This window comes from Pseudomonas syringae, assembly GCF_002157375.1.
GTDB classification, from domain to species: Bacteria; Pseudomonadota; Gammaproteobacteria; order Pseudomonadales; family Pseudomonadaceae; genus Aquipseudomonas; species Aquipseudomonas syringae_T.
This window is the reverse complement of the sequence record NZ_MTSA01000001.1, coordinates 173,014-285,854: the sequence shown is the minus strand read 5'-3', so window position 1 is coordinate 285,854 and position 112,841 is coordinate 173,014. Positions and strand designations below refer to the sequence as shown.

Annotated in this window: 110 protein-coding genes (1 of these 110 running past the window's edge); 54 read left to right on the top strand and 56 right to left on the bottom strand. The window is 59.0% G+C overall.

Going from position 1 to position 112,841, the window contains the following annotated elements:
• The first annotated feature begins 10 nt into the window (after window positions 1-10).
• The 3 genes from BW686_RS01255 to BW686_RS01245 all read left to right on the top strand — a co-directional run bounded on the left by BW686_RS01255 (window position 11) and on the right by BW686_RS01245 (window position 2,668).
• Window positions 11-475, top strand: coding sequence for a CopD family protein (locus BW686_RS01255; RefSeq protein WP_084913847.1), 465 nt, complete (start codon window positions 11-13; stop codon window positions 473-475).
• Between the two features lie 194 nt (window positions 476-669).
• Window positions 670-1,626 carry a nucleoside-specific channel-forming protein Tsx gene (locus tag BW686_RS01250; protein ID WP_084913846.1) on the top strand — a complete coding sequence of 319 codons (957 nt, stop codon included), beginning with the start codon at window positions 670-672 and terminating at the stop codon, window positions 1,624-1,626.
• Window positions 1,627-1,645: 19 nt separating this feature from the next.
• Complete coding sequence (locus BW686_RS01245) at window positions 1,646-2,668, top strand: purine-nucleoside phosphorylase (RefSeq protein WP_084913845.1); 1,023 nt, start codon at window positions 1,646-1,648, stop codon at window positions 2,666-2,668.
• Between the two features lie 65 nt (window positions 2,669-2,733).
• On the opposite strand, the gene BW686_RS01240 is transcribed toward BW686_RS01245, so the two are convergent.
• The 8 genes from BW686_RS01240 to BW686_RS01205 form a co-directional block, all read right to left on the bottom strand.
• Window positions 2,734-3,492, bottom strand: a complete 759-nt coding sequence (locus BW686_RS01240) for a collagen pro alpha-chain precursor (RefSeq protein WP_084913844.1) — start codon at window positions 3,490-3,492, stop codon at window positions 2,734-2,736.
• The gene (locus BW686_RS01235) at window positions 3,485-3,760 is read right to left on the bottom strand and encodes a DUF1145 domain-containing protein (protein ID WP_084913968.1); all 276 of its coding nucleotides are present in this window, start codon (window positions 3,758-3,760) and stop codon (window positions 3,485-3,487) included. Before BW686_RS01235 ends, BW686_RS01240 begins: the two co-directional genes overlap by 8 nt.
• A gap of 230 nt (window positions 3,761-3,990) precedes the next feature.
• Window positions 3,991-4,938: a DMT family transporter gene (locus BW686_RS01230; protein WP_084913843.1), complete on the bottom strand. Its 948-nt coding sequence runs from the start codon at window positions 4,936-4,938 to the stop codon at window positions 3,991-3,993.
• Between the two features lie 15 nt (window positions 4,939-4,953).
• Window positions 4,954-6,051 carry an arginine deiminase family protein gene (locus BW686_RS01225; RefSeq protein ID WP_084913842.1) on the bottom strand — a complete coding sequence of 366 codons (1,098 nt, stop codon included), beginning with the start codon at window positions 6,049-6,051 and terminating at the stop codon, window positions 4,954-4,956.
• A gap of 8 nt (window positions 6,052-6,059) precedes the next feature.
• Window positions 6,060-7,229, bottom strand: a complete 1,170-nt coding sequence (locus tag BW686_RS01220) for an ATP-grasp domain-containing protein (protein WP_084913841.1) — start codon at window positions 7,227-7,229, stop codon at window positions 6,060-6,062.
• Window positions 7,226-8,437 carry an ATP-grasp domain-containing protein gene (locus BW686_RS01215; RefSeq protein ID WP_084913840.1) on the bottom strand — a complete coding sequence of 404 codons (1,212 nt, stop codon included), beginning with the start codon at window positions 8,435-8,437 and terminating at the stop codon, window positions 7,226-7,228. The genes BW686_RS01220 and BW686_RS01215 overlap by 4 nt, the downstream gene beginning before the upstream one ends.
• A 14-nt stretch (window positions 8,438-8,451) precedes the next feature.
• Window positions 8,452-9,339, bottom strand: a complete 888-nt coding sequence (locus BW686_RS01210) for an oxidoreductase (protein WP_143514121.1) — start codon at window positions 9,337-9,339, stop codon at window positions 8,452-8,454.
• A 24-nt stretch (window positions 9,340-9,363) separates the two neighbouring features.
• Window positions 9,364-10,041 carry a hypothetical protein gene (locus tag BW686_RS01205; RefSeq protein WP_084913838.1) on the bottom strand — a complete coding sequence of 226 codons (678 nt, stop codon included), beginning with the start codon at window positions 10,039-10,041 and terminating at the stop codon, window positions 9,364-9,366.
• Window positions 10,042-10,719: 678 nt separating this feature from the next.
• Here BW686_RS01205 and BW686_RS01200 point away from each other — a divergent pair.
• The gene (locus tag BW686_RS01200; RefSeq protein WP_084913837.1) at window positions 10,720-11,217 is read left to right on the top strand and encodes a DUF6231 family protein; all 498 of its coding nucleotides are present in this window, start codon (window positions 10,720-10,722) and stop codon (window positions 11,215-11,217) included.
• 3 nt (window positions 11,218-11,220) lie between these two features.
• Complete coding sequence (locus BW686_RS01195; protein ID WP_084913836.1) at window positions 11,221-11,694, top strand: YchJ family protein; 474 nt, start codon at window positions 11,221-11,223, stop codon at window positions 11,692-11,694.
• 47 nt (window positions 11,695-11,741) lie between these two features.
• Here BW686_RS01195 and BW686_RS01190 read toward each other — a convergent pair whose 3' ends face one another.
• Entirely contained in the window at window positions 11,742-12,293 is a 552-nt protein-coding gene (locus BW686_RS01190) for a hypothetical protein (RefSeq protein ID WP_084913835.1), read from the bottom strand.
• 113 nt (window positions 12,294-12,406) lie between these two features.
• On the opposite strand from BW686_RS01190, the gene BW686_RS01185 reads away from it, so the two are divergent.
• Window positions 12,407-12,901, top strand: a complete 495-nt coding sequence (locus tag BW686_RS01185; protein WP_084913834.1) for an LEA type 2 family protein — start codon at window positions 12,407-12,409, stop codon at window positions 12,899-12,901.
• Window positions 12,902-12,909: 8 nt separating this feature from the next.
• Here BW686_RS01185 and BW686_RS01180 read toward each other — a convergent pair whose 3' ends face one another.
• The 3 genes from BW686_RS01180 to BW686_RS01170 form a co-directional block, all read right to left on the bottom strand.
• Window positions 12,910-13,239: an MFS transporter gene (locus tag BW686_RS01180; protein ID WP_084913833.1), complete on the bottom strand. Its 330-nt coding sequence runs from the start codon at window positions 13,237-13,239 to the stop codon at window positions 12,910-12,912.
• A gap of 286 nt (window positions 13,240-13,525) precedes the next feature.
• On the bottom strand, window positions 13,526-13,777 hold the full coding sequence (locus BW686_RS01175; RefSeq protein WP_084913832.1) for a DUF1654 domain-containing protein: 252 nt from the start codon (window positions 13,775-13,777) through the stop codon (window positions 13,526-13,528).
• Between the two features lie 129 nt (window positions 13,778-13,906).
• The gene (locus BW686_RS01170) at window positions 13,907-14,560 is read right to left on the bottom strand and encodes a LexA family protein (RefSeq protein WP_084913831.1); all 654 of its coding nucleotides are present in this window, start codon (window positions 14,558-14,560) and stop codon (window positions 13,907-13,909) included.
• A 172-nt stretch (window positions 14,561-14,732) separates the two neighbouring features.
• Here BW686_RS01170 and BW686_RS01165 point away from each other — a divergent pair, with 172 nt between their 5' ends.
• The 11 genes from BW686_RS01165 to pdeM all read left to right on the top strand — a co-directional run bounded on the left by BW686_RS01165 (window position 14,733) and on the right by pdeM (window position 28,839).
• Window positions 14,733-14,939 (top strand): SEC-C metal-binding domain-containing protein, encoded by a 207-nt coding sequence (locus tag BW686_RS01165; protein WP_002554826.1) that lies wholly within the window; start codon window positions 14,733-14,735, stop codon window positions 14,937-14,939.
• A gap of 222 nt (window positions 14,940-15,161) precedes the next feature.
• Entirely contained in the window at window positions 15,162-17,636 is a 2,475-nt protein-coding gene (locus tag BW686_RS01160; RefSeq protein WP_084913830.1) for a penicillin acylase family protein, read from the top strand.
• Between the two features lie 614 nt (window positions 17,637-18,250).
• Window positions 18,251-19,297 carry a ligase-associated DNA damage response exonuclease gene (locus BW686_RS01150; RefSeq protein WP_084913829.1) on the top strand — a complete coding sequence of 349 codons (1,047 nt, stop codon included), beginning with the start codon at window positions 18,251-18,253 and terminating at the stop codon, window positions 19,295-19,297.
• Window positions 19,294-20,997, top strand: coding sequence for an ATP-dependent DNA ligase (locus tag BW686_RS01145; RefSeq protein WP_084913828.1), 1,704 nt, complete (start codon window positions 19,294-19,296; stop codon window positions 20,995-20,997). Before BW686_RS01150 ends, BW686_RS01145 begins: the two co-directional genes overlap by 4 nt.
• A 344-nt stretch (window positions 20,998-21,341) precedes the next feature.
• Window positions 21,342-22,124, top strand: coding sequence for a transporter substrate-binding domain-containing protein (locus BW686_RS01140; protein WP_084913827.1), 783 nt, complete (start codon window positions 21,342-21,344; stop codon window positions 22,122-22,124).
• 80 nt (window positions 22,125-22,204) lie between these two features.
• The gene (locus tag BW686_RS01135) at window positions 22,205-22,933 is read left to right on the top strand and encodes an ABC transporter permease (protein WP_084913826.1); all 729 of its coding nucleotides are present in this window, start codon (window positions 22,205-22,207) and stop codon (window positions 22,931-22,933) included.
• Window positions 22,930-23,640: an ABC transporter permease gene (locus BW686_RS01130; protein WP_084913825.1), complete on the top strand. Its 711-nt coding sequence runs from the start codon at window positions 22,930-22,932 to the stop codon at window positions 23,638-23,640. Before BW686_RS01135 ends, BW686_RS01130 begins: the two co-directional genes overlap by 4 nt.
• A 2-nt stretch (window positions 23,641-23,642) precedes the next feature.
• Entirely contained in the window at window positions 23,643-24,761 is a 1,119-nt protein-coding gene (locus BW686_RS01125; RefSeq protein WP_084913824.1) for a succinylglutamate desuccinylase/aspartoacylase family protein, read from the top strand.
• Between the two features lie 9 nt (window positions 24,762-24,770).
• Window positions 24,771-25,535, top strand: coding sequence for an ABC transporter ATP-binding protein (locus BW686_RS01120; RefSeq protein WP_084913823.1), 765 nt, complete (start codon window positions 24,771-24,773; stop codon window positions 25,533-25,535).
• A gap of 158 nt (window positions 25,536-25,693) precedes the next feature.
• Window positions 25,694-28,186, top strand: a complete 2,493-nt coding sequence (locus BW686_RS01115; RefSeq protein WP_084913822.1) for a ligase-associated DNA damage response DEXH box helicase — start codon at window positions 25,694-25,696, stop codon at window positions 28,184-28,186.
• Window positions 28,183-28,839 (top strand): ligase-associated DNA damage response endonuclease PdeM, encoded by a 657-nt coding sequence (gene pdeM / locus BW686_RS01110; protein ID WP_084913821.1) that lies wholly within the window; start codon window positions 28,183-28,185, stop codon window positions 28,837-28,839. The genes BW686_RS01115 and pdeM overlap by 4 nt, the downstream gene beginning before the upstream one ends.
• A gap of 75 nt (window positions 28,840-28,914) precedes the next feature.
• Here the strand turns inward: pdeM and BW686_RS01105 are convergent, their stop codons facing one another.
• Window positions 28,915-29,139, bottom strand: coding sequence for a hypothetical protein (locus BW686_RS01105; protein WP_084913820.1), 225 nt, complete (start codon window positions 29,137-29,139; stop codon window positions 28,915-28,917).
• Between the two features lie 112 nt (window positions 29,140-29,251).
• A complete protein-coding gene (gene dcd / locus BW686_RS01100; protein ID WP_002554836.1) occupies window positions 29,252-29,818 on the bottom strand; it encodes a dCTP deaminase in 567 nt (188 codons plus the stop codon).
• Between the two features lie 319 nt (window positions 29,819-30,137).
• Here dcd and BW686_RS01095 point away from each other — a divergent pair, with 319 nt between their 5' ends.
• On the top strand, window positions 30,138-30,347 hold the full coding sequence (locus tag BW686_RS01095) for a cold-shock protein (RefSeq protein ID WP_002554837.1): 210 nt from the start codon (window positions 30,138-30,140) through the stop codon (window positions 30,345-30,347).
• Between the two features lie 138 nt (window positions 30,348-30,485).
• Here BW686_RS01095 and apbC read toward each other — a convergent pair whose 3' ends face one another.
• Window positions 30,486-31,580 carry an iron-sulfur cluster carrier protein ApbC gene (gene apbC / locus BW686_RS01090; protein WP_084913819.1) on the bottom strand — a complete coding sequence of 365 codons (1,095 nt, stop codon included), beginning with the start codon at window positions 31,578-31,580 and terminating at the stop codon, window positions 30,486-30,488.
• Between the two features lie 175 nt (window positions 31,581-31,755).
• Here apbC and metG point away from each other — a divergent pair, with 175 nt between their 5' ends.
• The 4 genes from metG to BW686_RS01070 all read left to right on the top strand — a co-directional run bounded on the left by metG (window position 31,756) and on the right by BW686_RS01070 (window position 35,737).
• Window positions 31,756-33,807 carry a methionine--tRNA ligase gene (gene metG / locus BW686_RS01085; protein WP_084913818.1) on the top strand — a complete coding sequence of 684 codons (2,052 nt, stop codon included), beginning with the start codon at window positions 31,756-31,758 and terminating at the stop codon, window positions 33,805-33,807.
• 128 nt (window positions 33,808-33,935) lie between these two features.
• Complete coding sequence (rsxB, locus tag BW686_RS01080) at window positions 33,936-34,811, top strand: electron transport complex subunit RsxB (RefSeq protein WP_084913817.1); 876 nt, start codon at window positions 33,936-33,938, stop codon at window positions 34,809-34,811.
• Window positions 34,808-35,446 (top strand): endonuclease III, encoded by a 639-nt coding sequence (nth, locus tag BW686_RS01075; protein WP_005889358.1) that lies wholly within the window; start codon window positions 34,808-34,810, stop codon window positions 35,444-35,446. Before rsxB ends, nth begins: the two co-directional genes overlap by 4 nt.
• A 108-nt stretch (window positions 35,447-35,554) precedes the next feature.
• On the top strand, window positions 35,555-35,737 hold the full coding sequence (locus tag BW686_RS01070; RefSeq protein ID WP_084913816.1) for a PA3496 family putative envelope integrity protein: 183 nt from the start codon (window positions 35,555-35,557) through the stop codon (window positions 35,735-35,737).
• Window positions 35,738-35,840: 103 nt separating this feature from the next.
• Here the strand turns inward: BW686_RS01070 and BW686_RS01065 are convergent, their stop codons facing one another.
• Window positions 35,841-36,467 (bottom strand): response regulator transcription factor, encoded by a 627-nt coding sequence (locus BW686_RS01065; RefSeq protein ID WP_005889354.1) that lies wholly within the window; start codon window positions 36,465-36,467, stop codon window positions 35,841-35,843.
• Window positions 36,468-37,494: 1,027 nt separating this feature from the next.
• On the opposite strand from BW686_RS01065, the gene BW686_RS01060 reads away from it, so the two are divergent.
• Window positions 37,495-38,055 carry a hypothetical protein gene (locus tag BW686_RS01060; RefSeq protein WP_256897949.1) on the top strand — a complete coding sequence of 187 codons (561 nt, stop codon included), beginning with the start codon at window positions 37,495-37,497 and terminating at the stop codon, window positions 38,053-38,055.
• A gap of 326 nt (window positions 38,056-38,381) precedes the next feature.
• On the opposite strand, the gene BW686_RS01055 is transcribed toward BW686_RS01060, so the two are convergent.
• Window positions 38,382-39,599 carry an argininosuccinate synthase gene (locus BW686_RS01055; RefSeq protein WP_003412906.1) on the bottom strand — a complete coding sequence of 406 codons (1,218 nt, stop codon included), beginning with the start codon at window positions 39,597-39,599 and terminating at the stop codon, window positions 38,382-38,384.
• A 119-nt stretch (window positions 39,600-39,718) separates the two neighbouring features.
• Window positions 39,719-40,624: a flagellar protein MotY gene (locus BW686_RS01050; RefSeq protein ID WP_084913815.1), complete on the bottom strand. Its 906-nt coding sequence runs from the start codon at window positions 40,622-40,624 to the stop codon at window positions 39,719-39,721.
• Window positions 40,625-40,772: 148 nt separating this feature from the next.
• Here BW686_RS01050 and pyrC point away from each other — a divergent pair, with 148 nt between their 5' ends.
• The 4 genes from pyrC (at window position 40,773) to bfr (ending at window position 43,582) form a co-directional block, all read left to right on the top strand.
• Window positions 40,773-41,816 carry a dihydroorotase gene (gene pyrC / locus BW686_RS01045; protein ID WP_084913814.1) on the top strand — a complete coding sequence of 348 codons (1,044 nt, stop codon included), beginning with the start codon at window positions 40,773-40,775 and terminating at the stop codon, window positions 41,814-41,816.
• On the top strand, window positions 41,813-42,490 hold the full coding sequence (rnt, locus tag BW686_RS01040; protein WP_084913813.1) for a ribonuclease T: 678 nt from the start codon (window positions 41,813-41,815) through the stop codon (window positions 42,488-42,490). Before pyrC ends, rnt begins: the two co-directional genes overlap by 4 nt.
• Window positions 42,491-42,692: 202 nt before the next feature.
• Window positions 42,693-42,911, top strand: coding sequence for a bacterioferritin-associated ferredoxin (locus BW686_RS01035; RefSeq protein WP_005889343.1), 219 nt, complete (start codon window positions 42,693-42,695; stop codon window positions 42,909-42,911).
• A 200-nt stretch (window positions 42,912-43,111) separates the two neighbouring features.
• Entirely contained in the window at window positions 43,112-43,582 is a 471-nt protein-coding gene (bfr, locus tag BW686_RS01030) for a bacterioferritin (protein ID WP_005889341.1), read from the top strand.
• A 195-nt stretch (window positions 43,583-43,777) separates the two neighbouring features.
• Here bfr and grxD read toward each other — a convergent pair whose 3' ends face one another.
• The 3 genes from grxD to BW686_RS01015 all read right to left on the bottom strand — a co-directional run bounded on the left by grxD (window position 43,778) and on the right by BW686_RS01015 (window position 46,739).
• Window positions 43,778-44,104, bottom strand: coding sequence for a Grx4 family monothiol glutaredoxin (gene grxD / locus BW686_RS01025; RefSeq protein ID WP_004396490.1), 327 nt, complete (start codon window positions 44,102-44,104; stop codon window positions 43,778-43,780).
• Window positions 44,105-44,192: 88 nt separating this feature from the next.
• A complete protein-coding gene (locus BW686_RS01020; RefSeq protein ID WP_084913812.1) occupies window positions 44,193-46,313 on the bottom strand; it encodes a molybdopterin oxidoreductase family protein in 2,121 nt (706 codons plus the stop codon).
• A gap of 132 nt (window positions 46,314-46,445) precedes the next feature.
• Window positions 46,446-46,739: a hypothetical protein gene (locus BW686_RS01015; protein ID WP_084913811.1), complete on the bottom strand. Its 294-nt coding sequence runs from the start codon at window positions 46,737-46,739 to the stop codon at window positions 46,446-46,448.
• Between the two features lie 449 nt (window positions 46,740-47,188).
• Here BW686_RS01015 and argF point away from each other — a divergent pair, with 449 nt between their 5' ends.
• Together argF and BW686_RS01005 are read left to right on the top strand one after the other, a co-directional pair.
• Window positions 47,189-48,109, top strand: coding sequence for an ornithine carbamoyltransferase (argF, locus tag BW686_RS01010; RefSeq protein ID WP_084913810.1), 921 nt, complete (start codon window positions 47,189-47,191; stop codon window positions 48,107-48,109).
• Window positions 48,106-49,179: an ABC transporter ATP-binding protein gene (locus BW686_RS01005; protein WP_084913809.1), complete on the top strand. Its 1,074-nt coding sequence runs from the start codon at window positions 48,106-48,108 to the stop codon at window positions 49,177-49,179. Before argF ends, BW686_RS01005 begins: the two co-directional genes overlap by 4 nt.
• A 9-nt stretch (window positions 49,180-49,188) precedes the next feature.
• On the opposite strand, the gene ybaK is transcribed toward BW686_RS01005, so the two are convergent.
• The gene (gene ybaK / locus BW686_RS01000) at window positions 49,189-49,659 is read right to left on the bottom strand and encodes a Cys-tRNA(Pro) deacylase (protein ID WP_084913808.1); all 471 of its coding nucleotides are present in this window, start codon (window positions 49,657-49,659) and stop codon (window positions 49,189-49,191) included.
• Window positions 49,660-50,010: 351 nt separating this feature from the next.
• On the opposite strand from ybaK, the gene BW686_RS00995 reads away from it, so the two are divergent.
• From BW686_RS00995 to BW686_RS00950, 10 genes are all read left to right on the top strand, one after another.
• The gene (locus tag BW686_RS00995) at window positions 50,011-50,868 is read left to right on the top strand and encodes an MIP/aquaporin family protein (protein ID WP_084913807.1); all 858 of its coding nucleotides are present in this window, start codon (window positions 50,011-50,013) and stop codon (window positions 50,866-50,868) included.
• A 29-nt stretch (window positions 50,869-50,897) separates the two neighbouring features.
• Window positions 50,898-52,403 (top strand): glycerol kinase GlpK, encoded by a 1,506-nt coding sequence (gene glpK, locus BW686_RS00990; protein ID WP_084913806.1) that lies wholly within the window; start codon window positions 50,898-50,900, stop codon window positions 52,401-52,403.
• Window positions 52,404-52,503: 100 nt separating this feature from the next.
• Window positions 52,504-53,259: a DeoR/GlpR family transcriptional regulator gene (locus tag BW686_RS00985; protein ID WP_024647071.1), complete on the top strand. Its 756-nt coding sequence runs from the start codon at window positions 52,504-52,506 to the stop codon at window positions 53,257-53,259.
• A 393-nt stretch (window positions 53,260-53,652) separates the two neighbouring features.
• Window positions 53,653-55,191, top strand: a complete 1,539-nt coding sequence (gene glpD, locus BW686_RS00980; protein ID WP_084913805.1) for a glycerol-3-phosphate dehydrogenase — start codon at window positions 53,653-53,655, stop codon at window positions 55,189-55,191.
• 372 nt (window positions 55,192-55,563) lie between these two features.
• Entirely contained in the window at window positions 55,564-56,478 is a 915-nt protein-coding gene (locus tag BW686_RS00975) for a glutamate/aspartate ABC transporter substrate-binding protein (RefSeq protein WP_084913804.1), read from the top strand.
• Window positions 56,479-56,608: 130 nt separating this feature from the next.
• Window positions 56,609-57,355: an amino acid ABC transporter permease gene (locus BW686_RS00970; protein ID WP_084913803.1), complete on the top strand. Its 747-nt coding sequence runs from the start codon at window positions 56,609-56,611 to the stop codon at window positions 57,353-57,355.
• On the top strand, window positions 57,352-58,020 hold the full coding sequence (locus tag BW686_RS00965) for an amino acid ABC transporter permease (RefSeq protein WP_179149140.1): 669 nt from the start codon (window positions 57,352-57,354) through the stop codon (window positions 58,018-58,020). The genes BW686_RS00970 and BW686_RS00965 overlap by 4 nt, the downstream gene beginning before the upstream one ends.
• Window positions 58,017-58,751, top strand: coding sequence for an amino acid ABC transporter ATP-binding protein (locus BW686_RS00960; RefSeq protein ID WP_084913801.1), 735 nt, complete (start codon window positions 58,017-58,019; stop codon window positions 58,749-58,751). The genes BW686_RS00965 and BW686_RS00960 overlap by 4 nt, the downstream gene beginning before the upstream one ends.
• A gap of 61 nt (window positions 58,752-58,812) precedes the next feature.
• Complete coding sequence (locus BW686_RS00955; protein WP_084913800.1) at window positions 58,813-60,729, top strand: sensor histidine kinase; 1,917 nt, start codon at window positions 58,813-58,815, stop codon at window positions 60,727-60,729.
• 10 nt (window positions 60,730-60,739) lie between these two features.
• Window positions 60,740-62,068, top strand: coding sequence for a sigma-54-dependent transcriptional regulator (locus tag BW686_RS00950; RefSeq protein ID WP_084913799.1), 1,329 nt, complete (start codon window positions 60,740-60,742; stop codon window positions 62,066-62,068).
• Between the two features lie 70 nt (window positions 62,069-62,138).
• On the opposite strand, the gene BW686_RS00945 is transcribed toward BW686_RS00950, so the two are convergent.
• The 3 genes from BW686_RS00945 to BW686_RS00935 form a co-directional block, all read right to left on the bottom strand.
• Window positions 62,139-62,786 carry a DsbA family oxidoreductase gene (locus tag BW686_RS00945; protein ID WP_084913798.1) on the bottom strand — a complete coding sequence of 216 codons (648 nt, stop codon included), beginning with the start codon at window positions 62,784-62,786 and terminating at the stop codon, window positions 62,139-62,141.
• A 68-nt stretch (window positions 62,787-62,854) separates the two neighbouring features.
• The gene (locus BW686_RS00940; protein WP_084913966.1) at window positions 62,855-63,847 is read right to left on the bottom strand and encodes an alpha/beta fold hydrolase; all 993 of its coding nucleotides are present in this window, start codon (window positions 63,845-63,847) and stop codon (window positions 62,855-62,857) included.
• Window positions 63,848-63,969: 122 nt separating this feature from the next.
• Window positions 63,970-64,731, bottom strand: coding sequence for a 5-methyltetrahydropteroyltriglutamate--homocysteine methyltransferase (locus BW686_RS00935; RefSeq protein WP_179149130.1), 762 nt, complete (start codon window positions 64,729-64,731; stop codon window positions 63,970-63,972).
• 106 nt (window positions 64,732-64,837) lie between these two features.
• Here BW686_RS00935 and metR point away from each other — a divergent pair, with 106 nt between their 5' ends.
• Window positions 64,838-65,755, top strand: a complete 918-nt coding sequence (gene metR, locus BW686_RS00930; protein WP_084913797.1) for a transcriptional regulator MetR — start codon at window positions 64,838-64,840, stop codon at window positions 65,753-65,755.
• 36 nt (window positions 65,756-65,791) lie between these two features.
• On the opposite strand, the gene BW686_RS00925 is transcribed toward metR, so the two are convergent.
• From BW686_RS00925 to BW686_RS00915, 3 genes are all read right to left on the bottom strand, one after another.
• Entirely contained in the window at window positions 65,792-66,202 is a 411-nt protein-coding gene (locus BW686_RS00925; protein ID WP_084913796.1) for an NUDIX hydrolase, read from the bottom strand.
• Window positions 66,199-67,290, bottom strand: a complete 1,092-nt coding sequence (ddlA, locus tag BW686_RS00920) for a D-alanine--D-alanine ligase (protein ID WP_084913795.1) — start codon at window positions 67,288-67,290, stop codon at window positions 66,199-66,201. The genes BW686_RS00925 and ddlA overlap by 4 nt, the downstream gene beginning before the upstream one ends.
• A 151-nt stretch (window positions 67,291-67,441) precedes the next feature.
• Window positions 67,442-67,723 (bottom strand): type B 50S ribosomal protein L31, encoded by a 282-nt coding sequence (locus BW686_RS00915; RefSeq protein WP_084913794.1) that lies wholly within the window; start codon window positions 67,721-67,723, stop codon window positions 67,442-67,444.
• A gap of 294 nt (window positions 67,724-68,017) precedes the next feature.
• Here BW686_RS00915 and BW686_RS00905 point away from each other — a divergent pair, with 294 nt between their 5' ends.
• Together BW686_RS00905 and BW686_RS00900 are read left to right on the top strand one after the other, a co-directional pair.
• A complete protein-coding gene (locus tag BW686_RS00905; RefSeq protein ID WP_084913793.1) occupies window positions 68,018-69,148 on the top strand; it encodes an OpgC domain-containing protein in 1,131 nt (376 codons plus the stop codon).
• Window positions 69,149-69,260: 112 nt separating this feature from the next.
• Window positions 69,261-69,971 (top strand): hypothetical protein, encoded by a 711-nt coding sequence (locus BW686_RS00900; RefSeq protein WP_084913792.1) that lies wholly within the window; start codon window positions 69,261-69,263, stop codon window positions 69,969-69,971.
• Between the two features lie 139 nt (window positions 69,972-70,110).
• Here the strand turns inward: BW686_RS00900 and BW686_RS00895 are convergent, their stop codons facing one another.
• Window positions 70,111-71,013 (bottom strand): hypothetical protein, encoded by a 903-nt coding sequence (locus tag BW686_RS00895; protein ID WP_084913791.1) that lies wholly within the window; start codon window positions 71,011-71,013, stop codon window positions 70,111-70,113.
• 511 nt (window positions 71,014-71,524) lie between these two features.
• On the opposite strand from BW686_RS00895, the gene BW686_RS00890 reads away from it, so the two are divergent.
• The 3 genes from BW686_RS00890 (at window position 71,525) to BW686_RS00880 (ending at window position 76,087) form a co-directional block, all read left to right on the top strand.
• Window positions 71,525-74,644, top strand: a complete 3,120-nt coding sequence (locus BW686_RS00890; RefSeq protein WP_179149139.1) for a biosynthetic peptidoglycan transglycosylase — start codon at window positions 71,525-71,527, stop codon at window positions 74,642-74,644.
• Between the two features lie 79 nt (window positions 74,645-74,723).
• Window positions 74,724-75,323, top strand: coding sequence for a PadR family transcriptional regulator (locus BW686_RS00885; protein ID WP_084913789.1), 600 nt, complete (start codon window positions 74,724-74,726; stop codon window positions 75,321-75,323).
• Entirely contained in the window at window positions 75,320-76,087 is a 768-nt protein-coding gene (locus BW686_RS00880; RefSeq protein ID WP_084913788.1) for a siderophore-interacting protein, read from the top strand. Before BW686_RS00885 ends, BW686_RS00880 begins: the two co-directional genes overlap by 4 nt.
• A gap of 15 nt (window positions 76,088-76,102) precedes the next feature.
• On the opposite strand, the gene BW686_RS00875 is transcribed toward BW686_RS00880, so the two are convergent.
• Both BW686_RS00875 and BW686_RS00870 read right to left on the bottom strand, forming a co-directional pair.
• Window positions 76,103-76,762, bottom strand: coding sequence for a Pr6Pr family membrane protein (locus BW686_RS00875; RefSeq protein ID WP_084913787.1), 660 nt, complete (start codon window positions 76,760-76,762; stop codon window positions 76,103-76,105).
• 55 nt (window positions 76,763-76,817) lie between these two features.
• Complete coding sequence (locus tag BW686_RS00870; protein ID WP_004658220.1) at window positions 76,818-77,045, bottom strand: VF530 family protein; 228 nt, start codon at window positions 77,043-77,045, stop codon at window positions 76,818-76,820.
• 442 nt (window positions 77,046-77,487) lie between these two features.
• Between BW686_RS00870 and BW686_RS00865 the strand changes: the two genes are divergently transcribed.
• A complete protein-coding gene (locus BW686_RS00865; RefSeq protein ID WP_084913786.1) occupies window positions 77,488-79,908 on the top strand; it encodes a glucose/quinate/shikimate family membrane-bound PQQ-dependent dehydrogenase in 2,421 nt (806 codons plus the stop codon).
• Window positions 79,909-80,733: 825 nt separating this feature from the next.
• Here the strand turns inward: BW686_RS00865 and BW686_RS00855 are convergent.
• The 8 genes from BW686_RS00855 to BW686_RS00820 all read right to left on the bottom strand — a co-directional run bounded on the left by BW686_RS00855 (window position 80,734) and on the right by BW686_RS00820 (window position 88,647).
• Window positions 80,734-81,930: an ABC transporter substrate-binding protein gene (locus BW686_RS00855; protein ID WP_084913784.1), complete on the bottom strand. Its 1,197-nt coding sequence runs from the start codon at window positions 81,928-81,930 to the stop codon at window positions 80,734-80,736.
• Complete coding sequence (locus BW686_RS00850; protein ID WP_084913783.1) at window positions 81,927-82,934, bottom strand: CobW family GTP-binding protein; 1,008 nt, start codon at window positions 82,932-82,934, stop codon at window positions 81,927-81,929. Before BW686_RS00850 ends, BW686_RS00855 begins: the two co-directional genes overlap by 4 nt.
• On the bottom strand, window positions 82,931-83,230 hold the full coding sequence (locus BW686_RS00845) for a hypothetical protein (protein WP_084913782.1): 300 nt from the start codon (window positions 83,228-83,230) through the stop codon (window positions 82,931-82,933). Before BW686_RS00845 ends, BW686_RS00850 begins: the two co-directional genes overlap by 4 nt.
• Before the next feature lie 22 nt (window positions 83,231-83,252).
• Window positions 83,253-84,002, bottom strand: a complete 750-nt coding sequence (locus BW686_RS00840; RefSeq protein ID WP_084913781.1) for an SDR family NAD(P)-dependent oxidoreductase — start codon at window positions 84,000-84,002, stop codon at window positions 83,253-83,255.
• Between the two features lie 163 nt (window positions 84,003-84,165).
• On the bottom strand, window positions 84,166-84,927 hold the full coding sequence (locus tag BW686_RS00835) for an SDR family NAD(P)-dependent oxidoreductase (protein ID WP_084913780.1): 762 nt from the start codon (window positions 84,925-84,927) through the stop codon (window positions 84,166-84,168).
• Window positions 84,928-84,937: 10 nt separating this feature from the next.
• On the bottom strand, window positions 84,938-86,278 hold the full coding sequence (locus BW686_RS00830; RefSeq protein WP_084913779.1) for an MFS transporter: 1,341 nt from the start codon (window positions 86,276-86,278) through the stop codon (window positions 84,938-84,940).
• A 27-nt stretch (window positions 86,279-86,305) separates the two neighbouring features.
• Window positions 86,306-87,187 carry a polysaccharide deacetylase family protein gene (locus BW686_RS00825; RefSeq protein ID WP_002554892.1) on the bottom strand — a complete coding sequence of 294 codons (882 nt, stop codon included), beginning with the start codon at window positions 87,185-87,187 and terminating at the stop codon, window positions 86,306-86,308.
• Between the two features lie 83 nt (window positions 87,188-87,270).
• A complete protein-coding gene (locus BW686_RS00820) occupies window positions 87,271-88,647 on the bottom strand; it encodes an amidase (RefSeq protein ID WP_084913778.1) in 1,377 nt (458 codons plus the stop codon).
• A 344-nt stretch (window positions 88,648-88,991) separates the two neighbouring features.
• On the opposite strand from BW686_RS00820, the gene BW686_RS00815 reads away from it, so the two are divergent.
• On the top strand, window positions 88,992-89,984 hold the full coding sequence (locus tag BW686_RS00815; RefSeq protein WP_179149129.1) for a GntR family transcriptional regulator: 993 nt from the start codon (window positions 88,992-88,994) through the stop codon (window positions 89,982-89,984).
• A 45-nt stretch (window positions 89,985-90,029) separates the two neighbouring features.
• Here the strand turns inward: BW686_RS00815 and BW686_RS00810 are convergent, their stop codons facing one another.
• From BW686_RS00810 to BW686_RS00795, 4 genes are read right to left on the bottom strand one after another with little or no spacing between them, the layout of a single operon-like run.
• Complete coding sequence (locus tag BW686_RS00810; RefSeq protein ID WP_084913776.1) at window positions 90,030-90,452, bottom strand: group I truncated hemoglobin; 423 nt, start codon at window positions 90,450-90,452, stop codon at window positions 90,030-90,032.
• Window positions 90,452-91,327, bottom strand: coding sequence for a DUF3034 family protein (locus BW686_RS00805; RefSeq protein ID WP_084913775.1), 876 nt, complete (start codon window positions 91,325-91,327; stop codon window positions 90,452-90,454). The genes BW686_RS00810 and BW686_RS00805 overlap by 1 nt, the downstream gene beginning before the upstream one ends.
• A gap of 3 nt (window positions 91,328-91,330) precedes the next feature.
• The gene (locus BW686_RS00800) at window positions 91,331-93,685 is read right to left on the bottom strand and encodes a putative bifunctional diguanylate cyclase/phosphodiesterase (RefSeq protein ID WP_084913774.1); all 2,355 of its coding nucleotides are present in this window, start codon (window positions 93,683-93,685) and stop codon (window positions 91,331-91,333) included.
• Window positions 93,682-94,356 (bottom strand): methylamine utilization protein, encoded by a 675-nt coding sequence (locus BW686_RS00795; RefSeq protein WP_084913773.1) that lies wholly within the window; start codon window positions 94,354-94,356, stop codon window positions 93,682-93,684. The genes BW686_RS00800 and BW686_RS00795 overlap by 4 nt, the downstream gene beginning before the upstream one ends.
• Before the next feature lie 175 nt (window positions 94,357-94,531).
• On the opposite strand from BW686_RS00795, the gene lon reads away from it, so the two are divergent.
• From lon to cmoB, 4 genes are all read left to right on the top strand, one after another.
• Window positions 94,532-96,949 (top strand): endopeptidase La, encoded by a 2,418-nt coding sequence (gene lon, locus BW686_RS00790; RefSeq protein WP_084913772.1) that lies wholly within the window; start codon window positions 94,532-94,534, stop codon window positions 96,947-96,949.
• Window positions 96,950-97,117: 168 nt separating this feature from the next.
• On the top strand, window positions 97,118-97,510 hold the full coding sequence (locus BW686_RS00785; RefSeq protein ID WP_084913771.1) for a protease inhibitor I42 family protein: 393 nt from the start codon (window positions 97,118-97,120) through the stop codon (window positions 97,508-97,510).
• A gap of 100 nt (window positions 97,511-97,610) precedes the next feature.
• Window positions 97,611-98,354 carry a carboxy-S-adenosyl-L-methionine synthase CmoA gene (gene cmoA, locus BW686_RS00780; RefSeq protein ID WP_084913770.1) on the top strand — a complete coding sequence of 248 codons (744 nt, stop codon included), beginning with the start codon at window positions 97,611-97,613 and terminating at the stop codon, window positions 98,352-98,354.
• A complete protein-coding gene (cmoB, locus tag BW686_RS00775; RefSeq protein WP_084913769.1) occupies window positions 98,351-99,310 on the top strand; it encodes a tRNA 5-methoxyuridine(34)/uridine 5-oxyacetic acid(34) synthase CmoB in 960 nt (319 codons plus the stop codon). The genes cmoA and cmoB overlap by 4 nt, the downstream gene beginning before the upstream one ends.
• An 8-nt stretch (window positions 99,311-99,318) precedes the next feature.
• On the opposite strand, the gene pdxJ is transcribed toward cmoB, so the two are convergent.
• The 8 genes from pdxJ to BW686_RS00735 form a co-directional block, all read right to left on the bottom strand.
• A complete protein-coding gene (gene pdxJ / locus BW686_RS00770; RefSeq protein WP_084913768.1) occupies window positions 99,319-100,059 on the bottom strand; it encodes a pyridoxine 5'-phosphate synthase in 741 nt (246 codons plus the stop codon).
• A gap of 85 nt (window positions 100,060-100,144) precedes the next feature.
• The gene (recO, locus tag BW686_RS00765; RefSeq protein WP_084913767.1) at window positions 100,145-100,828 is read right to left on the bottom strand and encodes a DNA repair protein RecO; all 684 of its coding nucleotides are present in this window, start codon (window positions 100,826-100,828) and stop codon (window positions 100,145-100,147) included.
• A 60-nt stretch (window positions 100,829-100,888) separates the two neighbouring features.
• A complete protein-coding gene (gene era, locus BW686_RS00760) occupies window positions 100,889-101,791 on the bottom strand; it encodes a GTPase Era (RefSeq protein ID WP_084913766.1) in 903 nt (300 codons plus the stop codon).
• Window positions 101,784-102,473, bottom strand: a complete 690-nt coding sequence (gene rnc, locus BW686_RS00755; RefSeq protein WP_084913765.1) for a ribonuclease III — start codon at window positions 102,471-102,473, stop codon at window positions 101,784-101,786. Before rnc ends, era begins: the two co-directional genes overlap by 8 nt.
• Window positions 102,470-102,847, bottom strand: coding sequence for a DUF4845 domain-containing protein (locus tag BW686_RS00750; RefSeq protein WP_084913764.1), 378 nt, complete (start codon window positions 102,845-102,847; stop codon window positions 102,470-102,472). Before BW686_RS00750 ends, rnc begins: the two co-directional genes overlap by 4 nt.
• 111 nt (window positions 102,848-102,958) lie before the next feature.
• The gene (lepB, locus tag BW686_RS00745; protein ID WP_084913763.1) at window positions 102,959-103,813 is read right to left on the bottom strand and encodes a signal peptidase I; all 855 of its coding nucleotides are present in this window, start codon (window positions 103,811-103,813) and stop codon (window positions 102,959-102,961) included.
• Window positions 103,814-103,822: 9 nt separating this feature from the next.
• Window positions 103,823-105,619 (bottom strand): translation elongation factor 4, encoded by a 1,797-nt coding sequence (lepA, locus tag BW686_RS00740; protein WP_074811160.1) that lies wholly within the window; start codon window positions 105,617-105,619, stop codon window positions 103,823-103,825.
• A gap of 171 nt (window positions 105,620-105,790) precedes the next feature.
• Window positions 105,791-107,215, bottom strand: coding sequence for a DegQ family serine endoprotease (locus BW686_RS00735; protein ID WP_245399294.1), 1,425 nt, complete (start codon window positions 107,213-107,215; stop codon window positions 105,791-105,793).
• Between BW686_RS00735 and BW686_RS00730 the strand changes: the two genes are divergently transcribed.
• Complete coding sequence (locus BW686_RS00730; RefSeq protein ID WP_084913761.1) at window positions 107,214-107,525, top strand: hypothetical protein; 312 nt, start codon at window positions 107,214-107,216, stop codon at window positions 107,523-107,525. The two genes, BW686_RS00735 and BW686_RS00730, sit on opposite strands and share 2 nt — an antisense overlap.
• On the opposite strand, the gene BW686_RS00725 is transcribed toward BW686_RS00730, so the two are convergent.
• The 3 genes from BW686_RS00725 to rpoE are packed head-to-tail and all read right to left on the bottom strand — an operon-like array spanning window position 107,510 to window position 109,683.
• Complete coding sequence (locus BW686_RS00725) at window positions 107,510-108,469, bottom strand: MucB/RseB C-terminal domain-containing protein (protein ID WP_084913760.1); 960 nt, start codon at window positions 108,467-108,469, stop codon at window positions 107,510-107,512. The genes BW686_RS00730 and BW686_RS00725 overlap by 16 nt on opposite strands.
• Window positions 108,470-108,477: 8 nt before the next feature.
• Window positions 108,478-109,068 carry an anti sigma-E factor RseA C-terminal domain-containing protein gene (locus BW686_RS00720; protein WP_084913759.1) on the bottom strand — a complete coding sequence of 197 codons (591 nt, stop codon included), beginning with the start codon at window positions 109,066-109,068 and terminating at the stop codon, window positions 108,478-108,480.
• 33 nt (window positions 109,069-109,101) lie between these two features.
• Window positions 109,102-109,683: an RNA polymerase sigma factor RpoE gene (rpoE, locus tag BW686_RS00715; RefSeq protein ID WP_002554912.1), complete on the bottom strand. Its 582-nt coding sequence runs from the start codon at window positions 109,681-109,683 to the stop codon at window positions 109,102-109,104.
• Between the two features lie 496 nt (window positions 109,684-110,179).
• Here rpoE and nadB point away from each other — a divergent pair, with 496 nt between their 5' ends.
• Window positions 110,180-111,796 carry an L-aspartate oxidase gene (gene nadB, locus BW686_RS00710; protein ID WP_084913758.1) on the top strand — a complete coding sequence of 539 codons (1,617 nt, stop codon included), beginning with the start codon at window positions 110,180-110,182 and terminating at the stop codon, window positions 111,794-111,796.
• Here the strand turns inward: nadB and BW686_RS00705 are convergent.
• Both BW686_RS00705 and BW686_RS00700 read right to left on the bottom strand, forming a co-directional pair.
• Complete coding sequence (locus BW686_RS00705; protein ID WP_084913757.1) at window positions 111,765-112,229, bottom strand: protein YgfX; 465 nt, start codon at window positions 112,227-112,229, stop codon at window positions 111,765-111,767. The two genes, nadB and BW686_RS00705, sit on opposite strands and share 32 nt — an antisense overlap.
• Complete coding sequence (locus tag BW686_RS00700; protein ID WP_084913756.1) at window positions 112,213-112,467, bottom strand: FAD assembly factor SdhE; 255 nt, start codon at window positions 112,465-112,467, stop codon at window positions 112,213-112,215. The genes BW686_RS00705 and BW686_RS00700 overlap by 17 nt, the downstream gene beginning before the upstream one ends.
• A 152-nt stretch (window positions 112,468-112,619) precedes the next feature.
• Between BW686_RS00700 and ygfZ the strand changes: the two genes are divergently transcribed.
• Window positions 112,620-112,841 carry the beginning of a CAF17-like 4Fe-4S cluster assembly/insertion protein YgfZ gene (gene ygfZ, locus BW686_RS00695; RefSeq protein WP_179149128.1) on the top strand. The gene runs 720 nt beyond the window's last position, so 222 of the gene's 942 nt are visible here — the first part of the coding sequence; it begins with the start codon at window positions 112,620-112,622; its stop codon lies off the right edge, out of view.

Sequence of the window (112,841 nt, the reverse complement as noted above, 5' to 3'; positions counted from 1 at the left end):
GGAGTGTCCGATGACCGCTTTTTCCACTGTTTACACGCTGCATTTGCTGGCTGCTCTGGTCTGGGTGGGCGGGATGTTTTTCGCCTGGATGGTATTGCGTCCAGCCCTCATTGCAGCACTTGAAGGGCCGGCCCGCTTGAAAGTGTGGGTCCAGGTGTTTCCCCGCTTCTTCGTCTGGGTCTGGGCCGCCATCGTGGTACTGCCGATCACCGGCATCGGCATGATCCAGCTGAACTTCACCGGCTTTGAAACCGCGCCGCGCTACGTGCAGATCATGATGGGCCTGTATGTCGTGATGGTTGCGCTGTTTTTGCGTATCCATTCATTGCAGTTGCCGGAACTGCGCCGTGCCGTCGACGCAGAACAATGGGCGCAAGGTGCAGCAGCGCTGGGTCATATCCGCAGGCTGGTTGGCATCAATCTGATCATCGGTGTGGCCGTGATCATGCTCGCAGCCGCCCGTCCCGGCTTTTGAGGCGAAACGGAACATCAAGGGGCACGGCAGGTGACACCGCGCACAGCTTGCGAGCAATTTCCTGGCCGATCGGTCATCTTCTTGAGCTGATATACCGCGCATTCAACATCTTGAAACACTTTGGCATGAGCTGTGCAAACGTTTGCGATCAGCCGTACGCGGCCAGCAGTACGCGATCACGAAAAGGAGCTTCAATGCCCAAGCCGTTTTTCATCCAGCCCGCAGCACCCTGCACTCTTCTGACTCCCCTGTTGTTCGCAGCCGCCGCATTGCTCTGCACAACCGCAGACGCCCAGCCCGCGACACCGGAAGACTCCGCCCAGGGCGAAGCGCTCAGCCCGCCCGCCTCACCCAAGGAAGGCAAAGGCGCGTACTTTTCAGACTGGTTCAATCAGGACCTGACGCTGATCGGCAGCAAGGACATCAGTTTCGGCCCCAAGCCAAACGATGACATCTACCTGGAGTACGAGTACTTCGGCCGCAAGGGGCCGTTTGAACTGTACGGCTATGTGGACGTGCCGAAGATCCTCGGCATCGGTAACGATAATGACAAAGGCGTCTGGGATCATGGCTCGCCGCTGTTCATGGAGCACGAGCCGCGTATCTCCATCGACTACCTGGCCGGCCGCAGCCTGGCCGTCGGGCCGTTCAAGGAATGGTACGTCGCCTTTGACTGGATCTATGACCACGGCAGTAACTCGGCCAACCGCGCCAACACTTTGTACAGCGGTCTCGGGACCGACATCGACACCCACTCGCGGGTCAACCTGTCGGCCAACTTCTATGGCCGTTACCAGTGGGAAAACTATGGCGCCAGCAACGAGTATTCGTGGGACGGCTACCGTGCCCAGCTCAAATACATTGTGCCGATCAACACGTTCGACAACGGCGCTTCACTGACCTACATCGGCTTCACCAACTTCGACTTCGGATCGGACCTCAAGAACGATCCGGCACGCACGGGCAATTCAACCGTCGCCACTAACGTGTTGCTGTACGCCTTCACCCACCTTCGCTTCACGCTGGTGGGCCGTTATTTCCACAACGGCGGCAACTGGGAGGACGGCAGCGAGCTGAACTTCGGCGACGGCAACTTCCGCGCCCGTTCGGACGGCTGGGGTTACTACGCAGGCGTCGGCTATCAATTCTGATCTGACTACAGGAGTTCTCATGAAACACATCACTCGCAACGCACTGTGCGCCACACTGGCCCTGCTCAGCCCCGGCATCTGGGCCGCCGCCGCACCGGTCACGCCCAAGGTCATGCTGGTCGCCATGTTCGCGCCCGAAGCCCAGAACTGGATTGATCGCCTGCACCTGACCAAGGAAATCCAGGTGCCGGGCCTCGCTGCCGATTACCCCGCCATCCGTTGCAACGAGCAGGACGTGTGCCTGCTGGTCACCGGCATGGGCCAGACCAATGCGGCGGCGTCGACCCTCGCACTGGCGCTGTCGCCGCAATTCGACCTGCGCAAGACCTATTTCATCGTCGCCGGTATTGCCGGGATCAACCCGCACCGCGGCACCCTCGGCACCACCGCCTGGGCGCATTATCTGGTGGAATTCGGCACCCAGTGGGAAATCGATTCCCGCGACGTGCCCAAGGAATGGCCGACCGGTTACCTGGGCATCAACACCAAAGGCCCGAACGAGAAGCCGCCGCTGGACTACAAGACCGAAGTCTTCGAGCTGAACCCCACGCTTCAGGCCAAAGCGTTCGCGCTGTCGCAAAAAGTGGTGCTCAGCGAGAGTAAAGAGTCGGCTGCCTGGCGCGTCAAATACCCTTACGCGCCCGCCAATCAGCCACCGCAAGTTACCCGGTGCGACACGCTGGCAGGCAATACGTGGTTTTCCGGAACGCGCCTGAGCGAGCGGGCGGAAGTCTGGACCAAGCTGCTGACCGACGGTAAAGGCGAGTATTGCACCACTCAGCAGGAGGACAACTCGACGTACGAAGCCCTGCTGCGCGCCAGCAAGGCGGGCAAAGTGGACGTGAATCGCCTGGCCGTGGTTCGTGCGGGCTCGGACTTCGACCGCCCGTATCCGGGTTACAGCGAGGTGGACAACCTGCTCAAGTATGCCGATCAGGGCGCTTTCGTGCCGGCACTGGAAAATCTGTACCGCACCGGTAACCCATTGGTGCAAGCGATAGTCGGCGACTGGAAGAACTGGGAGAAAGGCGTGCCGCAATAAGCACGAAGGGATGACAACTGTCTGGATCAGGGCGTTGCGCCTGATCCGGACAGCTCATGAAACGCTTACAACCGCTGCAGAATCAAGGCGCCTGCCGGTCCTGCCACGCCTGGCTGGCCTGGCTCGCCCTCTTTACCCGCCTTGCCGCCGTCTGCGCGGTAAACGAAGCAGCCTTTCGACGCCCCGCCCTTGCCGGCTTTTCCGCCTTCACCGCCCTTGCCCGCCGCGCCACCCGCGACGTTGACCTTGATGCGCTCGGCCGGGAAGCTTTGCGGCAATTCCAGACGAACCTGTGCGCCCGCCGCGCCGTCGCGGCCAGTGCTGCCGTTCTGGCCGTCATGACCACGTCCGGCCTGCCCCCAGGTGCAGCCCGGTGCTTCGCCATTGCCGCCATCCAGGCCGACATAACCAGGGCTGCCAGCGCCACCGCGCGCGTCAATCGACAGTTCTTCCGCAGTGAGGTTTTGCAGGCGCAGCGTGAGGTTGCGTCCGGCCAGCGCCGGCTTCTCGAACGTGCCCGGTGCGCCACGCGCCGTGATCTGGCTGCCCGTGCCGAATTCACCGTGCGCCACCACCAGATTGAAGGCTTGCACGCCAGGAACGATAGCGATGCGCGCTTCATGCCCCAGTACCAGCTCGCCGATTTTCACATCGTCGATATTGGCCGGGATCAGCAAGGTGCCGTAATCGGACACCTCCAGACGATCCAGTTGCAGAACACTGCTGTTGCCGGGCAGGCGCATGAGCGAGTGCGGCGCGACAGTGATGGTCTGGGCCATCGCCAGAGGGCTGAACAGTGCCGCCAGCAGAACGAGATTACGCATGAGAGTGCCCCGAAGCCGAGCGGCTGATGGATTGCAGATGGAAGATGCCGAAGAGGATGATCTTGCCCCGATCACGCCACGGATGCCGACGCCCGCGCAGGCTGCCGTTGAACAGAATCAGCTCGAGCAAGTGGGTCAACAACAGCACGGCACCCGCCATGTCGATCATCACGCCGAACGGGCTGGGCGCTTCAACGACCGCATTGGCCAGCACCACCAGCCAGAAGCCCAGCATCAAGATCTTTCCCAGCCCCCAGAACACCTTCATCGCCTGCCCCTCGTCATGATCCATTACGAAAGCGAAGTCTTCGCGTGCTTTTCGTCGCCGCATAGTAGACGTGCTGTACGCCGAATATGCCAGCGGTGTATTGAAAAAGATCGGGGATGGCGTCACACGTCGCAACTATTTTGTGCGGCAACGGTGCAATCAAGGGAAGAAAGCGCTCAGAAGCCCTGCGACGGATCACGCAGGGCTCCTTCAAACCATCGCGCGGGCTATCAGGCTTCGCTGGTTGCCTTTGCCTGCACGACCGGACGGACCACCGGCACCGGGCGCTTGTACCACCAGACGCCCAGCAAGACAGCAGCAACACCCACCCATTGCACGAACGTGAGCTTCTCATCAAAGAAGAAGAACCCGATCAGTATCGCCACCACCGGGCGGGCCAGTGCCGAGACAGAAGCCAGCACCACATCGACATGCCTGAGCGCATAAGCCATCAGGCCGTGACCCAGAAGCTGACTGATCAACGCCAGCAAGGCGATGACCAGCCAGCCTTGCGCGGTGTCCGGCAGCACTTTCGGACTGGTCAGGAGCGCGATGGGCAACAGCAGCAACGCGCAGGTGAAGCTGTTCCAGATAATAATCTTGCGAGACGTGAAGCAGTCCCGCAGCGACTTGATCATGATCAGGTAGATGGCGTAGAAAAGCGCAGAGTTGAGGGCCAGCAGGTCACCGGTCACGCTCTGGCTGGAAAACGCCACGCTGGCACTGCCGTCAAACACCAGCAGGCAAGCCCCGCCGATACTCAGGGCCAGCGCCAGTACTTGATAGACACCGATCTTTTCTTTCATGAACAGATAAGACAGCAGCGCCACGAAGACCGGCGACAGGTTCATCAGCACCGACGTGTTCGCCATGCTGGTCAGCTTGACCGCCCAGTGATTGGACAGCAGATCCACACAGGACACCACGCCCGACAGCACCAGCAGCCAAAGCATCGCCCGTCGGCTGCGCCCTGTGCCAACGGCCCCGGTCTCATTGTTTTTGCCGGTCGGCAAGGCGGACAGCGCAGAGGCCATGCCACCGGCAATAAACATACGCAGCATCAATGTCGACGTGGCATCGACTTCACTGAGTTTGACGAACGCAATGGCGGACGCCACACCGACGGTGCTAATGATCAGTGCCAGAACAGGCAGAAACGACTTATTACCCACCGTCATGACGGTCCCTCGAAGTTATAGGAGTTGAGTGGCGCAATGAATGCCGCCGAACTGCTTTTGATGCTCTGTGAACGCGATCAGGTGAACCTGACCGTCACGCCCGGCCAACTGATCGAGCAGGCGTGACGGTGCGTGTTGATCGATCCAGACATGATTGCCCCATGAAAATGCATTCGCGCACCATGCAGCCATCATCTCGTCGTCGAGCACTATCGGCTCTACCTCCGCAACCTGCGCTGCCTGGCGCAACGTCAGCCCCTCGTGCGTCAGGTGCCAACCTGCTGGCGTGCGGCGATAGACGCTGACCCGTGACCGGTCGACTGCGTCCGCTCTCTTTGCATCGATCAGCAGCGCATCGCGAAGCAGGCAGGCGTAGTGATCCAGGTGAAACTGTTCCGGGTTGCACCCTACGTCTTGCACGGCCAGCACAACGTCGCCCTTGAGCAAGCTCGAAGCCAGCAAAAACGTCAGCACCGCAGCGTCGGTACGAAAGCCGGTGTTGATCACGGATACGCGTGCATTTTCCTGATAGTCGCCGCCTTCGAGTACCTGATCGAGCTCGACAGGAACGTGCCCGTGTGCAGCAACCACCGCCTTCACCACGTCAACTTCACGCGCCCTGTCCTGACGCTTCAATCGACCGAAAACCGGTTGCCCGCCCACGCTCATGAAATGGTCTCGCGGGAACAGAAGACCGTACAACGGTTGAATCCGGTAGCTCTCGTAGGTAGCGTCCGGACTGACCCGGCCAAGCTCGTCATCGTAATGCAGGCACAGTTCGGGCTGGTTGATGATGATCTCTGCCAGCTCCTGCCGACTGCAACGGGCCAGCTGTTCGTGAGCCAGCTGTTGACGCGTCTGCTCGACATTATCGGCAAAGCGCAAGGCTCGTGCGGCCAGCCGCCGCATGTCTTCGATGGCCACATGCGGCCCTTCTTCGCTGAACAACGCGTCGGACAGGAAAATGGTCGGTATACCCGCCGCATTCAACGAGCCGGCCAGCGCCATGACATCGGCATCAGCCTGGCGAAGCGAGTAAGGCTGCTGCGCCTCCATGAATACCGACATGGAAACGGGCTGCACGACCGAAGGGAGCTGTAGAAGTACGTTCATCGATGGTTTCAGAGATCAGGTGGGCGAATGGAAGTCTGCAAAATATCCATGCACTGCAAAACGGCACGTTCGACCTCAGCCTGGCTGTCTGCGGTGAAGTGCAATCTGGCAGGGATATCTTCGTAGCTGAACCCGTTTGAGCCGCCGTGGGACTGTACGCTGCTGTAACTCAACAGCGGATGCGAGAGTTCCATGGCCGGGTCGAACGTGAACCCGCCCGGGAAAGGATTGGGCATCATCAGGAAACCCGTGATTCTGGTTTCCACGGGCGCGATAGCGATCTCGAGCGCCGCACGGGTCCAGAGCTCGAACAGGTCGATCCCCTCGCTGCGCAAGGCAACGAACGGAATTTCGCCACCGCCGACCCGACCACCGATTTCCAGAAACACCAGTTCGCCTCGGCGCTCGATGATCTCCAGATGGATGGCCTGGTTACGCAGGTTGAGGCGTACACAGACTTCCTCGGTAAACGCCCGTACACGTTCGATGAATGCCGGGTTATCGACAGTGACCGAGCCGAGCGGAAGGCCGTTGCGAAAGTCCAGGCAGGTGTTCAGGTACTTCGACACCTTGAAGTACGGCATGCTGCCGGCCGCCAGTATCGCGTCAACGTGAAAGATGTCGCCTTCTATGTATTCTTCGACTTCGTAGCCATTGAAATCCGGCAGGTCCGGTATGTCTTCCGGACGTTCGATCTTCACGACGCCGTCCGACGCCGCGCCCACCTGCGGTTTCAGGATGACCGGATAGCCATGCTCATGACAGAAGGCTTCGACCCCGCCACGCGACACGACGTTTCGGTACTGCGGGTAGCGAACGCTAGAACCGGTCAACGCCTCTTTCATGCTCGCCTTGTTACGGCACAGCAGGTTATCGGCGACCTTGGCACCCCGGATATTGAACTCGGTACGCACCAATGCAGCCGCGTCCAGGTCGTATTCGGAAAAGGCGATCACAAAATCGATCGGCTGACGACGATGAATGGCGCGCGCCTCCTGAAGTATCAGATCGGCATCCAGTGCGCTGACTTCGACCACCGTGGCGCTGACCTGCGGGTCAATCAGGCGCGATTGCCCGGCCAGTGAGATGTAGGAAACATCGACCTGCGAGTGATCGATGTACTTGCGGTAGTCCGAAAGCTCGTCGTCGTAACGGTTGATGACCAGAACATGTTTCATAGGATTCCAACCTCTGCGTGTACCCGCCCGACCAGGCCTCTCACGACTTCTTCGTCGGTGCCGCCGAACATCACGTACCCGATTCTCGAGGTCCAGTCCTGATCGGAGCCCATTGCATCACCGGATCGGTAGTACACCTGATGCGACACGTAGTACGGGCTGTCGAAAATGTCGGAAAGCCCGCGCAGTTCGGTGAATTCGCTTTTATCGCCTCGGGGAATGAAGGCGATGGCGCTGACTCCGTTCGCACGTGGCACCAAAGGACTGTCGATGTTCAGGTATTCACAGAGCGTCTCTTTGGCAAGGTCGATGCCACTGGCGCGCTTGATCAGCTCGACAATATTGTCGCCAGGCAGGCGTGCCGCCAGCTCAACCGCCACCGGCTGACCTTGCGGTGTCACGCGAAGCTCCAGATGGAACGGCCCGACATTCAGGTTGATGGCGTCAAGCACAGCCAGGGAGTAGTCGGTCAGCGTGGTGCGGAACGCCTCTTCATAGCCTTGCCCCACGATGTGACCGACTTCGACAAAGTAAGGCTCTGAACCAAGCAGTTTTTCAGTGATGGAAGCAACGGTGATGCTGCCGTCGTTGCGCACGATCCCTTCCACGCTGTATTCATTGCCGGGAATGTATTCTTCGACAATAAGGCGCCCGCTGGCAGTAAAGCCAATGTCGTCAGGCAGCGATTGACGGAATGCCTGCACCGCTTCGACCAGCTCTTCATGGCTATAGAGTTTGCGCACACCAATGCTGCCCGCCATGTCGATCGGCTTGACCACGGCCGGAAAGCTGAAGCCTTCAGGCACAGACACCGGCGCTTGGGGATCTAGAAGAAAAAAGCCGATGCTGCTTAGCCCGACATCGGTCAGTCGGCTGCGGAAATTGAATTTGTTGCGCACTTTTTCCACTGCGCTGTCGTTGAGGTGCGTCGTACCTGAGGCAGCCCCCAGGCGCGCAGCCATCGGCACGGCGTATTCGACGCCGGGAAGAACAGCGCGAATATTGCCCAACTCATTGAGTTTCTTTAACTGAACGTCAAAATCGCCGGTGTCGATGCTGATGACCTGACGCACCTTGGCACGCAGCTCGGCGTTGAGCTCCTGCTCTCCGCCGTCGCTGGAAAACACATAAACGTCGACGCCCAACTGCTGCGCCGCATGGATATAGCTAATGCCGGATGAAACAGGATCAATGACAACGATGGACATGGCTCAGTCTCCGACTATCCAAAACTTTCGAGTTCACACAAGGGAAGGTTCTTTAACGTGCCAATCACCACCTCCGATCCGACGCCAAGGGTGAGCGCGTTAGGTAGCAAGTGTTCGCCAATGTCGAAATCGGCGTGGGTCCACTCGGCAAACGGAAAGTTGGTAACCTGCAGGTTGCATTCAACGGTTTGGCGAAACGCCTCGATGCACCCGGCGTGATAGTCGCTGAGGCCTGAACGATTAATTGCGTAAATCGCCACTTCACTAATGTTGTATTTAGACGCCAGTTCCTGCGCACGGCTGAGTGCCGCGCCCATGCCACTGCCACCGCTCACCACGTTCAGACAACTCAGGGAATCGTCATAGACCGGCAATGCAGGACTGGCAATGGAATACTCCAGTGGGTCCCCGACAGACAACTGTTCCAACAACGCGGAAAACACCCCGCCGGCGCGTAACTTGACGTGGCAGGTGAGGCTGTCGTAATCCTTCCCTCCCAGCGTCACCACCGAGTAACTGCGCAACGCTGCCACATCAGGATGTTTCAGCGTGATGACAGACTTGGCATTGTAAAAAACCTTTTTAACCTCAAGCACGACTTCCATGACCTGCCCGGAGAGCATCTTTTTGCTCTTCAGCCTGGCCGCATGAAACGTGCTGATTGCAGCACGGATATCAATATCCGTTTCGGCGTGACTGACACACGGTAAGAACGTGTCTTTCAAGGCGACGGCCTTTCCGTGTTCCAGAACGCGCCCGGAAACAAGTGTGCATTTGCACACTCGGCATACACCTTTGAGACAACCTCTTACCAGCGCTTCGTGAGGAATTGCATCGGTAAGAGGTTGCTGACGTTCAGCGGTGTAAGTCTGGCCTCCAATACGAACATTGTAGATTGCCATTACACCGGCCTTGAGTGAGGTGTATTAAAGCGTTGCCGCACGCAAGGCCTGGAAGTACTCGCCGACCATCGGCACGAATGCCTTGATGTGAACGACTGCTTTCGCCAGGTCTTTCTCATCCTTGATAACCGAAGACAGCATGTTGTTCATCATGCCGCTGTGGTCCTCGGCCTCGTCGAAAGCCACGTGAGAAGCCGCCCCGCTGACCGCTGGCTGGCCCATGCTGGCGCTGGCCTTCTGGGTGATGAACGAGCTGTATTTATCGCCATAGTATTCCAGGAACCAGTCCCAGGTGATCGAGGACAACGGACCGAACTTGCTGACGCAAAAGTTCAGGTAGCCCATGAGTTTCCAGGTTTCAGGAAAGGCGAACTCGGCTTTGATGTCCGACGCGGAGTAACCGTACGTGATGAGGTCCTGGCCAAACATTTCGTCGTGGCCGAACTCATCGTACAAGTAGTAGGACAACTGCTTGGCAGCCGAGATGTTGTCGATCGCGGCCACTTGCACGGCGCGTGCGTCCAGCTCGTTGTTCATGTGAATGCGAATCACACATTCAAGAATATGACGCTTGTAATAGGATTCATTGAACCAGTCACCCTTGTGAAATTCACCCATGACGGTGTCTTTCTTGAATTCTGCTTCCAGGCAGGTATCCACGGTGGTTTCAAGCGTCTTCAGCATCTCAGCAGTGGAAATCATCGGTTGTTTCTCTCCATATTCATCATTAATCAATTAATGATTTTTATTTTTCAGCACGCGGCTGAATCGTGTTATCCGTCTCACAACAAAACAAATGACTCACGGCCTGTGCCGCAAGCAAAGCAATCACCGCGTTTGAAACAGCGGCCTGCATAAAATAAAAAATCCGCCGCCAGCAGGCGGCCTGCCTTATTGAAAGACCTCGCACCAATAGCCAGCAGAGTGCCACTAATCACACCAGCCTTCTGCCTGTTTAAAGGCTAATTAAAAGACCGTCAGTGGCAATGACAGACATCACCGAATGACCTCAACCTGATACGGTCGATTCGCGTTTGACACAACACGTCAAACGCCACTTTTAATAGTAATAACTCATGCGCAAAACGGGTCAGCGAATCAATTGACTGCGCACGGTGCGCCACGCCTTGCAAAGGCGATGCAGAAAAGAAAGTCGGGGTTGTATCGGAAGTGTGTATGTTTCGCGTCCATGCAGTCACTCATTGGATCCCATTTGTGTCGGGCATCCTAATGGGTCTGAAAAAAGCATGCAAGTAACTTTATATTCTAAGTATCAATCAAATGGTTGGGTGGCCAAGTCGATGCGCTCCTGGCCAGTAAGCGGCGCTTTCCAGACCTCTCCGCGCAGGCTAGTCTTGTCAGCCAACCAGAGGACTTTCAATGACCGTCGGTTATTCCACCCGTACGCCTCAGCAAGCACTGGCCGCCCTGCTCGACCACTATGCGCCCAAGCGCCTGTTGCTGATCGGGACGCAGGCGTTTCCCGCACTGCAAGCCTTTCAGGACGCGCACCCGCAAACCGAAGTGGCGCTGGCCGAACCGGGCATTCTGCCCGCGCATCTGGCAGCGCAACGATTCGACCTGGCCCTGGTGGTCGATTGCCTGGAGCACATTCCCAAGCAGACCGGGCTGGAACTGCTGGGCGGCATTCGCAACCTGAACGCCAGCCGCATCGCGGTACTCGCTGACCTCAAGGCCTGTGGCTGGCAGGAGACTGACTTTTTCTCGCTGGCCTTGCAGTCCAGTGAACGCTTCACCCGCGACGATCAGGTGCTGAGCCTGTTCACGTACGACCTGCGCGAGTACAAACAGGTGCCCGACTGGCTGAACGCAAAGTTCTGGGCCAACCCGGAGAATTTTGGAAAGTATTGGTGGTGACCTATGAGTAGTGCTATTTGCCCGTGCGGCAGCGGTGATCTGTTGCTGGCGTGTTGCGGCCACTATCACGCTGGCCAGCCTGCGCCATGCGCGGAAAAACTGATGCGTTCGCGTTACAGCGCTTATGTGCTGGGGCTGACCGATTACCTGGTACACACCACGCTGCCGGTGCAGCAAGCCGCGCTGGACCGGGAAGCCATTGCTCAATGGAGCGCGCAAAGTACCTGGCTGGGGCTGGACGTGGAACGCGCAGAAGTATTCGGTGGCAAACCCGAGCACGCATTCGTGACGTTCACTGCCCGCTGGCACGATGGCAATGGCGAACACAGCCACAAGGAACGCTCATCGTTCGTACAGAATCAGGGGCGCTGGTATTTCATCGACTCGACCGTCCCGCTCAAAGCCAGCCGCAACGACGCCTGCCCGTGCGGCAGTGAGCAGAAATTCAAGAAATGCTGCTCGGCCTATCTGGCGTGAGCTGCGCACAAGGCTGATACCCCGCCACCCGCGAATGCACCCGGTGTTCAGTCCGAAAGGATTCGCAGGTGCGAGGTGTCGGGGGCCGCATCCGGCGCCGGCTTGTCGGCCTGCCCCATGTCGGCGCCCACTGGCGCCAGACTCAGTCGGGAAAGATCCAGCGATGGCGCAACCGGCCGGGGCTTTCCGGGCATCAGGTCGACCCCCGCTTCGGCGACGGAATAGTCCGGCGCATCGACGTCCACAAACGCCGCCATATAAGCATCGCGTGGCTTGATCTGCAGACGCCCCTGGCTGATCGGGGATTTGCGCAGCCAGGTCGGCGCGTCAGGCGGCGGGGCCAGCTCAACCTCTTCCATGGGCGGCGGGGCGTTCATTTCCAGAATATGAACCCGCGCACCGGCACGCTCCAGCGTGGCGCGGTACTTCTCGGCCGTTGCCGCGTCGAGGTTGTTTTTCAGCACCAGTCGACGTCCCGAAAACAGCAATTCCAGACGTTCGGCGTCGGCCTGGAACAGCTTGGCCAGGTTGGCCCTGACCTTCTCGGGCTGGGCTCCAGCGACCAGTTCGGCGCTGAAGACAATTTCGTAGACATTCATGGAAACACCGATTAGCACGTCAATAAAAGTATGGCGTCGCGTCAGAGCGCACAACAAGCGCGTTACCCGTCAGCGCCGAGTTGTTAGACTCGGACTTCAAACGGAGCACATCCATGTCTTTTCAGGCGCACATTATAAGAATCCTGAGCCTCGCGTTGTTCATGTTCGGACTCAGCGGCTGCTCATTACTGAGCTTTGACAGCTTCAAGGACCCGGAAGTGCATCTGGTGAAGGTCGAGGTCATCAAGGCCCGCCTGACGCACCAGGATTTCAGGCTGTCTTTCGAGGTCGACAACCCCAACGACTCACGGCTGCTGGTGCGGGGGCTCACTTACAAGATCATGCTGAACGAGGCATTGCTGGCCGAAGGCAAATCCAGCGACTGGTCCTTTGTGGAGGGCAACGGCCGAAAAACGCTGTTGATCTCGGTGCAGACCAACCTCTGGCAGCACGCCAGGTATATCGCCAAGCTGCTGAAAAAGCCTGACCAACCCATTCATTACCAGCTTGAAGGCAAACTCAAGACAGGGCTGGTGTTCCGGCATACGGTACGGGTCCTGCGTTCAGGCGACGTGATTCCCGGCGATCTGATCAAGGATCGCCGATAACCGGTCCATTATCCGCCCAGCCTGCCTTTGATCAGCTCCATCAGAAACTTCCAGACATCGGCCGCCCCCAACGCCCGATTGACGGCACCGATCAAGGCGCCCCCAAACGAGCCCAGCAGAAACCCCACGCCGGTGACGTTGCGAGGCTCTGCGACACCGAAGTAGTCGCTGGCTATGCCGGTAAGGAATACGGCGCAAGCCACACCGGTCACCAGAAAAACCATCCAGGCACGCCAGTCGAGCAAGCCTGCCCTGTGCCACCAGCCCGAGATAATCGCGCCGACCAGACCGGCAACCAGCCATTCGCCCCGGTCAACCAAACCATTCAAGAGATCCATCAGCCTGCCTCCGCTCAAGAGATAACAGCCGTTCAAGAACACAGAAACTCAGGTACTTGGCCCTGCCGAAGAGCCGGAAGGCACGTTGGGAATGGAGGTCATCCGGTCTGACACGCGGGCTGCCCTCGCCCGGGTCGCTTCCTTGCGAATGGTGTGGATCACTGTCGGGGCAATGTGCGGTGCAGAAGAAGACTGAATTTAAGCATACTTAAAATACAGGTCAACTGCAGTGCGCTGAACGGTCGCTGTGGCGCACACGGGTGTTGGCTGTGCAACGGCTTGCGCTTCAGTTATCGATATAGCGTTGCCAGCCAATCCTGACGGAGCCTTCCTGCTGGCGGTCCACTTGTATACCGGCGGTCTCTTCGATGTCCTGAAGTACGCGTTCCCAGCTGTCCTCTGGCTCGTCATCGCGACGGGTGACGATCACCCACTGGATTTTCTGCACACCCGGTGCCGAGATCAGCCGTTGAATACGCCTGCCGATCAGTTCGTAGGCACGTGACGCACCTGGCGCGGGATTATGGTTGTCGGCCATGACATCTACCTCCCCTTAGACTGTATATAAATACAGTATTCCGACTGCAGAATCTCGGCAAGTGGAAGGTGAGAGGCGCGATCAGGTCCGTTTCCACAGAGCCCCTCTGAGAGCCTTGTGCTGCAAGGCTCAAAGCCTCGCGGTCATCCTGACCGCCACACCGATAATGCGACAGTCGGCACCGCATTCGAGCATTTTGTACGCCGGGTTGAGGGGCTTCAGATAACGTATGCCACCGTCTTCGACCAGCTTCTTGAACGTCGCCTCGTTACTGGCGGGCAGTTTGGCGATGACCAGCTTGCCGGGCTGAACATCCGCCTCGGTGTCCACCAGAATCATCATCCCCTCCGGCACGCTCACACCAGAGGGCGAGGTCATGGAATCGCCCTTCACCTCCAGCCAGAAGGCAGGCCCTTTGGAGTCGTAATCGGAGATTTCATAGCGGTCGGAGAAGCCGTCGGGATATGGCTGAACCGCCTCTTCCCACGAGCCGGCAGACACCCAGCTGATGACCGGGTAGCGAAAAGACATAACGGGCTGATCGATCATCGCGACGTTGGCGTCGAAATCCTCTTTCTCAGGCCCTTCACCAATCGCCAGCCATTCAGCGCGAAAGCCGGTCGCCCTGGCCAGGGCATACAGGTTTTCAGGACGCAGGCTTTTGCTCTCGCCACTGATCCATTGCGTGACGGCAGAATTGGCCACCCCGCACTGCGCAGCAATCTCACCCTTCTTCCTGCCACTGGCGGCGATGGCTTTGGCGATGCGTTCTTGTCTGGTCATGTGATGGCTCGAGCAAGTCAGGAAATACAGGACGCTGAAACTGTCCACCTGAAACTAAGCATACTTAAAAAATCCGTCGTGTGCGAAAAAGAACACCCGGTTACTGCTTCGCGTCGATTTGCGGGATAATGCGCGCCAGACTGATTGCAGATTTAACTGTGGAGTACACCCGATGAACCAGCAAGCCCATGTTCATGGCCCCGATTGCAACCACGATCATGACCATGATCATCACGACCACCAGCACGGCCATGTCCACGGTCCGAACTGCGGTCACGCTCACCAGGAACCGGTGCGCAACACCCTGAAGGATGTCGGTCGCAATGACCCATGCCCTTGCGGCAGCGACAAGAAATTCAAGAAATGCCACGGCGCGTGAAGTGCCTAGCGTTCTTCTGACGGCCTGCATTGCAGGCCGTTTTCATTTGAGCGTGCCGCCTGCTTTCAGATAACAGCCTGAGCCAAGTGGCAGCGGCTGCCATGAGGAGCGCCGACGGGCTTCTGCAAAATCCTGAAATAAACTGCCCCTTGCCGCTTGCGTGCTGCCTGACTGCTCTCTAACGTAGCGACTTTTGTACGTGACCCCTTCAGGAGCTTGCCCATGGCCTCGCCAGCCCTTCTTCATTTTCTACCCCGATTCGGCGCTGCCGCCGCTGCGGCGAGTTTCCTGAGCCTTGCCGGCTGCCAGTTGGGCGGTGGTGATCCTGATACCGTACTGCCTGCTTCCGGGACCTTTCCTGTCAAAGGGCTGGCGCAGAACGTCTCGATACGCCGAAACAATATGGGCATGCCGCTGATTGAAAGCAGCACCTACCATGACGCGCTGTTTACGCTGGGGTACGTACACGCAGGTGATCGCATCAGTCAGATGCTGAGCATGCGCCTGCTCGCGCAGGGCCGTCTGTCGGAAATGGCCGGCCCGGACGCGCTGGAAGTCGACCGTCTGATGCGCTCGGTCAACCTCAAACAGAACGCCAGCGATCTGTACAACGCCTCGTCGCCTCGTCTCAAGCGCTTTTTCGACGTGTACGCGCGCGGCGTCAATGCGTACCTGTTCCGCTACCGCGACAAACTGCCGGCCGATATCGCCAGCTCGGGCTACAAACCCGAGTACTGGAAGCCGGAAGACTCGGCACTGATCTTCAGTTTTCTCAATTTCAGCCTGTCGGTGAATCTGCAGGAAGAGCTGTCGGCGCTGGTGCTGGCGCAGAAGGTCGGCGCCGACAAGCTCGCCTGGCTGCTGCCGACCTACCCAGATGAAGAACTGCCGTTCGCCGAAGCCGACAAGCTAAAGGACCTGAACCTGAACAATCAGGTCACCGGCCTGAACGACCTGAACAAGGTCGCCTTGCAGCTCTCGGACCTGAACATGCTGGGCGTCGCCGCCTCCAGCAACTGGGCCATCGCGCCTCAACGCAGCCGTAACGGCAAGAGCCTGCTGGCCAGCGACATGCAATTGCCTGCCGGCCTCAACTCTGCGTGGAGCTTCGTGCAGATCCGCGCGCCGAAGTATCAGGTGTCCGGGGTCTCCATCGCCGGTCTGCCGCTGGTTCTCAGTGGTTTCAACGGCAAGCTGGCGTGGAGCATGAGCAACGTCAAGGGCGACAATCAGGACCTGTTTCTGGAGAAGATCAAGCGCGAGGGCAACCGCGTCTTTTATATGGTTGATGGCAAATGGGTGCCTGCAACGGCCCATCAGGAGACCTTTCTGGTCAAAGGTGGCAGCCCGCTTCGCGAAACCGTGTATGAAACGCGTCACGGCGCACTGCTCAATGCCAGCGCCACGCCGCCCGGCAACGGGTTGAGCCTGGCGTTGCAGGTCCCGAGCTTCAAGGACGACAAGAGCCTGGATGCCTTCTTTGACCTGTCACGCGCACCGAACGTCGAGAAGGCGTTCGACACCAGCCGCGAGATTCGGGCCATCACCCTGAACATGATCTTCGCCGATGCCTCGAACATTGGCTGGCAAGTGACCGGCCGCTTCCCGAATCGCCGTGAAGGCCAGGGCCTGTTGCCTTCGCCGGGTTGGGACGGCAAGTACGACTGGGACGGGTTCGCCGACTCGATGCTCCATCCTTATGATCAGGACCCGCGTCAGGGCTGGCTTGCGGCCGCCAACCAGCGCACGATTCCAAAAGGCTACGGCATGCAGCTTTCCAACTCGTGGGGCTACCCGGAGCGCGCCGAGCGGATTGCCGAGCTGGCCAATGGCGGTAAGCAGGACCTGCGCAGCACCATCGCCATGCAGTATGACCAGACCACGACATTCGCCGCCAAACTCAAGACCATGTTCCAGGCACCGGGCATGAGCAAGCCGCTAAAGCAGGCCATTGATGCCCTGCCGGAAGCCGATCGCAACAAGGCCCGCGAAGCGTTCACGCGCCTGATGGCGTTCGATGGCAAGCTCAGCGCCACGTCCGCTGACGCAGCACTTTATGAGCTGTTCCTGCAGGAAAGCGCCAAACAGATATTCCTTGATGAACTGGGGCCGGAAACCAGCCTTGCGTGGCAGGCATTGGTGGCCAACGCCAGCTCGTCGTACTCACCGCAGGCCGACCACCTGCTGGGACGCGATGACAGCCCGTATTGGGATGACGTCAAAACCCCGCAGAAAGAAGACAAACCCGCGATCCTGGCACGCAGTCTGGCGGCCGCTGTCACCCTCGGCGACAGCCTGTTGGGCAACAATCACAGCGCCTGGCAGTGGGGCAAGCTGCATCGCGATAACTGGACTTCGACCAACCCGTTGGCGAAGCAACTGGGTGGCGGCGACTTCAACCGCAGCGCCACTCCGGCCGGTGGCGATCACAGCACGCTGAACGTGTCCGGGTTCGAGTGGGGCAAAGGCTTCGACACACGCGTGGCTCCCAGCCTGCGCATGATCGTCGACTTCAGCCTGGTCGAGCCCATGACCGGCATGATCAACACCGGCCAGTCCGGCAACCCGGCCAGCCCGTACTACGCCAACAGCATCGAGCCGTGGCAGAAGGCGCAATACATGTCGATTCCGGTGCAACAGCAGAACTACGAAAAAGGCTACGGCAAACAACGCCTGACGCTGACGCCGGGCAAGTAAGCGCCGAAAGGGAGCATGGGCACGATGGCGTGCTTCAAGACACCTATCGTTCCCACGCCCCAGCGTGGTTCAGGTGGATTTGGGGTCGGCTTGAGTCATCAATGTCCGGGAGAACACCATCGTGCATAAAAGCGCTTTTCTGTCGCGATGGCACTGACGACGCAGAGTGCGACGTCAGTGACGGCTGAGTCCTGGCGCTGATCCGGGGGTAGCCTGGCAGGACGCCAGGCTAGCCGCACCGGGCCATGGATGGCCCGTTGCGGCGACCCCCGGATCAGTGTCAGGACGAAGGAACCCGACGAAGTCGGGCCGGAAACGGAGCTGGGACTTTGCTTACTTTGGTCCCTCAAAGTAAGGCGCCGTAAGGGCGCAAAGGTGACCTGAGCCGAACCCCAATCCACCTGACAAAGAAAACCGCCGTGTGACGCAGAGCGTCACGAACTGCATTCCCACGCGGAGCATGGGAACGATAGTCAGAGGCGAAAGGGTGACCTTGAGTCGAGCCCTAATTCACCTGCTGTCGCGCCTTACGCTCCGCAGCGCTCACGCAAACTCCCCGAACTTCCAGTTCCTTACCGGCTCATAGCTAACAAGCCCCTCCATACGGTTGCCCCATGGACCTTGTCGTTGCTCGCCCCGAAGGTTTGTACTGCCCGCCCGGTGATTTCTATATCGATCCGTGGCGTCCGGTCGAGCGTGCGGTGATCACTCATGCTCACGGCGATCACGCCCGCACCGGTAATCAGCATTACCTGTCGGCCGCCAGCGGCGAGGGTATTTTGCGGTCGCGCCTCGGGCAGGATATCAACCTGCAAACCCTCGAATACGGCGAAACCATCACCCACCACGGCGTAAAACTGAGCCTGCATCCGGCCGGGCATGTGCTGGGCTCTGCGCAGGTGCGGCTGGAGTACGAAGGCGAAGTATGGGTGGCTTCCGGGGATTACAAAGTCGAACCGGACGGCACTTGCGCAGCGTTCGAACCGGTGCGCTGTCACACCTTCATCACCGAATCGACCTTTGGCCTGCCGATCTATCGCTGGGCACCGCAGTCACAGATTTTCGAAGGCATCAACGAGTGGTGGCGCGGCAATGCGGCCCAGGGCAAAGCCAGCGTGTTGTTCGCGTATTCCTTCGGCAAGGCCCAACGTATTCTGCACGGTATCGACTCGCAGATCGGGCCGATTCTGGTGCATGGCGCGGTTGAACCCTTGAACCGCGTCTATCGGGAAGGCGGCATTCGCATCCCGGAAACTCAATACGCCGGCGACTTCAAGAAGACCGATCCGGCCCTGCGTCAGGCATTGATTCTCGCCCCGCCGTCTGCCGGTGGCAGCAGCTGGATGAAGCGTTTTGGCGAGTACAGCGATGCGTTTGCGAGCGGCTGGATGATGTTGCGCGGCACCCGGCGTCGACGCGGCGTGGATCGCGGCTTTGTACTGTCCGATCACGCCGACTGGCCAGGGCTGTTATGGGCCATCGAGCAGACCGGGGCCGAGCGGGTCATGGTCACTCACGGATCGGTGGGGATACTGGTGCGCTATCTGCGTGAACTGGGGCTGGATGCCCAGGGCTTCAGTACCGAATACGGCGATGAAGAAGACAGCAACCCGGCAACGGCCGAGCCTCAAGCAGCAAGCCCGGGCGAGACTCAGCCATGAAAGCCTTTGCCGAACTCTACGCCCAACTGGACGCCACCACGTCCAGCAACGCCAAACTGGCGGCGATGCGCGATTACTTCGAGAAAGCCGACCCTGAGGATGCCGCCTGGGCGGTGTACTTTCTGTCGGGCGGTCGTCCACGGCAACTGGTGCCGACGCGCATATTGCGCGAACAGGCCATGACACTCGCCAGCCTCCCTGAATGGCTGTTCGAAGAAAGCTATCAGGCGGTCGGCGACCTCGCGGAAACCCTCTCGCTGCTATTGCCTCAGGCCGATCACAACAATGACGAAGGCCTGGCCACCTGGATGGAAGACAAGCTGCTGCCGTTGCGCGGCCTGCCCCCCGAAGAACTGGCCGAGCGCCTGCCCATGTTCTGGTCGCAACTGGACCGCAGCAGCCTTATGGTGTGTATCAAGCTGATCACCGGCAGCTTCCGGGTCGGCGTGTCCAAACTACTGGTCACCCGAGCGCTGGCCGCGTTGGCCGACATCGACAGCAAACGCGTCGCACAGCGACTGGTCGGCTATACCGACCTGTCACATCGCCCCAGCGCCGAACGCTATCTGAAGCTGATCGCGCCCGAGTCGGAAGATGAACATGCGCAACGCGGTGGTCAGCCCTACCCGTTCTTTCTCGCGCATTCATTCCAGCAGCCTGCCGATCAGTTCGAAGCGCTGCTCGGCCCTGCCGAAAACTGGCAGGTGGAATGGAAGTGGGACGGCATCCGGGCGCAATTGGTCAAACGCGACGGCAGGCTGTGGATATGGTCGCGAGGCGAAGAACTGGTGACCGACCGTTTTCCCGAGCTGCACAGCCTGGTGCATGGCCTGCCGGACGGCACGGTCATCGATGGCGAAATCGTGGTCTGGAAAGCGCCCGAACCCCATCCCGACAGCGACGCCACCTTTGCCCTGAACGGTGACGTTCCGCAGGCGACACCCTCGGTGCAACCTTTTGCCTTGCTGCAGCAGCGCATCGGCCGCCAGACGCTGGGCAAGAAGATTCTTGCAGATGTGCCGGTGGTTGTTTTGGCCTACGACCTGCTGGAATGGCAAGGCGATGACTGGCGCAGCCGGCCTCAACACGAACGTCGTGCGCAACTGGAAACCTTGATCGAACACTGCCAGAGCGAGGTGCTGATGCCCTCCCCGGTGCTCACTGGCAAGGACTGGCTCGATCTGGCCACCCAACGCGAGGCCTCTCGCAGCCTGGGCGTCGAGGGCATGATGCTCAAGGCCCGCGACGCGTTATACGGTGTCGGTCGCACCAAGGACATGGGCGTCTGGTGGAAATGGAAGATCGACCCGTTCAGTGTCGATGCCGTGCTTATTTATGCGCAACGAGGCCACGGACGTCGTGCCAGTCTGTACAGCGATTACACGTTTGCAGTCTGGGACGGCCCGCCCGACGCCAGCGAACGCACGCTGGTGCCGTTCGCCAAGGCGTACTCGGGGCTGACCGACGAAGAAATGCGCAAAGTGGACGCCATCGTCCGCAAGACCACCGTCGAGAAGTTCGGACCGGTCAGTAGCGTGACGCCCACGCTGGTGTTCGAGCTGGGTTTTGAAGGCATCGCCCTGTCCAAGCGCCACAAGAGCGGCATCGCCGTGCGCTTTCCTCGCATGTTGCGCTGGCGGCAGGACAAACCTGTCGCCGAAGCCGACAGCCTGGCGACGCTTCAGGACCTGCTGAACTGACGCACCGTAAAAGTGCGCGCCGATTCGGGCGCACCTTTTTGACACACCGATCAGCCTGTTCGACTGCTCGCCCGCCAGACACAGCGCCCTTTCGTTACTAATCTGCCGCTCGGCGCTGCGGTGAGCGATGCTCGTCACCCTTCCGGGCGGTCATTACCTGCTCTGCAAACGTGCAGAGGCGGCAGATTGCCAGCCATTCATATGAAATAGCGACAACGCCTTACATTTCAAACGCATGTTCGTCCCTCTGGTTCGGAAATTGCTATCTTCTGCCAGTCTGGCACTTGCCGGTAGCAAGCTTCGCGTGTTCCCAACGCCCCATTTAAGGTTTTAAGGACTGAATAATGAAAAAAGCATGGCTCACTCTTTCTGCACTGGCTCTGTGCCTTGCCGCCGGTAACTCGATGGCCAAGGAGTACAAGGAACTGCGCTTCGGCGTCGATCCGTCCTACGCACCGTTCGAATCCAAAGCCGCCGACGGCAGCCTGGTCGGCTTCGACATCGACCTGGGCAATGCCATCTGTAAAGAGCTGAAAGTCACCTGCAAATGGGTTGAAAGCGACTTCGACGGCATGATCCCTGGCCTCAAGGCCCGTAAATTCGACGGTGTCATCTCCTCGATGACCGTGACACCGGCCCGCGAGAAAGTCATCGACTTCTCCAATGAGCTGTTCTCCGGCCCGACCTCGCTGGTGTTCAAGAAAGGCGCAGGTCTGACCGCCGACCCGGCCAGCCTGAAAGGCAAAACCGTAGGCTATGAGCAAGGCACCATTCAGGAAGCCTACGCCAAAGCCGTGCTGGACAAGGCAGGCGTGACCACCAAGGCCTACGCCAACCAGGATCAGGTGTACGCCGACCTGACGTCCGGTCGCCTGGACGCGTCGATCCAGGACATGCTGCAAGCCGAACTGGGCTTCCTGAAGTCGCCAGCGGGTGCTGATTACGAAGTCAGCAAGCCGGTCGACAGCGAGCTGTTGCCTGCCAAGACCGCCATCGGCATCGCCAAGGGCAACAAAGAGCTGAAAGCGTTGCTGGATAAAGGCATCAAGGCCATGCACGATGACGGCACCTACGCCGAAATCCAGAAAAAACATTTTGGCGACCTGAACCTGTACAGCGGCAAATAACACCCTGACGCCCATCGATTTCGGCGATGATTCGCTGCCCGATCGATGGGCGTTTCCGTCTGTAGACGCAAGGCCTATCCATGCTCGATGCACTCATGCAAAACCTGGGACTCTCGGCGTTCAGCCTGAAGGGCTTTGGCCCGCTGTTGCTGGAAGGCACCTGGATGACCGTCAAACTGGCTGTGCTGTCGCTCGCCCTGAGTATTGTGCTCGGGTTGATCGGAGCCACTGCCAAACTGTCGAGTTCAGCGCTGCTGCGCGTACCGGCACAAATTTATACGACACTGATCCGCGGTGTGCCGGATCTGGTGTTGATGCTGCTGATTTTCTACAGCCTGCAAACCTGGCTCACCCTGCTCACCGACGCGATGGAATGGGAATACATCGAGATCAACCCGTTCGGCGCAGGCGTGATTACGCTGGGCTTCATTTATGGGGCTTACTTCACTGAAACGTTCCGCGGCGCCATTCTGTCCGTGCCTCGCGGCCAGGTGGAGGCGGCAACCGCTTACGGTTTGAAGCGCGGTCAGCGGTTCCGCTATGTCGTGTTCCCGCAAATGATGCGTTACGCCCTGCCGGGGATCGGCAATAACTGGCAAGTGCTGCTCAAGGCCACCGCGCTGGTGTCGATCATCGGCCTGGCCGATCTGGTCAAGGCTTCTCAGGACGCCGGTAAAAGCACGTATCAGCTGTTTTACTTTCTGGTGCTGGCGGCGTTGATCTACCTGATGATCACCAGCGCCTCGAACTTCGCCCTGCGCTGGGCTGAACGGCATTACGCCGCAGGCAGTCGGGAGGCGCAGCGATGATCGAGTTGTTACAGGAATACTGGAAACCCTTCCTTTATACAGACGGCGTCAACGTGACCGGTCTGGCCATGACCATGTGGCTGCTCAGCGCGTCCATCACCATCGGCTTCTGCGTGTCCATTCCACTGTCCATTGCCCGCGTGTCGACAAACCGCTGGGTACGCTGGCCGGTGCAGTTCTACACCTACCTGTTTCGCGGTACACCGCTCTACATCCAGTTGCTGATCTGCTACACCGGCATTTACAGCCTTGCCGCGGTGCGCGAGCAACCGGTTCTGGACGCGTTTTTCCGCGACGCGATGAATTGCACCATTCTGGCGTTCGCCCTGAACACGTGCGCGTACACCACGGAAATCTTCGCCGGTGCGATTCGCAGCATGGCCCACGGTGAAGTCGAAGCGGCCAAGGCCTACGGCCTGACCGGCTGGAAGCTTTATACCTACGTGATCATGCCCTCGGCGCTGCGCCGCTCGTTGCCGTATTACAGCAACGAGGTGATCCTGATGCTGCATTCGACCACGGTAGCGTTCACCGCCACCGTGCCGGACATTCTAAAGGTGGCGCGGGACGCCAATTCCGCGACCTTCATGACGTTCCAGTCGTTCGGCATCGCAGCGGTCATGTACCTGACCGTCACCTTTATTCTGGTCGGACTGTTCCGCCTTGCCGAACGGCGCTGGCTGGCCTTTCTCGGCCCGGTCCGCTGATCATGCGCCATCACACCCACGATCTGCTGTCACCCGTGCCGGGCACTGTCCGGCACGTCCATAGCTTTCATTACGGGCCGCAAGGCGGCTCGCGCAAGGTCTACATTCAGGCCTCGCTGCATGCAGACGAACTGCCGGGCATGCTGGTTGCCTGGTATTTGAAACAGCGCCTGGCCGAACTGGAAAATGCCGGTCGCCTGCGGGGGGAAATCGTCGTGGTGCCCGTGGCCAACCCGATAGGCCTGGAACAGGTGCTGATGGACACGCCGCTGGGCCGCTACGAGCTGGAGAGCGGGCAGAATTTCAATCGTGGCTTCAGCGACCTTGGCGTGCAGGTCGGTGATGATATCGAAGCCCGTCTGACTGACGATCCACAGCAAAACCGTATTTTGGTGCGTACAAGCCTGCTGGCAGCCCTGAACGCTCAAGTCGCAACCACCCAGTTGCAATCGCTGCGCCTGACCCTGCAACGCCTGGCTTGCGATGCCGACATGGTGCTGGACCTGCACTGTGATTTCGAGTCGGTCGAACACCTGTACACCACGCCCGAAGCCTGGCCGAAAGTCGAGCCGTTGTCGCGCTACCTGGGTGCGCAAGCCAGCCTGCTGGCCACCGACTCGGGCGGCCAGTCGTTCGACGAATGCTTCACGCTGGTCTGGTGGCAGTTGCAGCAACGCTTCGGCGAGCGCTTCCCGATCCCGATGGGCAGCTTTTCAGTGACCCTGGAGCTGCGTGGCCAAGGCGATGTGAACCACGCCCTCGCCAGCCGCGACTGTCAGGCGATCATTCATTACCTGATTCACGCCGGCGTCATCGACGGCGAACTGTCGCTGCCGCCCGAATTGCTTTACCCCGCTACGCCACTGGCAGCGGTCGAGCCGGTCGCCACGCCGGTCGGCGGGCTGCTGGTGTTCTGCGCGATGCCTGGCGAGTACGTCGAGGCCGGCCAGTTGATTGCCGAGGTCATCGACCCGATCAGCGATGCCGTGAGCTGCATCCATGCCCTGAATGCCGGCCTGCTGTACGCGCGCTCGCTGCGCCGCATGGCGACCGCAGGCATGGTCATTGCGCACATCGCCGGCACCCAGGCCTATCGCAGCGGCTATCTACTTTCTCCTTGAGGACCTGTCATGTACAAACTGACCATCGATGGCCTGCACAAAAGCTATGGCGACAACGAAGTGCTCAAAGGCGTATCGCTCAAGGCCAGCAGCGGTGATGTGATCTGTTTGATCGGTGCCAGCGGTTCCGGCAAGAGCACCTTTTTGCGCTGCATCAACTTTCTCGAACAGCCCAATGACGGGGCGATGAGCCTGGACGGCAAGCAAGTACGCATGGTCAGCGACAAGCACGGCATGCGCGTGGCGGACGCCGATGAATTGCAACGCATCCGCACGCGCCTGGCGATGGTGTTTCAGCACTTCAACCTGTGGGCACACATGACGGTGCTGGAAAACATCACGATGGCGCCGCGCCGGGTGCTGGGCGTGCCCAAGGCCGAAGCCGAGGCCCGCGCGCGCAAATACCTGGAAAAAGTCGGCCTGCCGGAGCGCGTCGCCGATCAGTACCCGGCGTTCCTGTCCGGCGGTCAGCAACAGCGCGTGGCCATTGCCCGTGCGCTGGCGATGGAACCGGAAATCATGCTGTTCGATGAACCGACCTCGGCACTCGACCCGGAGCTGGTCGGTGAAGTGCTGAAAGTCATTCAGGGCCTGGCCGAAGAAGGCCGGACCATGATTCTGGTCACCCACGAAATGGGCTTCGCCCGCAAGGTGGCCAGCCAGGTGGTGTTCCTGCATCAGGGGCAGATCGAAGAGTCCGGCCACCCGGATGAAGTACTCAACAACCCGAAAAGCGAGCGCTTGCAGCAGTTTTTGAGTGGCAATCTGAAGTAGCGTTTTTTGTGCATGAAGCCTGAACGGCATGCCGATGCGGAGCATCGGCACGACAGTCAGTTAGATGTGTGTCTAGCGATGAGCGCCATAACCATTTAAAACTATTACCCTTTCTTCGCTGTCTCTGACTTAACGCCACTCAGAGCACACGCAAGCGGATGAGCCGACCCACCGACTTCGCCAAACGATGGTTTCTTGCCCGAGGCTGGAAGCCGTTCGCGTTTCAGAAGGACGTCTGGGCGGCGGTCAAAAACGGTGAGTCGGGCCTGTTGCATGCCAGCACCGGCTCGGGCAAGACCTACGCGGTGTGGTTTGCCGCCCTCAATCGTTTCGCCAAAGCCAATACCCTCACCGCCGACAACAAGCCGCGCAAACGCAAACCGCCTGCAGAACCGCTGAGTGTCCTGTGGATCACCCCCATGCGCGCCTTGGCAGCCGACACCGCTCGTGCCCTTGAAGCGCCGCTGGCAGAACTGGATATTCCGTGGTCAGTGGGCCTGCGTACCGGCGACACCAGCGGTAGCGAGCGCGCGCGACAGAGCCGACGGCTGCCATCCGCGCTGATCACCACCCCGGAAAGCCTGACGCTGCTGCTGACCCGCGCCGACGCACAGGTCGCGTTGTCGACGCTGAAAATGGTCGTGGTGGACGAATGGCATGAGCTGATCGGCAACAAACGCGGCGTGCAGTTGCAACTGGCGCTGGCCCGCTTGCGTCAATGGAATCCGCAACTCATCGTGTGGGGCATTTCCGCGACGCTGGGCAATCAGCACCATGCGCAGCAGGTACTGATCGGCGACGGCGGCGTGACCGTGCAAGGCAAGATCGTCAAGGACTTGCAGGTCGATACGCTGTTGCCGCCGTCCATCGAACGCTTCCCGTGGGCCGGGCATATGGGCTTGCGTATGCTGCCGCAGGTGGTCGCCGAGGTGGACAGCAGCGCCAGTTGCCTGGTGTTCACCAACACGCGGGCACAATCGGAAATCTGGTATCAGGCATTGCTGGAAGCGCGCCCGGACTGGGCTGGCCTGATCGCCTTGCACCACGGATCGCTGGCCCGAGAGGTGCGTGACTGGGTCGAGCGAGCCCTGAAAGAAGGTGCGCTCAAAGCGGTGGTCTGCACCTCAAGCCTGGACCTGGGCGTAGACTTCCTGCCCGTCGAGCGCGTGTTGCAAATCGGCTCACCCAAAGGCGTCGCGCGCCTGATGCAACGGGCCGGGCGCTCAGGCCATGCACCGGGGCGTCCTTCTCGCGTCACGCTGGTGCCCACCCACAGCCTGGAGCTGGTCGAAGCCGCCGCGGCTCATGACGCGGTTGCCGCCAGAATGATCGAGCCACGCGAGTCACCGCATCAGCCGCTGGACGTGCTGGTTCAGCACCTGGTCAGCATGGCATTGGGGGGCGGCTTTCTGCCCGATGAACTGCTGGCCGAGGTGCGCAGTGCCTGGGCGTACCGCGACCTGAGCGATGAGCAATGGCAGTGGGCGCTGGCGTTTGTGCGCAACGGCGGCCACTCCCTCACGGCCTACCCCGACTACCGCCGCGCCGAGCCGGACGAACACGGTGTCTGGCGCGTACCGGATGCACGCCTGGCCCGTCGTCACCGCATGAGTGTCGGCACAATCGTCAGTGAAGCCACCGTCAACCTGAAGTACTGGAAAAAAGGCGGCGGTGGCGGCTCGCTGGGCAGCGTCGAAGAAGGTTTCATCGCCAGGCTCAAGCCCGGTGACGGCTTTCTGTTCGGCGGACGTCTGCTGGAGCTGGTCCGGGTAGAAAACATGACGGCCTACGTCAAACGCGCCACGGGCAAGAAGGCCGCCGTGCCGCGCTGGAATGGCGGACGCATGCCGCTGTCCAGCGAACTGGCGGAGGCGGTGGTGGAAAAGTTCGATGCCGCCGCCCGTGGCGAATTCAACAGCCCGGAAATGCAGGCCATCAAACCGCTCCTGGAAGTGCAGCAACAATGGTCCGGCCTGCCACAACGCGATACGCTGCTGGCCGAAACGCTCAAGTCTCGCGAAGGCTGGCACCTTTTTCTTTACCCCTTCGCTGGCCGACATGTCCATCTGGGGTTGGGCAGCTTACTGGCATGGCGCCTGAGCCGCCATCGGCCACTGACCTTTTCCATCGCAGTCAACGACTATGGCCTGGAGTTGCTCAGTGCCAGCGAGATTGACTGGGCGCACGTCTTGCAAACCGATCTGTTCAGCGAAACTGACTTGTTGGCCGATATCATTGCCAGCCTCAACGCGGGCGAACTGGCATTACGGCGGTTTCGCGAAATCGCCCGAATCTCGGGCCTGGTCTTTTCCGGCTACCCCGGCGCAGCCAAAAGCAATCGCCAGCTTCAGGCGTCCAGCGGATTGTTTTTTGAAGTGTTCAAGCAGTATGACGCCGAAAACATGTTGCTGACCCAGGCTGAGGAAGAGGTGCTGCGCCAGGAACTGGACCTGCAGCGCCTGGAGCTGACATTGCGCCAGATCAACAGCCGCAGGCTGGACCTGCATGCCATCAAACGCGCCACGCCGCTGGCGTTTCCGCTGCTGGTCGAGCGTTTTCGCGAAAGCCTCAGTTCGGAAAAACTCGCAGACCGAATTGCCCGCATGGTCCGCGATCTGGAGAAAGCCGCAGGCCCGGAGCATGAACCATGAAACCCTACCAGGCCGTGACGCTGGCGGGTGAAGAGCTGTGGTTGCTGGCCGACAAGGCCATTTACTACCCCGCCGAACGAACATTGCTGATTGCCGACGCGCATTTCGGCAAGGCCGCCGCCTATCGCAAGCTGGGCCAGCCGGTGCCGCACGGTACAACTCAGGAAAACCTGCGACGGCTGGACAGCCTGCTGAACACCTACGCGTGTGATCATCTGATTTTTCTGGGGGACTTTCTGCACGCCCCCGAATCGCATGCTGTTGGCACACTCGCGACGTTGCAGCAGTGGCGGGCGGAACGCTCGACGCTGGCAATTACCCTGATCCGTGGCAACCACGATAAAAGAGCGGGCGATCCGCCGCCCTATCTGGGTATCGAAGTGGTTCCCGAGCCAATGATACTAGGGCCGTTTGCCTTGCAGCATGAACCCGACCCGCACCCCGAACTTCATGTGCTGGCGGGTCACGTCCACCCTGTCTACCGACTGCACGGCCGAGGCCGGCAGAGCTTGCGACTGGCCTGCTTCTACCTTGGTCAGCGGGTCAGCCTGCTGCCCGCCTTTGGCGAATTCACAGGCGGGTTCCGTATCCAGCCGGTGGACGGCTCCGAGGTCTACGTGACCGGTGGCGACGCGGTGTGGCGCGTGCTCTAGCGGCCAGTGTGCCAAGGCTGTGAAAAAAGACGTGAAAACGCCCGCTCCCCATCACGGGAAGCGGGCGCTGATTATTCAGGCCACAGGCGCAGGCGGCGGCTCGTCCGGCACGGTCGGACCACCCGGCTCGGTAGGCTCAGGATAAGGCGTGTCAGGCCCCGGATCACCCGGAATGCCGCCACCGACCATGTTCAGCTCCGGAAGCAGGTCCGAATGAGCCATGAGTGACCAGGCGAGCAGCCCGATCTCATTAAGCGGAGGAGATTGAGCCTGTTCAGAGATTTTGAAAGTAGTCTTCATAGGGCACTCCAGATCAAAGGCCTTCGCACACAACGATTATGCGAAAGCATGTGAGCAGATAGAGTACGAAATAGAGTATTAATTCAATTCCACTAATCACCTGTCCCGCAAATCAGGTGCGCGGCAGGGTCACGCCGCGCTGGCCCTGGTACTTGCCGCCCCGATCCTTATAGGAAACTTCGCATTCCTCATCGGATTCCAGAAACAGCATCTGCGCCACGCCTTCATTGGCGTAGATCTTGGCCGGCAGTGTAGTGGTGTTGGAAAACTCCAGCGTCACATGACCTTCCCACTCAGGCTCGAGCGGCGTCACGTTGACGATAATGCCGCAACGCGCGTAGGTGCTTTTGCCCAGACAGATCGTCAGGACATTACGCGGAATGCGGAAATATTCCACGGTGCGTGCCAGCGCGAACGAGTTCGGCGGGATGATGCACACGTCACTTTTGATATCGACAAAACTTTTTTCATCGAAATTTTTCGGGTCGACCGTGGCCGAATTGATGTTGGTGAACACCTTGAACTCGTCTGCGCAGCGAACGTCGTAACCGTAGCTGGACACGCCAAAGGAGATCACGCGATCGGCACCTTCGCCACGCACCTGACGCTCCACGAAGGGCTCGATCATCCCGTGTTCCTGCGCCATGCGGCGAATCCACTTGTCCGATTTGATGCTCATGGCGATGTCCTGAATAGCGAGGTAAAAAAGTTATCCGGCATCTTACCGGGGTGGGGCCGACGGTTCAAAGGCCACGGCGAGAGAGTTTGGGGGCCGCGCGACGTCGATTGGCTGCGAATGGAAATAATCATCAACAGACCATTGGCACGTTCGAAAAAAAGGGTTAAGGTGGCGTCACTGTGTTGCTTGTGTCACTGAGAATCTCTACACGATGTTGAATTTCGATCCAACCATCTCCATGAATTTTCCAGCTCTTTGCACTCAGTCTCGGCCAGGGCTCTTCCTACGCCGCAGTTAACTTTGTCCAAGGAGATATACTATGTCCAATCGCCAAACTGGTACCGTTAAGTGGTTCAACGATGAAAAAGGCTTCGGCTTCATCACTCCACAATCCGGTGACGACCTGTTCGTACACTTCAAAGCTATCCAATCCGACGGCTTCAAAAGCCTGAAAGAAGGCCAACAGGTTTCTTTCATCGCTACCCGCGGTCAGAAAGGCATGCAAGCTGAAGAAGTTCAAGTTATCTAACTTGTACTGATTCGCTTAAAAACCCCGCCCTTAAAAGCGGGGTTTTTTATTGCCTGCGATTTGAGCATGTGCGCAGGCACCTCAACTGACCGAGGGAGACAGAACCACTACCGCCTCCCCCGTCGCATCGCTACCGCCTCAGTCGTCGCTGACTGAAATGGTCGGCATGGCCGGGCTTGCAGCTTCCTGCAGCACAATTCGCGCACCGACGTGACGTGCCAGTTCCTGATAGACCATCGCAATCTGACTTTCCGGCTCGGCAATCGCTGTCGGCTTGCCGCCATCTGCCTGCTCGCGAATCAGCATCGACAGTGGCAGCGACGCCAGCAACTCGACATCGTATTGCGACGCCAGCTTCTCACCTCCGCCTTCGCCGAACAGGTGCTCGGCATGGCCGCAGTTCGAACAGATATGCACCGCCATGTTCTCCACGACGCCCAGCACCGGAATGCTGACCTTGCGGAACATTTCGACACCCTTCTTCGCATCCAGCAGCGCCAGATCCTGAGGTGTCGTGACGATCACGGCTCCCGCGACCGGGACCTTCTGCGCCAGCGTCAACTGAATATCGCCGGTGCCCGGCGGCATGTCGATGACCAGGTAATCCAGATCATTCCAGGCGGTCTGCGTGACCAGTTGCAGCAACGCACCCGAGACCATCGGGCCGCGCCAGACCATCGGCGTGTTGTCGTCGGTCAGAAAAGCCATCGACATCACGTCGATGCCGTGCGCTTCGATGGGCACGAACCACTTCTGATCCTTGATCTTCGGTCGCGTGCCTTCGGGGATGCCAAACATCACTCCCTGACTCGGACCGTAGATATCCGCGTCAAGAATCCCGACCCTAGCACCTTCACGGGACAACGCCAGCGCCAGATTAGCGGCGGTGGTGGACTTGCCGACACCGCCTTTGCCAGAGGCAACAGCGACGATATTTTTCACATTGGCGAGACCCGGGATCTGACTCTGCGCCTTGTGCGCGCCGATCACACTTTTTATGTCGACGCTGGCGGACGTCACACCGTCCAGGTTCTCGATGGCGGTCTTGAGGACCTGCGCCCAGCCGTTTCTGAACAGGGCGGCGGCATAACCCAGCTCGAGCTGCACGCTGACGTGCGCCCCCTGAATATCAATGGACCTGACGCAGCCGGCACTGACCGGGTCCAGGTTCATGTAAGGGTCGGTGTACTGGCGAAGAATCGTCTCCACCGCTGCGCGATTGACTGCGCTCATGGGCTTACTCCGAAAAAAGACTGACTGAAACAGGCGGCTATCGTACCTGTTCTGTCAGGCACCCACATGATTTCAGCTTGCTTTCAGGAGCATTCCCACAGCTGCGCGGGGTGAAAAAAATTGCTCAGACCTTTATAGTGGCCGACCTCCGTTTCACTTCAAGTAGCCGAGCCCCATGTCCGAGCCACGCAAGATTCTCGTTACCAGCGCCCTGCCCTATGCCAATGGTCCTGTTCACCTTGGCCACATGCTCGAGTACATCCAGACCGACATGTGGGTGCGCTTCCAGAAGCACCGCGGCAACTCGTGCATTTATGTCTGTGCGGACGACGCTCACGGTTCGGCAATCATGTTGCGCGCCGAGAAAGAAGGCATCACCCCGGAGCAACTGATCGACAACGTCAAGGCTGAACACAGCGCCGACTTTGACGACTTCCTGGTGGACTTCGACAATTTCCACTCGACGCACTCGGACGAAAACCGCGAGCTGTCGAGCATGATCTACACGCGCTTGCGCGATGCCGGTCATATCGCCACGCGTTCGGTCACTCAGTATTTCGATCCGGAAAAGAACATGTTTCTGGCCGACCGCTTCATCAAGGGCACCTGCCCTAAATGTGCGGCAGAAGACCAGTACGGCGATAACTGCGAAAAATGCGGTGCCACCTACGCGCCAACTGACCTGAAAGATCCCAAGTCAGCGATTTCCGGCGCGACGCCCGTCCTCAAGGATTCGAAACACTTCTTCTTCGATCTGCCAGCCTTCGACGCCATGCTGAAAAGCTGGACGCGCAGCGGCACCTTGCAGGACGCGGTTGCCAACAAGATCGCCGAGTGGCTGGACAGCGGCCTGCAACAATGGGACATCTCCCGCGATGCACCGTATTTCGGCTTTGAAATTCCCGACGAGCCGGGCAAATACTTCTACGTATGGCTCGACGCCCCCATTGGTTACATGGCCAGCTTCAAGAACCTGTGTGCGCGCCGTCCGGACCTGGACTTCGATGCGTACTGGGGCAAGGAAGCGACCACCGAGCTTTACCATTTCATCGGCAAGGACATCGTCAATTTCCACGCCCTGTTCTGGCCCGCCATGCTCGAAGGCGCAGGCCTGCGCAAGCCGACCGGCATCAACGTTCATGGCTATCTGACGGTCAACGGCCAGAAGATGTCGAAGTCACGCGGCACCTTTATCAAGGCGCGTACCTATCTCGACCATCTGTCACCCGAGTACCTGCGTTATTACTACGCATCGAAGCTGGGCCGTGGCGTGGATGACCTGGACCTGAACCTCGAAGACTTCGTGCAGAAGGTCAACTCCGACCTGATCGGCAAAGTGGTCAACATCGCCAGCCGTTGCGCCGGATTCATCCACAAGGGCAATGCCGGCGTGATGGTCGAGGCCAATGCTGCGCCTGAACTGACCGAAGCGTTTCTGGCCGCCGCACCGAGCATCGCCGACGCCTACGAGGCTCGCGACTTCGCACGTGCCATGCGCGAAACAATGGCGCTGGCCGACCGCGCAAATGCCTACATCGCAGAGAAGGCCCCCTGGGCGCTGGCCAAGCAGGAAGGCAAGCAGGACGAGGTTCAGGCTGTCTGCGCCCTGGGCATCAACCTGTTCCGTCAACTGGTCATCTTCCTCAAGCCGGTACTGCCGAACCTGGCCGCTGACGCTGAAAAATTCCTCAACGTCGCGCCACTGACCTGGGACGATCACACGACCCTGCTGGTCAATCATCAGCTCAATCCGTTCTCGGCGCTGATGACCCGGATCGATCCGGCCAAGGTAGAGGCCATGGCGGCTGCGTCCAGAGAAGACCTGACGGCTACCAGCACAGACGCCGCCGATAAGGCCCCCGTCGGCAATGGTGAGCTGACGAAAGACCCACTGTCTGCGGAAATAGACTTCGACGCCTTTGCAGCCGTCGACCTGCGCGTGGCACTGATTCTCAAAGCCGAACACGTGGAAGGCGCCGACAAGCTGTTGCGCCTGACACTCGACATCGGCGACGAGCAGCGCAACGTTTTCTCCGGCATCAAGAGCGCCTATCCGAACCCGTCCGAGCTGGAAGGCCGTCTGACCATGATGATCGCCAACCTCAAGCCACGAAAAATGCGCTTCGGCATCTCGGAAGGCATGGTGATGGCGGCAGGCCCGGGCGGTGAAGAAATCTACCTGCTCAGCCCGGACAGCGGTGCCAAGCCAGGCCAACGCATCAAGTAAACCAGACAAGGCCCGGTATCCGCTCGATAACAGCGGATATCGGGCCTTCGTGCATTCGCAAGCCCCCTGATATGGCCGATAATGCGCCTTTCGGAAGACAGATCACCTGTCGATTACCTGGCACGATCATGACTGAATCGATTCGCATACTTCCCGGCGTGGACCTGATCCGGAGTATCGATGCCCTGCTGCCCCAGACTCAGTGCGGCAAATGCGGGCATTCCGGCTGTCAGCCCTATGCAGAGGGTATTGCCGGCGGTGAAGCCATCAACAAATGCCCGCCGGGCGGTGATGAAACCATTGCTCAACTGGCCGGGCTGTTGTCTGTTCCCGTGTTGCCACTGGACACGGAACGCGGCGCAGCGCCCGCTCAGGTCGCGTTCATTCGCGAGGCCGAGTGCATCGGCTGCACCAAATGCATCCAGGCCTGCCCGGTGGACGCCATTGTCGGTGCGGCAAAGTTGATGCACACGGTGATCATTGACGAATGTACGGGCTGCGATCTGTGCGTCGCTCCTTGCCCGGTGGACTGCATTGAAATGCATCCGCTGCCACTGGCAACCGTCACCCCGATCACCGGCGGCCTGGCCCCCACCGTTGACCTGCAACTGGCTCGCCAGCACAAGCGTACTCGAGCACGGCTGCGTTACGACTCACGAAATGCACGACTGCGCCGCGAACAGCAGGCCCGGCTGGCAGAACGTGTCGCCCGCTCACAACGCGCCGAGTCCCTTCGTGAAGCCGCGCCTCAAGCTGCCGTGAAACCGCTGCGAAACAACAGGACTGAAGCGCCGGACGAAGCAACGAAAAAAGCCAGGATTGCGCTGGCCATGAGTCGTGCCCAGCTCAACAAGTCGCTCAAGGCCTTTGGTCACCCGCCCATTGCGGAACAGGCAGCGCGGCTGGTGGAACTGCAACGCGAATACGAGGCCGCCGAACAGGCACTGGAGGCGCTTCTCTCAGCGTCTGCCCCGATCAACTCCGAGGAAATGCGCCGTCCATGAATGCCGCAAAACGTCAGGAAATATTCCGCAGGCTGCATGAAGACAATCCGGACCCCAAAACCGAGCTGGCCTACACCACACCGTTTGAACTGCTGATCGCTGTGATTCTTTCCGCTCAGGCCACCGATGTGAGCGTCAACAAGGCGACCGCCAGGCTTTATCCGGTTGCCAACACACCGCAGGCGATATACGACCTCGGCGTTGAGGGGCTTTCCGGGTACATCAAGACAATCGGCCTCTACAACAGCAAAGCCAAAAATGTGATTGAAACCTGCCGGATGCTGATCGAGCTGCACAATGGCGAAGTACCCCAAACCCGTGAAGCGCTAGAAGCTTTACCGGGGGTTGGGCGCAAGACAGCCAACGTCGTACTCAACACGGCTTTCCGCCAGATCGCGATGGCTGTGGACACGCACATCTTTCGCGTGAGCAACCGTACAGGCATCGCACCGGGGAAAAACGTGGTGGAGGTCGAGAAGCAGTTAATGAAGTTCGTGCCGAAAAATTACCTGCTCGATGCGCACCACTGGCTGATCCTGCACGGACGCTATGTATGCCAGGCACGCAAGCCGCGCTGTGGCAGTTGCCGCATCGAAGATCTGTGCGATTACAAACACAAGACGTCCGACGATTGAGCCAGCCGGGCGATTGCTGTCTCATCGATTGAAAAAATCTTTTTTACCCGCCTGTGGATTGTCGATATAAGAGGCGCCAGAGAAAGCCCAAGCCCTGGAGTCAACTTCATGAGTACTGGCAACGAGCAGCTGGACGTCGATGACGACATCGTCGTGGTCGAAACGGACGACACAGAACCTGTGGTTGTGGAGGCGGCGAAAACCAACCTGAGCAAGCGACGCACCATCGACAACCTGCTTGAAGAGCGGCGCTTGCAAAAGCAACTGGCCGATTACGACTTCGACCTGTAAATCGCGGCACCCGCCAGGGCAGCCCCTCAAAGAGAGGTTTCCCTGCCGGGGCAGCAGGCCGGCTTTTCGTAAAAAGCCGGATACCAGACAAACATGACCCGCTTCAGACAAGCCCGTTACGCTGGGCTAGCTCGATCAGATCAACCAGCGAATGCGCATTGAGCTTGAGTAATAAACGCGTTTTGTAAGTGCTGACGGTCTTGTTGCTGAGAAACATGCCGTCTGCAATTTCCTTGTTGGTCTTGCCTCTCGCCAACTGCTGCAGCACCATCATTTCCCTGCCGGAAAGACGGTCTACCATGTCCGATTCGCTCGCATTTCCCATGCTGGAGCGAACAGTGTGCAACGCCTGGTTGGGGAAGTAGCTGTACCCTGAAAGCACCGCCTTGATAGCACTGAGCAGCTCGGTCAGGTCCTGTTGCTTGCAGACATACCCGGCAGCCCCCGCCTGCATGCAGCGCATGGAGAAGTGACCGGGTGCCTGGGAAGTCAGGATCAGAACCTTGAACGGCAACGTCATCGCTGACAAGCGGGCGATAACTTCCAGGCCGTCGAGCTTGGGGATACCAATGTCGAGAATGACAATATCAGGAAGGTGCTCACGCGCCATCTGCAACGCATCCACACCGTTATCAGTCTCCGCAACGACCTCATAGCCATGACGCTCCATCAGCATGCGTACAGCAAGGCGAATGACAGGATGATCATCCACGATCAGCACTTTATTCATGGGCAGTCCATTTTTCGCTATTCGAATTTTCAGAGCCAGCACAATAGCTTAGTCGTTTACTGCTTTGCATTGCGCTCACCCTTAAGGACTGACAGCCAAAGACCATTCCTACAAGTACAGCAGAAACTTCCTACAAAACTCGGCACTAACGTACATTTTTTATTAATTTTCACTGAGCCTTCCTTTTCGGAACCTGGTGAAGGGTTGCTGCTGGCGTAACGGCATAAGCATGCACAACACCAGCAGACAAATGAATATGGCAAAACCGGACCAGACTTTTCATCTCCAAAAAATGATTGTGCTCACGCACCCCACATTCTGGAGGGCAATCGATGACGGTCAGTCATACCTTACATACGTAAACTGTGATTAAAAATTACACATCGAATACAGAATATTGTACAAATATTTATTTAAAGAAAACCCCTACTTACTTGAAAGAACTTTCCTACAATCAAAGCGCCGGAGTGAACAGCCGCCCCCTCAGGGTAACCGCGAACTGAAGCCATGAGCGCTCAGCAGCCCAAACCTATGCTGTTGTAAAATCTTACAGACACCATAGCATAAGCCTACGTCATTCAAGACTATAAATAGCTCATTCGACAAGTAGCAAATACTAGTTTTCATTTCAGATCCAGCCACGTCCAAGCGAATAGGAAACGTACTACAGAAATCAGAGACGTAAAAATAAAACATGTAAGATCTTATAAAAGCCTTCAAACCAATCCCTTCAAGCCGCCATTTTTTACTTGCAAATTTTATTACCAGTCGTTACTTTTTTGACAACAACTTTGTTATTTACTGCCATTGAATACGACTTCCCATGAAGCTATATCAATACGCAGTGCGCTCATGCACTTCATGAGCAACAGTATTTAGACGGGCACGGTGTATGTCACCGACCGGATGGATTCGGGCAATAAGCCATGGCCGATCAGGCACCGCTGCCTTTTGACAAGACTTCGAGGTGTCTGGCAACTCTTTTGAATGGGCCATGTGTATAACCATGTTCAAAAAGGGACCTACCATGAACAACAAACACGCTCGTTCATTTTCAACCCCCCGCACCGCTCTGGAACTGGCCACGGCCGTGGAACAGTTTGTCGCCACCGGCGGGGTTATCGCTGTCATACCCGACGGTGAAACAGCGGTTTCATCGAACCCGCCGCTCACCGATACGCCGACCGATCTTGAACTCACGGGCAAAGTGGAATTACTGAAGTGCCTTGTTGCAAAGGGCGCAGGCGTCAATGCATTGCAGTATTCATTGCGCATGACCAAAAAGGACGTTCGCCAACTGGCGACGGAAAACAAGGTAAAGATACACTTCAGCCAGCCCATGCGCAGCCTCAGGAGAGAAGCGCGCCACGACCCCTCGGCTGTCGACGATGTCGTTGCCGGCCACGCCATGCATTATTCGGCGCTGGGCTATACCGCCGCCGAAATCGCGCAAGTGCTCGACCTCAGCGTCCGGCAGGTCTGGAATATCGGCAGGGACTATCGGTATGAGTTCAGGCAGCAACGAGACAGCCATACGCCCGATCAACCTGAACCAACTTCAAAGGATGGCGACACGCAGCCTTCATAAAACCCTTGTATTGAAAACAACTGCTGCGTGAAGAATACGGGACGCGCGGTAGAACCTTCTGATGATCCCGCCTTTAACAGCGACACACAGTGTAGGAAAACACTACAGGGTTTAGAAATTTTGTATTGCCGTGCAAGAAGACGTTCACCTGCAGGCACTGTACTTATAAACACGGTGTCACACACCGTCTTGATAAACTTGACGCCCTGAGCAAGTTATCAGGGAAACTTAATACCGATAAACGATTGCCTGGAGCGCGTTGCGCGTCAGCCAGCATTAAAGTGGAGCCCCGCGAAGGGCTCCACTCGTCAAACCGCTTATTGCTTTCAGAACAGCTTGCGGCCTTTGTTGGCGGCAATACGCATGCGCAGCGCGTTCAGCTTGATGAAGCCCGCAGCGTCAGCCTGATCGTAGGCACCTGCATCGTCTTCGAAGGTTGCGATGTTGGCATCGAACAGCGAATCGTCGGACTTGCGGCCCGTCACGATCACGTTGCCTTTATACAGCTTCAGGCGCACAACGCCGTTCACGTGAGCCTGAGAGGCGTCGATCATCTGTTGCAGCATCAGACGCTCAGGGCTCCACCAGTAGCCGGTGTAGATCAGGCTGGCGTACTTGGCCATCAGCTCGTCCTTGAGGTGAGCGACTTCGCGGTCAAGGGTGATCGATTCGATTGCACGGTGAGCACGCAGCATGATGGTGCCGCCCGGGGTTTCGTAACAGCCGCGGGACTTCATGCCCACGTAACGGTTTTCAACGATGTCCAGGCGCCCGATGCCATTTTCGCCGCCAATGCGGTTCAAGGTCGCCAACACAGTGGCCGGGGTCATCTCGACGCCGTCCAGCGCAACGATATCGCCGTTGCGATAGGTCAGCTCAAGATAGGTTGCAACGTTCGGCGCGTCCTCAGGGGACTTGGTCCAGCGCCACATGTCTTCTTCGTGCTCGGTCCAGGTGTCTTCCAGCACGCCGCCTTCATAGGAAATATGCAGCAGGTTGGCGTCCATCGAGTACGGAGATTTCTTCTTGCCGTGACGCTCGATCGGGATGTTGTGCTTTTCGGCGTAATCCATCAGCTTTTCACGCGACAGCAGATCCCACTCGCGCCACGGAGCAATTACCTTGACGCCAGGCTTGAGCGCGTAAGCACCCAGTTCGAAACGTACCTGATCGTTGCCCTTGCCGGTCGCACCATGAGAAATGGCGTCAGCGCCGGTTTCGTTGGCGATTTCGATCAGACGCTTGGCAATCAGCGGACGTGCGATGGAAGTACCCAGCAGGTACTCGCCTTCATAGACGGTGTTGGCACGGAACATCGGGAACACGAAATCGCGCACGAATTCTTCGCGCAGGTCATCGATGTAGATTTCTTTGACGCCCATGGCTTGAGCCTTGGCGCGTGCCGGTTCGACTTCTTCACCCTGACCCAGGTCAGCGGTAAAAGTCACCACTTCGCAGTTGTACGTATCTTGCAGCCACTTGAGGATTACCGAAGTATCCAGGCCACCGGAATACGCGAGAACTACCTTGTTTACGTCCGCCATGCCATCACTCCACCGGGTTGTACGGAAAACCGTCGATTCTACCGTTCAAACCAGCAAATTTACAGGGGCGCGACAGCTTGTGACGACAAGGCGACGTTATGGAGCGCAGTGGGCAGGCCTCAGGACGTGTGTGCTGCGCTCGCCGATGAGGCAACAGGCACAGGCCGCTCGTCCGGGGCCACACGCTCGAGATGAACGTTCACCCGGCGGTTGCGCGACCGGTTGGCCTCATTGGTATTGGGCGCCAACGGGTAGCGTTCGCCATGAAAGCGCAGGGTAATCTGCTGCTCGGGGACACCCTGGGCCTTGAGATAATCCATGACCGCCAGCGCCCGGCGCCGGGACAGGTCACGGTTGGTGAGGCGATTGCCGCTGTTGTCCGAGTGGCCGTCCAGCTCGATACGGTTGACGGTCGGATCGGCCTTCAAGTAAGCCACCATATTGTCCAGGCGCGCCTTGGCCCGGGCATCCAGCTCGATGCCGCCCCCCGGAAAGCCCACTTCAGCCTGTTTGATCTGGTCAAAATTCATCGGCAACAGCTTGGCAGTGCAGGCCTGATAATCACTGAACGCTTTGCTGAACTTGACGGGCAACAAACGTATTTCCATCAGGCCGCCATCGCGGTTGTAGTGACGAATGAGCGGGCTGCGCCCGTCCATCAAGCCGCTGATCAAACGCCCGGCCTGCGCTTGGGAGGTGTTGAACGGTATGTCGCCATTGACGACTCGCACCGACCCCAGGTTGATATCGCCGCGTCCAGGCTGCCACGGTGCAGCGGCGGCGAGCAATGTCGCAGAGCCATTGCCAAGCATGTTGTAGGACGCCTTGAGGCGAAACGTGGCCTGCTCCCCCGCGCGACGCACGAACTCGCCGGCACCGAAATCGGTGATCGGCTGGGTCAGGCGGCATTCGAACTGATCGCCTTCGACTTTCCACTCAATGCTCTCCAGACGCGTCTGGAAATTGATAGCCATCGCCGGAAGGCTGGCAAACAGGCTGAGCAAGGCTAAATATCGCTGGCGCACGGGAGGCTCCACTGGAAATGAACGCGAAACAGAAAATGCTGACTGACAAGGGGGCTATCGGTAACTTCATGCAAAACTTGATAGCGGATGCCTGAGAGAGGCTTTTCCGGTAGCATTCCCAACGAGTTTGACCCGCCTGGAATCCCCAATGTCTGACCGCCTGACCCTCCTGCGTCCCGACGACTGGCACATTCACCTCCGTGACGGAGCTGTTTTGCCTCATACCGTTGCTGACGTAGCGCGAACTTTTGGCCGCGCAATCATCATGCCCAACCTCGTGCCTCCGGTTCGCAACGCGCAACAAGCCGACGCCTACCGCCAGCGCATCCTGGCCGCACGTCCGGCCGCCAGCCGCTTCGAACCGTTGATGGTGCTTTACCTCACCGACCAGACCACGCCCGAAGACATTCGCACCGCCAAGGCCAGCAGCTTTGTGTACGCGGCCAAGTTGTATCCGGCCGGTGCGACCACCAACTCGGATTCCGGTGTCACCAGCATCGACAAGATCTTCCCGGCCCTGGAAGCGATGGCCGAAGTCGGCCTGCTGCTGTTGGTACACGGGGAAGTGACACGCGGTGAAATCGATGTATTCGATCGCGAAAAGGTGTTCATCGATGAGCATCTGCGTCGCGTGGTCGAACGCTTTCCGACACTGAAAGTGGTGTTCGAACACATCACCACCGGTGAAGCCGTGCAGTTCGTCAATGAAGCCTCGGCCAATGTCGCGGCGACCATCACGGCGCATCACTTGCTGTACAACCGCAACCACATGCTGGTCGGCGGGATTCGTCCGCACTTCTATTGCCTGCCGATCCTCAAGCGCAATACGCATCAGACTTCACTCCTTGACGCGGCCACCAGCGGCAGCGGCAAGTTCTTTCTGGGCACCGACTCGGCGCCGCATGCCCAGCATGCCAAGGAAAACGCCTGCGGCTGTGCCGGCTGCTACACCGCCTATGCCGCAATCGAGCTGTACGCAGAAGCATTCGAGCAACGTAACGCGCTGGACAAACTGGAGGGCTTCGCCAGCCTTCATGGTCCGGCGTTTTATGGCCTGCCTGCCAATCAGGACACCATCACGCTGGTGCGTGACGAGTGGACCGCCCCTGCCAGCCTGCCGTTTGGCGAGTTGACCGTTATCCCGCTGCGCGCTGGTGAAACACTGCGCTGGCGTCTGGAGGAACACGCGTGAGTGAAGATCATTTTGACGACGAACACGAAGGCCACGGCGGTGGCGGCGGTTCCCGTCACCCGATGGCAGCGCGATTTCGCGGCTACCTGCCGGTAGTCGTTGACGTCGAAACCGGCGGTTTCAATTCTGCCACCGACGCCCTGCTGGAAATCGCTGCAGTCACCATCGGCATGGACGAAAAAGGCTTCGTGTTCCCTGAGCACACGTATTTCTTCCGCGTCGAGCCCTTCGCGGGTGCCAACATCGAAGCGGCCGCGCTGGAGTTCACCGGCATCAAGCTGGATCACCCGCTGCGCATGGCGGTCAGTGAAGAGACTGCGCTGAATGACATTTTCCGTGGCGTGCGCAAAGCCCTGAAAGCCAACGGTTGCAAACGCGCAGTGCTGGTCGGCCATAACGCCAGCTTCGACCTGGGCTTCGTCAACGCCGCCGTCGCCCGGATGGACATGAAGCGCAACCCGTTTCACCCGTTCTCCAGCTTCGACACCGCAACCCTCGCCGGCCTCGCCTACGGCCAGACCGTGTTGGCAAAAGCCTGCCAGGCCGCCGGAATCGACTTTGACGGCCGTGAAGCGCACTCGGCCCGTTACGACACCGAGAAGACTGCCGAGCTGTTCTGCGGCATCGTCAACCGCTGGAAAGAGATGGGCGGCTGGGAAGACTTCGACGATTGAAGTCGATGCGTCATGAGCAAACCGGCCTTGTGCCGGTTTTTTCATACGGGTCAAAAAGCGTCGGGCGTTTTCCCTGATGCAAATGGCATAACCGACCATTCATCGCCGTACCTGAATCTAACCCAAAACAGTTTTGACAAGCATTCTCATTAACATTAAGCTCCTCGGCACCAAGCAATAAACCAGCGACGGTCCATAGCTTATGTATGTTTGCCTCTGCCAAGGTGTCACAGACGGTCAAATCCGGGATGCAATTCTGGAAGGCTGCTGCAGTTATCGTGAAGTCCGCGAAACACTGGGCGTTGCGAGTAAATGTGGAAAATGCGCCTGCCTGGCCAAGGAAGTGGTGCGCGACACACTGACCGAACTGCAAAGCAGTCATGCGGCGCTGGCTTATCCCGCAAAATTTTCAGCGGCCTGAACACCCCTTATTTGAAGAACCGGACGCCATGTCCGGTTTTTTTATGCCTGTAATTCAAGCGCTTAGCGTCGAGATGCGGAACTCAAACATTCTTATTCCTATTTAAATTCACTTATTATTCAACAACTTAGGTTTGACAGACGAGGGAGCGCAGATCACACTCGCGGCTTATCGACACCCTTATCGGCAGGACCTCGAACATGAAAGGCGACATTACAGTCATCCAGCATCTCAACAAGATCCTCGGAAACGAGCTGGTCGCCATCAATCAGTATTTTCTGCATGCCCGCATGTATGAAGACTGGGGCCTGAAAAAGCTTGGTGGGCACGAATACCACGAGTCTATTCATGCGATGAAGTACGCAGACAAGCTGATCAAGCGCACTCTGTTTCTTGAAGGGCTGCCAAACCTGCAGGACCTGGGCAAGATTCTGATCGGCGAGCACACCAAGGAAATGCTTGAGTGCGACCTGAAGATCGAGCAAAAAGGTCTGGCTGATCTGAAAGCGGCCATTGCTCATTTCGAGACTGTCGGTGACTTCGGCAGCCGCGAGCTGCTGGAAGACATCCTTGAACCCAAGGAAGAGCAGATCGACTGGCTAGAGACCCAGCTGGGCCTGATCGTCAAAGTCGGCATCGAGAATTACCTGCAGTCGCAAATGGGTGACTGATTCACCCAACGCGCCGCAATGAAAAAGCCCGCCTCAATCGAGAGCGGGCTTTTTCTTGTCCGTAAAACCACGCCATTCAGACGTACTCTGCGCCCTCTTGCGACGCAGAGCGTCGTGAAAGGCATTCCCACGCTGGAGCGTGAGGAACGAGCGTCATCTGGACGAACATTGATCATGCCCATGAAGCGCGGGGCTTTACTCGGCTTTGGCGGCCGAGGCTTCCTTGACCAGCGTCTGCAGCGAGCCGTCAGCCATCATCTCGGTGATGATGTCGCTGCCGCCGACCAGTTCGCCGGCCACCCACAACTGCGGGAACGTCGGCCAGTTGGCGTACTTGGGCAGGTTGGCGCGGATTTCAGGGTTTTGCAGGATGTCGACATAGGCAAACTTTTCGCCACACGCCATCAATGCCTGGGAAGCCTTGGCCGAAAAACCGCATTGTGGAGCGTTCGGAGCGCCTTTCATGTAAAGCAGAATGGTGTTGCTGGCAATCTGCTCTTTGATCGTTTCGATGATATCCATGGAGCACCTCGGCTGAAATATCCGACTCAGTTGTCGGCACGGTGGCGCATTGTAACGAAATCCCGAGCATGACGCTCTGTCTTGAGCCTTAACACGACGCAACCTGCACCGGCACGCCGTTCAACGCCGCGTTGCCGGACAGCACGTCGAGGTGCCGTTCGTCAGTCAGGTCGTTGGCGCTCACGCCAGGCTGCCCCTGAGCGATCTCCATTTTCACTCCGGCCCGCGAGTGCCCCCAGCCATGCGGCAGGCTGACAACGCCTGGCATCATGTCCAGACTGCTCAGCACCTGAACGTCGATCATCCCGACCCGCGAACTGACCCGGACCTGCTGCCCGTCGCTCAAGCCACGGCACGCCAGGTCATCAGGGTGCATCAGCAATTGATGGCGAGGCTTGCCTTTCACCAGTCGGTGATAGTTGTGCATCCACGAGTTATTGCTGCGCACATGCCGGCGACCAATCAACAGCAACTCGCCGGACGTTTCACCGGGCTTGGGCCCCGTGTCGGCAGCGAAGCGCACAAGATCAGCCATGATCACCTCTGGCGCGGCCTGAACGTGTCCATTGGCGGTTTTCAGGCGGCTGGCCAGGTTTGGTGTCAACGCGCCCAGATCCAGGCCATGCGGGTGGCTGGCGAGGGTTTCCAGAGAGAGATTGTGGCGCGATGCCTCGCCGTACAGTCCAGCCCGTAACCCCCGATCAATCATCTGCGCCGGTGGCAGGGTCGGCTTGAGTTCGCGTTGAGCCCTGGCCGCAAACGCCTTGGCCAGGCCGACGAAGATCTCCCAGTCGTGCAACTCGCCCTCGGGCTTGTCGAAGATGGCGCGATTGAAGCGCGTGACGTTGCGCACCGCCAGCGTGTTGAACGTGGTGTCGTAGTGATCGTTTTCCAGCGCCGAGGTGGAAGGCAGAATCAAATCGGAATGGCGCGTGGTCTCGTTGATGTACAGATCAATGCTGACCATGAATTCCAGACCTTCAAGCGCCTGGTCGAGTTGACGTCCGTTGGGCGTCGACAGCACCGGGTTGCCCGCGACCGTCACCAGGGCGCGAACCTGCCCTTCTCCCTCCACGAGCATTTCTTCAGCGAGTGCCGAGACCGGTAACTCGCCGCCATACTCCGGCAGCCCTGATACCCGGCTTTGCCACAGATTGAAATGCCCGCCCGAGGTCGAGCTGACAAGGTCCACAGCAGGCTCTGTACACAGTGCGCCACCGACGCGGTCCAGGTTGCCCGTCACCAGATTGATCAACTGCGTCAGCCAATGGCACAGCGTGCCGAAGACCTGCGTCGAGACACCCATGCGTCCATAACAGACTGCCTTGTCAGCAGCGGCAAAATCCCGGGCCAATTGCCGGATCTGTTCGGCGGAAATGCCGCAACGCGGGCTCATGGTCTCGGCCGTGAAGCCGGCAATCGCGTGCAGCACGTCTTCAAGCCCCTCGACAGGCAGATGACTTTCACGGGTCAGCCCCTCTTCGAACAGCGTGTTGAGCAACCCGAACAGCAGTGCAGCATCGCCGCCGGGCCTTATGAACAGATGCTGATCGGCGATAGCGGCCGTTTCACTGCGACGCGGGTCGATGACCACCAGCCTGCCGCCGCGCTGTTGAATGGCTTTCAGGCGCTTCTCGACATCCGGGACGGTCATGATGCTGCCGTTGGACGCCAACGGGTTACCGCCCAGAATCAGCATGAAGTCGGTGTGGTCGATATCCGGAATCGGCAACAGCATGCCGTGGCCGTACATCAGAAAGCTGGTGAGGTGATGCGGCAACTGATCGACCGACGTCGCCGAGAAACGGTTACGGGTCTTGAGCAGGCCGAGAAAATAATTGCTGTGGGTCATCAGCCCGTAGTTATGGACACTGGGGTTGCCCTGATAGATCGCCACGGCGTTTTGCCCGTGGCGTTGCTGAATGGCATGAAGACGTTCAGCGACATGATCGAATGCAGCCTGCCAGCCAATCGGCTGCCACTCGTCCCCGTTGCGCAGCATCGGCTGGCGCAAGCGGTCGGGATCGTTCTGGATGTCTTGAAGCGCAACGGCTTTGGGGCAGATATGACCACGGCTGAATGTGTCCAGCGGGTCGCCTTTGATCGACGTGATCCGGGGGGCGGCATCCGGCTCGGTAACGGTCTCGATGGCGAGGCCGCAAATGGCCTCACACAGGTGGCAGGCGCGGTAGTGTTCGGTCCGGGTCATCGCAACCTCAGGTCTTGTCATGGCAATCAGGCTGATTGCTGAACAGGCACTATGGTGGCTGGTGATGACCTTCGCCACTGACGTTCGTCTCGTGAATCGGGGGGCATCAGGCGGGCCGATGAGCGGGCCGGGTCAGCCGCCGATTGGCGTGACCACTTTGTGCTGAAGCTGGATTTCGGTGACGGTTTCGATCTGTTCCTGAGCCACGTGGACACCCGTCAGGTCACCGATCAGCCGCCAGTGTTCGTCGAGCCCCGAACTGATGGTTGCCATTCGATCGATCATGCGGCGCCCCGCGTTACGCGTTACTTCGTCCTCGCTGCGCAGCAGCTCAAAGGACATCGAGGTCATTGAGGCCGTCAGATGGGTGAGCGTGCGAGCAGTCAGCCCCAGTAACTCCGTTAATTGACGCTCTTTTGAGTCCATTCCCCACCCCTCGATCAGTAATGTGTCGGCAACGATTTATAACCTGTGACGGGCATTAAAGAAATGGCCCCTGTTCCAGACCCGTGATGCGCGTCGCATAAGCGCAGCGGCGCAAAAGTGGACTGTTGCAGGATTGGTACTAATTGCCAAGCGCTATTTGAGCAGTGTACAAATGCTGCCTTCAGAAAAAGCAGAGATCGCCATTCACGTTCTCAGCGTAGCCAACTTTTCAGCCCGTCAATGACGTATTACGGCGCACCTTTAGTGGAAGCGACGAGGGCTTCGGCTTTTCCGAAACACGCATGCTATTGGTAAGACGCGACATTTTTTTATACTATCGCGCCTTCCTTATTCGTCGCTCCGTGCGGCTTCCGCCGCAGGTCTGCCCGGTTTCCCGATAAAAACCGGCTTTGATAACCTGCGGTCTGTTGCAAAAAAGGTAGTTAATCATGAACGCCAGGCACTTTCTCTCGATGATGGATTACACCCCGGACGAACTTCTGGGCATGATCCGTCGTGGCGTAGAGCTCAAAGACCTGCGAAACAGCGGCGTACTTTTTGAGCCGCTAAAGAACCGGGTACTCGGGATGATTTTTGAAAAATCCTCGACACGTACCCGTCTTTCTTTTGAAGCAGGGATGATTCAGTTGGGTGGCCAAGCCATCTTTTTGTCGCACCGTGACACCCAGTTGGGTCGTGGCGAGCCTATTGCCGACAGTGCAAAAGTGATTTCGCGCATGCTCGATGCGGTCATGATCCGTACCTACGCGCACAGCAACCTGACCGAGTTCGCGGCCAATTCCCGCGTGCCGGTGATCAACGGTCTGTCAGATGACCTGCATCCCTGCCAGTTGCTGGCCGATATGCAGACCTTTCTGGAGCATCGCGGCTCGATCAAGGGCAAGACCGTTGCCTGGATTGGTGATGGCAACAACATGTGCAACAGCTATATAGAAGCCGCGATTCAGTTCGACTTCCAGTTGCGTGTCGCCTGCCCTGCCGGTTATGAGCCAAACCCGGAGTTCCTGGCCCTGGCCGGTGATCGTGTCACCGTGGTTCGTGACCCGAAAGCGGCGGTGACCGGTGCTCATCTGGTCAGTACCGACGTCTGGACATCCATGGGTCAGGAAGAAGAAACCGCTCGGCGCAAAGCCTTGTTCGCTCCGTTCCAGGTCACTCGCGCCTTGCTCGACCTCGCGGACAGGGACGTCCTGTTCATGCACTGCCTGCCGGCTCATCGCGGCGAAGAAATCAGTGCCGACCTGCTGGATGACTCGCGCTCGGTCGCCTGGGACCAGGCAGAGAATCGCCTGCACGCGCAAAAGGCGCTGCTGGAGTTTCTCGTCGCGCCGTCCTTCAAGCCCGCATGAGTCAGTTGCTGCTGAACCTGCGCGACCTGGCCTGCGGCTACCAGAACCAGCGCGTGGTGCAGGACTTGAACCTGCACCTCAACGCGGGTGATATCGGCTGCCTGCTGGGTTCGTCGGGCTGCGGCAAAACCACCACGCTGCGTGCCATTGCCGGTTTCGAACCGGTTCATACGGGAGAGATCACGCTGGCCGGCGAGGTCATTTCCCGTCCGGGCTGGACGCTGGCACCGGAAAAACGCCGCATCGGTATGGTGTTTCAGGATTACGCGCTGTTCCCGCACTTGAGCGTGGCTGAAAACATTGCCTTCGGCATTCGCAAGCACCCGCGCCTTGATCAGGTCATCGCTGAACTGCTGGAACTGGTCAACCTTGGCGCGCTGGGCAAACGCTACCCCCACGAATTGTCCGGCGGCCAGCAGCAACGCGTGGCGCTGGCCAGAGCGCTGGCACCGGAACCCCGACTGTTGCTGCTCGACGAGCCGTTCTCCAACCTGGACGGCGAGTTACGTCGGCGGCTGAGCCATGAGGTGCGAGACATCCTCAAGGCGCGCGGCACCAGTGCCGTTCTGGTGACTCATGACCAGGAAGAAGCCTTTGCCGTCAGTGACCACGTCGGCGTTTTCAAAGAGGGTCGACTGGAGCAGTGGGACACGCCTTACAACCTGTATCACGAACCCCTGACACCCTTTGTTGCAAGCTTCATCGGGCAGGGTTATTTCATTCGCGGGCAGATGCTTGATCCACAATCGGTACACACCGAGCTGGGCGTACTGCGAGGCAATCGGGCTTATCCGGGCGTCAGCGGCAGTGCTGTGGACGTCTTGCTACGACCCGATGACATCGTTTACGCGCCAGAAAACCATCTGAAAGCACGGGTCATTGGCCGGACATTCCAGGGCGCTTCGACCCTGTATCGTCTGCAACTGCCCACCGGCAGTCAGCTGGAAGCGATTTTCCCCAGCCATGCCGATCACCGGCAGGGGGATGACGTTGGCATTCGTGTCGCCGCCGACCATCTGGTGCTGTTCGCTGCACCGGGCAGTGTGGCTGCGCATGCGGTAAACAGCTGAGCGTCAGGTTTATTCCCGACCGATCGGGGCAAACCTGGCCTGGGTATGCTCCGCCAGCACGTCCGCTGACAGTTCGACCTCAAGCCCCCTCCTCCCGGCGCTCACATAGATGCTGTCAAAACGCTGTGCGGTGTCATCAATGAAAGTGCGAAGACGCTTCTTCTGACCCAGCGGACTGATGCCTCCCAACAGGTAACCCGTGGAGCGCTGAGCGGCGGCAGGGTCAGCCATTTCGGTTTTTTTCGCCCCGGATGCCTGCGCCAGAGCCTTCAGATCGAGCGTTCCGACGACCGGCACTACCGCGACCAGCAACTCGCCCTTTTCGGTGCTGGCCAGCAAGGTCTTGAACACCCGCGCGGCGTCCAGCCCCAGCTTTTCCGCAGCCTCCAGCCCATACGACGCCGCTTTCGGATCATGTTCGTAGCTGTGAATACGGTGCTCGGCGCGGTTTTTCTTCAGCAAATCCAGTGCGGGTGTCATGCAGCGCTCCAAAGGGGTCGGGACGACGCACACTTTAAGCCAAGTAAAGTGAACATGCCTTGATTCACGCGACCTGCGACACTGATGGCCTTTTGAAAACAGCTTGAATATCCCGTCGTACAGCCTGCGCGAACCCTCTGCGGAGCGTCATGCCAATTTTCTGACCGTTCGGTTCCGACCTTTGACAGCCGTGTTTCTTGCCTATATTTTTTCGTTTACGAATATTATCGAAAGCAGTTTTTCGGTATAACTCGCAGCAGCGATCAGAAATGGGGTTTTTCTGAGACGCATGAATAACGAGCACCCATGCCTGTCTCAGGGTGCCGAGACAAAAACAAAAATGAGGTATCCATGACCATCGCACTAAAACAACCGTCACTTACCGGGCAATGTGTAGCTGAATTTCTGGGCACAGCGCTGATGATTTTTTTCGGCACAGGATGCGTTGCAGCGCTCAAGGTCGCGGGAGCTACTTTCGGTTTGTGGGAAATCAGCATCATCTGGGGCATGGCGGTCAGCATGGGGATCTACCTCAGCGCCGGCATTTCGGGTGCCCACCTCAACCCGGCCGTCAGCATTGCGCTGAGTCTGTTTGCCGGTTTTGAAAAACGTAAATTGCCGTTTTACATCTCTGCACAGGTCGCGGGCGCATTCTGCGGAGCGGGTCTGGTGTACGTGCTGTACGTCAGTCTCTTTTTCGACTTCGAACATACCCACCACATCATCCGTGGCAGCCAGCAGAGCCTCGAACTGGCATCGGTCTTCTCGACGTATCCGAACCCTGCCATTTCCGTGGGTCAGGCATTTCTGGTCGAAGTGGTCATCACCACCATTCTGATGGGCGTCATCATGGCGTTGGGCGATGACAATAACGGGCTGCCGCGCGGCGCGCTGGCCCCGCTGCTGATCGGTCTTCTGGTGGCTGTGATCGGCAGCGCCATGGGGCCTCTGACCGGTTTCGCCATGAACCCGGCACGTGACTTCGGTCCGAAGCTGATGACGTTTTTCGCCGGCTGGGGTGAAATAGCGTTTACCGGCGGTCGTGACATCCCTTATTTCCTGGTTCCGATTTTCGCGCCCATTCTGGGTGCCTGCCTGGGTGCTGCCGGCTATCGCGCGCTGATTGCGCGTCATCTGCCAAGCGCCGCACCTGTTGAAAACAAGAAAGATGTTCCAGTGGTTCGCGGCAAAGTTCAGGCTTCATCTTGAATCCCACTTAATAACGCAAGGCAATCGACATGACTGACACAAAGAACAAGAACTACATCATTGCTCTTGACCAGGGCACCACCAGCTCGCGGGCCATCATCTTCGACCGCGACGCTAACGTGGTAAGCACTGCCCAAAGTGAATTCGTACAGCACTATCCGCAGGCTGGCTGGGTCGAGCACGACCCGATGGAAATCTTTGCCACCCAGACTGCGTGCATGACCAAGGCGCTGGCGCAGGCTGACTTGCACCACGATCAGATCGCCGCCATTGGTATCACCAACCAGCGTGAAACCACCGTGATCTGGGAACGTGACACCGGCCGTCCGATCTACAACGCAATCGTCTGGCAGTGCCGCCGCAGTACCGAAATCTGTCAGCAGCTCAAGCGCGACGGTCTCGAGGAATACATCAAGGACACCACCGGGCTGGTCATCGACCCGTACTTCTCCGGCTCCAAGGTCAAGTGGATTCTGGACAACGTCGAAGGCAGCCGCGAGCGCGCCCGCAAAGGCGAGCTGATGTTCGGCACCATCGATACCTGGCTGATCTGGAAATTCACCGGCGGCAAGGTTCACGTCACCGATTACACCAACGCCTCGCGGACCATGCTGTTCAACATTCATACGCTGGAATGGGATCAGCGCATGCTCGACGTGCTGGACATCCCGCGCGAGATCCTGCCCGAGGTCAAAGGCTCTTCCGAGGTCTACGGCCACAGCAAGAGCGGCATCCCGATTGCCGGTATCGCAGGCGATCAGCAGGCAGCGCTGTTCGGCCAGATGTGCGTCGAACCCGGCCAGGCCAAGAACACCTACGGCACCGGCTGCTTCCTGTTGATGAACACGGGCAAGAAAGCCGTGAAATCGGCCCACGGCATGTTGACCACCATTGGCTGCGGCCCGCGCGGCGAAGTAGCCTATGCACTCGAAGGCGCCGTGTTCAACGGCGGCTCGACCGTGCAGTGGCTGCGTGACGAACTGAAGCTGATCAATGACGCGCTGGACACTGAATACTTCGCCAGCAAGGTCAAAGACAGCAACGGTGTCTATCTGGTACCCGCCTTCACCGGCCTGGGCGCCCCGTACTGGGACCCGTATGCCCGTGGCGCGCTGTTCGGCCTGACCCGTGGTGTGAAAGTCGATCACATCATTCGTGCTGCACTGGAATCCATCGCCTATCAGACCCGCGACGTGCTTGATGCGATGCAGCAGGACTCCGGCGAACGCCTCAAGTCGTTGCGTGTCGATGGCGGCGCGGTGGCCAACAACTTCCTGATGCAGTTCCAGGCGGACATTCTCGGCACCCACGTTGAACGCCCGCAAATGCGTGAAACCACGGCACTGGGCGCAGCGTTCCTGGCCGGTCTGGCCATCGGTTTCTGGAGCAGCCTGGACGAGTTGCGTAACAAGGCGGTGATCGAGCGTGTCTTCGAACCTTCCTGCGAAGAGGCGCATCGCGAGAAGCTGTACGCCGGCTGGCAGAAAGCCGTGGCACGCACCCGTGACTGGGAACCGCACGAAAACGAAGAGTGATAAGCGCTGTTGTTGAGAGGGGAGCAGGATTCCGGCTGACAGGTCACACTTTCCTGCGGCATGATGGACGCCATTTGTAGAGGGCGCTCAAGGAAAAACAATGAACCTGCCTCCCCGCCAACAACAGATTCTCGAACTGGTCCGTGATCGCGGTTACGTCAGCATCGAAGAAATGGCGACGCTGTTCGTCGTGACCCCACAAACCATTCGCCGTGATATCAATCAACTGGCCGAAATGAACCTGCTGCGTCGCTACCACGGCGGCGCGGCTTATGACTCCAGCATCGAAAACACCGCCTACGCCATGCGTGCGGATCAGATGCGGGATGAAAAACAACGGATCGCCGAGGCCATCGCCGCGCAGATCCCCGACAACGCCTCGTTGTTCATCAATATCGGCACCACCACCGAGTCCATCGCCCGAGCCTTGCTCAATCACAACAACCTGAAGATCATCACCAACAACCTGCATGTGGCGTCTATCCTCAGCACCAAGGACGATTTTGAAGTACTTATCGCAGGCGGCAATGTTCGCCGTGACGGTGGGGTGGTCGGTCAGGGCAGTATCGATTTCATCAGCCAGTTCAAAGTGGACTTCGCGCTGGTCGGCATCAGCGGGATCGACGAAGACGGCAGCCTGCTGGACTTCGATTATCAGGAAGTTCGGGTTTCTCAGGCGATCATCGCCAACGCGCGCAAAGTGCTGCTGGCGGCGGACTCCAGCAAATTCGGCCGCAATGCGATGGTCCGGCTCGGGCCGATTACATTGATCGATTGCCTGGTCACCGACCAGCCTCCCGTCCCTGCGCTTCAACAACTGCTGAACCAGCACAAGATTCGTCTGGAAGTGGTTTGATCGTAGACACCGGATTGCGATGAGTTCACGAGAGGCTTCTGGAAGAAAACCACCACTATCGTGCGACGCTCTGCGTCGCATGCCGTTCCGGACGCTCCGCGTCCTCTTTTGCAACGCGGAGCGTCACGAACTGCATTCCCATTGAAACGTGAGGAACGAGAGGTGTCTGGACTGGCGCTTACAGAACGAGAAGCGTCAGACAGTAAGATCATCCCCGCGCCACCTCCCGCCCTACAATGTTCATTTTTGTTCTTTTTGCGTTGCCATCATCAGTATTTTCAATCAATACCTGCTGGCAAGGTCAATTTTATTGAGCTATGATTTTCGAAAATGAACATTAATGTTCAGATTCGCCTTTCGAGCCGTGCTCAAGAACTGTCCAGGAGGCCACCAATGCCCCACACAAACGTGCCAACCCCGCCCCTTTCAGAGGTTTACGACATTGCCGTCATCGGTGGTGGCATTAATGGTGTCGGGATTGCGGCGGACGCTTCCGGTCGCGGCCTGTCGGTTTTTCTGTGTGAGAAAGACGACCTTGCCAGCCATACGTCCTCGGCCAGCAGCAAGCTGATTCACGGCGGCCTGCGCTACCTTGAGCACTACGAATTCCGCCTCGTGCGTGAAGCGCTCGCAGAACGTGAAGTGCTGCTCGCCAAGGCACCGCACATCGTCAAGCCGATGCGCTTTGTGCTGCCACACCGCCCGCACCTGCGCCCGGCCTGGATGATTCGTGCAGGGATGTTCCTCTACGACAACCTCGGCAAGCGCGAAAAGCTGCCTGCCTCGCGAACCATTCGTTTCGGTGCAGACAGCCCGCTCAACCCGAGCATCACCCGCGGCTTCGAATACTCTGATTGCTGGGTGGATGACGCTCGCCTGGTGGTACTCAATGCGATGGCAGCCCGTGAAAACGGCGCGCACATTCACACCCAGACCCGCTGTGTCAGCGCGCGCCGCATCAAAGGCATGTGGCACCTGCACCTCGAGCGCAGCGACGGCAGCCTGTTTTCGATCCACGCCAAGGCACTGGTCAATGCGGCAGGCCCTTGGGTTGCCAAGTTCATTCGCGAAGACCTCAAACTCGATTCGGCCTATGGCATTCGTCTGATTCAAGGCAGCCACTTGATCGTGCCGAAGCTGTACGAAGGCGAGCACGCTTTTATTCTGCAGAACGAAGACAAGCGCATCGTGTTCACGATTCCTTACCTGGAACATTTCACCATCGTCGGCACCACCGACCGTGAGTACCAGGGTGATCCGAACAAGGTCGATATCACTGAAGGCGAAATGGACTACGTACTGAAGGTGGCCAACGACCACTTCAAGAAGCAACTGAGCCGTGCAGACGTGCTTCACACCTTCTCCGGCGTACGCCCACTGTGCAACGACGAGTCCGACAATCCGTCAGCCATCACCCGCGATTACACCCTGTCGCTGTCAGGTAGCGGCGAAGAAGCACCGATCCTGTCGGTGTTTGGCGGCAAGCTGACCACGTATCGCAAGCTCGCCGAATCGGCGATGACGCAATTGGCACCGTTTTTCAAGCAGATGAAACCGAGCTGGACAGCCAAGGCTGCGCTGCCCGGCGGTGAAGACATGACCACGCCGGAAGCACTGGCCGCAGAGATGTCCCGCCGCTTTAGCTGGCTGCCGGCACCCATCGCCAAACGCTGGTCCATCACCTATGGCAGCCGCAGCTGGCGCTTGCTGGAAGGCGCGCAAAGCCTGGATGACCTCGGTCAGCACCTGGGCGCAGGGTTGTACACCCGCGAGGTCGATTATCTGTGCGATCAGGAATGGGCCACGAGCATCGAAGACATTCTCTGGCGCCGTACCAAACTCGGCTTGTTCACCACGCCAGAAGAACAGGACGGTGTGCGCAATTACTTGGCAACCGTCGTACGCAACAAGGCTGACATCGAAGCCGCCTGATTTCTTCACGCCCTTCCACCTGTTCATCTTTCACGGGATGAACAGGTTTCTCGCTGCCTCCCCTTCCTTCGCCAACTCTCCAGCCCACTTTTAGCCCTCGCTCCCATTCGGTTTTCCGAACATTTCGCCCCCTCATATTCGGACTCCCGGACGCGCAGCACATCGCCCCTGCACGCAAGGCCAATAAAACCCTTTATTTTCAGCCACTTGAATCTAAGGCGACGTTTGGCACGACTCCTGCTCTACTCCCTGTATCGACAGCTTCGACACAGGCGTGTGTCTGACTCAGGACGCGGTTGAAGCATTCGTTACCAAGTGGTCCGTCTTCCCCGCGGCCCTATCAATAAAAAAATGAAATCGAGGATTCAACCGATGCGCATCGTTCCCCACATTCTGGGCGCCGCAATCGCCGCCGCACTGATCAGCACTCCGGTCCTGGCAGAAGAACTCACCGGCACCCTGAAGAAGATCAAGGAGTCCGGCACCATCACGCTCGGTCACCGTGACGCGTCCATCCCTTTCTCTTACATCGCTGATGCGTCTGGCGTGCCGATGGGCTACTCCCACGACATCCAGCTGAAAATCGTCGAAGCCATCAAGAAAGACCTCGACATGCCTGACCTTAAGGTCAAGTACAACCTGGTGACCTCCCAGACCCGTATTCCGCTGGTTCAGAACGGCACCGTCGATGTGGAGTGCGGCTCGACCACCAACAATGTCGAACGCCAGCAGCAGGTCGACTTCTCCATAGGCATTTTCGAAGTCGGTACCCGACTGCTGTCCAAGAAAGACTCCAAGTACAAGGACTTCGATGACCTGAAAGGCAAGAACGTCGTCACCACGGCGGGCACCACGTCCGAGCGCATTCTGAAGGCGATGAACGCCGACAAGCAGATGGGCATGAACGTGATCTCTGCCAAGGACCACGGCGAATCCTTCCAGATGCTCGAATCAGGCCGTGCTGTCGCGTTCATGATGGACGATGCGCTGCTGGCCGGCGAAATGGCCAAAGCCAAGAAGCCGGACGACTGGGCAGTGACCGGCACCGCGCAATCCTACGAAATCTATGGCTGCATGGTTCGCAAGGGCGACGCCCCGTTCAAGAAAGCGGTGGATGACGCCATTGTCGCGACCTTCAAATCCGGCGACATCAATGCCATCTATAACAAGTGGTTCATGTCCCCGGTCCCGCCTAAAGGTCTGAACCTGAATTTCCCGATGAGCGACAAGCTCAAGGAACTGATTCAGAACCCGACCGACAAGGCTGCAGAAGACAAGAAAGCCTGAGCAGCCGGTTCAGCCAGTCTGAACTGATCGTCTCCCGAACGGGCGCACCCCGTTCGGGACCGGCTTTTCGCGCCCGACTTCCGCCAGCGCGTGCATCTCGACCGCAATAAAAAAAGAGGGGTAGACCCTGATGAATTACAACTGGGACTGGGGCGTGTTCTTCAAGTCCACCGGCGTCGGCAGCGAGACCTATCTGGACTGGTTCATATCCGGTCTGGGCTGGACCATCGCCATCGCAGTCGTTGCCTGGATCATCGCCCTGATACTGGGCTCGGTACTGGGTGTCATGCGCACCGTGCCAAGCCGACTGGTGTCAGGCATCGCCACGGTATACGTGGAAATTTTCCGTAATGTGCCACTGCTGGTGCAGCTGTTCATCTGGTACTTCCTGGTGCCCGACCTGCTGCCTGAAAACCTGCAGGAGTGGTACAAGCAGGACCTCAATCCGACCACCTCGGCTTTCCTGAGCGTCGTGGTCTGCCTGGGTTTGTTTACCGCCGCGCGGGTTTGCGAACAGGTGCGTACCGGCATCGAAGCGTTGCCGAAAGGCCAGGAATCGGCTGCACGGGCCATGGGCTTCAAGCTGCCACAGATCTACTGGAACGTGCTGTTGCCGCAAGCCTACCGAATCATCATTCCGCCGCTGACCTCCGAATTCCTGAACGTGTTCAAGAACTCCTCGGTCGCGTCACTGATCGGCCTGATGGAGCTGCTCGCGCAGACCAAACAGACCGCCGAATTTTCCGCGAACCTGTTCGAGGCCTTCACACTCGCCACGCTCATCTACTTCACGCTGAACATGGGGCTGATGCTGCTGATGCGCGTGATCGAGAAGAAAGTCGCGGTGCCCGGCCTGATCTCTCTGGGGGGTAAATAATGGACTTCACTGGAATCGTTCCGGCCATTCCCGGCCTGTGGAACGGCATGGTCATGACCCTCAAGCTGATGGCGATGGGTATCGTCGGCGGACTGGTACTGGGCACTGTTCTGGCGCTGATGCGCCTGTCATCGAACAAACTGCTGGCCAATGTGGCAGGCGCCTACGTGAACTACTTTCGCTCGATCCCGCTGCTGCTGGTGATCACCTGGTTCTATCTGGCGGTGCCGTTCGTGCTGCGCTGGATCACCGGCGAGGACACGCCCATCGGTGCATTCGCCTCGTGCGTCGTGGCGTTCATGATGTTCGAAGCGGCGTACTTCTGCGAAATCGTGCGTGCCGGCGTGCAGTCCATTTCCAAGGGCCAGATGGGCGCGGCACAGGCGCTGGGCATGAACTACTCGCAGATGATGCGACTGATCATCCTGCCCCAGGCCTTTCGCAAGATGACCCCGCTGTTGCTGCAGCAGAGCATCATTCTGTTTCAGGACACTTCTCTGGTGTACACCGTCGGCCTCGTGGACTTCCTCAACGCATCGCGCTCCAGCGGCGACATCATCGGTCGCGCCAACGAGTTCCTGATCATTGCCGGTCTGGTGTATTTCACGATCAGCTTTGCCGCCTCCGTGCTGGTGAAGCGTCTGCAAAAAAGGTTTGCCGTATGATTTCCATCAAGAACGTCAACAAGTGGTACGGGGACTTCCAGGTGCTGACCGATTGCAGCACAGAGGTCAGCAAGGGTGAAGTGGTCGTGGTGTGCGGGCCTTCCGGTTCCGGCAAGTCAACCCTGATCAAGTGCGTGAACGCGCTGGAGCCGTTTCAGAAAGGCGACATCGTGGTCGATGGCACCTCGATTTCCGACCCGAAAACCAACCTGCCAAAACTGCGCTCGCGCGTTGGCATGGTGTTTCAGCATTTCGAACTGTTCCCGCACCTGAGCATCGTTGAAAACCTGACCATCGCACAGATCAAAGTACTGGGCCGCAGCAAAACCGAGGCCACGGAAAAAGGCCTGAAACTGCTAGAGCGGGTCGGCCTGTCGGAGCATGCCCACAAGCACCCGGGCCAGCTTTCCGGCGGTCAGCAACAGCGTGTTGCGATTGCCCGCGCCCTGGCAATGGACCCGGTGGTCATGCTGTTTGACGAACCGACCTCCGCACTGGACCCGGAAATGGTCAACGAAGTGCTCGACGTGATGGTGCAACTGGCCCACGAAGGCATGACCATGATGTGCGTGACCCACGAAATGGGTTTCGCTCGCAAGGTCGCCGACCGGGTGATTTTCATGGACAAGGGGCAAATCGTCGAGGATTGCGCGAAAGAAGAATTCTTCGGTGACGTCAACGCACGCTCCGAACGCGCCCAGCAATTCCTCGCCAAGATTCTCCAGCACTAGGCAGTGCCTCTCGCAGCTGTCCGCCGTTTCGCGGACAGCTGTTCGGTTCCGGATGACTGTGATGAAATGCGACCCCACTCTTTATCGCGCCGCGCCGCCATCACTCGCCGTGAAACCTCGCCTGATCCGCCAATTGTTTCTGCCACCGCTGATCCTCATGCTGATGATCGGTCTGGGCTACGTTGCCTACCTGATCAGCGAGCACAACGGCATCAAGAGCCTGCGCGAGAGCGGTGAACGCCAACTGGAGCTGCATGCGCGCACCGTTGAGAGCGAAATCAGCAAGTACACCTACCTGCCCAGCGTTCTGGAGCTTGAATCCAGTGTGTCGCAACTGCTGAACAAGCCGACCCCCGAGCTGCAGCAACAGGTCAACCGTTACCTCGAAGGCTTGAATCGACGCAGCCGCAGCCGTGCGATTTATGTGATGGACACCACGGGTCGCGTACTCGCTACCAGCAACTGGCGTGACTCCGACAGCTATCAGGGTGAAGACCTGTCTTTCCGGGCCTATTTTCAGGACGCGGTGCGCGGCCTGCCCGGACGCTTTTATGGCATCGGGACCACCACCGGTGAATCCGGTTATTACCTGGCTCACGGGCTGGAAGACAAAGGCCGGATTATCGGCGTAGCGGTCATCAAGGTCCGCCTTGAAGCACTGGAGGAGCGCTGGCAGCGAGCGCGCCTGGAAGCCTTTGTCAGCGACGAGAACGGCATCATCATTCTGTCCAGCGACCCGGCGCGACGTTTGAAGTCAGTGCGTCCATTGACGCCAGACGTCAAGGAGCGCCTGGCCCGCAGCCTGCAGTATTACTGGTGGCCGCTCAACGAACTGGTGCCGCTCGAACGAGAAACCCTGTCCGACGGCGTCGAGAAACTTGTTTTCCCGGCCAACGCCAGTGTCGACCGGGACCACACGCAGGTCAGCTATCTGGCCCAGACCCGCCCCTTGTACGATACGGCCTGGCACCTGACGCTGCTTACCCCTCTGGAAGACTTGCGCAGTGAGGCGGCAAGTCGCGGCATGCTGGTGGCCGTGGCCTGCGCGCTGGTGGCCTTTCTGCTCATCGCCTGGAACGAACGCCGCAAAGTGATCTCGACCCGGCTTGCCGCCAGAGAGGCGTTGCAGGCGGCGAACAATGAGCTCGAACGCAAGATCGCCGAACGTACCGAACACTTGCGGGCCAGCAACGAACGTCTCAAGGCACAGATTCGAGAACGGCGACAGGCCGAAGACACGTTGCGCAAGGCCCAGGATGAACTGGTGCAAGCCGGCAAGCTGGCGGCCATCGGCCAGATGTCGACCAGCATCGCGCATGAACTCAACCAGCCCCTCGCCGCCTTGCGCACCCTGTCTGGCAACACCGTACGCTTTCTGGAGCGTGGCGCGCTGGACACCGCCAGCACCAACCTGCGCACCATCAACGACCTGGTTGACCGTATGGGCCGCATCACCGCCAGCCTGCGGGCCTTCGCCCGGCGTGGCGACGATCAGGGTCAGGCGCTGCTGAGCAAGGCGATCGACGCGGCCTTGCAGCTATTGGGCGTGCGTCTGGAGCAATCCGGCCTGACCCTGCACCGGGACTTTATCGATGCCACCCTGACCATCGACCAGACCCGGCTCGAGCAGATTCTGGTCAACCTGATCGGCAACGCACTGGACGCCATGTCCGACCAGCCGCACCCGAAATTGTGGCTGGAAGGAAGCCTCGTAGACGGCCGTTACTGCCTGCGGGTAAGTGACAATGGACACGGCATTGACGATGAAACACGCAAGCACCTGTTTGAACCGTTTTTCACGACCAAACCGGGCGCGCAAGGTTTGGGACTTGGCCTGACGCTGTCAGCGAGCCTTGCCGCAGCCGCGGGAGGCAGCCTCGGCGCAGAACCCGCGGGAGAAACCGGCACCAGCTTTGTACTGTGCCTGCCGTTCATTCCGAACGCACCGACCGATTCTCGACGGGGCGAGCCTGCATGAGGGAACATCCATGAGCATCAACAGCGACCTGACCGTCCTGATCGTCGAAGACGACCCGCACGTATTGCTGGGCTGCCAGCAGGCGCTGGCGCTGGAAGATATCAGCAGCGAAGGCGTATCGAACGCCGAAGAGGCGCTGACACGTATCGGTGATAATTTCGCCGGCATTGTCATCAGTGACATTCGCTTGCCGGGCATGGACGGGCTTGAGCTGCTGAGCCGCCTGAAGGCACGCGACAGCAGCCTGCCGGTGGTGCTGATCACCGGTCATGGCGATATCACCATGGCCGTCAATGCGATGCGTGACGGCGCCTATGATTTCATGGAGAAACCGTTCTCGCCCGAGCGTCTGGTCGATGTCACGCGCCGTGCGCTCCAACAGCGCGGGCTGGCGCGGGAAGTCTGGGCTTTGCGCAAGCAACTGGCCGAACGCGACTCGCTGGAGGGCCGGATCATCGGGCGCTCTGCGGCGATGCAAAACCTGAGGGCATTGATTGCCAATGTCGCCGACACTTCGGCCAACGTTCTGATCGAAGGCGAGACCGGCACGGGCAAGGAGCTGGTCGCCCGCTGCCTGCATGACTTCAGTCGACGCAAGGACCATCAGTTCGTGGCCCTCAACTGCGGCGGGCTGGCGGAAAGCCTGTTCGAATCCGAGATTTTCGGTCACGAAGCCAATGCCTTCACCGGCGCCGGCAAGCGACGCATCGGCAAGATCGAACATGCTCATGAGGGCACGCTGTTTCTCGATGAAGTCGAGAGCATGCCGATCAACCTGCAGATCAAACTGTTGCGCGTTTTACAGGAGCGGACGCTGGAGCGTCTGGGTTCGAATCAAAGCGTCGCTGTGGATTGCCGGGTAATCGCCGCGACCAAGTCCGACCTGAATGCGTTGGGCAAGACCCATCAGTTTCGCAGCGACCTGTATTACCGCCTTAACGTCGTCACGCTGGAGCTACCGCCTTTGCGCGAGCGCCGTGAAGACATTCTGCAACTGTTCGAACACTTCCTGCAGTTGTCATCATTGCGTTTCGACCGTGAGCCGCCACCGCTGGATCGCCAGACCAGCTCAAACCTGATGAGTCATGACTGGCCGGGCAATGTGCGTGAACTGCGTAATGTCGCAGAACGCTTTGCACTGGGCCTGCCTGCGTTCAAGCAGACGGGCACGGTGAGTGAGAGTCAGAGCCTGGGGTTTGCCGAAGCGGTGGAAGCGTTCGAGCGCTCATTGCTCAGCGAAGCCTTGCAGCGCAGCGGCGGCAACCTCAGCCAGGCCAGCCAGGAGCTGGGCATGGCCAAGACCACACTGTTCGACAAGGTCAAGAAATACGGGCTTTGAAGCCAGTGCCCGCTATATAAATCTGCGATATTCAGGCTTGACTTGAGTCACCTTTTCGCCCCTCGGCGAGTTACTTTGGCTCGCTGAGCATCTGCCGGATCGCGCTGACGAACACGTCAACCGGCTGCCCGCCCGAGACGGCGTACTGGTCATTGAAAACCATGGTCGGCACGGATGTGATGCCGCGGGATATCCAGAGCTGTTCGGCTTCGCGAACGTCGGCAGTGTATTCATCGCTGTCCAGAATGGCCTGAGCACGCATACGATCCAGGCCCACCTTCTGCGCCACATCCGCCAGGGTCTGATGATTGGACGGGTCTTTCAGCTCACTGAAATAGGCGTCAAACAGTGCCTGCTTCAGCGCGTGCTGCTTGCCTTCCTGCTCGGCCCAGTGCAACAGACGGTGCGCATCGAAGGTGTTGTAGATACGCCGCTCGCCGCTGGCAAACCTGAAACCCAGTTCAGCACCACGCTCACGAATCGTGTCGTGGATACCCTCGATCTGCTCAGGCGTAGAGCCATACTTCTCGGCGATGTGCTCTTTGATGTCTTGCCCTTCGGCAGGCATGTTCGGGTTCAGCTCGAAAGGCTGAAAATGAATCTGCGCCTGCACTTCGTCGCCGAGTGCTTCCAGCGCCTGATCCAGTGCGCGCAGACCGATAACGCACCAAGGGCAGGAAACATCGGAAATGAAATCGATCTTCAGTGCAGTTGTCATGGTGGCCCTCGTTCAATAAGCAAAGGCCACACGATACACCTCTGCCAGTACCTGACAACCGGCAAGCGTTACAACTGAGCCAGGCTTCGGCCATCTTCATGTTGCGCTTTCAGGTACGGCAACACCGCGCCCAGCAAGGGCGCCTTGAAGGCTTCCTGAAAACGGTGCGCCAAGCCTGGAATCAGGCGCAGCTGACTGCCCTGGATGTGCGCAGCAACATGAATACCGTGCATGACCGGCAGCAACGGATCGGCCGTGCCGTGAACCACCAGCACCGGCAGGCGCAGGCGATTCAGCAACTCGACACGGCTGGGCTCGGCAAGAATCGCCATGATCTGACGCTTGACGCCTTCGGGGTTGAACGCCCGGTCGTAGGAGACCGCAGCCTGATGCAGCAACTGCTCGCGATCATCCTTGACCTGCGGACTGCCCAAGGCAGCAAGCAAATCAGCCTGTTGTTCTATGGCCACTTCCCGGTTAGGTGCGCCGCGACGCGCCAACAGTTGCATCAGCGCCGCGCTGGGCATCGGCAACCCCTGGGCACCGGAACTGGTCATGATCAGCGTCATGCTCTCGACCCGCGAAGGCGCCAGGTCGGCCAGGTGCTGGGCAATCATGCCCCCCATGCTCGCACCCAGTACGTGAAACTGGCGGATTTGCATCGCATCCATCAGGCCCAACGCATCGTCGGCCATATCGGTCAGCGAATAAGGCGCCGAGACAGGCAGGCCGAGCTTGTAGCGCAGCACTTCAAAGGTCAGGTTGGCGTCGGCTGGCTGCCGGACCCATGTCGACAAACCGACATCGCGGTTGTCATAGCGAATCACCCGATATCCTTGCTGACAAAGCGCAACGACAACTTCGTCAGGCCAATGAATCAGTTGCCCACCCAAACCCATGACCAGCAGCAAGGCAGGGTCGGATTCGCGGCCAATACTCTGGTAGGCAATCCGGACTTCCTTGAGGTCAGCAAACTGAACAGGAGCATTGATATCACAACGATCGGCCGCAAAAGACGGCAAGCCGCACAGAAGCGCGGCCAAAAATATTAAAACCCGCATGAAAAACACCAAAAAACAGATCCCCAGTAGGCCGCGAGTCTGATGATGTTTTTCCAAGCGCGCTGCCACAGTTGCGTGACAGTTTGATGAATGGCGCTGAGCGGTCGTTAAACCGTTTCACGTCAGGCGGCTGCCTGATCGTCCAGGATCAGGTTTTCGCCGAAGCGGGCACGGGCTTCCAGCAGCGATTCATGGCGCCAGTCGTCGCGCTGATCACAATTGCCCAGCGACAACACCTTGTAAGTGGGCAGGCGATCAAACACCGATGCCAGTTGCTCAGGCACACTGACGCTGTCCAGGTGCAGGCCTGCAACCGGCAACAGCGCCGCCACGCCGAGATTGCACCGCAGGTCGCCGTGATAGGTGGCGACCAGCTTTTTCAACGGCGAATATTGCAGGATGTGATAAGCCCGTTCGAAGGCGTTGGTCCACGCCAGCGGCAGGTCGAGGGTCAGAATCGGTTCGTCAATCTGCACCCACTCGACGCCGCGTGCCGCCAGACGCCCGAAGATTTCGCCATAAACAGGCAAAAGCTGCTCCAGCCAGTCAAGGCGATCAATGTCCTCGCTCTGAGGTTCACGCCCTTGAAGCTCGCTCAACCAAAGAAACGTCAGTGGACCGATCAGCGCAGGTTTGCGGCCTTGCTCACAGGCTTCGCTGGCGTCTGCCAACAGCGGCTGCCAATCCGGCTGAAAGCGTTGATCACGCTGCAGTTGCGGCACCCGTGCCGGATAATGCGCGTGCAGCCAGGTGCGCAACTCGGCGCCTGACCGTTCACCGGCAGTCGACCCACCCTGATCGTCTTTCCAGAAAGCCTGCAGCGCTTGCTGCAATTCGCGATCTGCGCCGATGCGCAGGCATTCAGGGTGTGGGGCCAAGGCCATGGTGCGTCCTCCATAAAAGATGGCGCTATTGTCGACAGCCGACACAACATGAGACAAACTCATTTTTTTCGTGTTGATCACAAATACTATTCATGGAGCTGTGACGGTGCTTGAAATACGCCACCTCAAAACCCTGCACGCTTTGCGCGAGGCCGACAGCCTTGTGGAAGCCGCCGAACGGCTGCACCTGACGCAGTCGGCCCTGTCCCACCAGTTCAAGGAACTGGAAGAGCGCATGGGCATGCCGCTGTTCGTGCGCAAGACCAAGCCGGTGCGCTTCACCAGCGCCGGTCTGCGCCTGCTGCAGCTGGCCGACTCGCTGCTGCCGCAACTGCGCAGTGCCGAGCGCGACATTGCCCGTCTGGCAGGCGGTACGGCGGGACGTCTGCACATGGCCATCGAGTGTCACAGTTGCTTTCAATGGCTGATGCCGACCATCGACCAGTTCCGCGATGCCTGGCCGGAGGTCGAGCTGGACCTGTCTTCCGGCTTCTCGTTCGCCCCGCTGCCAGCACTGGCGCGCGGCGATCTGGATCTGGTGGTCACGTCCGATCCACTGGAATTGCCTGGCATTACCTACGTGCCGCTGTTCACGTATGAAGCGATGCTGGCAGTCGCCAATCAGCATGCGCTGGCCAACAAGCCGTACATCGTGCCTGAAGATTTACTGACCGAAACGCTGATCACCTACCCGGTCGAGCGTGATCGTCTGGACATCTTCACCCGTTTTCTGGAACCCGCCGACATCGAGCCGGGCCAGGTCCGCACCTCGGAACTGACGGTGATGATGATGCAACTGGTTGCCAGTGGTCGCGGGGTCTGCGGCATGCCCCACTGGGCCTTGCATGAGTACAGCTCACGGGGTTACGTGAAGGGCAAGCGGCTGGGGGAGAAAGGGCTGTTCGCAACGCTCTATGCCGGCATTCGTGCCGACATGCTCGATGCGCCGTACATGCGTGATTTCCTGCTGACGGCCAAAGACACGTCGTTCTCGACACTGGACGGTGTGAGCGCGGTTCGCTGACAGCGCCGTCCGCAGGGCATGGGACGACGCTTGTTTTCAGACGTTTTGGGTCTGTCGCTGCCGGTACAGCGGCAGGATCAAATCACGGGTCAGAGGGGCCAGATGCAGCCCCGGCAGACTGTCTGCACCGACCCAGATCACTTCTTCGATCTCGGCGGCGGGCAGTACGTCGGCACCCGTCCTGACTTCATAAAGCTGGCAACGAACCTCAAAGCCCGGCTCGTTCGCAGCGGGTGCTGCGAACTCGCCCAGAAACAAGGCCTGCTGCGGGTCGATGGCCAGCCCGAGTTCTTCTTCAAGCTCTCTGGCCAGCGCCGACGGTGCCGGTTCGCCAGCCTCGATCTTGCCGCCCGGCTGCATGAATGCCTGAGTACCGCGCTTGCGTACCAGCAGGGTCCGGCCATCCGCACCGATCAACAGCGCCGCCGCAATGTTGATGACCTTCATGCGAAGATGTCGGTCTTGAGCAGGCGCGCCTGCTCTGCCCGCTCGAAGGCCAGCATGATCAGCCGGTGGATCAGCTCGGCGTAGGTCAGACCGCTGGCCTGCCAGAGTTTGGGGTACATGCTGATCGAGGTGAAGCCGGGCAGCGTGTTGACCTCATTGATGATGATTTCGCGTGCGTCGGTGACGAAAAAATCGACCCGTGACAGCCCCGCACACCCCAGCACTCGGTACGCCTGCAGCGCAACGTCACGCACCTGATCACTCAGATCGGCAGGCATCTCGGCAGGGATGGCGATGCGTGCCTGATCGCCGTTCAGGTACTTGGTGTCGTAGGCGTAGAACTCATCGTTGGCGATCACTTCACCGCAGACACTGACCTGCGGCTCAAGATTACCCAGCACCGCGCACTCCACTTCCCGGCCGACGATGCCTTGCTCGATCAGCAATTTGTGATCGAACTCGAAACCCAGCGCCAGTGCCGCGTCGAACTCAGCCTCGTCAGCGACCTTGCTGACACCCACCGACGACCCCTGATTGGCCGGCTTGACGAACATCGGCAGGCCCAGTTGCGCAGAAGCATCGGCGAATGAAAGGCTCTGGCCGCGGGTCAGTACCAGGAACGGGGCGACATTGATGCCCGCGTCACGCAACAGACGCTTGGTCACGTCCTTGTCCATGCACGCGGCAGAGGCCAGTACGTCTGCGCCCACAAAAGGGACGGCCAGCATCCGCAATACACCCTGCAATGCGCCATCTTCACCAAATGCGCCGTGGATCAGCGGGAACACCACGTCGATATTTGCCAGCGCTTTGCCCGTCTCGACCTCGACGAACTGCCCGCCCGTACTGCCCGGCAACAACGACAGTTGCTTACCCGACGCGCTCAGTCTGATCCGCGCAGGATCATCGGCGTTGAGCAGGTAATCGGCCTCTTCGAAACGCAACCAGCGGCCCAGTTTGTCAACGCCGATCAAGGTCAGCGCATAGCGTTCACGATCAATCGCATTGATCACGTTGCGTGCTGACTGCAACGAAACCTCATGCTCGCTGGATTGCCCACCGAAAACGATGGCGACTGACTTTTTCAAAGCGGCTACTCCTGTTTTTCAGGCCGCGAAGATAAAAGCAATTCTGGCTGTTAGTCCAGTAGATGATTGGCCGCTGGCCTGAAATTCAGGCAAAAAAATCCCGGTCGTGGGCAATCCATACGAAATGCCCACGGCCGGGAAGTCAGACAGCTCATTGAGCCGCTGCGGTTTCTTTCTTGCCACCTGAGCCGAAGGCAGCGAAACGCTTGTTGAAACCCGCGATGCGGCCTTCGGTGGTGGTCTTGCGCTGCTGGCCGGTGTACATCGGATGCGAGGCGCTGGAGACGTCGAGCGCGACATAGGGATAGGTCGTGCCGTCGGTGTGCTGCTGGGTCCGATCAGTGTCTACGGTCGAGCCGATCAAGAAGTACGCATCGGCGGCGGTGTCGTGGAACAGCACGGTGCGGTAAGCAGGATGGATATCGGGTTTCATGGAAATCTCTCCGTTGAGTTGACTGCAACCGTTATACAGTAACACAAAGTAAGATGAGAATGATTACTGTTGATGGCTGACATTACCGGGCGTGATCGCACCTCCGAGCCTGAGCGATGTCGGCCCCGACGCTCGGAAACCGACGCGCTGGAGACATCCTGTAATAGCCCGCCTTTGCATTTTCCGACGCATAACGGCACCCTGCCGCGCCGCCGAACGTCACTGGTCGCCGGCCTGGAACCTGAGCCTGCGTGGCCGATCCTTATTCATTAGCACTTTCAAGAGTCCACCGTTATGACTCACGGACGCGATCATCGAGTCGACTTCTTTCGGGGCCTGGCGCTGATCTTCATATTCTGGGATCACGTACCGGACAATCCTCTGGCGCAGCTGACGTTACGCAACTTCGGCTTCAGCGATGCCGCAGAAGTTTTTGTTTTCCTCGCTGGCTACGCCGCAATCATGGCCTATGGGCGCATTGCCCGCCGCGACGGCATGCTGGTGGCCGGCGTGCGGATCCTGCGCCGCACCTGGGTGCTGTATGTGGTACACATTTTTTTGCTGACCTTGCTGATGGGCATCGTCTTCGTCGCCAATAATCATGTCGAAACCCGAGACATGGTCCAGCAGATGGGCCTCGAATACTTCGTCGGCAACCCGCAACAGGCACTGGCCGATGAATTGCTGCTGCGTTTCAAGCCCAACCTGACCGATCCATTGCCGCTGTACATCGTCCTGCTGCTGACGCTGCCACTGACATTGCCGTTGATGCTGCGCAAACTCGAAGTGGCGGTCGGCCTGTCGATTGCGCTGTACCTGATGGTGCCGCTGTTCGGCTGGAACCTGCGCGCCTACGAAGGCGGCGGTGTGTGGTACTTCAACCCGGTGGCCTGGCAGTTGCTGTTCATTCTCGGCGGTGCCTGTGCGTTGCGCAGCGAAACATCGGCGACACCGGAACGCCCCCCACGCCACCAACAACCGCTGCTCCTGATGGCTGCCTTTTACGTACTGATCGCCGGGGCTTTGACCTTCAGCGAAAAATGGCCCGATCTGCACGCTGCACTGGTCTCGACCCTCCACCTCGACGCGCTGTACCCCATCAGCAAAACCGACCTGGCACCCGCGCGTCTGCTGCACTTCCTCGCCCTGGTCTACGTCGTCGCCCGACTGCTGCCCACTTCAGGCAACTGGCTCGAAAACTGGCCCGCCCGTCAGACCTGCCGCATGGGGCGTTACTCGTTGGAAGTCTTCTGTCTGGGTGTATTGCTCGCTCCGCTGGCAGACATGGCGAATGCCCTGGCCGGTGATACATGGCCGATGCAAGTGACCACGGCAATAGTCGGGTTGGGGCTGATGATGCTGATGGCGAACGGGTTGGAGTTGAATAAGCGACTGGGGAAATCGCCAACGCTTTTAGCTACTTGAGAACCGCGTCACAACAATGTGCTCGCCAGGAAATTTCCTACGGGTTTATCAGGCCAAGTTTTGCTGAGGACGGCCGTTAGTAATTTAACTTTACTACCGACGAGTCCTTGGCATGAACATAAATGCTTCACTCTCAACGTTACAAAGCTCGCGTGGCACACTCAACAGTCGTCCCTCCACGCCGCCGCCTGAAAACGTAAAAAGCGACACTGCAAAGCCGGTCATAAAACAACGAAATCCTAATGAAGAGTTCTACCGCTACGTGGACTCCCCCTGGTTGACAAAAAATTCAAAAGGAGAAATCGCTTCGTTCTACAAGGCGCTTCCCCAAGAAGAGCTTGATGACCTCAAAAATAGCTACCTGAAGGACCTCATCAAAACATCGAACCTGGAAATGTTTCGCATGTACGACAATTACCACGACTTCAAACAGCAGCTTCCTTATTTAAATCCAGAGCTGTCAAAAAAGAACTTTGGCTTCACACTGGGTTTTGATGAGGAGATTCAGGTTACCGACCCTGACGGTGTACTCACTCCTGCAGAGTTCACCTACCTGACCGAGAAGCTAAACGAGCGCCAGTCATTGAAAGACGACCTGCGCAAGAACGCCAAAAGCATCATGGAACTCGTAGATCACTACACGGAAAAGCTGGACACACGGTACGCGCTTAATCTAGAGAATTACAGCAAGGTCATTGACTACGGGCAGGTATTCAGCCGCAATCACATCGGCAACTTCATCAACACCATTCTTTATCAAGTGGAGCGCAACGCGCCGAAGCGGGAGGATGAGCGCACGCCGACGATTGACACTCATGTTTGATGTCCCCAACGCCAAGGCTCTTCCGGGCACGCTTCCACTAGCAATAGGAAAAAGCATTTTTTGTTCGCCACGCGGGGCCTGGTTATAGAAGTAGAAATGCGCTGCCCAAGTGGCCCTGGGCAGAGCAGTTACACTGAGATCAGTTTCTGGACCAGTGAGTTAGCCATCGTTTGCAAACATGTCCGAAATTATAAATGTGCGGTTTATCAGCCAATTGTTCCGGCAGTACATTCCTGGCCCAATATTTTTTTAGCTGATAGCGTGTACTCCACGTTTCTCTGCCGTTCTCGCTGTAGTACGTGAAGTTATCGGCCAGTCGTCCACCTTCACATCGGTCGAACGTTATCAACTGCATGATCTTTCCAGCGCTGTCCGAGGTATACGTCACGGCGACGTCATTTTCAACACCGAGCAAAAAATCCAGCACTCCGCCTTCCAATGGAAAAGCCTTGCTGTCTGTAAACGTCGCGTCCAGCATCGCCTCTGTAAGCGCCTGAGTCGCCAGAAAAGGAGGGTCGGTAAAACCATATGGAATCAACCTGAATCCCGCCTGATGGTGCAAGTCATAATTCATATAAGGAAAAGAGCCGAACACCACCCTGTAGTCGGCGCTATCAAACAGGGCACCGTCGGTCGCAACGATACGTATATTGACCTGAGACCCGGGGATCAACCCGTCGACCCTTTCGGCCAATGAGTGACGTTTGACCTGCCACTCCCCTCCGTCCACCTGAAATTCCAGCTTCCATTTCTGGTGGTCATCGCTGTCCGGGGTCGCGATGAGTACATGCTGTCCACGCACGGCAGTAAAACCATACTGATGAACGGCGGTGGTGCTGTCCAGCGTGTTATTTATCTGATGAACCTTATCCGATAGCACCACAGAAATAAAAGTTTTTGCATCCGGAACCGTCGGCTCCTGATGTGCCGGTTGCTCACTGACGGTAGGCGCCCCCTCTACGTGCGCCAACGCATGCCAAGACATAACCCATAGCAGTCCGGATAAAAGCACTCGGTGCGCTTTGTTTTTCTTACTCTTCATTTTATTGATCTCGACAGTCGTTATTCATTATGCAGGGCATCACCGCCACTGATAAAACCGGACGTAATCAGTTGTTAGAGTCGAGATCAAGTACCGGAAGTAATTACCGGACATTTCCTACACAATAATTTATTTAGTATTTGACCACCTGTGACTAGCGGGCGGATAGACTGTTGCTTGTACGCCTGCCAATCAACAGGAAGGCATCCAGGCTTAAGTTCTGTACGAAAAGTCGGTGGCGAAGGTCAGGCAAGGCAAAAACAGGCGAGTACGCGGAGTCTACGGGTTGTAAATGAGCATTCCGATTAGGCTCGCGTCCGAGCCTGTTTTAACGCAGCATCACCGAGCGCAGCCACTTTTCGTACAGAGCCTAGACAAAACCTGCGAACCACATCCCTCCACAGTTCACCTCGATTCAGCTCAAAACCCACCCGACAATTTCCCCCCCGCATTCCCACCCAGCGTCTAAGCTAGGATCAGGTGCGTTTACAGGATGACCGGACAATCGACTATGGGCGTATTTCGGCATTCCGATAGCAAGCAGGATGTGATGTCAGCTGACCGTCAGGATGACTCACGAACGCCGAAGCGTCCTCGTCGCAAGCGATACGGTTGGCGGGTGTTCTGGGTGGTTTTGGTGCTGGCCGGGGTCGCGCTGGGTGTGGCCGTGGCGATGGAGAGCCGCAGTTCGAGGCTACAGGCGCGGGAATTCAGCCGGTTTGCTGCCAACCTGAGTTATTCGGTGCAGGCCGGGCCGAGTAATGCGGTGGTGTACCCGGGCGATGGACCGTTCGACAAGCGTCTCGGTTATTCGTCGCTGGGTGAGTTTCTGCCGCGCCTGCTCAAGCGTGATTACGTGATCACTCGCCAGACGCGGTTTTCCCCGGAGTTGATGCGCTACGTTCAGCATGGCTTTTTCGTACCTTACGAAGAGAAGACCCAGGCCGGGCTGTCCATCACCGATTGCCGGAGCGCGCCGCTGTACGAGTTTCGTTACCCGCAGCAGTTTTACCCGACCTTCGCCGCCATCCCGCCGTTGTTGGTCCACAGTCTTCTGTTTATCGAGAACCGTGACCTGCTGGATCCGCAGCAACCGCTCGCCAACCCGGCCGTGGACTGGCCACGCTTCGTCAAGGCCGCGTGGTCGCAGTTGGCCAAGATGTTTGCCCTCCCCGGCCAGTCAGCCGGTGGCAGTACGCTGGCGACTCAGTTGGAGAAATACCGCCACTCACCCGACGGGCTGACGCAGTCCGGCTCGGAAAAACTGCGGCAGATGATTTCTGCCAGCGTGCGAGCCTACCAGCCCGGCGAACAAACGCTGTCAGTGCGCCAGAGAGTGGTGCGCGATTACCTGAACAGTGTGCCGCTGTCTGCGGTGCCGGGGCACGGTGAAGTGCATGGCCTGGCCGAAGGTCTGCGGGTCTGGTTCGGCGTGGACTTCGCCAGGACCAATGAAGTGCTGGCTTCCAGCCCCTCCGATCAAAAGGGGCTGAGCGAAAAGGCGCTGGCGTTGCGCGAGGTGCTGTCGCTGGTGATCGCCCAGCGTCGCCCTTCGCACTACCTGGCCAAGGGCCGTGCCGAACTCGCAGAACTGACCGACAGCCATATTCGTCTGCTGGCCCAGGCTAACGTCATTGACAAGCCGCTGGCCGACGCGGCCCTGGCAACCACCGTCACGTATCGCGACTGGGCGCAGCAGCCTACGATTCAACCCATCGAAACCAACAAAGGCATCAGCGTCGCTCGCACTCGCTTGTCGAACCTGCTCAATCGTCCGCTCTATGATCTGGACCGCCTGGACCTGTCCGCCACCAGCACGTTGCACGGCGAGTTGCAGCGCAGCGTCAGCCAGTATCTGCGCGATCTGGCAAACCCTGAATTTGCCGCCAACGTCGGTTTGATGGGCGAGCGCCTGCTAAGCCCCGCCAGCACGGCTCAGGTGCGCTACAGCTTTACGTTGTTCGAGCGCGGTGCAGATGGCTCAAGGGTAAGGGTGCAGACCGACAGCACCGATCAACCGTTCGACATCAACGAGGGCAGCAAGCTGGAGCTGGGCTCCACCGCCAAGATGCGCGTGCTGACAACCTACCTGGAAATCATCGCCGAATTGCACGGGCGCTACGCAGACATGAACACGGCGCAGTTGAGGAAAATCCCTGTCGAAGAGCCTGACCGGTTGACCCGCTGGGCCGTCGATTACCTGCTGCTGAACAAGGACCGGAACCTGGCAAAAATGCTCTCTGCGGCACTGGACCGGACCTACTCGGCAAGCCCTGCCGAAGCCTTCTTCACCGGTGGCGGCATGCACCGTTTCAATAACTTCCGGCGTGAAGACAACGAGCGCATCCCGACCCTGCGCGAGTCGTTGCGTGAGTCAATCAACCTGCCGTTCATTCGCCTGATGCGCGACATCGTGCGTTACAGCACCTATCAAGCGCCCAACAACAGCGCCTCGCTGCTGAAGGATGATGACAACCCGCGCCGTCAGGAATACCTGAGTCAGTTTGCCGACCGGGAGGGCACTGTGTTCCTGCTGCGTTTCTGGAAACGCTACAAGGACAAGACCACACAGGAACGGCTGGACACCTTTCTGGACGGCATTCATCCGACGGCGATTCGCCTGGCCGCCGTGCATCGCTACCTGCTGCCGAGTGCCGATCAGGCCACGTTCAATGCGTTTGTCCGTGCGCACCTGGAAGAAACCCGAACGACCTCGAAACTGACCGACAAGCGCCTGGCCGATCTGTACACGAGCTACGGCCCGGGCGCTTACAACTTGCCCGATCAAGGCTACATCGCCCGCGTTCACCCGCTGGACCTGTGGCTGGTGGGCTACCTGCTCAAGCACCCGGACGCGCAGTTCAAGGATGCGGCGGCGGCCAGCCGTTACGAGCGACAGGAAGTGTATGGCTGGCTGTTCAAGAGCCGCCACAAAGGCGCGCGCGACAGCCGGGTGCGGACCATGATGGAGGTGGAAGCGTTTCTGGACATCGAGCAGCGCTGGCAGCGTGTGGGTTATCCGTTCGACCATCTGGTGCCCTCACTGGCGACGGCCATTGGCAGTTCGGGGGATCGTCCGGCGGCGCTGGCGGAGCTGATCGGCATCATCCAGAACGACGGCATTCGTCTGCCGCCGGTGCGTATCGACTCGTTACGCTTCGCCGCCGATACGCCGTATGAAACCGAACTGACCATCAACCCTGAACTGGGGCAGCGCGTATTGCCGTCCGAAGTGGCGGCCGCGATGCGCGAAGCGTTGTCGCAAGTGGTCGACGGCGGTACAGCCAAACGTGTGCAGGGTACGTTCAGGATGCAGGACGGCAGCGTACTGGCGATGGGGGGCAAGACCGGCACGGGTGATAACCGGATCGAGAGCATCGGTGCGGGCGGACGCATCCTCAGCTCCAGAGCGATCAACCGCACCGCCACGTTCGTGTTTTACATCGGTGACAACCACTTCGGCGCGCTGACTGCATTTGTGCCGGGCCGGGCTGCAGAAGGCTTCCGCTTTACCTCGGCACTGCCGGTACAGGTGCTCAAGGGCATGGCGCCGATCCTGACGCCGTACCTGGAAAACCACGGTCAGGCCATGTGCAATACCCGTTTACCCGACCCGCCCAAAGGTGCGTAAGGCGTAAAAGACCGTTCGTCCAAACCTCTTGCCAATACAATTAGATATATCTTAAGGTATATCTAACGTGTAACGAGAGATGAATGACATGCGCGAAGACAAACACCCTCCCCATCACCGTCCGCCGCACCTTCGTGAAGCGGGCGAAGACCGCGACGGTTTCGAAAAACGCCCTGGCCGTGAACGCGGCGGACGTGGCCCACGGGTTTTCGCCCCTGGGGATCTGAAATTGCTGCTGCTGGCGCTGATCGCCGAACAGCCTGCCCACGGCTACGACCTCATCCGCAAGATCGAAGGCCTGTTCGACGGTGCGTATTGCCCCAGCCCCGGCGTGATCTACCCGACCCTGACCTTTCTTGAAGAAAGCGAAATGATCCTCGGCGATGCTCAGGCAGGCAAAAAACTCTACACGGTCACCGACGCTGGCCGCCGTTCATTGCAGGATCAGGCGGTTGCGCTGGACGGTGTGCGTACACGCATCGACGTGAGCAAGCGCTCGTTGCGCGGCCACGACCGTCCGCCCGAGATTCATGAAGCGGTACACAACCTGCGTCATGCCTTGCAAATGCACCACGGCCGCTGGAGCCCGGAAGAAATCCTCCGTGTCAGCGACCTGCTCAATACCACCGCCAAGGCCATCGTCGATGGGGCTCAATCTGCACCGGAGGCTGCTGTATGAATTCGCCACAAACGATCCATCGCGTCATGCACGACATCAAGCGCCGCAAGCTGGAGGTTCTGCGGGTCACGGACCTGACGCCCCTGATGCGCCGCATCACGCTGCACGGCCCTGAATTGGCAGGCTTCATCAGCCTGGGCACCGACGATCACGTCAAACTGTTCTTCCCACAAACCCCGGAAGAACACGCGGCCCTGGAATCGCTGACCCCAGCAGGCGACAAAGACGCGCCGCGTCCACCGATGCGTGATTACACCCCGCGCCGTTATGACGAAACCAGCGGCGAGCTGGACATTGATTTTGTCCTGCATGGTGAAGGTCCGGCTGCCACTTGGGCGGCTCAGGCGCAACCGGGGCAATTCCTGCACATCGCCGGGCCGCGTGGTTCGATGGTGGTGCCGGACATGTTCGACAGCTATTTACTGATTGGCGACGAGACCGCCATCCCTTCCATCGCCCGGCGTCTGGAAGCGTTGCCTGCCAACCGGGCCGCGCTGGTGGTGGTCGAGGTGGCCAGCCAGCAGGAACAGCAGACGTTCCAGAGCGCGGCGCAGGTCGATGTGATCTGGATCGTGCGCGATGAACAGAGCCTGGTGGACGTCGTCCGCCGCCTGGAAATGCCCGAGGGCAAACTGTATGCATGGATCGCGACCGAGTCCGGTCTGTCGCGCAAACTGCGTCGGGTGCTGCTGGACGAGTTCGGCCTGGAAGAAGACTTCGTCAAGGCCGCCGGCTACTGGAAGCTGGGCGGCAACGAAGAGTAAGCGACACCGGGCGACTCACACCTTGCGACGAGCCGCCCACGTGTCAATCCCCACCAGCAACAGCGCAATCAGCACAAAACCGAGCAGCACGCCCAGTGCGTTGCTGAACGCTTTCACAAAACCGAGGGTGCCGACGTCGATGAACGGGTAGATGTAATCCCCGATCATGTTGCCGCGCAGCAGAACGTAGGCAAAGTACCCCACCGGGTACATCGCCCACAGCGCCACATGACGCAGACGCAACTCGCCCTTGGGCACGTATAACCACCAATACAGAACGAAGGCCAGCGGCATGACGTCGTGCAGCAGTTCATCGGTCACCCACTGCCAGCCCTGCGGGTGCCACAAGTGACGCAAAAGCAGGGTGTAAGCGATACCGACCAGTGCAATGCTGACCGCAATGCCGCCGCACACCACGGGCTGTCGAAAGAATCGATGCCCCGCCGACTGGCGCCCGGTCAATGCACAACTGAGCGCGACTGCCACGAGGGTATTGGTGAGCACGGTGAAAAAACTGAAAAACCTCACCAACCCACCCAACAGGCTGGCGTGGTCGGCATAACGCCCCATGAAGATCAGGTAAAGCTGAATCACCAGTCCCGACCAGCCCAGACAGGCTGCGATTAAAGCGTAATAGCGCTGTCCCTGCGCAGGTTGCGAGTGTTCGCTGTGCATCGATCTTTTTCCTTGAGTGCCAGCGTCCGTGCCGGGCTTGTAAGGCAGAAGCCGGTTACCAGCCTTTGCCGCGATGCAGCTTTACATACAGTGCCTCGACCTTTTCCCGCGCCCAAGGGGTCTTGCGCAGGAAGGTCAGGCTGGACTTGATGCTCGGGTCGCTCTTGAAGCAGCGAATGTCGATCCGCTCGGCAAGGCCGGACCACTCGTAGTGCTCGACCAGAGCCCTGAGAATCTGCTCCAGCGTGACGCCGTGGAGCGGATCGGAATTGGGTGTCGTCATGATGAACCTTGAAACGGGTAAGTGGGAAACCGACGCTGGGCCGATTGCCGGAGCGTGCCGGTGTTCAGCAACGCTCGCCATTGTAAGCGCCGCGCTTTCATAAAACACAGCGGACTTGAAGCACTGTTGCGGGGTCCGCAATGATCCATGTCATGTTTATCGCTTTTAGAAAAATCGTTAGCGTCCTATCATTGCGCCTTTAAGGACTACAGATTTCCTTCTGCCAAAGCTCATTTGAATGAACGCCTATGCACGAATCCGGGCGGCAATGGTCTACGACTCAATGACCGCGCCGGGTTGAATGGGCAGCGGCGTTCTGCTTGACGTTGAATTCGACTGTCGGTGATTCGTTTAAATAAACAGCTTCAAAGAATGGTGCCAGGGTCGGCAATGCACATGAAAACAAGACATCCATTACTTAATTCTCGCGGAGATTCGCATTATGAGCACTGACAGTGCTTCAAACAGAAATCGCCTGTTGCCGACCCTGCTCGGGCTGGTGATCCTGCTGATGGGGCTGGCATTGCTGGTCGGCGGTGTCCGGCTGCTGCAACTGGACGGTTCGCTGTATTACCTGCTGGCCGGTATCGGCTTCGCTGTGACGGGTGTTCTGCTGATGACCGGGCGTGCCGCGGCACTGGGTCTGTATGCACTGCTGCTGTTCGCAAGCACGGTCTGGTCGTTGTGGGAAGTCGGCCTGGACTGGTGGCAACTGGTGCCACGCCTGGCGCTGTGGTTCGCGCTCGGCATCGTGTTGCTGCTGCCGTGGTTCCGTCGCCCGTTGCTGCTCAAAGGGCCGGCCCGCCTGGGCACGGGTGCCTTGAGCATCGCTGTCGTGCTGGCGGGCCTGACCGCTCTGGCCAGCCAGTTCACCCATCCAGGCCGGATCGAAGGCCAACTGGACCGTGAAACAGCCGGGACCACCAACACCGCTCCGGCCATGCCTGACGGCGACTGGCAGTCTTATGGCCGCACCGCTTTCGGTGACCGCTATTCGCCACTGACGCAGATCACACCGGAAAACGTCAACAAGCTGGAGCCGGCCTGGACCTATCGCACAGGTGACATTCCGGGGCCGAATGACCCGGGTGAAACCACCGCCGAGAACACCCCGCTGAAGGTCAACGGCATGCTTTATGTGTGTACGCCGCACAGCCAGGTGATCGCACTGGACCCGGACACAGGCAAGGAAATCTGGCGCTTCGACCCTAAGCTGAGCACGCAGAACGCGGCCAACTTCAAGGGCTGGGCGCACATGACCTGCCGTGGGGTTTCCTACCACGACGACGCCGCGTATGCCGCCAGCGCGCCGGCTCAAAGCCCGGCAGCACCGGCTGCTGAAAACACCGCCACAGCAAGTGCCTGCCCGCGCAGAATCTTCCTGCCGACGGCCGACACCCGCTTGATCGCCTTGAACGCCGACACCGGCAAGATGTGCGAAGATTTCGGCAACAAAGGTTCGGTTGATCTGACCGCCAACATGGGCACATTCGCACCGGGCGGTTACTACTCCACCTCGCCACCGGCAGTCACCAAAGACCTGGTGATCATCGGCGGTCACGTGACCGACAACGTCTCTGTCGACGAGCCTTCCGGCGTGATCCGTGCGTACGACGTACACACAGGCCGTCTGGTCTGGAACTGGGACAGTGGCAACCCTGAAGAAACGGCTCCGATTGCCGAAGGCAAGATCTACACCCGTAACTCGCCGAACATGTGGTCCATGTTCAGCGTCGATGAAAAACTGGGCATGATCTACCTGCCGATGGGCAACCAGACGCCGGACCAGTGGGGCGGCGACCGTACGCCAGAGTCCGAGAAATACAGCGCTGGCCTGGTTGCACTGGACATCGCCACTGGCCGCGTACGCTGGGATTACCAGTTCACGCACCATGACCTGTGGGACATGGACGTGGGCGGTCAACCGACCTTGCTGGACATGAAAACCGCCGACGGCGTCAAGCCAGCGGTATTGGCATCGACCAAGCAGGGCAGCATTTACGTGCTGGATCGCAGCACCGGCAAGGAAATCGTGCCGATCAAGGAAGTACCGGTTCCACAAGGCGCTGTTGCAGGCGACCACACCTCGCCGACCCAACCCAAGTCCGACCTGAATTTCATGCCGCCTCCGCTCAAGGAACGCGACATGTGGGGCGTGACCCCGTTTGATCAGATGATGTGCCGGATCGACTTCAAGTCGCTGCGCTACGACGGTCCGTTCACGCCGCCTTCGCTGCAGGGCTCGATCGTTTATCCGGGTAACTTCGGCGTGTTCGACTGGGGCGGTATCGCTGTCGATCCGGTTCGCCAGATCGCCTTCGTCAACCCGAACTACATGGCATTCCGCTCCAAGCTGGTGCCGTCTGCCGAAGTTGAAGGCGGTCCGGGCCACAACAGCGAAACCGAAGGCGTACAGCCGAACAAAGGCGCGCCCTACGGCGTGATTCTTGAAGCGCTGCTGTCGCCAATGGGCCTGCCGTGCCAGGCGCCAGCGTGGGGGTATCTGGCAGCAGTCGACCTGACGACCCATAAAACCATCTGGATGCACAAGAACGGTACGGTGCGCGACAGCTCGCCGATTCCGCTTCCGCTGACGATGGGTGTTCCCAGCCTTGGGGGTCCCTTCATGACCGCCAGCGGCCTGGCATTCATGAGCGCTACGCTTGACCAGTACCTGCGTGCTTATGACGTGCGCAACGGCAAGCAACTGTGGGAAGCCCGTCTGCCAGCAGGCGCGCAAACCACTCCGATGACCTACACCGGCAAGGACGGCCAGCAATACGTGCTGGTCGTGGCTGGCGGTCACGGTTCGCTGGGCACCAAGCAAGGTGACTACGTGATGGCGTTCAAGCTGCCGAAGTAAGCTGTTGTTGATGTAAATGAAAAGCGGCTATCGAGAGGTAGCCGCTTTTTTTATAGCTGTTGAAACCTTGACCCGAGTTGCACCTATAGCCGGGCAAGGCTGTAGATTGCGATGGTGTTCTCACGGTCACCTATCGTCCCCACGCTCCAGCGTGGTGACGCCTTTCTGGACGCTCTGCGTCCTCATTGTGGCGCTTCGCGTCACACAGCGGTTCTGCGATGTCAGTTGGATGTGTTTACGGCTCGAGGCACCTTTTCGCCCCTCGGCGAGTTACTTTGATGGGGCCAAAGTAACCAAAGCCCCTGGCTCCGTTTCCGGCCCGACTTCGTCGGGTTCCTTCGCCCTGCCACTGATCCGGGGGTCGCCGCAACGGGCCATCCATGGCCCGGTGCGGCTAGCCTGGCGTCCTGCCAGGCTACCCCCGGATCAGCGTCAGGACTCAGCCGTCACTTACGTCGCGCCCTGCGTTGTCAGTGCCATCGCGATAAAAAGCACTGCTTTTTGAGCCACTGACCGGCAACGCATAACGCTGTGCAGCATGTGGATTTGTCACGCAGGGCGTCACAAATGACTATCGTGCCGGCGCTCTGCGTCGGCATGCATTTCTGGACGCTCTGCGTCCTCTTTGTGGCGCTTCGCGTCACACAGCGGTTCTGCGATGTCAGTTGGATGTGTTTACAGCTCGAGGCACTTTTTCGCCCCTCGGCGAGTTACTTTGATCGGGCAAAAGTAACCAAGCTCCGTTTCCGGCCCGACTTCGTCGGGTTCCTTCGCCCTATGCACGCCAGCACGCATTGGCACGATGATCATCAGAAGCCCGGATGCCTAACGCGCTTTCACGCTGTTCTTGCCGCCTGCGCGCAGGATGTCGCTCCAGCGGCGGACGAGGTAATTGTGTTCGTTCATGACCGAGTTCCACACGGCGATGTGGCCCATGCGTTCTTCGTAAGAGCCGCCGTCGCGGACTTCTCCGGCGTCGATCAGCGGCAGGCCGTCGCTGCCGAGCAGTTGTTCGCGGGCGGGCAGGCCGGCGTACCAGTAGTCCCATTCGGCGGCACTCAGGTGATCGCGACTGCGCGCCGGGTTACCGATGTAGTAGCCTTGTCGCGCCATCACTGCTCCCGGCCAGCCGGACAACCACCAGTTCAGGTACGCATAGGCTGCATCCAGCACCGGGCCTTTGGCGTAGCGCGACAACGACAGGCCGCCGAACCAGCCGCGATAGCCCTCTTTCGGCACCGCCACACGGTATTTCACGCCCGCACGGTGCAGCCTGACCAGCGTCGGCGACCACAGGCTCTGAATGTCGATGGTCGGGCTGAGCATTAGTTCGGCGGCTTCTTCGTCGTCTGACCAGAATGCGCCGAAGTGACCTTGTTGCTGTTTGCGCACCAGCACATCGGCAAGCTGGTCAATCTCTTCGATGCTCATGTTGCCGATGTCGTTGAATCTCGCCAGCCCCGCGCCTTGCACCGCCAGTGCAGCATCCAGCGCGCCAATGGCCGCGTCGCTCTGCAACGCAATCCGCCCGCCCCACGCAGGGTCGAGCAACCAGCCCCAGCTTTCATCAGCAGAACTGAGACCGTCCGGCAAGCGCTCGGGGCGGTAAGCAAAGCTGTCGGCGTTGTGGGTCAGCGGCAGCATGCTGATGCGCTCGGTGACTCCGCTGCCGAGGCTGCCGTCGTGCTGCACGAACAAGCGCTCGCTGGGCACGCTGCCGCTACCCGGCTGGTCGGTTGGCCGCAGACGCCCCCGTTTTGGCAAGTCATTGATTTCATGCCACAGCGCGATACGCCGCGTGTCGATGGGTTGAATCGCCCGCGCAGGCCAGACGAAATCAACGTTGTGAAACCACTGGTCATAAAGGTCGTAGCTGTCCGGCTGCATGACCGCAATGCGCTGCGCAGTCTGTACATCATGGATCTGATAGATCAGCTTGATGCCCAGGTCCTGTTCGGCGCGCTCGCGCAGGGATTCGAGCAACGTCACCGAGGTGCCGAGCACACGCAAGGTAATGCTCATGCCGCAGACTCGTTAAGCGCCGGCGCGAAGCTTCCGGAAAAGACCTCGAACGAGCGACGCAGCAATTCCGGGTCCAGCCCGCGCAGGATGAACACCAGACGTGACGTGCGGTCATCGCCTGGCCAGGCGGCAAGATGCACCGGCGCGTGCAGGCAATGCTGCACGCCATGAATCACGATGGGAGCCTGGTTGTCGTTCACGTTGAGCAGTCCTTTAACGCGGAGGATTCGTTCGCCGTGGCATCTTAACAGCATCGACAACCACACCCCGAAACCGACCCAGTCAAGCGGACGGTCGAAGGTCAGGCAGCAGACTTGTGCATCACCGTGGCGGGCTGACGTCGACTCGACGCGGTGCAGCTGCCAGCGCGTCACTTCGACCGCAGGTTCGGCGCTGCGAACGCCCTCCCCGAGCAGCAATTGATCACCGCTGTGGATCTGCGCCGTGTCCAGCAGCGGCGCAGAAAAATTCAGTGCATTCAGGTGCAGGCGCAGCGCGTCGAGCGCAAGCTCGTCCACCAGATCGGTCTTGCTCAGCAGCAGCCTGTCCGCCGCCGCGACCTGAGCCAGCCACTCCGGGTGCAGACGCTCTTGCAACACGGCATGGCAGGCGTCCACCAGCGTCACGATCAGACCGATGTGAAAGCGCCCGCGCAATTGCGGATCGTTGCTCAGGGTGGTGAGAATAGGGGCCGGATCGGCCAAGCCAGTGGTTTCCAGAATCACCCGCCGGAAGGCCGGAATCTCTCCACGATTGCGGCGATCCAGCAAACTGAGCAACGCGTCTTTCAGTTCACCCCGGACCGTGCAGCACACACAGCCGCTGGGCAGCAGCACGGTGTCTGGCGCGACCTCTTCGACCAGCAGATGATCGATGCCGACATCGCCGAATTCGTTGATCAGCAGCGCGGTGTCACCCATGTCCTCGTCGGCCAGCAGACGCTTGAGCAATGTGGTCTTGCCACTGCCGAGAAAGCCGGTAATCACGTTGAGGGCAATGCTCATGATGACCTCTGCAAATGGTCGAGCAGTGCGGCATCCAGCGGATCGAGGGGACGACCGATCAGCCCTTCGGCTTTCTGCCACAGTTGCTCTAGACCGGTCGCCAGCTCCTGCTTGCCGGTGGCACCGAGCAGCAGGTAGGACACGCCCTGAAAATCTTCGACCTTGAGGCGAAACGGTGCAACGACCTTGTTGATCGCCGCAATCCGCCGCAAACGCTCACGCCGCCGGGGCAGCTCGCTCGCGAGTGGATCGCTCCAGTGAACATCTTCGCCCAACAGGCCGCACAGTCCGCACATCAGCTGTTCTCCCGCAGCGTATTCATGGCATCACATCGCCGGAGTTGGGGCCGAGTGTCTGGCCGACAAACAGGTTGCCACCTGGCTCGCTGGCCAGCAGTACAGCGACCGGCGCAACCTCTTCGGCCCGGCCGAAACGACCCAGCGGCAGCTCGGCGGCCTTGGCCACTTTCCACGCGCTGCTGATCCCCTCCACCAGCGGCGTATCAACAGGACCGGGCGCGATGGCGTTGACCAGCACGTTGTCTTTGGCGACTTCCAGCGCCAGGGATTTGGTGAAACCGATCACTCCGGCTTTCGCAGCAGCGTAATGAGTGAGCTCGGCGCCCCCTTTGATGCCCAGTTGCGACGCGACGTTGATGATGCGGCCCCAGCGCTGCGCAATCATGTGCGGTAACGCCCGCTGACTGGCCACGAACACGCTGGTCAGGTCGACGCGCAACATGTCGTTCCACATCTCGAAGGTCAGGTCGACACAGCGTGCCTGGGTGAGCATGCCGGCATTATTGACCAGAATGTCGATCCCGCCGTAATGCTCGACGCAGGTATCCACGCTGGCCTGCGCGCCCTCAAGGCTGCCGACGTCGGCCACGCATTCATGCACCTGCGCGCCGAGCTGACGGCACTCTTCGGCCACCTTGGCCAGGTTGACCGGATCACGATCACCCAGCACCAGATGCGCGCCTTCAACCGCGTAGGCGCGGGCGATGGCAGCACCAATGCCGCTGCCTGCCCCGGTGATCACTGCCCGCTTTTGTTTGAGTTGTTGCATGGGTCGGGTTCCTTGATTGGGTGGGGGATCGATCCGTATTGCTCGCGAACGCTCAGTCAGAGACACACTGTTTTCGGTGTCTGTGCCGACCTCTTCGCGAGCAAGGCGGATCGCCGCCCCGGTTGCATCCACAGTGTTGTGGCCTGCACGGAACTGATTCGGTTTATCCCGGCCAGCGCACGGTCAGGCCGCCGTCGATCACGATGCTTTGCCCGGTGAGGTAACTGGCTTCGTCACTGCACAGAAACCGCACCAGCGCCGCGACCTCATCCGCTCGGCCGACGCGCCCCAACGGGATAGCCTTGGCAGCCTGCGCCAGCCCTTCCGGCCCCAGCGAGTTTTGGCTGTCCAGCGATTGCGGCGTCTCGATCAGACCAGGAATGACGGCGTTGCAGCGAATACCTTTTGGCGCCAACTCCACGGCCAGCGAGCGACACAACCCCGGTACGCCCGCTTTGGCCGCTGCGTAATGGGAATGGTCCTGCCAGCCATAAACACCTCCGGCAATCGAGGAAATCGCCACCAGCGCACCGCCCTCGCCCATGTGCCTGACTGCGGCGCGGAACGTGCGCATCACACCGGTCAGGTCCACATCGAGCATCTCGTTCCAGCGCTCGTCGGTCATTTCCAGCAATGGCGCGCGACGCAGCAATCCGGCATTGGCCACTGCGTAGTCGATGCGACCAAACGTCTTGACCGCTTGGGCGGCCAGGTCGTCGACTGACTCGGTGAAGGTCACGTCCAGCGGCAGCATCAGGCATTCGCCGCCCGCCTCTTCCACCAGCCGACGGGTTTGCTCCGGGTCATGCGGGTCAGCCGGATAATACCCGCCTGCCACCGCAACACCCCGGCGAGCGAAGGCCACTGCCAGCGCCTGTCCGATGCCGCTGGCGGCACCGGTGACCACTGCTACTTTACGACTCATGAGCTGCTCCTTATTTAACGGTTTCAGGTCGCACATGTTTCGCGGCGAACATCAACGCGCCCGACAGAAAGCAAGGCACCGCGCCGAAGTACAACGCCGAGGTCTGCCAGTCGCCGCCTGCACTGAGTACCGAGGTGGCACCAAAGCCTGCAACGACAGCGCCGAGCGGCCCCATCGCGTGAGTGATTGCGCCACCGGTGGCACGAATACTGGTCGGAAAGCTTTCGCTGATGAAGAACAGCGCCGCCGAGTAAGGCCCGATCAGGAAGAACAGCCCCAGGCTGTAAAGCCCGACCACCATGGCCATATTGCTCGGCCCGTAGAGCATGCCGGCAAAAGCCAGACCGCCCAGCATCCAGCCAAGGCCGATGACATTGCGACGACCGATCCGGTCGCCCATCCAGCCGTGGCACAGGTAACCGCAGTAGCCCACCAGGTTGGAGAGCACCAGAATGATCAGCGAGTTTTCAAACGAGATGTGGTGAACGCTGACGATGACTGTCGTGCCCAGTACGCTGAACACCTGAATCGCCGCCCAGTTGAGCAGGATTGCAGCACCGATCACCAGCGTGGCACGCCGCGAAGAACCCCGGAAGGCCGCACCGATCCCCGCTTTGCTGTGCTCGTCGTAATCGACACCGTACGTTTGCGCCACGGCCTGCGCCTGGCTCACGTCACCTTTCTTGCGCAGTTGCGTGATGCGTTGGTGAATCTGGAACTGCGGGCTTTCCTTGAGCTTGCGCGCCATGATCGCGATGATAATCGCCGGGATGGCCGCAAACACGAAGCAGCCCTGCCAGCCGATGATCGGCAACAACACCGCCGTCAGACCGGCCGCGATCAACGCGCCGACCGGCCAGCCGCCCTGCACCAGGCTGTAAATGAAGCCACGGCGCTTGGCCAGTCGCGGGTCATCAGACGCCGCGTAGATTTCGCTCAGGTAGGTCGCGTTGACCGTCTCTTCGGCGTACCCCAAACCGCCCAGTGAGCGAATCAGGATCAGCGGCGACTTGCCCCACGACCCGCCAATGGCCGTGAGCGCCGAACAGATCGCCGAACCGCTCACGGTGAAAATGATACCCACGCGCCGTCCCAGGCGATCTACCAGCGGACCGATGGCCAGTGCCACCACCGCCGTGCCGACCGCGACCCAGGTCGCGATTTCGGCCTGTTCGACCTCACTCCAGCTGAAATGCCGACCGATTTCCGGTAACAGCGTGCCAAACAGAATGAAGTCGTATACCGCAAACACCCACGCGAAAAACGCAATCCATGTGGCGAACCGTACTTGGTCCGGAGTCAGTTGCTCAGGTTTCCAGCCGGTCAGGTCGAGCTTATTGTATATGGACATGAGTGACGCCTCGGACAGGGCAATGAATCAGCGGGTACGGGGATTGCGACGCACGAAGTCGTCGGCAATCTCGTCGAACGTGACGAACTTGACGCCAGCATGGCTTTGAATGTGCTCGATCAAGCGCTCCAGCATCAGCAGCACTTGCGGGCGACCAGACACGTCCGGGTGAATGGTCATGGTGAAAACGGCGTGTTCGTGTTCGCGATACACCCAGTCGAACTGGTCGCGCCACATTTCTTCCAGGTGCCGGGGGTTGACGAAACCGTGGCTGTTGGGCGCTTTCTTGATGAACATCATCGGCGGCAGGTCATCGAGGTACCAGTTGGCCGGGATCTCCACCAGGTCGGTTTCTTCACCGCGCACCAACGGCTTCATCCAGGTGTCAGGGTGCTGGCTGTAGTCGATCTTGGTCCACTTGTCGCCGACGCGAACGTAATACGGGTGAAAGTCGTTGTGCATCAGGCTGTGGTCGTACTTGATGCCTTTCTTGAGCAACAGCTCGTTGGTGACGTTGCTGAACTCCCACCAGGGCGCGACGTAACCGGTCGGGCGCTTGCCGGTCATTTGGGTGATCAGATCGATGGACTTGTCGAGAACGATCTCTTCCTGCTCCGGGGTCATGGCAATCGGGTTTTCATGGCTGTAGCCATGCACGCCGATTTCATGACCGGCGTCTGCCACCGCTTTCATCTGCTCGGGAAAGGTCTCCATCGAATGCCCCGGAATGAACCAGGTGGTGCGCAGGCCATAACGCTCGAACAGCTTGAGCAGACGTGGCGCCCCGACCTCACCGGCGAACAGCCCGCGCGAAATATCGTCCGGCGAATCTTCACCGCCGTACGAGCCGAGCCAGCCTGCGACTGCATCGACATCCACACCAAACGCACACAGAATTTCTTTGGCCATCTTGGTTCTCCCGCTGGTTATCAGATCGGCACCGCAAGGGTCTGCGCGCGTGCCGGTTGGTAAGGGTTCACATGTGTGTTGACTCAAGCGGCCTCAAACAGCAGCGACTCGACCGCCAGCGCGGCGCGCAGCAGGCGGGCGTCTTCCCCGGCGGGAGCGCTGACCAGTAGTCCGGTAGGCAAGCCCGCTGCATCGACTCCGCTGGGCAGCGATACGCCCGGCATGTTCAGCAGGCTGCCCGGCATCGTCAGGCGCAGCGTGGCCAGGTTGGTTTGAACGAACAGCTCGTCGTCGGCCAACAAGGGCGCCAGTGGCGGTGCGACATGGGCGACGCTTGGGGTGAGCAACAGTGCGCCATCGAGTTCGGCGGCCAATTGCTCCTGCAATTGCTCGCGCGCGCCGTACAAATTGACCAGCAGGCTGGCCGGCATGTGCCGAGCAGCCTCCAGACGCTTGCGAACCCTGGGGTCAAGCTGGTTTGCGGCGTCGCTGTCCAGCAACGTTTGATGCAGCGCGAAGGCTTCTGCAGCGCCCAGCCAGCCTTGCTGCCGAATCAGTTGCAAGGTGGCCTGAAAGGCCTGGCAGGGACGCACCTCGATCAGCGCGCCGCTGTCATGCAGGATGCCGATAGCACGCAGCAGGTTGTCACGCACCGCAGGCTCGACGCGCTCATCCTCCAGCACGGCTTTGTCGATCAGAAAACGCTGGCTGGCCAGACTGCGCGGTATCAATGAAGACGGTGTGCTGCGCGCGCAAAGCAGATCATCGATCACCAGCGCATCCCGTACGCTGCGGGTCAGCGGACCGATGCTGTCCAGGGTCAGCGCCAGCGGAAACACGCCGTCGCGGCTATAACGGCGGCTGGTGCTGCGAAACCCGACCAGGCCATTGAAGGCGGCAGGAACACGGATTGAACCGGCGGTGTCGGTGCCCATCGCAATCGGCACGATCCCGGCAGCCACTGCCACCGCAGAACCGGAGGACGAACCGCCAGGGACGCGTGGCGAGCTGTCGCTCATCGGGTTGACCGGCGTGCCGAAATGCGGATTCAGGCCCAGCCCGGAATAGGCGAATTCGCTGAGGTTGGTCTTGCCCAGACTGATCATGCCGGACCGTGCCAGCAGGCCGACGCTCGGGGCGTCCAGCAAGGCAGGCGACAGGCTCTTGCGTACCGCGGCGCCTGCGGTTGTGATGCAGCCGGCCACATCAAAGAGGTCTTTCCAGGCAATCGGTACGCCGTCGAACGGGCTCAATGGTTGCCCCTGCTTCCAGCGGGCGGCAGAGGCTTCGGCTTCCCGACGGGCACGCTCGACACTCAGGGAAATAAACACGTTGTCGATCTGCGATGCCTGCTGCAGGGCCTTGTCCAGGACCTGCAACGGGTCACTGCGACCTTGGGCGAAATCCTCTGCCATTGCACAGGCGTCCTGGCGAACGCTGGAACTCCTGATATCAATCATGAAGACGCACCCTATAAATGTACTTATTAATAAAATGTACATTTTATAGAGGCAGATTTCATGCCAATCTGCTGGCACTGTAAGGTTTTCCAGTCAACCGTTCTTCATGATCAAGCTGGAACATGCGTACTAGAACGCCTCGTAACACATCGTTGCTTCCCTCATCTGGCGATCTGCGAGCAATTCAATACGTCATAAAGAAATAATGTATCTTTTACAAAAGGTACATTTCAGTGCAAAAAAGTAACGGTGGCCCCATGAGCGAGCATCGGAACGTAGCCCAAGGTGACAGTGACGCTTCTGTGCGAGAATCGCCCGTCAGTCGCCAGAAGTGTATGAGACCCATGTCAGAAGAGGACGCGCGTACCGCATCGCGCTACACCATGATCCGTGAGGTGTTGCGTAACGCCATCGTCACGGGCGCGGCCGCCAAGGGACTGGTGCTGCTTGAGGCCCCGCTGGCAGAACTGTTCGGCACCAGTCGAGTGCCAGTGCGCAAGGCGCTCAACCTGCTGCATGAAGAAGCGCTGATCAGCCGTTTCGATGGCCGGGGTTATCTGGTCAACCCGGAACGCCAGGACGTGGAACCGTTACGATTGAGCCTGAGCCACAAACAGTTTGGCCTGGACAGCAGTGAGGAACTGGTCGACACACGCCCGCTTGGCGAGCGCATACACGACGAAATCGGCGCGGCATTGTCGGCCTGCATCGCGTTTGGTCATTACCGGCTGGATGAACAGAGCGCCGCGCAGCATTACGGTGTCAGCCGCGCCGTGGTGCGTGAGGCATTGATGCGCTTGCGCGATCGCGGCCTGGTGGAAAAAGAACCCTACTCGCAATGGCTGGCCGGACCGCTGACGGCTCGGGAGATTACCGAAGATTACGAGCTGCGCGCCTGCCTTGAACCGGAGGCCTTGCGGTTGACCGCACCGCAGTTGGGCCGTGAAACACTTGAGGCGATGCTGGCCAGGGTCATACAGGCGCAAAACGCGGAGCAATGCAGCCTGGAGGAGATCGAGCGCATCGAGGATGACCTGCATCAGCAATGCCTGGCAGGCCTGCAGAACCGCAAGATCTCGACCCTGATCAGTCAGGCGCAGAGCCCGATGATCATCAACCGGATTTTTTACCGGTTGCTGGACATCGGGGCAGACGAAGCGATGCTGGCCGAACACCGGCTGATCATCGAGCTGTTGCTGCACGGCGCGTTTGACGCCGCGGCACTCAACCTCAAGGAACACCTGCAACGCGCACGACAACGCATGCTCCAGCGCCTGAAGGTGCTATCGGTGTTGCCGGAGCAGGAGGTGCCGGGGTATCTGACGCGGCTGAGTTGAAAGAGGCATGCGTCGCGTCACGACCGGCACCCCACTGATGTCACGTTACTTACCGATCACTTCGCCGCGCATCGGCGCCAGCCGGGCGATGAGGCGGTTTTGCACGGGAACCGGGATGTTCTCAGCGTCCATCGATGCGATCAGGTTCTCGACCAGTGCGTTGAAGTCGCTGGGCGTCAGGTGCTGGCCCTTGTGGGACTCCGCCATGCTGTCGCCAGTGTAGCGGCACGGGCCGCCAGCTTCGACGCAGAGCTTATCGACCAGCTTGTCGCGCAGCAGCACGATATTGACCTTTTTGAAGTGCTCGACGATGCGGTCGTCCTTGGCCACATTCATCAGCATGCCTTCGACAATCCGCTGGATACCGGCACGCTGACCGAGGTCCTGATAAAGGCTGTCGTCCTTCGGCGGTTGTTGGGCACACGCGGCCAGCACTGTCAGCACCACACAGATCAGCAAACGCCTCATCAGAAACTCCCCTGCACAGACAGATACGTGCCGTTCTGGTTGTCCAGCGTGGCGATTTCGCCCAGACGGGCGTAGGCCAACACGACCGACAGGTGCTTGTTGGGGAAATACCCGACAAACATATCGGCCCAATCGCTTTCACCCGCAAATGAAAGGTTGTCCGGCTTTTCGCGGTACTCGACACCCATGGCCCAGCGAGGGTTGAACAGGACCGCAACCGACCCCTCTTTCAACACGCTGCGGCTGTCGCGCCGATCCCCGCCGAAGCCCAACAGGCCGGTTTCATTGGCGCGGCTGTAACGCAGTCCGCCGTTGACCACAACGTTGTAGCCGAACGCGGCCCCCATGAACAAACGGCTGGCCGTCAGGTAGCCTTCGACGTCCGAATCGCGCTGAGCCCCTACCAGGCTGGGGATCAGAAAATCGTTCTGATGCTTGTACTGAACCCCCAGCGACACCTGCGGCAGGCTGTCGTAGATCAAATCACCGAACAGCCGCAGCTTGACGCCAAACACGTCCTGGCTGAGGTTGTCGTCAGGCAGGCTGAGTTTGTGCTGCAGATTGCTGATGTCGAAGCGCTGATGCGCGTAGGAAAACTCGACCCGATTCCCGTAAGCGACGGCAAGGCCCGCCACATCGAGGTTGTAGTCCGGCAGATTCACATGCGTGGCGAAAGCGGTGGCACCCCATTCGCCCTGTTCGCTGTAGCCGGTGATCACCGCCCACGGCGTGATGCCGCCACCGGCGCTGCCTTCAATACTGGTTGCACCGCCCGTGGCGATCAACCGCCCGTTATCAGCCAGCGCAAGCGTCGGGATGACCCCGGACACACTCACCAGCACGCCCCCCAACAGCATCGAGATTTTGTAGGACATGGCTTAATTCACATTGAGTCGGGGTGGAGCCTGAGTCTCGGCGATCCACGCTTCGAATGCCGAGGCCGTCAGCGGACGACTGATCAGATAACCTTGTGCAGTATCGCAGTGCCAGCGCCGGAGCAAGTCCAGGCTGTGCTGATACTCGACACCTTCGGCCACCACCTTCAGCCCCAGGTTATGGCTCATTTCGATGGTCGAGCGGACGATGACGGCATCTTCACTGGTTTCGTCGAGATCACGTACGAACGACTGGTCGATTTTCAATTCCTGTACGGGCAACCGTTTCAAGTGCGCGAGTGACGAATAGCCCGTGCCGAAATCGTCGACCGACAGGCTGATGCCGCAATCACGCAGACGGTGCAGCACCACCAGGGCTTTTTCCGGCTCGCTCATGATGGCGCTCTCGGTAATCTCGAATACCAGTTGTTCGGCAGGCAAGGCGTATTGCTTGAGCAATTTCAGGACATACGCCGCCAGGTCATCGCCTAACAGGTCGTCGGCGGAAATGTTCACGGACACCTGCAGCACCAGACCGCGCTGGCGCCAGTCGGCCAGTTGGCGTATGGCATCCTCGATCACCCAATTGGTGAGCAGGTTAATGCTGCCGGTACGCTCGGCCAGAACGATGAATTCAGCAGGCGAGACATTACCAAACTGAGGGTGGGACCAGCGCAGCAAAGCTTCGGCCTGACGAACATAGCCTTGGCGGATGTCCAGCTTGGGCTGGTAATGCAGCATCAGCTCGCCATTCTGCGGTGCCTTGCGCAGGTCGCGGATCAGGCTGATCTGACGCTGGTGAGCCAGGTCGCTACCGGTCTGGTAGATCTGCAGGCGGCCAGGAAGCAATGCTGCATCCTTGCGCGCGATAGCGGCACGGTTGACCAGTTCCTGAGCGGAATCGCCGTGTTCCGGGTAAACCGTGATGCCAATGCAGCATTCAAGGGCGAGGTCCTGATTGTCGACACGCAGCGGCTCATTGAGCAGACGTTGCGCAGCGTCAGCGATGCCCACCGCGCCGTCATCGGATGTGTTGTCGAGCAGTAACAGAAATTCATTGGCGCTCAGCCGCGCGACCGTATCACCGGACCGCACGATGCCCTGCAAGCGCAAGGCAACCTGACGCAACACCTGCTCGACACCCTCGGCACCTGCGCTTTCGCTGATTGTCGTCAGGTTCTCGACACTGAGGTACAACAAGGCAAACCGACGCTGGGCCGCAATCAGGCTGCCCAGACGCTCCATGATCAGGGCGCGGTTAGGCAGCCCGGTCAGGTTGTCGTGCAACGCGTTATGCGCCAACTGCCCTTCACGCATGGCAATGCCGTGCTGCATGGTGTTGATCGCGCTGGCGAGCATGCCCAGTTCGTCACTGCGGGCCATGCTGACCGGCGTCTCGTAATCACCGTCACCAATGCGCTTGGCAGCAATCGCAAGTGCCCGTACCGGCAGCGAAACGCTTCGGGCCAGCGCCAGCGTACCGATCAACGACGCCAGCAAGGCGGCCATGGATATCCAGAAAATCTTCTCGTCCAGCGGCGCAAACGCCTGAAAAGCCTTGTCCAGCGGGCTTTGCAACAAGGCAATGACTTGCCCGTCAACACCATTGCTGCTTTTGGCGAGTATCAGGGTCTGGCTGAGAAAGTTGAGGTTTGATTGCTCGGTCAGCAGCATCTGCCCTTCGGAGGAGCTGCGCATCAGCTGGATCAGGCCCGCATGCAAGGCGGGCGGCTGGGTGCTGATCAAATCCCCGACCTTGCCGTCTTCTACGGTCAGAAAAGACACTTCCAGACCACTGAGCGAGCGCAGTTCCTCGGCGATTTCGCTGTCGATGGTGAACCCCATGACCACTCGACCAATCGGCAATGGCGCCAGCACGGTGCTTTCGACCAGCAGGTGAGGGATCCCACCGCCCGGGACAATAAGGACGGACTGCCCGGCACGCTTGGCCGCGCGCAGGGCCTGGTCGTAAATGAACCTCGAACCTTCAGGTACTTCGGCCACGGTGCTGGCGACCACCATGCCATCCATGCCCAGCAAAAACATGTCGCTGGCATTGATGCGCTTGCCATGATTGAGCAATACGGAACGAATGGTCGATGAGTCAGCACTGGCCACTGCATCGCGAAAACCGAAGTCGGCCGACAGCAATTGCACGCCGTCACGCAGGCGTTTGCCCCGCGAATCAATCAGACGTTCAAACACCCGGCTACCGACTTCCAGTTGCGCCTGAGCCTGGGTGCGCACGGCATCTCCGGTGGCAACCTTGACCGCGAGGTAGACGGCGCCCACGACGATGAGCAACAGGGCAATCAGAACCCCGGCGATACGCGCCTGAAAGCTGACTTTAAATTTCATTCATGTGCGGCCTTGTGGAAGGCATCGCCGAATCCGCCGGGCGCAGGCCTGGCGGGCTTGTCCTCGGCCTTCGCCTCAAGCGGCAGGCTGAAGCGCTGGGTCAGGCCCGCGGCAGGCACGTCGAATTCGCCGCCCGAGACTGGCTGCATGCCTTCGATCTGCGGGTGCCAGAGCGTGGCGACGTAATGACCGACCGGCACTTGATCAAACCTGACCTGGCCGTTGCTGTCCGTCACACCGAACCAGGGCTCGTCCGTGACGTAGATATAGCCCACCATCCAGTCATGAATGTTGCAGCCCAGTACCACGACACCGGGCTTGTCGAACAGCAACGGGTCGGAGGGCGTACCCTCATACAGCCGCAGCTCGAAGCGCTTGGCCGGGGAAAAGGAGTAGACCTGATGGCGGATGTTGTCGCTGTTGGGAAACTTGACCTGAGTGCCGGTGTGAACGGCCAAAACATGTGGCGAGAACTCTTGATCACGTTGGTCCATCGAGGCCTGAAGCACAAGCGGCGCGGCACCGGGCGGCCCTTTGAGCGTGACCACCGCGTCGGCGACCGGTTTGCCCTGATTGTCGAGCATCTGCGCCGTGAAGGTCGCGGCCGATGCCGTCGCAGCGGCTGCCATGCACAGTCCGGCCAGCATTGCCTTGATAAATCCGTTACTCATACCTGACTCAACCCATAGCGGCAGCGCCGCAAATAAATAATCCAGCGCTGTGCTGCCTCCCTCAAGGCCACGAAACAGCGGTTTTATTGTCGCTTTACAGACTATCGACCAAGACTATTGAAACCTGAGGGTCACTGCCCCATCTAAGAGCCATGTTCAACTTCTCAGGTGCCCCATGAGCGACCAGCAGACAGACTCGCCAGATTTGCCCGATGACGCAGACGAGCACGACGTGTCTCTGAGTTCCGACAGCACCTCGCTTGCCTTGCCCGGTCAGAACCTGCCGGACAAGGTCTACATCATCCCGATCCACAACCGCCCGTTCTTCCCGGCGCAGGTTCTGCCGGTCATCGTCAACGAAGAGCCGTGGGCCGAAACGCTGGAACTGGTCAGCAAGTCCGAGCACCACTCGCTGGCGCTGTTCTTCATGGACACCCCCCAGGAAGATCCGCGCCACTTCGACACGGCCGCGCTGCCCGAGTATGGCACTCTGGTCAAGGTTCACCACGCCAGTCGCGAAAACGGTCGCCTGCAGTTTGTAGCGCAGGGCCTGAGCCGCGTGCGCATTCGTACCTGGCTCAAGCACCATCGTCCGCCGTACCTGGTGGAAGTCGAGTACCCGCAACAGCCCAATGAGCCTACCGACGAGGTGAAGGCTTACGGCATGGCCCTGATCAATGCGATCAAGGAACTGCTGCCGCTCAACCCGCTGTACAGCGAAGAACTGAAGAACTACCTCAATCGCTTCAGCCCCAACGACCCCTCGCCGCTCACCGACTTCGCCGCGGCCCTGACCTCTGCAACCGGCGTAGAACTGCAGCAGGTGCTCGATTGCGTGCCGATGCTCAAGCGCATGGAAAAAGTCCTGCCGATGCTGCGCAAGGAAGTTGAAGTGGCGCGGCTGCAGAAAGAAATCTCCGCCGAGGTGAACCGCAAGATCGGTGAACACCAGCGTCAGTTCTTCCTCAAGGAACAGCTCAAGGTCATCCAGCAGGAACTCGGGCTGAGCAAAGACGACCGCAGCGCCGACATCGAACAGTTCGAGCAGCGCCTGGAGGGCAAAACCCTGCCACCGCAGGCTCGCAAGAAGTTCGACGAGGAAATCGGCAAACTCAAGGTGCTGGAAACCGGGTCCCCCGAATACGCCGTAACCCGCAATTATCTGGACTGGACCAGTTCGTTGCCGTGGGGCGTCTACGGTGCAGACAAGCTGGACCTCAAGCACGCACGCAAGGTGCTTGACCAGCACCACGCCGGGCTGGATGACATCAAGGCACGGATTCTCGAATTCCTCGCCGTCGGCGCCTATAAAGGCGAAATCAGCGGTTCGATTGTGTTGCTGGTCGGTCCGCCGGGCGTGGGCAAAACCAGTGTCGGACGCTCGATTGCCGAGTCCCTGGGCCGCCCCTTCTACCGTCTGAGCGTGGGCGGCATGCGTGACGAGGCCGAGATCAAGGGCCATCGCCGCACTTACATCGGCGCCCAGCCGGGCAAGCTGGTGCAGGCGCTGAAAGACGTCGAAGTCATGAACCCGGTCATCATGCTCGATGAAATCGACAAGATGGGTCAGAGCTATCAGGGCGATCCGGCTTCTGCGCTGCTGGAAACCCTGGACCCGGAACAGAACGTCGAGTTTCTCGATCACTATCTGGACCTGCGTCTGGACCTGTCCAAAGTCCTGTTCGTGTGTACCGCCAACACCCTGGACTCGATCCCCGGCCCGTTGCTGGACCGGATGGAAGTCATTCGCCTGTCCGGCTACATCACTGAAGAAAAACTGGCGATTGCCAAGCGTCACCTGTGGCCCAAGCAACTGGCGAAGGCGGGTGTTGCCAAGAACAAGCTGACCATCAGCGACACCGCCCTGCGCGCGGTTATCGAGGGCTACGCGCGGGAAGCCGGCGTGCGGCACCTGGAAAAACAGCTCGGCAAACTGGTGCGCAAAGCCGTCGTCAAGCTGCTGGATGCGCCCGATTCGGTGATCAAGATCGGTCCAAAAGACCTGGAAGCCTCGCTGGGCATGCCGGTGTTCCGTAGCGAACAGGTGCTGTCGGGGGTTGGTGTCATCACGGGTCTGGCCTGGACCAGCATGGGCGGCGCGACCTTGCCGATCGAAGCGACCCGTATTCACACGCTGAACCGTGGCTTCAAGCTGACGGGGCAGTTGGGTGATGTCATGAAAGAGTCGGCAGAAATCGCCTACAGCTACGTCAGCGCCAATCTGTCAAAGTTTGGTGGCGACGCGAAGTTCTTCGATGAAGCGTTCGTCCATGTTCACGTTCCCGAGGGTGCAACCCCGAAAGACGGACCGAGCGCGGGCGTGACCATGGCCAGTGCTCTGCTGTCACTGGCGCGTAATCAGGCACCGAAGAAAGGCGTCGCCATGACCGGCGAGCTGACCCTCACCGGGCATGTCCTGCCCATTGGTGGCGTGCGTGAAAAGGTCATTGCGGCCCGTCGTCAGAAAATCCACGAGTTGATCTTGCCTGAGCCCAATCGTGGCAATTTCGAAGAACTGCCGGACTACCTGAAGGAAGGCATTACCGTCCACTTCGCCAAGCGCTTTGCCGATGTGGTGAAAGTGTTGTTCTAGAGGTTGATGCCAACGCGGAGCATTGGCACGAGAGGCGTTCTATCGGACGCCTCTCGTTCCGCACGCTCCAGCGTGGGAATGCAGTTCTGGGCGAGAGACGTGCCGTACTCCCCCGCAAAACTTCAATCGGTTATCCTCCGGCATCGTCTCGCACTATCGGAACCTGCCATGACCCCTGCCCGTTTTGTTGCACCGTTGAGCCTTGCGCTGCTGACAGCGTGCGCCCAGACACCCAAAAACATCGTTTCCATCGACACGCAAGGCGACTGCCCTTTGACCCTCAAAGCGGGCCAGACGCTGATCCTCACGCTGCCCAGCAGTCCAACCACCGGCTTTCGCTGGCTGACCCAGAACCCGGCGCAGAATATCCTGCGCAGCCTTGGGCCTGAGGTGTATGCCAATGCCGAAAGCAAGGAAATGGTCGGCAGCGGCGGGCAATCCGTGTGGCGCTACAAGGCCACTGACGCCGGCACCGGGAAGCTGATAATGACTTACCAGCAGCCCTGGGCTCAAGAAGTCCCGCCGGAACAGACCTTTGAATGCGCAATCACGGTGAACTGACGCTTTCGGTGCGACTTGTCCGACCGTACACGCTGCACCATGCATCCCGGCGACAACTTGGCTAGAATGCCCGCCTTTCAAAGCCTTCGCCGGAACTGCCGTGAGCAAAGAACCCGACCGTATTTTCGCCCAGCCGCTGGCTCAGGTGCCTGACTTCGCCTTCAACGAAGACGTCGTGCGGGTGTTCCCGGACATGATCAAGCGCTCGGTGCCCGGCTACCCGACGATTGTCGAAAACCTGGGTGTGCTCGCGGCGCAATTTGCGCAGCCCGATACCGTTCTGTATGACCTGGGCAGCTCGCTGGGCGCTGTGACTCAGGCCCTGCGCCGCCATGTGCGCAGTGAAGGGTGCGAAGTCATTGCAATAGACAACTCCAGCGCGATGGTCGAGCGTTGCCGTGAATACCTCAATGCGCAGAACTCCATGTTTCAGGAGTTGCTGCCGGTGCAGGTCATCGAGGGCGATATTCTGGCGCTGGAGTTCAAGCCCGCTTCGGTGGTGGCGCTGAACTTCACCCTGCAATTCATCGCACCGGATCAGCGCCTGGCACTGCTGGGCCGCATTCGTAAAGCATTGGTGCCGGGCGGCGCGTTGATACTCTCGGAGAAACTGCGTTTCAACGATGAACCGGAACACGCGCTGCTGACGGACCTGCACATTGCCTTCAAGCGTGCCAACGGCTACAGCGATCTGGAAATTTCCCAGAAACGCAGCGCCATCGAAAACGTCATGAAACCCGACAGCCTCGAAGAACACCGACAGCGCCTGCTTGCTGCCGGTTTTTCCAAGGTGGTGCCGTGGTTTCAATGCCTTAACTTTGCCTCGTTGATAGCCCTGCCATGATTGATCTCGCCCCCCTTGTCCGCCGTCTGGCGGGAACCCCTCTGGCTGAGTGGGCCAACGGTCTGCAAGCCCAACTCGACACCAAAATGACCAAGGGTCACGGTGATTTGCAGCGCTGGCAAAGTGCGCTGGACGCATTACCAGACCTGCGACCTGCCACGGTCGACCTGACTGACAGCTTTACCCTGGAAACCGAATGCAATGGTGAAACCCGCACCGTGCTGCGCAAGGCTCTGCTCGGCTTGTCACCGTGGCGCAAAGGGCCTTTCAACGTGTTTGGCGTGCATATCGATACCGAATGGCGCTCGGACTGGAAGTGGTCGCGGGTGTCGCCGCACCTCGACCTGAAGGGCAAGCGTGTTCTGGACGTGGGTTGTGGCAACGGTTATTACCAGTGGCGCATGCTCGGTGCCGGGGCCGACAGCGTGATCGGTGTAGACCCCAACTGGCTGTTCTTCTGCCAGTTCCAGGCCATGCAACGCTACCTGCCCGATCTCCCCGCCTGGCACTTGCCCTTCGCCCTCGAAGACCTGCCCGCCAACCTTGAGGGCTTCGACACGGTGTTCTCGATGGGCGTGCTGTATCACCGCAAATCGCCCATCGACCATTTGCTGGCGTTGAAAGACTGCCTGGTGAAAGGTGGCGAGCTGGTCATGGAAACGCTGGTCATACCGGGCGATGTGCATCAGGTGCTGGTGCCGGAAGACCGTTATGCACAGATGCGCAACGTGTGGTTCCTGCCGTCAGTGCCTGCGCTGGAGTTGTGGATGCGTCGCGCAGGGTTCACCGATGTGCGCTGCGTCGACGTCAGCCACACGACGGTCGAAGAACAGCGCAGCACCGAATGGATGCGCTTCCAGTCCCTGAGCGATTACCTGGACCCCACCGATCACAGCAAGACCGTCGAAGGCCTGCCCGCGCCGATGCGCGCGGTGATCGTGGGGCGCAAGCCTTGATCGAGGGTTTACCTGGCTGCCGCCACGATCAGCGCTTTCATCTCTGAAACCGCTGCTTTGAACCCTACGAACAGAGCATGAGCCACCAGCGCGTGGCCGATGTTCAGTTCGTTGATGCCCTTGATCGCTGCGACGGCTTCGACGTTGTGATAATGCAGGCCGTGGCCGGCATTGACGATCAGGCCCTGAGCGAGACCAAAGGCTACGCCGTCGGCCACACGCTGCAGTTCTTCAGCCACTTCAGTCGGCGTCTGGGCATCGGCATAACGGCCGGTGTGCAGCTCGATGGCTGGCGCGCCGACGCGCTTCGAAGCGGCAATCTGGCGCTCATCGGCGTCGATGAACAACGAAACCTCGCAGCCGATTTTCGCCAGCCGCTCGACCGCTGACTTGATCCGCGCTTCCTGGCCCGCGACATCCAGCCCGCCTTCGGTGGTCAGCTCCTGGCGTGTCTCCGGCACCAGGCAGATATGCGCCGGGCGAATGCGCTCGGCAAACGCGAGCATTTCTTCGGTCACGCCCATCTCGAAGTTCATGCGGGTCTGCAACACGTCCTTGAGCAACAGGACATCGCGCTCCTGAATATGTCGGCGGTCTTCGCGCAGGTGAACGGTAATCCCGTCAGCGCCCGCCTCCTCAGCGTCCAGCGCGGCTTTGACCGGGTCCGGGTAACGCGTGCCGCGGGCCTGACGCAGGGTGGCCACGTGATCAATGTTCACGCCAAGAAGGATGCGAGTGCTTTGGGTCACGGTTTTCTCCAGAAAGTGGACAAGCTGGTTGCTTAAGACCTGGGGCTATTTGAAGCCGACGGATAACGCAGAGCATAAAGCCTGATCACGGCTTGCGAAACAGTTCGCGACTGACCAGCGGGCGCCCGCCCAGATGCACCGCAAGCGCCTGACGCATCAGACGCTTGGCTGCTGACAAGGCACCCGGAACGTTCCAGTCCGCCTCGGACATCGCCAGCAATTCGGCACCCTGGAACAGGCCGGGCTGGAGCAGGTAAACCCGCTCAAGGCCAGCGTCCACTTGCAGACGATACATGCCATCCGAAGCCAGCGGCTCGCCATTGATGTCGGCGTCCATCGCAAAGCCATAGCCGAGGTCATCCAGCAACCGCCATTCAAACGAGCGCAATAACGGTTCCAGCGGACGGCCCAGCGCGAGCGCCAGCAACGTGGCGGCGTAGTGTTCAAACACGGCAGGATGCGGGTCTTCGGCAGGCAGCAGACGAATCAGCAGTTCGTTGAGGTACATGCCGCTGAACAGCGCCTCGCCGGTCATCCAGGTGGCAACACCTGCGCTTTCCATACGACCGACATTCTTTAGTTCGCCACGGCCACGAAATTCGACCTCAAGCGGCACGAACGGGCGTGCCAGCGAGCCGGCCTTGCCTTTCGCACTGCGCAAGACCGCACGCAGGCGACCTTGAGGCGTCAGAAAATCGACCAGCGCGCTGTTTTCACGATACGCACGGCTGTGCAGCACATAAGCAGGTTGGCCGGTGGGCGTGCTCATCGGGCGGGCTCGGAAGAGAAAGGTTCGCCCGACCGGAAAACGGTCGGGCGAAGGGACAGCTTAAAGGTCGCCGTAGCCCAGCGAGCGAAGTGCGCGCTCGTCATCGGACCAACCGCCTTTGACCTTGACCCACAGGTTGAGCATGACTTTGGAGTCGAACAGCAGCTCCATGTCGCGGCGGGCATCGCTGCCGATACGCTTGATGCGGTCGCCCTTGTCGCCAATGATGATCTTCTTCTGCCCATCGCGCTCGACGAGGATCAGCGCATGGATATGCAGGGTGCGACCCTGCTGCTTGAACTCTTCGATTTCGACGGTGATCTGGTACGGAAGCTCGGCACCCAACTGGCGCATGATCTTTTCGCGAACCAGCTCGGCTGCCAGAAAGCGGCTGCTGCGGTCGGTGATCTGATCTTCAGGGAAGAAGTGATCGTTCTCTGGAAGATGGGTGGCGATCAGGCCTTCCAGTGCTTCCAGGTTATGGCCGTGCTGCGCCGAAATCGGCATGATGGAGGCGTTTGGCAGTTGGCCTTGCAGCCACTCCAGGTGCGGCATCAGGTCGCTTTTGTCTTCAATGCGGTCAGTCTTGTTGATCGCCAGAATGACCGGCCCTTCGACGTACTGAACGCGCTCCAGCACCATCTGGTCTTCGTCGGTCCAGCGAGTACGGTCCACAACGAAAATCACCACATCGACGTCTTTCAATGCAGCCGACGCGGTCTTGTTCATGTAGCGGTTGAGCGCTTTCTCGCCGTTCTTGTGCATACCGGGGGTATCGACATAAATGGCCTGCACGGCCCCTTCTGTCTTGATGCCCAGCATGTTGTGGCGAGTGGTCTGCGGCTTGCGCGACGTGATCGCCAGCTTCTGACCCAGAATATGGTTGAGCAGCGTGGACTTGCCTACGTTAGGACGGCCGACGATGGCAACATAGCCACAGCGTGTTGCAGTTGTATCATTCATGACCGTTCTCCACGCCCAGGGCGATGAGTGCTGCTGCGGCGGCTACCTGTTCGGCAATCCGGCGGCTGACACCCTGTCCTCGGCTCTTTTCATTCAATAGGTTGATCTCGCATTCGACGAAAAACGTCCGGCAATGCGGCTCGCCCTGGATATCCACCACTTCATAACGCGGCAGGTCACAGGCCCGCGACTGGAGAAACTCCTGCAGTCGGGTCTTGGGGTCCTTGTTGGTGTCCACCAGCGTCAGGCTGTCGAACTCGGTCGTCAGCCAGGCCAGCACGCGTTCACGTGCCGCTTCCATGCCCGCATCGAGGTAGATCGCGCCGATCAACGCTTCGAGGGCGTCAGCCAGAATCGACTCGCGGCGGAAGCCGCCACTTTTCAGCTCGCCGGAACCTAGACGCAAGTACTCGCCCAGATCGAAGCCGCGCGCCAGCAATGCCAGGGTTTCGCCCTTGACCAGACGCGCGCGCAAACGCGACAACTGACCTTCACGCGCCTGAGGAAAGCGCTCGAACAACGCTTCGCCTGCCACAAAATTGAGGATCGCATCGCCAAGAAACTCCAGACGCTCGTTGTTGCGCCCGGCAAAACTGCGATGGGTCAGGGCCAGGACCATCAGTTCCTGATCCTTGAAGGTATAGCCGAGCTGACGCTCAAGGCGGCTCAAGGATACGCTCACGGTTTACCCACACTGAATTGCTTGTCGAACTTCAACACCAGATCGATGTTCTGGAACCAGGGTTCACGCTGCTCATAATTCAAATGAGCCTTGAACGCATTGTTCTCCACCGTCACTTTCAACGCCTTGTTCAAATCTATATCCCGAATACTGTTGACCTGCATGTTCTTACCGACATAACCGTAAAATTCGTCGACCGTGGTGATGTCCAGGGCCTGATTGGTGTCGACCGCCTCGATGATTTTGTTCATCGTCATATAGTCGAGGTAATGCGGAACCAGCTTGAAGGCCGTGGTGGTTGCAAACGCGACCAGCGCCAGAACCAGCAGCCATCCCACGAACGAAAAACCTTTTTGAGAAGTAGAGAACTTCATGTTCGACCTCAAAAGTGGACAGCCTGCCCGAGCGGGCCGACTCATCGTTCAGCGGCGCTTCCCGCCAGCCCGAAATGACAAACGGCGCTGCTTCTGGCAGCGCCGCATCGATTACTTGATCAACCCTACGCGTGCAAAATTAGGGAAGTGGCTCAACTTGGGCTCTGGCCAGCTCATCCAGACAGCAAAGGCTTTGCCGACGATGTTCTTGTCCGGCACCATGCCCAGCTCGTCTTTGGGAATATTGGGGTCATCCCAGTAACGGCTATCATTGGAGTTGTCGCGGTTGTCGCCCATCATGAAGTAGTGCGCGGCAGGCACCGTCCACTCGCTGTCAGGCGGCGCACGGTAACGGCTCATTTCCTGACGGATCTGGTGTTCGACGGCACCCAGTTGCTCTTCATAGAGCTCCGCGCTGCCCAGGGTACCCGGCTCGGTACCGATCAGCTTCTTCGCCACCAGTTCGCCGTTGACGAACAGCCGCTTGTCGCTGGTGTAACGAATGCGATCACCCGGCAGGCCGACCACACGTTTGATGTAATTGACGCTCGGGTCGCTTGGGTAGCGGAACACCATCACATCGCCACGCTGCGGATCACCGATCTCGATCACCTTCTGGTCCAGAACCGGCAGACGAATGCCGTACGCGAACTTGTTGACCAGAATGAAATCACCCACATCCAGCGTCGGCTTCATGGAGCCCGAAGGAATCTGGAACGGCTCTACCAGAAACGAACGAAGCACCAGCACGATGAACAGCACCGGAAAGAACGATTTGCCGTACTCAACCAGCAAAGGTTCCTTGTTCAGGCGCTCGACGACAGCAATGTCAGGTTCTCCGACGCTTCCCTGATAGTTCGAAATGGCCGCCCGGCGACGAGGCGCGAGGATGACCATATCAATCAGTGCAAGCACGCCACAGACGAAGACAGCGATGACCAACAACAGCGGGAAATTTAGTGACATAGGACCTGACTATTCCAACCTGAGCACTGCAAGGAAGGCTTCCTGTGGAATTTCCACGTTGCCGACCTGCTTCATGCGTTTCTTACCGGCCTTTTGCTTTTCCAGCAATTTACGCTTGCGGCTGACGTCACCGCCGTAGCATTTGGCCAATACGTTCTTTCTAAGCGCCTTGACGGTTGTCCGGGCCACGATCTGACCGCCAATGGCGGCCTGAATTGCCACGTCGAACATCTGCCGAGGGATCAGCTCTTTCATCTTCTCGGTCAACGCACGCCCTTTGTAGTGCGCGTTGTCACGGTGAACGATCAGCGCCAGTGCATCGACCTTCTCGGCGTTGATCAGTACATCGAGCTTGACCAGGTTGGCCGACTGATAACGATCAAAATGATAATCCAGGGAAGCATAACCGCGGCTGACAGACTTGAGACGATCGAAGAAGTCGAGGACCACTTCGTTCATCGGCAAGTCGTAGCTCACCTGAACCTGGGTGCCGAGGAACAGCATGTCATGCTGAACACCGCGTTTTTCAATGCACAACGTAATGACGTTGCCCAGGTGCTCTTGCGGCACAAGAATATTTGCCCGCACGATCGGTTCGCGCATGTCTTCGATGGCCGACAGGTCCGGCAGCTTGGACGGGTTGTCGACGTAGATCGTTTCGCCGGTCTTCAACAGCAGTTCGAAGATTACGGTTGGCGCAGTGGTGATCAGGTCGAGGTTGTACTCGCGCTCCAGGCGCTCCTGAATGATCTCCATGTGGAGCATGCCCAGGAAGCCGCAACGGAAGCCGAAGCCCAGTGCGTCGGAGCTTTCCGGCAGATATTGCAGCGAGGAATCGTTCAGCGTGAGCTTTTGCAGTGCTTCGCGGAAATCTTCGAAATCGTCGGAGCTGACCGGGAACAGACCGGCGTAGACCTGCGGCTGGATACGCTTGAAGCCGGGCAGCACGTCCACATCAGGCGTGGTGCTCAGGGTCAGGGTGTCACCGACCGGCGCGCCATGAATGTCCTTGATACCCGCAATGATGAAGCCTACTTCACCGGCTTTCAGATCAACGGTTGCCGTGTGCTTGGGGTTGAACACGCCAACACTGTCGACCAGGTGCATCTTGCCGGTGGATTTGACGAGAATCTTGTCGCCCTTCCTGACGCGACCATGACGCACCCGTACCAGAGACACGACGCCCAGGTAGTTATCGAACCAGGAGTCGATGATCAACGCTTGCAGCGGCGCTTCGATGTCGCCGGTCGGCGGTGGAATGGTTGCCACCAGACGCTCGAGCACCTCGTCCACACCCATACCGCTCTTGGCGCTGCACGCCACGGCGTCGGTGGCATCGATGCCGATGATCTTCTCGATCTCTTCCTTGACGCGGTCCGGATCGGCCTGCGGCAAGTCCATCTTGTTCAGGACCGGCATGACCTCAAGGCCCTGCTCGATGGCGGTGTAGCAGTTGGCGACCGACTGGGCTTCAACGCCCTGGCCGGCATCGACCACCAGCAACGCCCCTTCGCACGCCGCCAGGGAACGGCTGACTTCGTAAGTGAAGTCCACGTGGCCCGGGGTGTCGATGAAGTTCAACTGGTAGGTGATACCGTCTTTGGCCTTGTAATACAAAGTGACGCTATGGGCCTTGATGGTGATCCCGCGCTCGCGCTCGAGATCCATGGAGTCGAGCACCTGGGCTTCCATTTCGCGCTCGGACAGGCCACCGCACATTTGAATGAAGCGGTCGGCCAGCGTCGACTTGCCATGGTCAATGTGGGCGATGATGGAGAAATTGCGGATATGACTCAAATCACTCACGGATCAACACTCAAAAAGGTTGCAGGCAGATTGCCCGCCGAAAAATAGCCGGGAATTGTACCTGAACTAAGCAAGAGGCGTCACGCTCGCAGGCACCCGGATCGGGACAGGGCAAACAGACAGTCACAAAAAAGGGTGGCCACGGCCACCCTTTTCGGTCGGATCAGCCCGTTACTCGGACAGTTTGAAGGTAATGAACGTCGCACGGCCCTGACGCAAGACGCGCATCGAGACAGAGCGATCCTTGGGCAGGCTTTTCGCCACATCGGTGAATTGCTTGCTGGACGTGATCGCCTGATTGTTCAGGTGCGTGATCACATCACCCGGCTGCAAGCCGATCAGGGATGCCGGACCGCCAGTGACTTCCTTGATTGCCACGCCGCCTTTGATGTCCAGGGTCTTTTTCTGCTCGGCGGTCAGCTCGATGACCGACACACCCAGGCGATTGCTGCTGCGCTCGGCACCGGAGCCTGGAATATCACCCATTTCCTGACCTTCGTCAGGCAGCGCGCCCACAGTTACCGTCAGCTTCTGACGCTTGCCGTCACGGATCACTTCAAGCTCGGCCTTGCTGCCGTCCTTGAGGTTACCGATCAGGTGCGGCAGGTCGGCCGACATGACGATAGGCTGGCCGTTGGCACTGAGAATCACATCACCCACCTGCAACCCGCCCTTGGCAGCCGGGCCATCTTCAAGCACCTGCGCCACCAGCGCACCGGCCGGCTTGTCCAGCCCGAACGACTCGGCAAGGTCTTTGTTCACTTCCTGGATGACCACACCCAGCCAGCCGCGACTGACTTTGCCGTTGGCCTTGAGCTGATTGGCCACGTCCATCGCAACATCGATCGGAATGGCAAACGACAGCCCCATGAAACCGCCGGAGCGCGTGAATATCTGCGAGTTGATCCCGACCACTTCACCTGCCATGTTGAACAGCGGACCACCCGAGTTACCCGGGTTGATCGCTACGTCAGTCTGAATGAACGGCACGTAGGTGTCGTTCGGCAGACTGCGGCCTTTGGCACTGACGATACCTTTGGTCACCGAGTGGTCAAAACCGAACGGCGAACCGATTGCCAGTACCCACTCGCCCACTTTGAGCGTGTTCGAGTTGCCCAGTTTGGCCGTTGGAAGGTCCTTGCCGTCGATTTTCAGAACCGCCACATCGGTACGCGGATCAGTGCCGACCAGCTTGGCTTTCAGCTCGCTACGGTCAGAAAGACGCACCAGAATTTCGTCGGCGCCATCGATGACGTGGTTGTTGGTCAACACATAGCCGTCAGGCGAGATAATGAACCCCGAGCCCAGCGACTGAGCCTCGCGCTGGCGATCGCCCTTTCCGGCTCCCGGCGCACGGGAGCCCGGCGGCATGCTGCGCTCCAGAAACTCGCGCAACATCGGCGGCAAGCCTTCCAGATCAGGCATCTGCTGATTGGCGACGGCGCGGTCCGGCAATTTCTGGCGAGTACTGATATTCACCACCGCAGGCGATGCCTGCTCGACCAGCCCGGTAAAATCCGGCAGGTTCTCGGCCTGCGCCGTGGCAACCTGTCCGAGCATCAGCACGGCGGCAATCAATGAGAAGTAAGATTTCATGCGTGGTATCGACATACGGCTCCCGTTCGTAACGAGCAAATTAAGCAGTACAGAGCACCTGACTCAGAGACCCGGAGCAGCGATGCTCATTCCAGAGTCAGATATGGGGCCCACAAACGACAAAGGCCAGAGCTGCGAGGCTGTGACCTATAGAAAAAAAACGGTTTTTTTGCAACTCGCAAACCTCACCAAACATTTCAGCTCCTCGCCCAAGGCCAGTTTGACTGCGGTCTGGCGGCTCATCGAACCCAAGATGAAAAATTTTACATCTTGGGCATTCGTCGCTTCAGATGTTTATTTCTTTGCTTGAGTTTCGTCACTGCGCATCGACAGCGCAATACGCTCGGCCGTGCCCATCGGCACTTCCCCGACGACCGTGACCATCATGTCGCCCTGAGGCATCGTGAGGCGACGCGAAACGGCCACTGTAGGCCCCAACTGCGTACGTATGTCTGATGACGACGATCCTTTCACGGACTCGATAAACACCGAGAAACTTGCCAGACCATCGCTGTAGGTCAGACGCGTGACAGGCGACTGGCCAGCAGCGTCCTTGCGAACACCACTGCTGCCGAGTTCAAACCCTGGTGGCAACCAGTCGGAGTGCCATACCACGGGGCTTAAGGACGGCTCGGGCCTGGCTTTCACAGCAGAGACGGGCTTGCAGTCGGCGCTAGGATTGAGTGCCTGCTCAGACAGGACGCTGGCAGTATCAAGATCGGTAAACTGGAAACGTTCGAGCAACCGACCCCGCTCACTCAACAGGAGCGACTTGAGCAAGAGCCCGGTTTCGTTATCCAGGTGCAATTCGAGGCCATACCGATGCTGATCTTTGGGCGACAGTGCAACGATGGTTGTCTGGCGACCGGCCACTCTGGATTTGCCGACAATTTTCATGTCGTACCAGGCAGAGAGTTTTTTCACATCGAAGGCGCGGGAGGCAGGAGCGGCGGGATTGGCTACACCCGCTTCAAGCGTACCGCTGACGCACTGAGTGAGGCCGCCCACACGGACTACCTCCTGAGCAGAACCATCAAGCTGTAACAAACGCTCCTGAACCTTGCCTTCCGCTATGCGGTGCCAGATCCGATGGGTAGAGAAACTACCGTTGCGTTCGTATACAAAAGTACCTTGATAGCTCTGTTGCTGATCAACCCTGGCAAGCCGGTTGATCGCGTCTTGTGCATCATCAGCCTGTACCGGGAGGGCAAGCCATCCACCAAATAGTAGCGGCAGTAGAGGGACGGCTCGCATGATCCTCCTTAACGGTTTTCCAGGCTCGCAGCACGGGCGTATGGCAGCGCGCTTTCAGTACCTTTCAACGCAGCTTCCTGTGCGTGTTGACGCAGGTAACCTGGCAGACGCTGATCACCTTCACCAGCACCTTGCAACACACCGTTGGCCATAGGACCCGGTGCCTGTTCGGCGCTTTCAGTGTAACCGGCCAGAACAGCAGGACCCTTGACTTGCGGGACCGTCAGATTGGCAGGTTGTTGCGTTTGCTGTGCGAGCTGGGCACCCGCGATGTCGTCCTGGTTGTACAGGCGGACACCGGCCAGAACGGCAACGGTTACCGATGCTGCAACGGCCAGACGACCCAGCGTACGCCAAGGACCGCGAGCGGCTTTGAGCGGGCTTACTTCATCGGCGATAGCGGCAGACACAGCAGCCGAAATATCCAGATGAGGGAGCAGCAACTCTTTGTGCATCGCTGCACGAGCAACTTGATAACGCGACCAGGTGGCGCGAGTGTCGGCATCGTCAATGGCATTCAATACCCGACGTAATTCCAGTTCGTCCGCTTCGTTATCCAGTACCGCGGACAGCGATTCCTGCAGGGCTTCACGACTCATGGCGGGTTCCTCTCTTGGGCTATCGCCGCTGTCTCAGGATTCCTGCAACAACGGCTGCAGGGCTTTATCGATGGCTTCCCGAGCGCGAAAGATGCGAGAGCGCACGGTACCAACAGGACACTGCATGACGCTCGCAATGTCTTCGTAACTCAGACCATCGAATTCACGTAAAGTTAGTGCCGTACGCAAATCTTCCGGGAGAAGCTGGATGGTCCGATGGACGGTGCCCTCGATCTCATCTCTCAACAATGCACGTTCCGGCGACTCGATGTCCTTGAGGCCATGATCGCCGTCGTAGAACTCCGCGTCTTCAGACCTTACATCGCTATCAGGTGGCCGACGACCTCTCGACACCAGATAGTTTTTCGCCGTGTTGATGGCGATGCGGTACAGCCATGTATAGAAAGCACTGTCACCGCGAAAATTTCCGAGCGCACGATACGCTTTTATAAAAGCTTCTTGTGCAACGTCTTGAGCCTCATGGGTGTCGTGCACGAACCGCACGATCAACCCTAGAATTTTATGCTGATACTTCAGCACCAACAGATCAAACGCTCTCGTATCACCGCGCTGTACGCGCTCTACAAGCTGCTGATCCTCTTCCTGGGTTAGCATGAACACTCCTCGTTAAGCATGAAGGAGTGTTGCAACTGACAGTGTTCAGGCTCGCAAACATAGACTCGGGCTTTTCGCAAAAGTTCTCCCCCTTCAAGCAAGTTTCCTGCAGGACGTCGTAAAGCCTGCACGAAAAACGCAGCTCGACAAGGTCGGCTACGCGAATAGTCTTGTCGCCGGCTCGCAGTTGATGATCACTTATCTAACCCTGCGAAAACGGCGCTGTTCCTGTGTAGGCAACCTGCTATTGAGCGTGGTTCTTGTGGAAAAGTTCCATTGGCACAATTGCAGGGGTGAGCAGCACATTGTATGAAACGCCCTGAAATCAACGCACTGGGACATTTCCAGTGACCGACCGAAGGGAAAACAATATGCAGGACGTTCGGGACTGGAGCACAATCCGAACCCGCCGTGGTCTCACATTGCCATGTAGGCGTGGCTATTGTGCCGTTACCCCCATACTTATACTAGTAGCCGCCAAGGGCAGAATTCACAGATGAGTCGAAATTTTCAGCACGACGTGCTGGTTATTGGCAGTGGCGCTGCCGGATTGAGCCTTGCGCTGAACCTCCCGGACCACCTGCGAATTGCAGTCCTGAGCAAAGGGGACCTGTCCAATGGCTCGACATTCTGGGCTCAGGGCGGTGTAGCCGCAGTGCTGGATGACACCGACACGGTTCAATCCCACGTGGACGATACGCTGAACGCCGGCGGCGGCCTGTGCGACGAAGAGGCTGTGCGCTTTACGGTCGAGCACAGTCGCGAAGCAATCCAGTGGCTGATTGACCAGGGCGTCCCGTTTACCCGGGGCGACGAAGCCGATGCCGACGAAAGCAGCTTCGAGTTTCACCTCACACGCGAGGGCGGCCACAGTCACCGCAGAATCATCCACGCCGCCGATGCCACAGGCGCGGCTATTTTCCGGACGCTGTTCGAGCAAGCCAGTAAACGACCGAATATCGAGCTGATCGAGCAGCGCGCCGCCATTGACCTGATCACTGAGCGTCGCCTTGGCCTCGACGGCCAGCGCTGCCTGGGCGCTTACGTCCTGGATCGCAACAGCGGCGAAGTGGACACGTACGGCGCGCGCTTCACCATTCTGGCGTCAGGGGGTGCTGCCAAGGTCTACCTGTACACCAGCAACCCGGACGGCGCGTGCGGCGACGGCATCGCAATGGCCTGGCGCTCCGGCTGCCGGGTCGCGAACCTTGAATTCAATCAGTTTCACCCGACCTGCCTGTATCACCCGCAGGCCAAGAGCTTTCTGATCACCGAAGCACTGCGCGGTGAAGGCGCCTACCTCAAGCTGCCCAACGGCGAGCGATTTATGCCACGCTTTGACGAACGGGCAGAACTGGCCCCTCGCGACATCGTGGCCCGCGCAATCGACCACGAAATGAAGCGGCTGGGCATCGACTGCGTCTACCTGGACATCAGTCACAAACCGGAAGCTTTCATCAAATCGCACTTCCCGACCGTCTACGAGCGGTGCCTTGAATTTTCCATCGACATCACTCGACAGCCGATCCCGGTGGTTCCAGCAGCGCACTACACCTGTGGCGGCGTCATGGTGGACAGCAACGGGCATACCGACGTGCCAGGTCTTTACGCCATCGGCGAGACCAGCTTCACGGGCTTGCACGGCGCCAACCGGATGGCCAGCAATTCATTGCTGGAGTGCTTTGTCTATGCCCGCTCGGCAGCCGCCGACATCGAACAGCAATTGGCTGACGTGCAGATGCCGACCGACCTGCCGGCCTGGGATGCCAGTCAGGTCACCGATTCGGACGAGGACGTGATCATCGCCCACAACTGGGATGAGTTAAGGCGATTCATGTGGGATTACGTCGGCATCGTGCGCACCAACAAGCGCCTGCAGCGCGCTCAGCATCGTGTGCGATTGTTGCTGGATGAGATCGACGAGTTTTACAGCAACTATAAAGTCAGCCGCGACCTGATCGAATTGCGCAATCTGGCACAGGTGGCCGAACTGATGATCCGCTCGGCCATGCAACGCAAAGAGAGTCGCGGCCTGCATTACACGCTGGATTACCCTGATCTGCTGCCCGAAGCGCTGGACACTATTCTGGTACCGCCCACGTACGCCGGCTGAATTTGAGACGTACGCGCAGGCGTCGGTGGAGGTCTGATGTCAGCGCGTCACGCGGGACACAACAGCTTTTTGTCGAACGGGACGGCCTGCCGTTGATGACCGGACGAAAGCGCAGTACCACCACGGACGGCAACACCAGGCTGTCCGGGCATAACTGCACGGGCAGCCAGCCGCCCCGCTCGCTCCATATGCACCAACCATCCTGATCGCGTTTCAGCGCACGAAAGGCTGCCGGATGGCTAAGCAGAATGGACCTGGGCAACGTCCAGGCCGCATGCGCCAGACACAGCACAACGCCAGCCATTGTGGCCCACCACGCGATGTCCAGCCAGAACAGGGCAGTCAGTGCCAGCGCCAGAACGACAAGGTAGGCCGCCAACAGCAGGCGTGATGCCTGCCAGTGGCACTCGAAACGGTCACTTGGGCTGGACACGGTCCAGAATCATGCGAACCATGCGTTGCAATTCAGCGTCCTCGGACTCGGCGCGCTGCATGAACCAGCCAAACATGTCCTGATCTTCGCAGGTCAGCAAACGGCGATACAGATCGCGATCCTCGTCATTCAAATGCGGATAGACCTCACGGACAAACGGCACCAGCAGCACGTCCAGTTCAAGCATGCCACGGCGGCTGTGCCAGTAAAGGCGGTTGAGTTCAACGTCTTCGACCATGGAGCGCTCCTCAAAGTAGGCGGCAAGTATACAGCCGTGAGGCAGCCACGCGAATCTTGCAATGGTCGCAGCAGTTTTCATGTACCCGTATGCATAACCTCGACTCGGCACTATGATGTGTCCCCGGACTTTTTTCCCAATCTGCGATGACCATGGCCCACACAGCTTTTTTCTGCACGCTATCCCATGAAGGCGTTCTCGCCGTTCGCGGCGTGGATGCCAGCAAGTTTCTTCAGGGTCAACTGACGTGCAACCTCAATTATCTCAACGAAGACAAATCCAGCCTCGGTGCGCGCTGCACACAGAAAGGCCGGATGCAGTCGAGCTTCCGTGTCGTCTTCGAAGGTGACGGCTGCCTGCTGGCCATGGCCAGC

Excerpts from the sequence above, each read along its gene's own strand:
- BW686_RS01255 (WP_084913847.1), top strand. The coding sequence starts at position 11 with ATGACCGCTTTTTCCACTGTTTACACGCTGCATTTGCTGGCTGCTCTG.
- BW686_RS01250 (WP_084913846.1), top strand. The coding sequence starts at position 670 with ATGCCCAAGCCGTTTTTCATCCAGCCCGCAGCACCCTGCACTCTTCTG.
- BW686_RS01245 (WP_084913845.1), top strand. The coding sequence starts at position 1,646 with ATGAAACACATCACTCGCAACGCACTGTGCGCCACACTGGCCCTGCTC.
- BW686_RS01240 (WP_084913844.1), bottom strand. The coding sequence starts at position 3,492 with ATGCGTAATCTCGTTCTGCTGGCGGCACTGTTCAGCCCTCTGGCGATG.
- BW686_RS01235 (WP_084913968.1), bottom strand. The coding sequence starts at position 3,760 with ATGAAGGTGTTCTGGGGGCTGGGAAAGATCTTGATGCTGGGCTTCTGG.
- BW686_RS01230 (WP_084913843.1), bottom strand. The coding sequence starts at position 4,938 with ATGACGGTGGGTAATAAGTCGTTTCTGCCTGTTCTGGCACTGATCATT.
- BW686_RS01225 (WP_084913842.1), bottom strand. The coding sequence starts at position 6,051 with ATGAACGTACTTCTACAGCTCCCTTCGGTCGTGCAGCCCGTTTCCATG.
- BW686_RS01220 (WP_084913841.1), bottom strand. The coding sequence starts at position 7,229 with ATGAAACATGTTCTGGTCATCAACCGTTACGACGACGAGCTTTCGGAC.
- BW686_RS01215 (WP_084913840.1), bottom strand. The coding sequence starts at position 8,437 with ATGTCCATCGTTGTCATTGATCCTGTTTCATCCGGCATTAGCTATATC.
- BW686_RS01210 (WP_143514121.1), bottom strand. The coding sequence starts at position 9,339 with ATGGCAATCTACAATGTTCGTATTGGAGGCCAGACTTACACCGCTGAA.
- BW686_RS01205 (WP_084913838.1), bottom strand. The coding sequence starts at position 10,041 with ATGATTTCCACTGCTGAGATGCTGAAGACGCTTGAAACCACCGTGGAT.
- BW686_RS01200 (WP_084913837.1), top strand. The coding sequence starts at position 10,720 with ATGACCGTCGGTTATTCCACCCGTACGCCTCAGCAAGCACTGGCCGCC.
- BW686_RS01195 (WP_084913836.1), top strand. The coding sequence starts at position 11,221 with ATGAGTAGTGCTATTTGCCCGTGCGGCAGCGGTGATCTGTTGCTGGCG.
- BW686_RS01190 (WP_084913835.1), bottom strand. The coding sequence starts at position 12,293 with ATGAATGTCTACGAAATTGTCTTCAGCGCCGAACTGGTCGCTGGAGCC.
- BW686_RS01185 (WP_084913834.1), top strand. The coding sequence starts at position 12,407 with ATGTCTTTTCAGGCGCACATTATAAGAATCCTGAGCCTCGCGTTGTTC.
- BW686_RS01180 (WP_084913833.1), bottom strand. The coding sequence starts at position 13,239 with ATGGATCTCTTGAATGGTTTGGTTGACCGGGGCGAATGGCTGGTTGCC.
- BW686_RS01175 (WP_084913832.1), bottom strand. The coding sequence starts at position 13,777 with ATGGCCGACAACCATAATCCCGCGCCAGGTGCGTCACGTGCCTACGAA.
- BW686_RS01170 (WP_084913831.1), bottom strand. The coding sequence starts at position 14,560 with ATGACCAGACAAGAACGCATCGCCAAAGCCATCGCCGCCAGTGGCAGG.
- BW686_RS01165 (WP_002554826.1), top strand. The coding sequence starts at position 14,733 with ATGAACCAGCAAGCCCATGTTCATGGCCCCGATTGCAACCACGATCAT.
- BW686_RS01160 (WP_084913830.1), top strand. The coding sequence starts at position 15,162 with ATGGCCTCGCCAGCCCTTCTTCATTTTCTACCCCGATTCGGCGCTGCC.
- BW686_RS01150 (WP_084913829.1), top strand. The coding sequence starts at position 18,251 with ATGGACCTTGTCGTTGCTCGCCCCGAAGGTTTGTACTGCCCGCCCGGT.
- BW686_RS01145 (WP_084913828.1), top strand. The coding sequence starts at position 19,294 with ATGAAAGCCTTTGCCGAACTCTACGCCCAACTGGACGCCACCACGTCC.
- BW686_RS01140 (WP_084913827.1), top strand. The coding sequence starts at position 21,342 with ATGAAAAAAGCATGGCTCACTCTTTCTGCACTGGCTCTGTGCCTTGCC.
- BW686_RS01135 (WP_084913826.1), top strand. The coding sequence starts at position 22,205 with ATGCTCGATGCACTCATGCAAAACCTGGGACTCTCGGCGTTCAGCCTG.
- BW686_RS01130 (WP_084913825.1), top strand. The coding sequence starts at position 22,930 with ATGATCGAGTTGTTACAGGAATACTGGAAACCCTTCCTTTATACAGAC.
- BW686_RS01125 (WP_084913824.1), top strand. The coding sequence starts at position 23,643 with ATGCGCCATCACACCCACGATCTGCTGTCACCCGTGCCGGGCACTGTC.
- BW686_RS01120 (WP_084913823.1), top strand. The coding sequence starts at position 24,771 with ATGTACAAACTGACCATCGATGGCCTGCACAAAAGCTATGGCGACAAC.
- BW686_RS01115 (WP_084913822.1), top strand. The coding sequence starts at position 25,694 with ATGAGCCGACCCACCGACTTCGCCAAACGATGGTTTCTTGCCCGAGGC.
- pdeM (WP_084913821.1), top strand. The coding sequence starts at position 28,183 with ATGAAACCCTACCAGGCCGTGACGCTGGCGGGTGAAGAGCTGTGGTTG.
- BW686_RS01105 (WP_084913820.1), bottom strand. The coding sequence starts at position 29,139 with ATGAAGACTACTTTCAAAATCTCTGAACAGGCTCAATCTCCTCCGCTT.
- dcd (WP_002554836.1), bottom strand. The coding sequence starts at position 29,818 with ATGAGCATCAAATCGGACAAGTGGATTCGCCGCATGGCGCAGGAACAC.
- BW686_RS01095 (WP_002554837.1), top strand. The coding sequence starts at position 30,138 with ATGTCCAATCGCCAAACTGGTACCGTTAAGTGGTTCAACGATGAAAAA.
- apbC (WP_084913819.1), bottom strand. The coding sequence starts at position 31,580 with ATGAGCGCAGTCAATCGCGCAGCGGTGGAGACGATTCTTCGCCAGTAC.
- metG (WP_084913818.1), top strand. The coding sequence starts at position 31,756 with ATGTCCGAGCCACGCAAGATTCTCGTTACCAGCGCCCTGCCCTATGCC.
- rsxB (WP_084913817.1), top strand. The coding sequence starts at position 33,936 with ATGACTGAATCGATTCGCATACTTCCCGGCGTGGACCTGATCCGGAGT.
- nth (WP_005889358.1), top strand. The coding sequence starts at position 34,808 with ATGAATGCCGCAAAACGTCAGGAAATATTCCGCAGGCTGCATGAAGAC.
- BW686_RS01070 (WP_084913816.1), top strand. The coding sequence starts at position 35,555 with ATGAGTACTGGCAACGAGCAGCTGGACGTCGATGACGACATCGTCGTG.
- BW686_RS01065 (WP_005889354.1), bottom strand. The coding sequence starts at position 36,467 with ATGAATAAAGTGCTGATCGTGGATGATCATCCTGTCATTCGCCTTGCT.
- BW686_RS01060 (WP_256897949.1), top strand. The coding sequence starts at position 37,495 with ATGAACAACAAACACGCTCGTTCATTTTCAACCCCCCGCACCGCTCTG.
- BW686_RS01055 (WP_003412906.1), bottom strand. The coding sequence starts at position 39,599 with ATGGCGGACGTAAACAAGGTAGTTCTCGCGTATTCCGGTGGCCTGGAT.
- pyrC (WP_084913814.1), top strand. The coding sequence starts at position 40,773 with ATGTCTGACCGCCTGACCCTCCTGCGTCCCGACGACTGGCACATTCAC.
- BW686_RS01035 (WP_005889343.1), top strand. The coding sequence starts at position 42,693 with ATGTATGTTTGCCTCTGCCAAGGTGTCACAGACGGTCAAATCCGGGAT.
- bfr (WP_005889341.1), top strand. The coding sequence starts at position 43,112 with ATGAAAGGCGACATTACAGTCATCCAGCATCTCAACAAGATCCTCGGA.
- grxD (WP_004396490.1), bottom strand. The coding sequence starts at position 44,104 with ATGGATATCATCGAAACGATCAAAGAGCAGATTGCCAGCAACACCATT.
- BW686_RS01020 (WP_084913812.1), bottom strand. The coding sequence starts at position 46,313 with ATGACCCGGACCGAACACTACCGCGCCTGCCACCTGTGTGAGGCCATT.
- BW686_RS01015 (WP_084913811.1), bottom strand. The coding sequence starts at position 46,739 with ATGGACTCAAAAGAGCGTCAATTAACGGAGTTACTGGGGCTGACTGCT.
- argF (WP_084913810.1), top strand. The coding sequence starts at position 47,189 with ATGAACGCCAGGCACTTTCTCTCGATGATGGATTACACCCCGGACGAA.
- BW686_RS01005 (WP_084913809.1), top strand. The coding sequence starts at position 48,106 with ATGAGTCAGTTGCTGCTGAACCTGCGCGACCTGGCCTGCGGCTACCAG.
- ybaK (WP_084913808.1), bottom strand. The coding sequence starts at position 49,659 with ATGACACCCGCACTGGATTTGCTGAAGAAAAACCGCGCCGAGCACCGT.
- BW686_RS00995 (WP_084913807.1), top strand. The coding sequence starts at position 50,011 with ATGACCATCGCACTAAAACAACCGTCACTTACCGGGCAATGTGTAGCT.
- glpK (WP_084913806.1), top strand. The coding sequence starts at position 50,898 with ATGACTGACACAAAGAACAAGAACTACATCATTGCTCTTGACCAGGGC.
- BW686_RS00985 (WP_024647071.1), top strand. The coding sequence starts at position 52,504 with ATGAACCTGCCTCCCCGCCAACAACAGATTCTCGAACTGGTCCGTGAT.
- glpD (WP_084913805.1), top strand. The coding sequence starts at position 53,653 with ATGCCCCACACAAACGTGCCAACCCCGCCCCTTTCAGAGGTTTACGAC.
- BW686_RS00975 (WP_084913804.1), top strand. The coding sequence starts at position 55,564 with ATGCGCATCGTTCCCCACATTCTGGGCGCCGCAATCGCCGCCGCACTG.
- BW686_RS00970 (WP_084913803.1), top strand. The coding sequence starts at position 56,609 with ATGAATTACAACTGGGACTGGGGCGTGTTCTTCAAGTCCACCGGCGTC.
- BW686_RS00960 (WP_084913801.1), top strand. The coding sequence starts at position 58,017 with ATGATTTCCATCAAGAACGTCAACAAGTGGTACGGGGACTTCCAGGTG.
- BW686_RS00955 (WP_084913800.1), top strand. The coding sequence starts at position 58,813 with ATGAAATGCGACCCCACTCTTTATCGCGCCGCGCCGCCATCACTCGCC.
- BW686_RS00950 (WP_084913799.1), top strand. The coding sequence starts at position 60,740 with ATGAGCATCAACAGCGACCTGACCGTCCTGATCGTCGAAGACGACCCG.
- BW686_RS00945 (WP_084913798.1), bottom strand. The coding sequence starts at position 62,786 with ATGACAACTGCACTGAAGATCGATTTCATTTCCGATGTTTCCTGCCCT.
- BW686_RS00940 (WP_084913966.1), bottom strand. The coding sequence starts at position 63,847 with ATGCGGGTTTTAATATTTTTGGCCGCGCTTCTGTGCGGCTTGCCGTCT.
- BW686_RS00935 (WP_179149130.1), bottom strand. The coding sequence starts at position 64,731 with ATGGCCTTGGCCCCACACCCTGAATGCCTGCGCATCGGCGCAGATCGC.
- BW686_RS00925 (WP_084913796.1), bottom strand. The coding sequence starts at position 66,202 with ATGAAGGTCATCAACATTGCGGCGGCGCTGTTGATCGGTGCGGATGGC.
- BW686_RS00915 (WP_084913794.1), bottom strand. The coding sequence starts at position 67,723 with ATGAAACCCGATATCCATCCTGCTTACCGCACCGTGCTGTTCCACGAC.
- BW686_RS00905 (WP_084913793.1), top strand. The coding sequence starts at position 68,018 with ATGACTCACGGACGCGATCATCGAGTCGACTTCTTTCGGGGCCTGGCG.
- BW686_RS00900 (WP_084913792.1), top strand. The coding sequence starts at position 69,261 with ATGAACATAAATGCTTCACTCTCAACGTTACAAAGCTCGCGTGGCACA.
- BW686_RS00895 (WP_084913791.1), bottom strand. The coding sequence starts at position 71,013 with ATGAAGAGTAAGAAAAACAAAGCGCACCGAGTGCTTTTATCCGGACTG.
- BW686_RS00890 (WP_179149139.1), top strand. The coding sequence starts at position 71,525 with ATGGGCGTATTTCGGCATTCCGATAGCAAGCAGGATGTGATGTCAGCT.
- BW686_RS00885 (WP_084913789.1), top strand. The coding sequence starts at position 74,724 with ATGAATGACATGCGCGAAGACAAACACCCTCCCCATCACCGTCCGCCG.
- BW686_RS00880 (WP_084913788.1), top strand. The coding sequence starts at position 75,320 with ATGAATTCGCCACAAACGATCCATCGCGTCATGCACGACATCAAGCGC.
- BW686_RS00875 (WP_084913787.1), bottom strand. The coding sequence starts at position 76,762 with ATGCACAGCGAACACTCGCAACCTGCGCAGGGACAGCGCTATTACGCT.
- BW686_RS00870 (WP_004658220.1), bottom strand. The coding sequence starts at position 77,045 with ATGACGACACCCAATTCCGATCCGCTCCACGGCGTCACGCTGGAGCAG.
- BW686_RS00865 (WP_084913786.1), top strand. The coding sequence starts at position 77,488 with ATGAGCACTGACAGTGCTTCAAACAGAAATCGCCTGTTGCCGACCCTG.
- BW686_RS00855 (WP_084913784.1), bottom strand. The coding sequence starts at position 81,930 with ATGAGCATTACCTTGCGTGTGCTCGGCACCTCGGTGACGTTGCTCGAA.
- BW686_RS00850 (WP_084913783.1), bottom strand. The coding sequence starts at position 82,934 with ATGAGCATTGCCCTCAACGTGATTACCGGCTTTCTCGGCAGTGGCAAG.
- BW686_RS00845 (WP_084913782.1), bottom strand. The coding sequence starts at position 83,230 with ATGTGCGGACTGTGCGGCCTGTTGGGCGAAGATGTTCACTGGAGCGAT.
- BW686_RS00840 (WP_084913781.1), bottom strand. The coding sequence starts at position 84,002 with ATGCAACAACTCAAACAAAAGCGGGCAGTGATCACCGGGGCAGGCAGC.
- BW686_RS00835 (WP_084913780.1), bottom strand. The coding sequence starts at position 84,927 with ATGAGTCGTAAAGTAGCAGTGGTCACCGGTGCCGCCAGCGGCATCGGA.
- BW686_RS00830 (WP_084913779.1), bottom strand. The coding sequence starts at position 86,278 with ATGTCCATATACAATAAGCTCGACCTGACCGGCTGGAAACCTGAGCAA.
- BW686_RS00825 (WP_002554892.1), bottom strand. The coding sequence starts at position 87,187 with ATGGCCAAAGAAATTCTGTGTGCGTTTGGTGTGGATGTCGATGCAGTC.
- BW686_RS00820 (WP_084913778.1), bottom strand. The coding sequence starts at position 88,647 with ATGATTGATATCAGGAGTTCCAGCGTTCGCCAGGACGCCTGTGCAATG.
- BW686_RS00815 (WP_179149129.1), top strand. The coding sequence starts at position 88,992 with ATGTCAGAAGAGGACGCGCGTACCGCATCGCGCTACACCATGATCCGT.
- BW686_RS00810 (WP_084913776.1), bottom strand. The coding sequence starts at position 90,452 with ATGAGGCGTTTGCTGATCTGTGTGGTGCTGACAGTGCTGGCCGCGTGT.
- BW686_RS00805 (WP_084913775.1), bottom strand. The coding sequence starts at position 91,327 with ATGTCCTACAAAATCTCGATGCTGTTGGGGGGCGTGCTGGTGAGTGTG.
- BW686_RS00800 (WP_084913774.1), bottom strand. The coding sequence starts at position 93,685 with ATGAAATTTAAAGTCAGCTTTCAGGCGCGTATCGCCGGGGTTCTGATT.
- BW686_RS00795 (WP_084913773.1), bottom strand. The coding sequence starts at position 94,356 with ATGAGTAACGGATTTATCAAGGCAATGCTGGCCGGACTGTGCATGGCA.
- lon (WP_084913772.1), top strand. The coding sequence starts at position 94,532 with ATGAGCGACCAGCAGACAGACTCGCCAGATTTGCCCGATGACGCAGAC.
- BW686_RS00785 (WP_084913771.1), top strand. The coding sequence starts at position 97,118 with ATGACCCCTGCCCGTTTTGTTGCACCGTTGAGCCTTGCGCTGCTGACA.
- cmoB (WP_084913769.1), top strand. The coding sequence starts at position 98,351 with ATGATTGATCTCGCCCCCCTTGTCCGCCGTCTGGCGGGAACCCCTCTG.
- recO (WP_084913767.1), bottom strand. The coding sequence starts at position 100,828 with ATGAGCACGCCCACCGGCCAACCTGCTTATGTGCTGCACAGCCGTGCG.
- era (WP_084913766.1), bottom strand. The coding sequence starts at position 101,791 with ATGAATGATACAACTGCAACACGCTGTGGCTATGTTGCCATCGTCGGC.
- BW686_RS00750 (WP_084913764.1), bottom strand. The coding sequence starts at position 102,847 with ATGAAGTTCTCTACTTCTCAAAAAGGTTTTTCGTTCGTGGGATGGCTG.
- lepB (WP_084913763.1), bottom strand. The coding sequence starts at position 103,813 with ATGTCACTAAATTTCCCGCTGTTGTTGGTCATCGCTGTCTTCGTCTGT.
- BW686_RS00730 (WP_084913761.1), top strand. The coding sequence starts at position 107,214 with ATGCGTGGTATCGACATACGGCTCCCGTTCGTAACGAGCAAATTAAGC.
- BW686_RS00735 (WP_245399294.1), bottom strand. The coding sequence starts at position 107,215 with ATGAAATCTTACTTCTCATTGATTGCCGCCGTGCTGATGCTCGGACAG.
- BW686_RS00725 (WP_084913760.1), bottom strand. The coding sequence starts at position 108,469 with ATGCGAGCCGTCCCTCTACTGCCGCTACTATTTGGTGGATGGCTTGCC.
- BW686_RS00720 (WP_084913759.1), bottom strand. The coding sequence starts at position 109,068 with ATGAGTCGTGAAGCCCTGCAGGAATCGCTGTCCGCGGTACTGGATAAC.
- rpoE (WP_002554912.1), bottom strand. The coding sequence starts at position 109,683 with ATGCTAACCCAGGAAGAGGATCAGCAGCTTGTAGAGCGCGTACAGCGC.
- nadB (WP_084913758.1), top strand. The coding sequence starts at position 110,180 with ATGAGTCGAAATTTTCAGCACGACGTGCTGGTTATTGGCAGTGGCGCT.
- BW686_RS00700 (WP_084913756.1), bottom strand. The coding sequence starts at position 112,467 with ATGGTCGAAGACGTTGAACTCAACCGCCTTTACTGGCACAGCCGCCGT.